Annotated in this window: 94 protein-coding genes, 1 rRNA gene and 1 pseudogene (1 of these 96 running past the window's edge); 40 read left to right on the top strand and 56 right to left on the bottom strand. The window is 73.3% G+C overall.

Translation table 11 applies throughout. The annotated features are described in order from the left end of the window. A protein-coding gene (locus G9H71_RS10260) for an isoamylase early set domain-containing protein (RefSeq protein WP_166281407.1) crosses the window boundary here: on the bottom strand, nt 1-241 show its 5' portion. It extends 41 nt beyond the left edge of the window; the window shows 241 of its 282 coding nt (coding positions 1-241); the start codon lies at nt 239-241; its stop codon lies beyond the left edge, outside the window. Nucleotides 242-468: 227 nt separating this feature from the next. Between G9H71_RS10260 and G9H71_RS10255 the strand changes: the two genes are divergently transcribed. The 5 genes from G9H71_RS10255 to G9H71_RS10235 all read left to right on the top strand — a co-directional run bounded on the left by G9H71_RS10255 (nt 469) and on the right by G9H71_RS10235 (nt 6762). Continuing rightward, nucleotides 469-1284, top strand: coding sequence for an alpha/beta fold hydrolase (locus tag G9H71_RS10255; protein WP_166281405.1), 816 nt, complete (start codon nt 469-471; stop codon nt 1282-1284). Between the two features lie 329 nt (nt 1285-1613). Then, nucleotides 1614-2132: a MarR family winged helix-turn-helix transcriptional regulator gene (locus tag G9H71_RS10250; protein WP_407939710.1), complete on the top strand. Its 519-nt coding sequence runs from the start codon at nt 1614-1616 to the stop codon at nt 2130-2132. Between the two features lie 104 nt (nt 2133-2236). Further along, on the top strand, nt 2237-4894 hold the full coding sequence (locus G9H71_RS10245; protein WP_166281401.1) for a Xaa-Pro dipeptidyl-peptidase: 2658 nt from the start codon (nt 2237-2239) through the stop codon (nt 4892-4894). Nucleotides 4895-5025: 131 nt separating this feature from the next. After that, the gene (gene mgrA / locus G9H71_RS10240; protein WP_166281399.1) at nt 5026-6057 is read left to right on the top strand and encodes an L-glyceraldehyde 3-phosphate reductase; all 1032 of its coding nucleotides are present in this window, start codon (nt 5026-5028) and stop codon (nt 6055-6057) included. 162 nt (nt 6058-6219) lie between these two features. Then, nucleotides 6220-6762 (top strand): GNAT family N-acetyltransferase, encoded by a 543-nt coding sequence (locus G9H71_RS10235; RefSeq protein WP_166281397.1) that lies wholly within the window; start codon nt 6220-6222, stop codon nt 6760-6762. 13 nt (nt 6763-6775) lie between these two features. Here the strand turns inward: G9H71_RS10235 and G9H71_RS10230 are convergent, their stop codons facing one another. The 4 genes from G9H71_RS10230 to G9H71_RS10215 all read right to left on the bottom strand — a co-directional run bounded on the left by G9H71_RS10230 (nt 6776) and on the right by G9H71_RS10215 (nt 10341). Further along, nucleotides 6776-7372 (bottom strand): DUF1990 family protein, encoded by a 597-nt coding sequence (locus G9H71_RS10230; RefSeq protein WP_166281395.1) that lies wholly within the window; start codon nt 7370-7372, stop codon nt 6776-6778. Next, nucleotides 7369-7785 (bottom strand): SRPBCC family protein, encoded by a 417-nt coding sequence (locus G9H71_RS10225; RefSeq protein ID WP_166281393.1) that lies wholly within the window; start codon nt 7783-7785, stop codon nt 7369-7371. Before G9H71_RS10225 ends, G9H71_RS10230 begins: the two co-directional genes overlap by 4 nt. A gap of 130 nt (nt 7786-7915) precedes the next feature. Beyond that, a complete protein-coding gene (locus G9H71_RS10220) occupies nt 7916-9436 on the bottom strand; it encodes a serine/threonine-protein kinase (protein ID WP_166281391.1) in 1521 nt (506 codons plus the stop codon). After that, nucleotides 9433-10341 carry a Rieske 2Fe-2S domain-containing protein gene (locus G9H71_RS10215; protein ID WP_166281389.1) on the bottom strand — a complete coding sequence of 303 codons (909 nt, stop codon included), beginning with the start codon at nt 10339-10341 and terminating at the stop codon, nt 9433-9435. The genes G9H71_RS10220 and G9H71_RS10215 overlap by 4 nt, the downstream gene beginning before the upstream one ends. A gap of 206 nt (nt 10342-10547) precedes the next feature. Here G9H71_RS10215 and G9H71_RS10210 point away from each other — a divergent pair, with 206 nt between their 5' ends. From G9H71_RS10210 to G9H71_RS10200, 3 genes are all read left to right on the top strand, one after another. After that, nucleotides 10548-11990, top strand: coding sequence for an aldehyde dehydrogenase family protein (locus G9H71_RS10210; RefSeq protein WP_331272888.1), 1443 nt, complete (start codon nt 10548-10550; stop codon nt 11988-11990). Between the two features lie 153 nt (nt 11991-12143). Continuing rightward, entirely contained in the window at nt 12144-12611 is a 468-nt protein-coding gene (locus G9H71_RS10205) for an SRPBCC family protein (RefSeq protein WP_166281387.1), read from the top strand. A 105-nt stretch (nt 12612-12716) separates the two neighbouring features. Then, complete coding sequence (locus G9H71_RS10200; protein WP_166281385.1) at nt 12717-13559, top strand: putative RNA methyltransferase; 843 nt, start codon at nt 12717-12719, stop codon at nt 13557-13559. 210 nt (nt 13560-13769) lie between these two features. Here the strand turns inward: G9H71_RS10200 and G9H71_RS10195 are convergent, their stop codons facing one another. The 9 genes from G9H71_RS10195 to G9H71_RS10155 form a co-directional block, all read right to left on the bottom strand. Next, nucleotides 13770-14354: a hypothetical protein gene (locus G9H71_RS10195; RefSeq protein ID WP_166281383.1), complete on the bottom strand. Its 585-nt coding sequence runs from the start codon at nt 14352-14354 to the stop codon at nt 13770-13772. Nucleotides 14355-14408: 54 nt separating this feature from the next. Continuing rightward, nucleotides 14409-15398, bottom strand: coding sequence for a glycosyltransferase family 9 protein (locus G9H71_RS10190; protein WP_196791931.1), 990 nt, complete (start codon nt 15396-15398; stop codon nt 14409-14411). Beyond that, nucleotides 15389-16078: an SDR family oxidoreductase gene (locus G9H71_RS10185; protein WP_166281381.1), complete on the bottom strand. Its 690-nt coding sequence runs from the start codon at nt 16076-16078 to the stop codon at nt 15389-15391. The genes G9H71_RS10190 and G9H71_RS10185 overlap by 10 nt, the downstream gene beginning before the upstream one ends. Nucleotides 16079-16103: 25 nt before the next feature. Further along, complete coding sequence (rfaE2, locus tag G9H71_RS10180) at nt 16104-17540, bottom strand: D-glycero-beta-D-manno-heptose 1-phosphate adenylyltransferase (protein WP_166281379.1); 1437 nt, start codon at nt 17538-17540, stop codon at nt 16104-16106. After that, nucleotides 17537-18175 carry a D-sedoheptulose-7-phosphate isomerase gene (locus G9H71_RS10175; RefSeq protein WP_166281377.1) on the bottom strand — a complete coding sequence of 213 codons (639 nt, stop codon included), beginning with the start codon at nt 18173-18175 and terminating at the stop codon, nt 17537-17539. Before G9H71_RS10175 ends, rfaE2 begins: the two co-directional genes overlap by 4 nt. After that, a complete protein-coding gene (locus G9H71_RS10170; RefSeq protein WP_166281376.1) occupies nt 18172-19455 on the bottom strand; it encodes a glycosyltransferase in 1284 nt (427 codons plus the stop codon). The genes G9H71_RS10175 and G9H71_RS10170 overlap by 4 nt, the downstream gene beginning before the upstream one ends. Then, complete coding sequence (locus G9H71_RS10165) at nt 19452-20417, bottom strand: glycosyltransferase (RefSeq protein ID WP_166281374.1); 966 nt, start codon at nt 20415-20417, stop codon at nt 19452-19454. Before G9H71_RS10165 ends, G9H71_RS10170 begins: the two co-directional genes overlap by 4 nt. 10 nt (nt 20418-20427) lie before the next feature. Further along, nucleotides 20428-21417 carry a glycosyltransferase family 9 protein gene (locus tag G9H71_RS10160; RefSeq protein ID WP_166281526.1) on the bottom strand — a complete coding sequence of 330 codons (990 nt, stop codon included), beginning with the start codon at nt 21415-21417 and terminating at the stop codon, nt 20428-20430. Nucleotides 21418-21551: 134 nt separating this feature from the next. Further along, nucleotides 21552-22175 (bottom strand): D-glycero-alpha-D-manno-heptose-1,7-bisphosphate 7-phosphatase, encoded by a 624-nt coding sequence (locus G9H71_RS10155; protein ID WP_166281372.1) that lies wholly within the window; start codon nt 22173-22175, stop codon nt 21552-21554. 192 nt (nt 22176-22367) lie between these two features. On the opposite strand from G9H71_RS10155, the gene G9H71_RS10150 reads away from it, so the two are divergent. Both G9H71_RS10150 and G9H71_RS10145 read left to right on the top strand, forming a co-directional pair. Then, the gene (locus G9H71_RS10150) at nt 22368-22595 is read left to right on the top strand and encodes a DUF6158 family protein (protein WP_166281370.1); all 228 of its coding nucleotides are present in this window, start codon (nt 22368-22370) and stop codon (nt 22593-22595) included. Between the two features lie 8 nt (nt 22596-22603). Further along, nucleotides 22604-23626, top strand: a complete 1023-nt coding sequence (locus G9H71_RS10145; protein ID WP_166281368.1) for an NAD-dependent epimerase/dehydratase family protein — start codon at nt 22604-22606, stop codon at nt 23624-23626. Between the two features lie 16 nt (nt 23627-23642). Here the strand turns inward: G9H71_RS10145 and G9H71_RS10140 are convergent, their stop codons facing one another. Further along, nucleotides 23643-24167: a DUF6328 family protein gene (locus G9H71_RS10140; protein ID WP_196791930.1), complete on the bottom strand. Its 525-nt coding sequence runs from the start codon at nt 24165-24167 to the stop codon at nt 23643-23645. 103 nt (nt 24168-24270) lie between these two features. On the opposite strand from G9H71_RS10140, the gene G9H71_RS10135 reads away from it, so the two are divergent. After that, complete coding sequence (locus tag G9H71_RS10135; RefSeq protein ID WP_166281366.1) at nt 24271-24513, top strand: DUF6480 family protein; 243 nt, start codon at nt 24271-24273, stop codon at nt 24511-24513. Nucleotides 24514-24520: 7 nt separating this feature from the next. On the opposite strand, the gene G9H71_RS25040 is transcribed toward G9H71_RS10135, so the two are convergent. Further along, complete coding sequence (locus G9H71_RS25040; RefSeq protein WP_331272887.1) at nt 24521-25348, bottom strand: TrmH family RNA methyltransferase; 828 nt, start codon at nt 25346-25348, stop codon at nt 24521-24523. 47 nt (nt 25349-25395) lie between these two features. On the opposite strand from G9H71_RS25040, the gene G9H71_RS10125 reads away from it, so the two are divergent. The 3 genes from G9H71_RS10125 (at nt 25396) to G9H71_RS10115 (ending at nt 28531) form a co-directional block, all read left to right on the top strand. Beyond that, nucleotides 25396-26214 (top strand): hypothetical protein, encoded by an 819-nt coding sequence (locus tag G9H71_RS10125; RefSeq protein ID WP_331272886.1) that lies wholly within the window; start codon nt 25396-25398, stop codon nt 26212-26214. 297 nt (nt 26215-26511) lie between these two features. Beyond that, nucleotides 26512-28038 carry an RNA-directed DNA polymerase gene (locus tag G9H71_RS10120; RefSeq protein ID WP_269204598.1) on the top strand — a complete coding sequence of 509 codons (1527 nt, stop codon included), beginning with the start codon at nt 26512-26514 and terminating at the stop codon, nt 28036-28038. A gap of 4 nt (nt 28039-28042) precedes the next feature. Beyond that, nucleotides 28043-28531, top strand: coding sequence for an SLATT domain-containing protein (locus G9H71_RS10115; protein ID WP_166281362.1), 489 nt, complete (start codon nt 28043-28045; stop codon nt 28529-28531). 169 nt (nt 28532-28700) lie between these two features. Here G9H71_RS10115 and G9H71_RS10110 read toward each other — a convergent pair whose 3' ends face one another. After that, nucleotides 28701-29453: a sulfite exporter TauE/SafE family protein gene (locus G9H71_RS10110; RefSeq protein ID WP_166281360.1), complete on the bottom strand. Its 753-nt coding sequence runs from the start codon at nt 29451-29453 to the stop codon at nt 28701-28703. A gap of 74 nt (nt 29454-29527) precedes the next feature. Next, the gene (locus G9H71_RS10105) at nt 29528-30238 is read right to left on the bottom strand and encodes an alpha-ketoglutarate-dependent dioxygenase AlkB (RefSeq protein WP_166281358.1); all 711 of its coding nucleotides are present in this window, start codon (nt 30236-30238) and stop codon (nt 29528-29530) included. Between the two features lie 98 nt (nt 30239-30336). Between G9H71_RS10105 and G9H71_RS10100 the strand changes: the two genes are divergently transcribed. The 4 genes from G9H71_RS10100 (at nt 30337) to G9H71_RS10085 (ending at nt 35528) form a co-directional block, all read left to right on the top strand. Continuing rightward, nucleotides 30337-31434, top strand: a complete 1098-nt coding sequence (locus G9H71_RS10100; RefSeq protein WP_231134550.1) for a FecCD family ABC transporter permease — start codon at nt 30337-30339, stop codon at nt 31432-31434. Further along, nucleotides 31431-32516 (top strand): FecCD family ABC transporter permease, encoded by a 1086-nt coding sequence (locus G9H71_RS10095; protein ID WP_166281356.1) that lies wholly within the window; start codon nt 31431-31433, stop codon nt 32514-32516. The genes G9H71_RS10100 and G9H71_RS10095 overlap by 4 nt, the downstream gene beginning before the upstream one ends. Continuing rightward, nucleotides 32513-33352 carry an ABC transporter ATP-binding protein gene (locus G9H71_RS10090; RefSeq protein WP_166281354.1) on the top strand — a complete coding sequence of 280 codons (840 nt, stop codon included), beginning with the start codon at nt 32513-32515 and terminating at the stop codon, nt 33350-33352. Before G9H71_RS10095 ends, G9H71_RS10090 begins: the two co-directional genes overlap by 4 nt. A 250-nt stretch (nt 33353-33602) precedes the next feature. Next, nucleotides 33603-35528, top strand: coding sequence for a PQQ-dependent sugar dehydrogenase (locus G9H71_RS10085; protein ID WP_166281352.1), 1926 nt, complete (start codon nt 33603-33605; stop codon nt 35526-35528). A 346-nt stretch (nt 35529-35874) separates the two neighbouring features. Here the strand turns inward: G9H71_RS10085 and G9H71_RS10080 are convergent, their stop codons facing one another. The 3 genes from G9H71_RS10080 to G9H71_RS10070 are packed head-to-tail and all read right to left on the bottom strand — an operon-like array spanning nt 35875 to nt 43630. Further along, a complete protein-coding gene (locus tag G9H71_RS10080) occupies nt 35875-39372 on the bottom strand; it encodes an alpha-2-macroglobulin family protein (protein ID WP_166281350.1) in 3498 nt (1165 codons plus the stop codon). After that, complete coding sequence (locus tag G9H71_RS10075) at nt 39372-43373, bottom strand: non-ribosomal peptide synthetase (protein ID WP_166281348.1); 4002 nt, start codon at nt 43371-43373, stop codon at nt 39372-39374. Before G9H71_RS10075 ends, G9H71_RS10080 begins: the two co-directional genes overlap by 1 nt. Further along, nucleotides 43370-43630: a phosphopantetheine-binding protein gene (locus G9H71_RS10070; RefSeq protein ID WP_166281346.1), complete on the bottom strand. Its 261-nt coding sequence runs from the start codon at nt 43628-43630 to the stop codon at nt 43370-43372. The genes G9H71_RS10075 and G9H71_RS10070 overlap by 4 nt, the downstream gene beginning before the upstream one ends. A gap of 196 nt (nt 43631-43826) precedes the next feature. Here G9H71_RS10070 and G9H71_RS23665 point away from each other — a divergent pair, with 196 nt between their 5' ends. The 6 genes from G9H71_RS23665 (at nt 43827) to G9H71_RS10040 (ending at nt 51588) form a co-directional block, all read left to right on the top strand. Next, nucleotides 43827-45113 carry a YncE family protein gene (locus tag G9H71_RS23665; protein ID WP_166281344.1) on the top strand — a complete coding sequence of 429 codons (1287 nt, stop codon included), beginning with the start codon at nt 43827-43829 and terminating at the stop codon, nt 45111-45113. Next, complete coding sequence (locus tag G9H71_RS10060; protein WP_166281342.1) at nt 45110-45904, top strand: 2,3-dihydro-2,3-dihydroxybenzoate dehydrogenase; 795 nt, start codon at nt 45110-45112, stop codon at nt 45902-45904. Before G9H71_RS23665 ends, G9H71_RS10060 begins: the two co-directional genes overlap by 4 nt. Nucleotides 45905-45925: 21 nt before the next feature. Beyond that, complete coding sequence (locus G9H71_RS10055; RefSeq protein ID WP_331272885.1) at nt 45926-47116, top strand: isochorismate synthase; 1191 nt, start codon at nt 45926-45928, stop codon at nt 47114-47116. After that, nucleotides 47113-48756: a (2,3-dihydroxybenzoyl)adenylate synthase gene (locus tag G9H71_RS10050; RefSeq protein WP_166281340.1), complete on the top strand. Its 1644-nt coding sequence runs from the start codon at nt 47113-47115 to the stop codon at nt 48754-48756. The genes G9H71_RS10055 and G9H71_RS10050 overlap by 4 nt, the downstream gene beginning before the upstream one ends. Nucleotides 48757-48961: 205 nt before the next feature. After that, nucleotides 48962-49615 carry an isochorismatase family protein gene (locus G9H71_RS10045; protein ID WP_166281338.1) on the top strand — a complete coding sequence of 218 codons (654 nt, stop codon included), beginning with the start codon at nt 48962-48964 and terminating at the stop codon, nt 49613-49615. 584 nt (nt 49616-50199) lie between these two features. Next, nucleotides 50200-51588: a recombinase family protein gene (locus G9H71_RS10040; RefSeq protein WP_166281336.1), complete on the top strand. Its 1389-nt coding sequence runs from the start codon at nt 50200-50202 to the stop codon at nt 51586-51588. Nucleotides 51589-51798: 210 nt separating this feature from the next. Here G9H71_RS10040 and G9H71_RS10035 read toward each other — a convergent pair whose 3' ends face one another. The 10 genes from G9H71_RS10035 to fes form a co-directional block, all read right to left on the bottom strand. Continuing rightward, nucleotides 51799-52560 (bottom strand): rolling circle replication-associated protein, encoded by a 762-nt coding sequence (locus G9H71_RS10035; RefSeq protein ID WP_231134549.1) that lies wholly within the window; start codon nt 52558-52560, stop codon nt 51799-51801. Between the two features lie 48 nt (nt 52561-52608). After that, nucleotides 52609-53034 carry a hypothetical protein gene (locus G9H71_RS10030; protein ID WP_166281334.1) on the bottom strand — a complete coding sequence of 142 codons (426 nt, stop codon included), beginning with the start codon at nt 53032-53034 and terminating at the stop codon, nt 52609-52611. Between the two features lie 238 nt (nt 53035-53272). Then, nucleotides 53273-54946: an SIR2 family protein gene (locus tag G9H71_RS10025; protein WP_166281332.1), complete on the bottom strand. Its 1674-nt coding sequence runs from the start codon at nt 54944-54946 to the stop codon at nt 53273-53275. Between the two features lie 118 nt (nt 54947-55064). Next, entirely contained in the window at nt 55065-56270 is a 1206-nt protein-coding gene (locus G9H71_RS10020; RefSeq protein ID WP_166281330.1) for an HNH endonuclease signature motif containing protein, read from the bottom strand. A 99-nt stretch (nt 56271-56369) separates the two neighbouring features. Then, nucleotides 56370-58112, bottom strand: coding sequence for an MFS transporter (locus tag G9H71_RS23645; RefSeq protein ID WP_196791929.1), 1743 nt, complete (start codon nt 58110-58112; stop codon nt 56370-56372). A 17-nt stretch (nt 58113-58129) separates the two neighbouring features. After that, nucleotides 58130-58345 (bottom strand): hypothetical protein, encoded by a 216-nt coding sequence (locus tag G9H71_RS10010; RefSeq protein WP_166281326.1) that lies wholly within the window; start codon nt 58343-58345, stop codon nt 58130-58132. A gap of 99 nt (nt 58346-58444) precedes the next feature. Further along, a complete protein-coding gene (locus G9H71_RS10005) occupies nt 58445-59212 on the bottom strand; it encodes a S8 family serine peptidase (protein ID WP_166281324.1) in 768 nt (255 codons plus the stop codon). A gap of 44 nt (nt 59213-59256) precedes the next feature. After that, entirely contained in the window at nt 59257-60018 is a 762-nt protein-coding gene (locus tag G9H71_RS10000; protein ID WP_166281322.1) for a GAF domain-containing protein, read from the bottom strand. A gap of 88 nt (nt 60019-60106) precedes the next feature. Beyond that, a complete protein-coding gene (locus G9H71_RS09995) occupies nt 60107-61132 on the bottom strand; it encodes an ABC transporter substrate-binding protein (RefSeq protein WP_166281320.1) in 1026 nt (341 codons plus the stop codon). Nucleotides 61133-61180: 48 nt separating this feature from the next. Next, on the bottom strand, nt 61181-62434 hold the full coding sequence (fes, locus tag G9H71_RS09990) for an enterochelin esterase (protein WP_231134548.1): 1254 nt from the start codon (nt 62432-62434) through the stop codon (nt 61181-61183). A 51-nt stretch (nt 62435-62485) separates the two neighbouring features. On the opposite strand from fes, the gene G9H71_RS09985 reads away from it, so the two are divergent. After that, entirely contained in the window at nt 62486-63034 is a 549-nt protein-coding gene (locus tag G9H71_RS09985; RefSeq protein ID WP_331272884.1) for a YbaK/EbsC family protein, read from the top strand. A 3-nt stretch (nt 63035-63037) separates the two neighbouring features. On the opposite strand, the gene G9H71_RS09980 is transcribed toward G9H71_RS09985, so the two are convergent. The 4 genes from G9H71_RS09980 to G9H71_RS09965 all read right to left on the bottom strand — a co-directional run bounded on the left by G9H71_RS09980 (nt 63038) and on the right by G9H71_RS09965 (nt 68321). Then, the gene (locus tag G9H71_RS09980) at nt 63038-65914 is read right to left on the bottom strand and encodes a hypothetical protein (protein ID WP_166281314.1); all 2877 of its coding nucleotides are present in this window, start codon (nt 65912-65914) and stop codon (nt 63038-63040) included. A 166-nt stretch (nt 65915-66080) separates the two neighbouring features. Next, nucleotides 66081-66965, bottom strand: coding sequence for an SPFH domain-containing protein (locus G9H71_RS09975; protein WP_166281312.1), 885 nt, complete (start codon nt 66963-66965; stop codon nt 66081-66083). Nucleotides 66966-66969: 4 nt separating this feature from the next. Then, the gene (locus G9H71_RS09970) at nt 66970-67419 is read right to left on the bottom strand and encodes an NfeD family protein (RefSeq protein ID WP_166281310.1); all 450 of its coding nucleotides are present in this window, start codon (nt 67417-67419) and stop codon (nt 66970-66972) included. A gap of 65 nt (nt 67420-67484) precedes the next feature. Beyond that, nucleotides 67485-68321 (bottom strand): ABC transporter ATP-binding protein, encoded by an 837-nt coding sequence (locus G9H71_RS09965; RefSeq protein ID WP_331272883.1) that lies wholly within the window; start codon nt 68319-68321, stop codon nt 67485-67487. Nucleotides 68322-68396: 75 nt separating this feature from the next. Here G9H71_RS09965 and G9H71_RS09960 point away from each other — a divergent pair, with 75 nt between their 5' ends. Next, the gene (locus G9H71_RS09960; RefSeq protein WP_166281308.1) at nt 68397-69167 is read left to right on the top strand and encodes a hypothetical protein; all 771 of its coding nucleotides are present in this window, start codon (nt 68397-68399) and stop codon (nt 69165-69167) included. Nucleotides 69168-69187: 20 nt separating this feature from the next. On the opposite strand, the gene glgA is transcribed toward G9H71_RS09960, so the two are convergent. Further along, nucleotides 69188-70372, bottom strand: coding sequence for a glycogen synthase (gene glgA / locus G9H71_RS09955; protein ID WP_166281306.1), 1185 nt, complete (start codon nt 70370-70372; stop codon nt 69188-69190). Between the two features lie 83 nt (nt 70373-70455). Here glgA and glgC point away from each other — a divergent pair, with 83 nt between their 5' ends. From glgC to G9H71_RS09940, 3 genes are all read left to right on the top strand, one after another. After that, nucleotides 70456-71700, top strand: a complete 1245-nt coding sequence (gene glgC, locus G9H71_RS09950) for a glucose-1-phosphate adenylyltransferase (RefSeq protein WP_196791927.1) — start codon at nt 70456-70458, stop codon at nt 71698-71700. Between the two features lie 204 nt (nt 71701-71904). Continuing rightward, nucleotides 71905-73128, top strand: coding sequence for a phosphoserine phosphatase SerB (serB, locus tag G9H71_RS09945; protein ID WP_166281304.1), 1224 nt, complete (start codon nt 71905-71907; stop codon nt 73126-73128). Between the two features lie 41 nt (nt 73129-73169). Beyond that, complete coding sequence (locus G9H71_RS09940; protein ID WP_166281302.1) at nt 73170-73457, top strand: Dabb family protein; 288 nt, start codon at nt 73170-73172, stop codon at nt 73455-73457. A 78-nt stretch (nt 73458-73535) separates the two neighbouring features. Here the strand turns inward: G9H71_RS09940 and G9H71_RS09935 are convergent, their stop codons facing one another. From G9H71_RS09935 to fabG, 3 genes are all read right to left on the bottom strand, one after another. Further along, on the bottom strand, nt 73536-74021 hold the full coding sequence (locus tag G9H71_RS09935) for a SixA phosphatase family protein (RefSeq protein WP_166281300.1): 486 nt from the start codon (nt 74019-74021) through the stop codon (nt 73536-73538). A 46-nt stretch (nt 74022-74067) separates the two neighbouring features. Continuing rightward, the gene (gene fabI, locus G9H71_RS09930) at nt 74068-74835 is read right to left on the bottom strand and encodes an enoyl-ACP reductase FabI (protein ID WP_166281298.1); all 768 of its coding nucleotides are present in this window, start codon (nt 74833-74835) and stop codon (nt 74068-74070) included. 73 nt (nt 74836-74908) lie between these two features. Beyond that, nucleotides 74909-75625: a 3-oxoacyl-ACP reductase FabG gene (gene fabG, locus G9H71_RS09925; protein WP_166281296.1), complete on the bottom strand. Its 717-nt coding sequence runs from the start codon at nt 75623-75625 to the stop codon at nt 74909-74911. A 175-nt stretch (nt 75626-75800) separates the two neighbouring features. On the opposite strand from fabG, the gene G9H71_RS25035 reads away from it, so the two are divergent. Further along, complete coding sequence (locus G9H71_RS25035) at nt 75801-76130, top strand: DUF3099 domain-containing protein (protein WP_166281294.1); 330 nt, start codon at nt 75801-75803, stop codon at nt 76128-76130. 147 nt (nt 76131-76277) lie between these two features. Here the strand turns inward: G9H71_RS25035 and G9H71_RS09915 are convergent, their stop codons facing one another. From G9H71_RS09915 to moaA, 3 genes are all read right to left on the bottom strand, one after another. Continuing rightward, entirely contained in the window at nt 76278-77762 is a 1485-nt protein-coding gene (locus G9H71_RS09915; RefSeq protein WP_166281292.1) for an MFS transporter, read from the bottom strand. 126 nt (nt 77763-77888) lie between these two features. Continuing rightward, nucleotides 77889-78446 carry a TetR/AcrR family transcriptional regulator gene (locus tag G9H71_RS09910; protein WP_166281290.1) on the bottom strand — a complete coding sequence of 186 codons (558 nt, stop codon included), beginning with the start codon at nt 78444-78446 and terminating at the stop codon, nt 77889-77891. Between the two features lie 111 nt (nt 78447-78557). Beyond that, nucleotides 78558-79550, bottom strand: a complete 993-nt coding sequence (gene moaA, locus G9H71_RS09905) for a GTP 3',8-cyclase MoaA (protein ID WP_166281288.1) — start codon at nt 79548-79550, stop codon at nt 78558-78560. Between the two features lie 26 nt (nt 79551-79576). Between moaA and G9H71_RS09900 the strand changes: the two genes are divergently transcribed. Together G9H71_RS09900 and G9H71_RS09895 are read left to right on the top strand one after the other, a co-directional pair. Next, nucleotides 79577-80371: an SURF1 family cytochrome oxidase biogenesis protein gene (locus tag G9H71_RS09900; RefSeq protein ID WP_166281286.1), complete on the top strand. Its 795-nt coding sequence runs from the start codon at nt 79577-79579 to the stop codon at nt 80369-80371. A gap of 315 nt (nt 80372-80686) precedes the next feature. Next, nucleotides 80687-81772 carry a CDP-glycerol glycerophosphotransferase family protein gene (locus tag G9H71_RS09895; protein WP_331272882.1) on the top strand — a complete coding sequence of 362 codons (1086 nt, stop codon included), beginning with the start codon at nt 80687-80689 and terminating at the stop codon, nt 81770-81772. A gap of 26 nt (nt 81773-81798) precedes the next feature. On the opposite strand, the gene G9H71_RS09890 is transcribed toward G9H71_RS09895, so the two are convergent. Continuing rightward, nucleotides 81799-82488 (bottom strand): response regulator, encoded by a 690-nt coding sequence (locus G9H71_RS09890; RefSeq protein ID WP_166281284.1) that lies wholly within the window; start codon nt 82486-82488, stop codon nt 81799-81801. Nucleotides 82489-82502: 14 nt separating this feature from the next. After that, a complete protein-coding gene (locus G9H71_RS09885) occupies nt 82503-83690 on the bottom strand; it encodes a sensor histidine kinase (RefSeq protein WP_166281282.1) in 1188 nt (395 codons plus the stop codon). A 131-nt stretch (nt 83691-83821) separates the two neighbouring features. Between G9H71_RS09885 and G9H71_RS25505 the strand changes: the two are divergent. Continuing rightward, a pseudogene (locus tag G9H71_RS25505) lies at nt 83822-84682 on the top strand (glycosyltransferase 87 family protein); the annotation flags it as partial. Between the two features lie 231 nt (nt 84683-84913). Here G9H71_RS25505 and G9H71_RS25500 read toward each other — a convergent pair. After that, nucleotides 84914-85642 carry an SIR2 family NAD-dependent protein deacylase gene (locus G9H71_RS25500; RefSeq protein WP_407939719.1) on the bottom strand — a complete coding sequence of 243 codons (729 nt, stop codon included), beginning with the start codon at nt 85640-85642 and terminating at the stop codon, nt 84914-84916. Between the two features lie 152 nt (nt 85643-85794). Here G9H71_RS25500 and G9H71_RS09875 point away from each other — a divergent pair, with 152 nt between their 5' ends. Together G9H71_RS09875 and G9H71_RS09870 are read left to right on the top strand one after the other, a co-directional pair. After that, nucleotides 85795-87624, top strand: coding sequence for a glycoside hydrolase family 15 protein (locus tag G9H71_RS09875; RefSeq protein WP_331272881.1), 1830 nt, complete (start codon nt 85795-85797; stop codon nt 87622-87624). A 68-nt stretch (nt 87625-87692) separates the two neighbouring features. Further along, entirely contained in the window at nt 87693-88457 is a 765-nt protein-coding gene (locus tag G9H71_RS09870; protein WP_166281280.1) for an SDR family oxidoreductase, read from the top strand. On the opposite strand, the gene G9H71_RS09865 is transcribed toward G9H71_RS09870, so the two are convergent. The 3 genes from G9H71_RS09865 to G9H71_RS09855 form a co-directional block, all read right to left on the bottom strand. Further along, nucleotides 88444-91827 carry an EAL domain-containing protein gene (locus G9H71_RS09865; protein WP_166281278.1) on the bottom strand — a complete coding sequence of 1128 codons (3384 nt, stop codon included), beginning with the start codon at nt 91825-91827 and terminating at the stop codon, nt 88444-88446. The two genes, G9H71_RS09870 and G9H71_RS09865, sit on opposite strands and share 14 nt — an antisense overlap. Before the next feature lie 60 nt (nt 91828-91887). Next, nucleotides 91888-93579, bottom strand: coding sequence for a S8 family peptidase (locus tag G9H71_RS09860; protein WP_166281276.1), 1692 nt, complete (start codon nt 93577-93579; stop codon nt 91888-91890). A gap of 95 nt (nt 93580-93674) precedes the next feature. Further along, nucleotides 93675-94526 carry an MBL fold metallo-hydrolase gene (locus G9H71_RS09855; protein WP_166281274.1) on the bottom strand — a complete coding sequence of 284 codons (852 nt, stop codon included), beginning with the start codon at nt 94524-94526 and terminating at the stop codon, nt 93675-93677. 216 nt (nt 94527-94742) lie between these two features. On the opposite strand from G9H71_RS09855, the gene G9H71_RS09850 reads away from it, so the two are divergent. Further along, nucleotides 94743-98444, top strand: a complete 3702-nt coding sequence (locus tag G9H71_RS09850; protein WP_166281272.1) for a tetratricopeptide repeat protein — start codon at nt 94743-94745, stop codon at nt 98442-98444. A 125-nt stretch (nt 98445-98569) separates the two neighbouring features. On the opposite strand, the gene G9H71_RS09845 is transcribed toward G9H71_RS09850, so the two are convergent. Both G9H71_RS09845 and G9H71_RS09840 read right to left on the bottom strand, forming a co-directional pair. After that, entirely contained in the window at nt 98570-101521 is a 2952-nt protein-coding gene (locus G9H71_RS09845) for an AfsR/SARP family transcriptional regulator (RefSeq protein WP_166281270.1), read from the bottom strand. A 123-nt stretch (nt 101522-101644) separates the two neighbouring features. Next, nucleotides 101645-102049 carry a VOC family protein gene (locus tag G9H71_RS09840; RefSeq protein WP_166281268.1) on the bottom strand — a complete coding sequence of 135 codons (405 nt, stop codon included), beginning with the start codon at nt 102047-102049 and terminating at the stop codon, nt 101645-101647. A 795-nt stretch (nt 102050-102844) separates the two neighbouring features. On the opposite strand from G9H71_RS09840, the gene G9H71_RS09835 reads away from it, so the two are divergent. Continuing rightward, nucleotides 102845-104281 (top strand): HNH endonuclease signature motif containing protein, encoded by a 1437-nt coding sequence (locus G9H71_RS09835; protein ID WP_166281266.1) that lies wholly within the window; start codon nt 102845-102847, stop codon nt 104279-104281. A 49-nt stretch (nt 104282-104330) separates the two neighbouring features. On the opposite strand, the gene G9H71_RS09830 is transcribed toward G9H71_RS09835, so the two are convergent. The 4 genes from G9H71_RS09830 to G9H71_RS09815 form a co-directional block, all read right to left on the bottom strand. Beyond that, a complete protein-coding gene (locus G9H71_RS09830; protein WP_166281264.1) occupies nt 104331-104705 on the bottom strand; it encodes a hypothetical protein in 375 nt (124 codons plus the stop codon). 155 nt (nt 104706-104860) lie between these two features. Continuing rightward, nucleotides 104861-106750, bottom strand: a complete 1890-nt coding sequence (locus G9H71_RS09825; protein ID WP_166281504.1) for an ABC transporter ATP-binding protein — start codon at nt 106748-106750, stop codon at nt 104861-104863. 137 nt (nt 106751-106887) lie between these two features. After that, entirely contained in the window at nt 106888-107103 is a 216-nt protein-coding gene (locus tag G9H71_RS09820) for a helix-turn-helix domain-containing protein (protein ID WP_166281262.1), read from the bottom strand. 197 nt (nt 107104-107300) lie between these two features. After that, nucleotides 107301-108908, bottom strand: coding sequence for an ABC-F family ATP-binding cassette domain-containing protein (locus G9H71_RS09815; protein ID WP_166281260.1), 1608 nt, complete (start codon nt 108906-108908; stop codon nt 107301-107303). A 286-nt stretch (nt 108909-109194) separates the two neighbouring features. On the opposite strand from G9H71_RS09815, the gene G9H71_RS09810 reads away from it, so the two are divergent. From G9H71_RS09810 to G9H71_RS09800, 3 genes are all read left to right on the top strand, one after another. After that, nucleotides 109195-110514 (top strand): GH39 family glycosyl hydrolase, encoded by a 1320-nt coding sequence (locus tag G9H71_RS09810; protein ID WP_166281258.1) that lies wholly within the window; start codon nt 109195-109197, stop codon nt 110512-110514. A gap of 104 nt (nt 110515-110618) precedes the next feature. Continuing rightward, on the top strand, nt 110619-111872 hold the full coding sequence (locus G9H71_RS09805; RefSeq protein WP_166281256.1) for a GH39 family glycosyl hydrolase: 1254 nt from the start codon (nt 110619-110621) through the stop codon (nt 111870-111872). 141 nt (nt 111873-112013) lie between these two features. Continuing rightward, on the top strand, nt 112014-114275 hold the full coding sequence (locus G9H71_RS09800; RefSeq protein WP_166281254.1) for a putative bifunctional diguanylate cyclase/phosphodiesterase: 2262 nt from the start codon (nt 112014-112016) through the stop codon (nt 114273-114275). Nucleotides 114276-114385: 110 nt separating this feature from the next. On the opposite strand, the gene G9H71_RS09795 is transcribed toward G9H71_RS09800, so the two are convergent. Both G9H71_RS09795 and rrf read right to left on the bottom strand, forming a co-directional pair. Then, nucleotides 114386-114916, bottom strand: coding sequence for a DinB family protein (locus tag G9H71_RS09795; protein ID WP_166281252.1), 531 nt, complete (start codon nt 114914-114916; stop codon nt 114386-114388). A gap of 121 nt (nt 114917-115037) precedes the next feature. Next, nucleotides 115038-115154: ribosomal RNA gene (gene rrf, locus G9H71_RS09790) — 5S ribosomal RNA — on the bottom strand. Between the last annotated feature and the right edge of the window lie 189 nt (nt 115155-115343).

Below are 115343 nucleotides of genomic sequence, written 5' to 3'. Positions count from 1 at the left end.
CGTCGGAGTCGTCGAACCAGCGGCCGCCGTCACCGAGGTAGCGGAAGCGGACGGGCTGGCCGGCCGGCAGCGTCACCGCGACGCTGCGCGTCCCGTTGCTGCGCCGGCGCAGCAGGTGGGCGCCGGGCTTCCAGTCGTTGAAGTCGCCGACCACGGAGACCGGGCCCTCGTGGGCCGCCTCGTCGATCACGAAGGTGACCTTGACGGACTCATGCTCCCCAGTGCGCTGACGGCGGATCACGGCTGTTCCCCTCGCTCTGCTCGTGCCCGTGCCGGGCAGCCCACACCTTCTCCGGTACGCCGCCGCTGCGGCGCGCGGACGCCCGCCCGACCGTCGTCGCCCGGGTGCGGCAGGACGCATTCTGGTGCACCGGAAGCCCGGCGACCGGAATTTCGGGACGTGTCGGCGCGTCGGCCACTCCCTTCGTGGGCAGAGGAGGAGGCTCGTTCGTCGGCCTACGATGCGGCATGCACACCTTCTCGCGCGCCGGCCTGACCTTCCCCGTGCGCGACGAGGGGCCGCCGGACGGGGCGGTCGTCGTGCTGCTGCACGGCTTCCCCCAGGACGCCGGCGCCTTCGACACCGTCGTCCCGCACCTGCACGCCGCCGGCCTGCGCACGTTGGTGCCGACGCAGCGCGGCTACGCGCCGACGGCACAGCCGCGGGGGCGGCGGGCGTACCGGGTCGGTGAGACCACGGCGGACGTGCTCGCGCTGCTCGACGCCGCGGGCGCCTCCCGTGCCCACGTCGTGGGGCACGACTGGGGTGCGGGGCCGGCGTGGACGCTGGGGGCGCAGCACCCCGGCCGGGTCGCGTCGCTGACCGTCCTGTCCACGCCGCACCCGGCCGCGATGGCGGCGTCGGCCGTCCGCAGCGGGCAGGCGCTGCGCTCGTGGTACATGGGCTTCTTCCAGCTGCCGGCGATCCCCGAGCTGGTGCTCCGAGGCACGCTCGCCCGCACGCTCCGCTCGTCCGGCCTGCCCGAGGAGCACGTGCGGCGCTACGTGGCCCTCGCGGAGCAGGAGGGCGTCGCCACCGGCGCGCTCAACTGGTACCGCGGGATCCCGTTCTCCTGGCGCCCACCGCTGGGGCCGTCACGCGTGCCCACGACCTACGTCTGGGGCCGGCACGACTTCGCGCTGGGCCGCACGGCAGCGGAGCTCACCGCTCGCCACGTGCGGGGCGCTTACTCCTTCGTCGAGCTGGACGCAGGGCACTGGCTCCCCGAGGTGAACGGGGAGGACGTGGCCCGCGCCGTGCTCGCCCGGGTGGCGGCCAGCTGAGCCGGCCCGGCCCGGGCGTCCGGTCAGAGCCGGACCCGCCGCGGGTTGGCCAGCATGCCGTCGTACGAGCTCGAGCCGTAGCCGCCCGACACCTCGTCCGCGCGCTCCGTCGTCGTCTCCACGAGCTGCTCCCTCCGTACGTCGCCGCGTCCGCTGCTCGGGCCGGCGGAGCCGGCCTTCCGGCCGGGCCTGCTGCGACCCGACAGGAGGAGGCTCCCCGATCCCTGTTGCCGGCAGGTGACGTGCGTGTTCACATCGGGGATCTTTCGACGGGCGCGTCCCACAGCTGCCCGACCGAACGGTGGCTGAACGCTCAATCAACGGCTACGATGGACACTATGGCCGAGACGGCGACACGCGCTCCCCGATGGCTCTCCGACGACGAGCAGCGGGCGTGGCGGGCCTACCTGCAGGCCACGCGCTTGCTCGCCGAGCACCTCGAGGCCCAGCTGCAGCGCGACTCGGGCATGCCGCACGCGTACTACGAGATCCTCGTGACGCTGTCGGAGACGCCCGAGCGCCGGCTCCGGATGAGCGAGCTCGCCGAGCGGACGCGATCGTCGCGCAGCCGGCTCTCCCACGCGGTGGCCCGGCTGGAGGAGGCCGGGTGGGTGCAGCGGGCCAACTGCGCGGAGGACCGCCGCGGAGCCTTCGCCGAGCTGACCGACGACGGCTTCGCCGCGCTCGTGGAGGCGGCGCCCGGGCACGTCGAGGCCGTACGCACCCACCTGATCGACCAGCTCACCCCCGAGCAGGTCTCGCAGCTGCAGGCCATCAGCGAGGCGGTCCTGGCCGGCCTGGAGCGGGCCGGCGTCGACACGGGGTGCCCAATGGGCTCCAACAGCTGACGGAGCGGGGCCGGCTCGTCTCCGACAGTTGTGTAGAGACAGCGTCCTATCCCAGCCGTAGCTTCCGGGAATTCGTCAGATAGACGTGCCCTGGAGGTCGCTGGATGCCTGCCCCCCTGTCCCCGGACACCCCGTCGCCCATCCCGCGACGCGGGCCTCGGAGCTCACCCCGCGGAAGGCGGGCCGCCACCCTCACGGCCTTCGCCCTCGCGGTCGTCTCGCCGGTCGCCGCGGCGCCGCTCGCGTCGCAGGCCTCGGCCGCGCCGGCACCGGCGCCCGCCGTGCCGACCTTCGTCGACGGCCTGTCCCAAGCGGTCTTTTCCACGAACCGCGCCGACTGGGTGACCCAGGAGCTCTGGGTCGAGTCCGAGGTCGACAGCGACTTCGACGGCAAGAAGGACCGCATCCACGTCGACGTGACGCGGCCGAAGGAGACCGTCACGGACGGGCTCAAGGTGCCGGTCATCTACGAGGTGAGCCCGTACTACTCAGGCGGGTCGGCCGTCACGAACTGGGGTGTCGACCACGAGATCGGCTTCCCTCCCGCGACCAAGGGCGACTGGAACCGCAACTGGGTGGCCCCCAACCGCAGCCCCAACATCTCCGACACGTTCGAGAACGTCTGGCTCCCCCGCGGCTACGCGGTGGTGCACGCCGAGTCCGTGGGCACCGGCTACTCGGACGGCTGTCCGACCTCCGGTGGCCGCAACGAGACGCTCGGGGCCAAGGCGGCCGTTGACTGGCTCAACGGCAACGCCGTCGGCTACACCTCCCGCACCGGCACGGACACCGTCACCGCGGACTGGACCACCGGCAGGACCGCGATGATCGGCACGTCCTACAACGGCACGCTGCCCCAGGCCGTCGCCACCACCGGCGTGAAGGGGCTCGAGGCGATCGTCCCGATCTCGGCGATCTCCAGCTGGTACGACTACTACCGGGCCAACGGCACGGTCCGCGCTCCCGGCGGCTACCAGGGCGAGGACCTCGACGTCCTCGCCGACTACGTCTACTCACGCGCCGACCGCGCGATCTGCCGTCCGGTGATCGACGCATTGGTGGCCCAGCAGGACCGTGCGACGGGTGACTACAGCGCGTTCTGGGACGAACGCAACTACATGAACGACATTTCCAAGGTCAAGGCTGCGACGATCGTCGCGCACGGCCTCAACGACTGGAACGTGCAGACCAAGCACGCCGCCCAGTTCTACGAGGGGCTCAAGGCAAACGGCGTCCCGCACCAGATCTACCTGCACCAGGGCGGCCACGGCGGCGCGCCGCCGGACGTGATGCTGAACCGCTGGTTCACCCGCTACCTCTACGACCAGCAGAACGGCGTCGAGAGCCTGCCGAAGGCGTGGATCGTCCCGCAGGGCGGGACCGCGGCCAACCCGCAGCCCCATCCGGACTGGCCGGCGCCGAACGCCTCCCCGGTGACGCTCTCGCTCGGCAAGAGCGCCGACGGCACCGCGGGCTCGCTCGGCCTGCTGCCGACCGCGGCCGGCACGACGGAGACGATCGTCGACGACGCCACCAAGACACTGGCGACGCTCGCGAACACCTCGACCCTGCCGACCTCGGCCAACCGCACCGTCTACAAGACCGCGCCGCTGACGGCTGACGTCCGCATGAGCGGCACCACGACCGCCGCGCTGAAGGTGTCGTTCAGCAAGCCCGCTGCGAACCTCTCCTTCGCTCTGCTGGACTACAACCCCAACGGCACGGTCAAGCGGATCGTCACTCGCGGCTGGGTGGACCCGCAGAACGCCGGGGACCTCTACGGCAAAGGCGCCCCGCTCGTCCCGGGCCGGCAGTACTCCGTGACGTGGGACGCGCAGCCGCTCGACTGGGTCTTCTCCAAGGGCCAGCAGCTCGGCATCGCGGTCTACTCCAGCGACCGTGAGTTCACCATCCGGCCGGCGCCGGGCACCGAGCTCACGCTCGACACCTCCGCGAGCAGCATCACGATCCCGATCGTCGGCGGCGCCACGGCGTTCGCCACCTCCACCGGCGTCACCGCCCCCACGGCCACCGTCGCCCTCGACCCGGCCGCGCCCACCGGCGCCAACGGCTGGTACGTCGGCAACGTCGGCGTCGACTGGGCGGTCTCCGACGGCGGCGCGCCGACGTCGACGACGGGCTGCAGCGACACGACGATCACGCAGGACGGCACCTTCACCCTCGCGTGCACGGTGACGAACCTGCTCGGCAGCGGGACCGAGTCCGTGACCGTGCGACGGGACGCGACGGCGCCGACGGTCACGCCGACGGGCGTCCTCAACGGCGGCAGCTACGGCGACTCCACGACCCGCACGTTGTCGTGGACGGTCAGCGACGCCACTTCCGGGGCCGACACCTCCACCGCGACCCTGGACGGCGCCCCGGTCGCCAACGGTGCGGCCGTCGACCTGTCGACTCTCGCGCTGGGCTCCCACAGCCTCGTCGTCACCGCGAAGGACCGGGCCGGCAACACCACGGTCGCCACGGTCGCCTTCACCGTGACCACGTCGACCACGGACATGCAGGCCCTGGCCGACCGCTACCTCGCGGCCGGCGTCATCTCCCAGGGTGCTGCGACCAACCTGCGCAACCGGCTCGACGGCGCCGTTGAGGCGCTGGCCGAGGGCAACACGGTCAAGGCCGCGCGCTATCTGCAGCAGTACGTCGAGCACGCCGAGCGCCGCGTCGATGACGCTGCGGCGCGCGCGCTGCTCGTCCGCGACGCCCGCGCGCTGCTGGACCAGATTCCGCGCACCGCCTGAGCACGCACCCGAGAGGCCCGGCGACAGCCCGTCGCCGGGCCTCTCGGCGTCCCGGGGCCGGGCTCGGGTAGAACGGGGGCCGCGCCGCCGCGTACCGGCGGTGGTCCCTCGACCCGTCCGGGAGCTCCCCCATGACCTACGTCGCAGCTGGCGACCGCTACGACCGCATGCCCTACCGGCGGACCGGCCGCAGCGGCCTCAAGCTCCCCGCCCTCTCGCTCGGGCTGTGGCAGAACTTCGGCGGCGACCGGCCGCTGGAGACCCAGCGGGCAATCCTGCGCCGCGCCTTCGACCTCGGTGTCACGCACTTCGACCTGGCCAACAACTACGGCCCGCCGTACGGCTCCGCGGAGGAGAACTTCGGGACGATCCTCGCGAAGGACTTCCGCCCGTACCGCGACGAGCTCGTCATCTCCACCAAGGCCGGCTGGGACATGTGGCCCGGCCCGTACGGCGAGTTCGGCTCGCGCAAGTACCTCCTGGCCAGCCTGGACCAGAGCCTGCAGCGCATGGGCGTCGACTACGTCGACGTCTTCTACTCCCACCGGCCCGACCCCGAGACCCCGCTCGAGGAGACGATGGGGGCGCTCGACACGGCCGTGCGCCAGGGCAAGGCGCTCTACGTCGGCATCTCGTCCTACTCCCCCGAGCGGACCCGTCGCGCAGCAGAGATCCTGCGCGAGCTCGGCACTCCGCTGCTGATCCACCAGCCGTCGTACTCCATGCTCAACCGCTGGATCGAGCACGGGCTGCTCGACACCCTCGCCGAGGCCGGGTCCGGCGCCATCGTGTTCTCCCCGCTCGCGCAGGGGCTGTTGACCGACAAGTACCTCGGCGGCGTGCCGGAGGGGTCGCGGGCGGCCCAGGGCGGCAGCTCGCTGTCGAACGACATGCTGACCGAGGAGAACCTCGCCCGGGTCCGCGCGCTGAACGAGATCGCCCAGCGGCGCGGGCAGTCGCTCGCCCAGCTGGCGATCGCGTGGGCGCTGCGCGACCCCCGCGTCACCTCGGCTCTCGTGGGGGCGAGCAGCGTCCGCCAGCTCGAGGACAACGTCGCGGCGCTGGACCGGCTGGACTTCACGCCGGAGGAGCTGGCCGAGATCGACCAGCACGCCACCGACAGCGGCATCGACCTCTGGCGCGGGGAGTCCTCGCACGGCTGAGCGGAGCCGCCGGGACCCTCGTCCGAGCGCTCTCGAAGGGCTCGGCAGCGGCGCCGGGAACGGGGCCAGCGCGCTCGCGCCGCAGCGCGTACACGCCCCCGTCGGGCACTTGTCCGGCGGGGGCTGCACCGACCCGGGGCAACGATCGCTAGGGTCCCCCTCGTGGCGCACCTGCTGACGACCGATCGCCTGCTGCTCCGTGACTGGGAGCCTGAGGACGCCGACGCTGCCCTCGCCGTCTTCGGCGACGCGAACGTGGCGCGTTGGCTCACCCCTGCCCTCACGCGTCCGACGGACGCCGATGAGATGCGCGCGCACCTCGAGCGCTGGGCCGCCGAGCAGCCCAAGCTCGATCCGCCCTTCGGACGCTGGGCGCTCGTCCGGCTCGAGGACGGGCTCGTGATCGGCGGGATGGAGCTGCGGCCCCTCCCGCCGCACAACGAGGACGTCGAGATCGGGTGGCAGCTCGCGCCCGGCTTCTGGGGCCACGGCTACGCCACGGAGGCGGCCCGGGGCCTCGCGGGCTGGGCCTTCTCCCAGGCGACCGACGAGGTGTTCGCCGTCGTCCGCCCCGGCAACGAGCGGGCGACGGCCGTCGCCACCCGCATCGGCATGCAGTGGGTGGGCGAGACGGACAAGTACTACGACCTGGTCCTGCAGGCCTACCGGCTGCGCCCGTCGGACCTGGCCGAGAGCGCCGGCTGAGAAGCGGCGCCGCTCAGCGGCGGACGTAGTCGCGCATCCCACGGGCGTAGAGCCGCGTGTAGGCCGCGATCAGAAGCCGGGCGACCGGCGGCGCGAGCCGGGCCAGCGGCTGGACCGGGCGCGCCACCGAGCGCGCCCGGAAGGTCACGTTGCCGTCGGCGGCGCGCCGGACGAGGAAGCTCTCCTCGCCCTGCTCGGGGTGCAGCGGCAGCGTGCCGTACGCGAACCCGTAGCAGTCCGGCTCGTCGACCACGCGCACGATCCGGCAGGTCGCGACGATCGCCGCGACCCGGAGCCGGACCGCGATGGCGACCACGGTGCCCTCCTCGAGAGCCGGCGACGGCGGGGCAACCGTGATCCCGGCCGCCCGGTGAGCCGCCCAGGTGTCGAGCCCGCGACGAGCCGCCTCCCAGGCCTCGTCGCCCCGGCCGAGCTCGGCCTCGGCCACCGACTCGTTCCAGCCGGCCGGCACCGGTCCTGGCTCGAGGCTGAGCCCGACCGGCTCGTACGTCAGCTCCCGCCCGGCCTCCCGCTCGCTGAGGTCCACGAGCGAGCGCTCGGTGGGAGCGCGCAGGACCAAGGTCCGCGGGCGACGGCCCGCGCCGCTCACGAAGCGTCGCCCGCCCGCGTCTGCACCTCGGCGGCGAGTGCGTCCAACGAGCCGTCGAGCAGCTCCTGCAGCCCGGCCGGGGCCTCCGCCTCGAAGAAGCTCAGGTGCAGGGTGACGTCGCTGGAGCCGGCGCCGCTGTCGTGCACCTGCAGCCAGCCGGCGTACGCGTCGGCCCCGCGGCTGCCCCACTCCACCCGGAACTGCTCCGGCCGCGCCCGGTAGAGCCCCTCGGCGTCGACCTCCTGGCCGCCCACGTTGCCGTGGACGTGCACGACGTCCGGCCCCGTCGAGGACACCTCGTCGAGGGAAGGCACCCAGCGGTGCACGAGTGCGGGGTCCGACGCCACTTCGTAGACGACCTCGCGGGGTGCAGGCATGCCGCGGGTCGCTTCGAACTCCTGGTTGGACGCCATGCGCCGCCTCCTGTCGTCTTGACCGTGGCCCGGCCTCGAGTGATCGCGAGCGATCGGCAGTGATCGCGAAGTCCGGCCTACCCAGCTCCGGGGCTTTCAGCCCGGCGCAGTGCGGAGGATGCGGCGGGGCTCACCCCTTCTTCCCGCCGCCCCCTTTCGCGCCCCCGGAGCCCACGCTCCTGCCACCGCCGCCGTTGCCGCCGCCCTTGCCGGGCTTCTCGGCGTCCTTTTCGCGCGCCTTCTCCCGGGCCTTCTCCCGCTCCTTCGCGGCGCGCTCCGCGGCCTTCGCGGCGCGCTCGGCGGCCTTCTCCGCCGCTCGGACGGCGCGCTCGCGGGCCTTCTCGGCCTTCCTAGCCGCCGCGTCGGCCTTGCCGCCTGCCGCGGCCGCGCCTCCTGCTGCGCTAGGGCCCGGCGCGGCCGCGGGCGGGTTGGTACCGCTGCCGACGGGCGCGCTGGAGGGCCGCCGGGCGTCCGGCGTACGGGCCGTCGAGGGGCGGCTCGCGGGCGTCGTGCTCGCCACTGCAGCCGGCACGGCCTGGACGGTCCGTCCCTCCGGCGACGCCGAAGCCGACTGCGAGGCTTGCGGCCGGCTGGAGGTCGGCCGCGGCTCCGGGGTGGTGCCGGCGACGGCCGGCGTACCCGGTTCCCCCACGACCAGCCCCGTGGCCGTGAGCGCCGCGACCGCGACGAGGGGCACGGCCGCCGCCAGAGCCCACCGCAGTCGCCGTGGACGTCGCGCGGCGGGCAGGGCGCGTTCGGGCAGCACCGGCGTGACGGTGGTCGGCGCGTCGTCCGCTGCTGCGCCGAGCCCGGCCTCGGGACTGGGCGCGACGGCGGCGCCGGCCGCGAGGGGCAGCAGGGCCGACCTGGCCTCGGGCAGCGCGGGCCGACGAGCCGGGTCGGCGTCCAGCAGGGCGTGCACGACGGGTCCTAGGTCTGAGCCCGTCATGGGTGCGGGCGCCGCGGCGAGGACGGCGTGCAGGGTGTCGATCTCGGTCGCGCCGGAGAAGGCGGGGCGTCCCTCCGCCGCGAAGTAGAGGGTGGCGCCGAGCGCCCACAGGTCGCTGCCCGACGTCGCGGCGTGCCCCCGGGCGCGCTCGGGAGCGAGGTACGCCGCCGACCCCACGATCGTGCCGGTCGCCGTGAGCGCCGCTCGGCCCGGGCCGAGCGCGATGCCGAAGTCGGTCAGCACCACTCGGCCGTCCTCGAGCAGCATGACGTTCGCCGGCTTGACGTCCCTGTGCACGACATCGACCGCATGGACGGCGGCGAGCGCGTCGAGCAGCTGCACGCCGACTCCGGCCGCCTGCTGCCCGCCGAGCGGCCCGTCGTCGCGGACCCGCTGCTGCAGGCTCCGGCCCTCGAGCAGCTCCAGGACCAGCCAGATCTCGCCGGGCGCGGGCTCGAGGACGTCGAAGACCGTGACGACGTTCGGGCTGCGGACGCGCGCGGCGGCCTGCGCCTCCGCGAGGGCTCGCGCGTACCCGGTGCCGGGCTCGCCGGTGGCCGCATCGGGGAAGCGCAGCTGCTTGAGCGCGACCCGCCGGCCGAGCAGCTCGTCCCGGCCCGCCCAGACGGTTCCGCCCCCTCCGCTGCCGAGGACCTCGAGCAGCGTGTAGCGGTCGGGCAGCGGCGACGCGAGGCTGCTCACCCGGCGCCGGGGAGCCGGACCTGGACGCGGCCGGCGTCCACGCGTACGTCGAACGACGGCTGCGGCGCGGTGGCCGGCCCGGCGACGACGTCACCGTCGTCCAGCCGGAAGGTGCTGCCGTGCCAGGGGCACGTGATGCAGGCCTCGCCGTCCACGTCGTGCACGCGGCCCTCGTGCAGCGGGCCCGACAGGTGCGAGCACTTGTCGGCCAGCACGTCGATCGCCTTGCCCCGGCGCACGGCGACGACAGGCGCCTCCCCCACGAGCCGGCGGACCGGCCGCCCCTCCGGCAGGTCGTCGATGGCGCAGAGGTCGTGCCAGCCCGGCGGCACGATGTGCGGGACGTCCTCGACGTGGTTGGCCCCGGCGGCCTGCCGATAGGACAGGTGGCCGCCGAGGAAGCCGCCGGCCATGACGGCGCCGAAGCCGGCGTACGACAGCGCTCGCCCCGTCGCCCCGTGCCCGCGCAGCCGCGCCACGAGGCTCGCCGTGTAGAGCGCGAGCCCGGCGGTGTTGGAGACGGCGTGGACGAGCCCGACGCGCTGCTGCTGCGGGTGCAGCTCCGCCCAGTCGACGAGCCCGGCCGCGGCGGCGGGACCGGCCGACAGGACGCCGGTCGCGATGAGGACGGGGACCGCCGGCCCGGTCCGGGGCACGAGGTCGAGCACGGCCGCCGAGGTCCAGGTCCCCACCGGCACCAGGACCATCGCGGGGTGCAGCGGGTGCCCCACGGGCACGCCGTGCAGCACGTCGGCGATCCGCGGCTGCTTCTCCGCCACCTTGCGCACCGCCTCCGCGAGCGGGCCGTTCACCCTGTCCAGCAGGGAGGCGTCCTCGATCGCGCGCATCCCGCGCTCCAGCGCGCTCTGCAGCGGCCCGGGAAGCCCCGAAGCCCGTCCGACCATCGATCCGAGTGCCCATGCCATGCCCGCCGTGATTCCCCACGGTGCGCCCGGCGGAACGTGCTCGCGGATCTTCGGGCCAGTCGCACGGCGCGCCGGGCCGCCGGGCGCGCGGCGGTCACCGGGCCACTGTGATTGCATCAGCGGCACCCGACGGCGGGGTCGGCGCGCACGACGCCCGTCGTCCACGGCAGAACTGGAGGCACCGCGTGGCCAGCACCTCTCCCCAGGCGCAGCACCTGATCGACGGTACGTGGGGAGCGGCGGGCACCCGTACGTTCGACGTCCTCGACCCCGCCACCGACGAGCTCGTCGGGACCGTCCCCGTCGCGGAGGGGCCGGAGGTGCGCGCGGCGCTCGACGCGGCGCTCACGGCGCGCGACGCGTGGGCACGGACCGCCCCCGCCGAGCGCGGCGCGTGGCTCGCCGGCGCGGCGGCACGGGTCCGCGCCGCCGCCGACGAGCTCGCCGAGCTGACCACGCGCGAGATGGGCAAGCCGCTCGGGGACGCCCGCGGCGGCGTGCTGGCCGGAGCCGGGACGCTCGCGCAGTACGCCGAGCTCGGGCCGCTGCATCGCGGGAAGGCGCTGCAGGGCGGCTGGGGCGCCAGCGACCTCATGCTGCCGCAGCCGCGGGGCGTCGTCGCGGCAATCGTGCCGTGGAACGACCCGGTCGCGGTCGCCTGCGGCCTGCTCGGCGCCGCGCTCGTCGCCGGCAACGTCGTCGTGCTCAAGCCCAGCGAGCGCTCCCCGCACACCCTCGTCCGGCTCGCGCAGCTGCTGGCCGAGGACCTGCCGGCCGGCGTGCTCGGCGTCGTCTGCGGCGACGGCTCGACGGGCGCCGAGCTCGCCGGAGCCGACGACGTGGACCTCGTGGCGCACGTCGGCTCCACCCGCGCCGGCCGGTCGATCGCGGCCGCCACAGCGCGTACGGGCGCGAAGGCGCTGCTCGAGAACGGCGGCAAGGACCCGCTGCTCGTCGACGCGGGCGTCGACCCCCGATGGGCCGCCGCACAGGCGGCGCTGGGCGCGTTCGCGAACGCGGGCCAGATCTGCACGTCGGTAGAGCGGGTCTACGTCCACGCCGACATCGCCGACGCCTTCCTCGCCGCGCTCGTGGACCGCGCCCAGAGCCTCCGGCTCGGCCCGGGCACCGACCCGGCGACCCAGCTCGGCCCGCTCGTCGATAGGCGGGCACGCGACGACGTCCACCGGCACGTCGAGGACGCCGTCAAGACCGGGGCGCGGCTGCTCTGCGGTGGAGAGGTCCCCGACGGGCCTGGCGCCTTCTACCCGGCCACGGTCCTCGCCGACTGCACCCCGGACATGCTCGTCATGCGGGAGGAGACCTTCGGGCCGGTGGCACCGGTGCAGGTCGTCTCCTCGTTCGAGGAGGGCCTGGCGGCCAGCGCCGAGTCCGAGTACGGGCTCGCGGCCACCGTGCTCACCGCGGACGTCGAGCACGCCCAGCGGGCCTGGCGCGAGCTGCCGGTGGGCACCGTCAAGGTCAACGCGGTGTTCGGCGGCGCTCCGGGTGGCGCCGCGCAGCCGCGAGGGGCCAGCGGGGCGGGCTTCGGCTACGGGCCCGAGCTGCTCGACGAGATGACGACGACGAAGGTCGTCCACCTCGGGTCGCCGGGCTCGGCGTCCTGAGCCGGATCGAGCGTCCCGGTTGCGAACGTCGGGGAACGAGGGCTCGCGGACGCCTCTGCACCTCGGGCTTGAACCAGGCCTGACGCGGTTTTCGGGCGCCTTGCCCCTGGGAATGCTGGTGATCGACCCCAAGCGACCCGAGGAGCATTTCGCATGAGCACCGTCGAGCAGTCGATCGACGTCGAGGTCCCGGTCTCGGCCGTCTACAACCAGTGGACGCAGTTCGAGACGTTCCCCCAGTTCATGGAGGGTGTCGAGCGGATCGACCAGGTCAGCGACACGATGACGCACTGGGTGACCGAGATCGCCGGCCAGAAGCGCGAGTTCGACGCCGAGATCACCGAGCAGCACCCGGACGAGCGCGTGGCGTGGAAGTCCGTCGACGGCACCACCCAGGCCGGCGTCGTCACCTTCCACCGCATCGACCCCAACACGACGCGGATCATGGTCCAGATGGACTACTCGCCCGAGGGCTTCGTCGAGCAGGTGGGCGACAAGCTCGGCTTCGTCGAGCGCCGCGTGAAGGGCGACCTCGAGCGGTTCAAGCGGTTCATCGAGAGCCGTGGCGGCAACGAGACGGGCGCCTGGCGCGGCAACGTCGAGGCTCCGCCCACCGCCTGATCCGTCGGCGACCGCAGCATCCGAAGGGCCGTTTCCTGCTTCAGGGAACGGCCCTTCGGCCTGTCTAACCGACGCGATGAGGACCGGGGCGGGCTAGCCTCGAGCGTGCTCGCCGACGCGGTCCCCTACCTGTCCTGCCCGTCCTGCACCCAGCCGCTCGAGCTCCGGGACGTCGTCGTGCGGTGCGCGAACGGCCATTCCTTCGACGTGGCACGGCAGGGGTACGTCACGCTGCTGCCGGCGGCCGGTCGGCTGGAGACCGGGGACAGCGCGCAGATGGTGGCGTCGCGCGACGCGTTCCTCGCGGCAGGGCACTTCGATCGGCTGCGGGCCGCGGTCACGGCCCACGCGGCCTCGTCGGCGGATGGAGTCCCCGGCTGCCTCCTGGACCTCGGCGCCGGCACGGGGTGGTACCTCGCCGACGTCCTCGACGCCCTTCCGGGCCGCGCCGGCGTCGCGCTGGACGCGTCCAAGCCAGCGCTGCGCCGCGCCGCCCGGGCCCACCCACGGATCGGCGCCGTTGCCTGCGACGCCTGGCAGCGGCTGCCCCTGCAGGACGCCACGGCCGCGGTCGTGCTCAACGTCTTCGCCCCGCGCAACGGCCCCGAGCTCGCGCGCGTCCTCGACCAGCGCGGTGCGGTCGTGGTCGCGGCGCCGACCCCGAGCCACCTGCACGAGCTCGTCGACGCCCTCGGGCTGCTCACCGTCGCCGGCGACAAGCGCCGGCGCGTCGACGCCGCGCTCGGACCGGGGTTCCGGGCCGGTGCGGACGAGCTGGTCGAGTACGCGGTGGCGCTCACCCGGCCCGAGGCGGCCGCGCTCGTGGCGGCCGGCCCGAGCGCACGCCACCTCGACGCCGCCGAGCTCGAGCGGCGTACCCAGGCACTGGGCGAGCGGACCGAGGTGACCGTCTCGGTCACCGTGACCGACTACCCCTTGGCCCGCTGATGAGGCGTCCTCTGCCGGGGAATGGCTGCTGACACGGCACTGTGTCGACGCGGGGCGTCGTCGCGGACCAGCGGTCGCCTACCGTGACGTGCTCCGGCGTCGTCCGCCCTCCCCTCCCCCGTGATCATGCACATGTGGCGAGTTGTCCACAGCCACAACGCCTGGGGACAACTCGCCACATGTGCATGATCAGCGCAAGAGTGGGTGGCGTCAGGAGGTGGAGGAGAAGTCGGCTTCGCGGATGCGCGCTTCGTGCTCGAGCGCTTCGCGCGTCACGCGGGCGAGGCCGCGCGTCGGCCACTGCTGCAGGTCGTACTGCGGCGGGAGCTTGGGGTGCGAGTGCGTCGTCCCTGCCTGCTGCGTCGGGCTCGCAGGAGCGGCGAGCGCCACCAGCTCGCGGTCGTCGACCGCCTCGGCGAGGGCCGGAAGCACGCCGGCGCGCTGCTCGCGCGCCAAGGCCACGACGGTCTCGGTCAGCTCCTCGAGCGCGGCGCCAGCGGCCGGTGTCGTGGGGTCCAGCCCCTCGAGCGCGACGACCTTCGCCTCCAGCTCGTCGAGGTCGGCCACGATGCCCCGGGACCGGTCGGCCCCGTCCGCCAAGGCCTCCTGCACCACCGGGAGCAGGAAGTGCCTCTCGTCGACGCTGACGCGGAGCGCCTCGAGCACCAGCTTGCCGACCAGCGCGCGGGCTCCGCGCAGGCCTTCTGCGTGCTCGTCGCGGGCGAGCTCGGCTAGCTCCGCGAGGTCGTGCAGGTAGCCGGCGAAAAGGGCGTCCAGGGGAACTCGACTGCTCATGGGCTGCCGGTACCCTCCGCTCAGCCCCGGCATGCCGGGACGGGGCCGCGATGATCAGGCGCGCAGCGCGCGCTTCGCCGCGTCCAGGACCTCGGGCACGGCAACGTCGAGCAGCTCGGGGACCGGGCTGGCTCCGAAGACGTCGCCCTCGCGCCACGGGTCGTCCGGGTCCCCGTGCCACACCACGACGTGACGCCCGGGCGGAGGCGGTCCCCAGCGGGCCGGCGGCGCCGGGCCAAAGACGGTGACGCTCGGGCGCTCGTACGCGAACGCGAGGTGGGCGATGCCGGTGTCCCCCGAGACGACGAGGGCGGCGTCGGCCACCAGGGCCGCGAGCTCGAGCAGGGAGGTGCTCCCGGCGAGGACGTCGTCGGCGGGAAGGCCCGCGCCGGCCGCGAGCCGCTCGGCGAGGCCACGCTCCCCCGCGGACCCGGTCACCACGATCCGGTGGCCCGCAGCTCGCAGCGTGGCGGCGACCTCCGCGAAGCGCTCCACCGGCCAGCGCCGGCTCGCGTACGCCGCGCCGGGGTGCACGACGACTGCTCCGGGGGCCGGGGACCCGGCATCCGGTCGCGCGAGCACGAGGTCATCAGGCTCGCACGGTTCCAGCTGCGACGCCACGAGGCGGCACCAGCGCACCCGCTCGTGCTCTGCCGGCTCCCACGCCGGCCCCTCGACGCCCGCAGCGGTGTTGGCGAAGGCCAGGAGCCGCCCGGGGCGCAGGGACGCGAGCAGCTGGTGGCTCTGCGGGCCGCTGCCGTGCAGGTTGACCGCCACCGCGGGCGGCGGGCCGTCCCAGGCAAGCGGCCCGTCGAGCCCGCGCGCGTCGGTGGTCGCGTCGACCGCCCCCGACAGCAGGGCGACCGGCGCGAGCGCGTCAGGCGTGGCCAGCACGAGGCGGTGTCCGGGCAGCGCCCGGCGCAGCCCCCGCAGCGCGGGGACGGCAGTCAGCAGGTCCCCGAGGCCGAGCGCGCGCAGGACGAGCGCGCTCGGCCGCGGGGTGCCGGGCGGAGCCGACTCTGCCGAAGGCTCGATTACGGCCAAGAGCTCTCGACGCTGGCCGCGACGAGCAGCTCGCGCACCTCGCACCCCTGCGGCTGCTTGAGCGCGAACAGCACCGTCTGGGCCACGTCCTGCGGCCGGTTGAGCTTGGCGTCGGGGCCGGGCTTGTACTGCGGGTCGCGGTCGTCGAAGAAGTGCGTCTGCATGCCACCGGGGATGAGCAGCGTGACGCCGATGCGCCCCTGGGTCTCCGCGTTGAGCGCGCGGGTGAAGCCCACCACGCCGAACTTCGAGGCGGAGTACGCCGTGGCGTCCGACAGCGCGCGCAGGCCCAGCGTGGACGCGACGGTCACGACCTTGCCGTGGCTGTCGAGCAGCGCGGGCAGGGCGGCGCGGACGACGGCCGCCGTGCCGAGCAGGTTGACGGCGATCACCCGCTCCCACTCCTCGGCGGCGACGTCCTCGAGCCGCCCGCATCGGTCGATGCCGGCGGCGGTGACGACGGCGTCGAGGCCACCGGCCCGCTCGGCGACCTTGCGGACCGCGGCCTCGGCGGCCCGGGTGTCGGCGATGTCGACGATCTCGTGCTCGACCTCGGCCTCGGGCGCGACCCGGTCGAGGACGTAGGCGGTGCCGCCGTCGGCCTGCACGGCCTCGACGACTGCCGCTCCGAGGCCTGACGAGCCGCCGGTCACCAGGACGCGGCCGACGGGGTTGCTCATGCTGTCTCCTTTGGACATCAGCGAATCAGGCATCTATGAATCGGGAGTTGCTGTTCGGTAGTGCAGCACCGCGGTCACGGGCGGTCCGGACGAGTGCGGTGGTGGACCGCCCGTCGAGGTAGGGCAGCACGACGGCTGCGCCTCCCCAGGACTGCACGAGCTTGGATTCGGGAAGCTCGGTTCCGGCGTAGTCGCCGCCTTTGGCCCAGACGTCGGGACGGAGCCCGGCGAGGGCGGCCTCGGGGGTGTCCTCGTCGAACACGACCACGGCGTCGACACAGGCCAGCGCCTCGAGCACGCGGCGACGGTCGTCCTGCGGCTGCAGCGGCCGCTCCGGGCCCTTGAGCCGGCGCACCGAGTCGTCGCTGTTGAGGCAGACGACGAGGCAGTCGCCGAGGGCGCGAGCGGCCTCGAGCGTCGCCACGTGCCCGGCGTGCAGCAGGTCGAAGCAGCCTCCGGTCGCGACGACCGTGCCGCCCGCCGCCCGTGTCGCCGCGATGACGTCGGCGACGCGGTCCGAGCCGGTGCCGGCGACGGATGCCGGCGGGGCGGCCGCGCCGACGCGTACGGCCGAAGCGCCGCCCGCGGCGACGAAGGCCGACGCCGCGGCGACCGCACCCGTGACGGCCTCGCTGGGCAGGGCGCCGTCGGCGAGCAGCCCGGCGGCGGCCGCCGCGAAACGGTCGCCGGCCCCGCACGGGTCGGCGCACGGCACGAAGGGAGCGGGAACGACGAGCGGAGCTCCCTCGCCGAACGAGAGCAGCGCGCCGCGCGCGCCGAGCGTCACCGACACCGCGGCAGCGCCCCAGCCACGGGCGAGCGCCTCGCCCCGCCGGCTCGCCGCGGCGACCGTGCCCTCGACGTCCGCGGGCACCCCGAACTCGACCGCGGCGCGTGCCGCCTCCGAGCCGTTCGGCGTGCAGAGCCGCGCGCCCGGGACCGGGGAGGCCCCGCGCGGGTGCGGGTCCCAGACCAGCGGCACGCGCGCGGCGGCCCGGGCCAGCAGCGTGCGCAGCGCGGGCGAGGAGGTGGCCCCGCGGCCGTAGTCGGCGACGAGCACCGCCGACGCCGACTCCAGCACCCGCGCGACCTCCGGCCCGGGGTCACCGACCGGGCCGTCCGCACCGCCGGTGTCGAGCCGGACGAGGGACTGGCCCGCCGAGCGGACCCGGGTCTTCACCGGCGTGCTGCCGCCCCACGGCACGGGCACGACCCGCAGGTGGGGTGCGAGGAGCTCGCGCAGGCGGGCCGCCGCGGCATCGTCCGCCAGCGGCGCGACGAGCACGACCTCCCGGCCGTCCTGCGCGGCGAGCAGCGCCGCGAGCGCTGCGCCGCCGGGGCGCGGCCGCTCCTCGGCCACGTCGAGCACCGGCACAGGGGCGTCCGGCGCCACGCGCTCGACGGCGCCGAGGACGTCGACGTCGAGCAGCGCGTCGCCGACGACGACGAGCGGCCCGCTCACGCGGTGGCCGCGGGGGTCAGCGGCGGCGCCGGGAGCTCTATCCGGTCGGCCTCGAGGTCGATCACGCCGAGCGCGGCGTCGAACGCGGCGCAGAGCATGTGCAGCCCGACGAGGTGGAGCTCCTGCACGGTGGCGGTGAAGGGCGCCTCGACGGCGAGCGCCTCGTCGGCCTCGGCCGCCAGCGGGTTGGGCCGCGGCCCGGTGAAGGCCCACGTCGTCAGCCCGGCGGCGCGCGCCCGGCGGACGGCGGCGATCACGTTGGGGCTCCGCCCGCTGGTGGACATGGCGACGAGCACGTCGCCGGGGCGGCCGTGGGCCTCCACCTGGCGGGCGAACACCTCCTCCACCGGGTAGTCGTTGAGCAGGGCCGTGAGCGTGGAGGTCTCCGCGTGCAGCGCGATCGCGCTGTAGGGCGACCGGTCGTCGCGGTACCTGCCGACCAGCTCCGCCGTGAGGTGCTGGGCCTGCGCTGCGCTGCCGCCGTTGCCGAGCGCGAGCAGCCGGCCCCCGGACACCAGGACGTCGGCGAGCTGGCGGCCCCAGCGCTCGACCGTCTCGGCCTCGGCGGCGAAGCCGTCGAGCGCCTCGGCGAGGACGCGAAGGTGAGCGCCTCCGGTCGGGGTGCAGCCGGTCATCGGACGGCCTCCCGCGGGCTGTCGGCGAGCAGGTCGATCTCGAGGTCCTCGTCGTCCTCGACGCCGGCGGCGCGGGCCTGCGCGGGAGCACCGCGCACGACGTCGGCGTAGACCGCCTCGGTGTCGAGCGCGATGCGGTCCCAGTTGTAGCGCGCCCGCGCCCGGTCGATGCCCGCGAGGCCGTAGCCCTCCCGGCGCATCGGGTCCGCGAGCAGGTGGCGCAGCATCTGGGCGAGCACGTCCGGGCGGTGCGGCGGCACGAGCGCCCCCGTCGTCCCGTCGACGACGGTGTCCTGCAGCCCGCCGACGGCGCTCGCCACGACCGGCAGCCCGCACGCCATCGCCTCCAGCGGCACGATGCCGAACGGCTCGTACCACGGCACGGTCACGAGCAGGTCGGCCGAGCGCAGCAGCGCGGGCATCTGCGGGCGGCCCACGCGGCCGAGGAAGAGGACGCGGTCCGCGACCCCGTGCCCGGCGGCGACCTCGCGCAGCCGGCGGACCTCGGGATCGGAGTCGAGGTCGCCCGGCTCAGGACCACCGGCGACGATCAGCTCGGTGTTGCGCAGCGAGGCCAGCGCGCGGATGACGTCGTCGACGCCCTTGCGGGCGACGAGGCGCCCGACCACGAGCAGGCGGTACTGCATGCCCGCCGTCGGCAGCTCCATCGTCGGGCCGGTGGGTGTGAAGTGGTCGACGTCGACCCCGCACGGGACGACCGACACCGAGGTGCGGCGGGCGCCCATGCGTACGAGCTCGAACACCTCGTCGCTGCAGGTGGCGATGATGCGCGACGCGTCGTGGCACACCGCCCGCTCGACCCGGACCCGGTCCTCCGGGCTCGTGTCGGCCGCGCCCTGGTGGCGCCGCTTGACCGTGCCGAGGGCGTGGAAGGTCTGCACGACCGGTACGCCCGTGCCCTGGGCGGCGAGCAGAGCAGCGAGCCCGCTCATCCAGAAGTGCCCGTGCACCACGTCGGGACGGTCCACCGCGAAGCGCGCGGCCAGCCCGGAGGCCAGCTCGCTCATGTGCGGCAGGAGGTCGTCCTTGGGGATCTCGGCCGGCGGGCCGGCGGCCAGGTGCTCGACGGCGTACCCGTCGAACACCTCCACCCGGTCCGGGAGCGCGGGAGAGTCACGGCGCGTGTAGACCGTCACCTCGTGGCCGCGGCGCGCGAGGGCAGCTGCCAGTGCCGCGACGTGGACGTTCTGCCCACCGGAGTCGACGCCCCCGATGCTCGCCAGCGGGCTGGCGTGCTCGGAGACCATGGCGATCTTCATCGCACCACCTCTCTCAACAAGCGGTCCCAGTCGCTGAGGAAGCGACCGAGCCCGTAGCGCTCGAGCGCGTAAGCCCGAGCAGCCTTTCCGGCCAGACGTGCGGCGTCCGGGTCCGACAGGAACCGGCGCACCGCTTCGGTCAGCACGTCCACCCGTGTGCTGAGGCATCCGGCTTCTTCAGGCACCGCCTCGACGGCTTCTGTAGAAGCGAGTACCACCACGGGCATGCCGAGATGCATCGCCTCGATGAGGGAGAGCCCCAGCGAGGTCCACCGCAACGGATGCACGTAGACGCGGCGGCGGGCCAGCTCCGCGTGCATGGCGGCCTGCGGCGGGTCCTCGTGCAGCGTGACGCGCGACGGGTCGAGCCCGAACTTCTCGTGCAACCCGGCGAGACGCATCCCGAAGACATCGAGCGGCGCCACCTCGGCGAATCGCGGCAACAGGTCACTGCCCGTGACACGCCCGCGACGGACCGGCTCGTTGATGGCGATGCCGGCGCGCGCGAGCTCGCCGGTGTAGAGCTCCCCCGGGTCGACGACCCCGTGCTCGACGACGACCGTCGGGGCCCGCCCGCTGTCCCAGAAGAGCTCGTTGAAGTAGGTCACGTGGGCGACCGGGATGTCGTCGCGGTCGGCCAGCGGATGGCGGGTCATCGGCACCTCGCCCTTGGGCGTGTTGTGCTCGACGAAGACCGCCGGCAGGTCCACCCCCGGCTCACGGCCGAGCCACTCGCGCACGAGCTCGAGGTCACGCGGGCGCTGCAGCACGACGACGTCGACCTGCTCGTCGCGCAGCTGCTCGGGCGTCACCTCCCGGGCGTTCGCCGGCCAGTCCCACGTGCGTGCACGGCCACCGCCGTCCGCCCCCCGGTCCGGGACGACCGGAAGCAGGTAGTCGTGCCCGCCCTGGACGAACGACGTCGTCCAGGACCCGTGCACGTGCCAGAGCAGCACCCTCACGCCGAGCCCCTCACAGTGGTGCGCCTCCTACTAGCTTGTCGACTGCGGCGGCGACGTCGTCCGCCGTCACCGTGGCCAGGCACGGATGGCCGGGCACCGGGCACTCGCGGGCCCTCGAGCCCGCGCACGCTGCCGCCTGGTCTCCGAGCAGGACGGTCGGGACGGCGTACGGCGCCCACCGGACCGCGGGGACGGTCGGCGCGAACAGCGACACCACCGGGGTGCCGACCGCCGCGGCCAGGTGCGCCGGGCCGGTGTTGCCCACCACGACGGCGGCGGCTCCGGCGAGCAGCGTCGCGGCCTGGGCCAAGGTCGTCCGCCCGCCCAGGTCGACCCCGGAGCTGCCGGCCACCTGGGCGGTCAGCGTGCGCTCGCCCGGCGATCCGGTGACCAGCACCCGCCAGCCACGGGCGGCCAGCGTCTCGACCGCTTCCGCGCATCGTAACGGCGTCCAGGCGCGGGCCGGCACGGACGCGCCCGGGTGCAGCACGACGTAGGGCACGTCGGCGGCCGCGGCCACGTCGTCGGGCAGGGCGGCCAGCGGGCGCCGCACCGCGAGCCTGCCGTCGTCACCCGCGGGCAGCTGGTAGCCCGCGGCGGCAGCGAGCGCGAGGTGCCGCTCGGGCTCGGGGACGTCCACGGACTCGTCGACCAGGTGCCGTACGTCGAGCAGCGACCCCGGATAGTCGGTGCTCGTGGCGGCGACACGCGGCACGCCGGCGAGCCGCAGCACGAGGGCCGTGGGCAGCGCGGACTGGTGGAAGGACGTGAAGACGACGGCCTCGTCGACGGCGAGCGACCGGATGCGGGACACGACGTCGGCGACGGAGGCCGGGTCGACGGCGGGCGGGCTGCCGACGATCCAGGGACAGCGCCACGTGACGACCTCGTCGACCCCGGGGAGCAGGCGGGCGGCCGCCTCGCCCTCCGGACCGGCCAGCACGACGACCTCGGCGGCACCGGCCGCGACGGCTCGGATCGCCGGGCCCGTGACGAGCATGTCGCCGGCGCTGTCGAGCCGGACGCAGAGGACCCGCTTGCCCGACCGCTGCGCCGTCGGCGCACGGTCCTCAGGAGCGGGCTGGAGCGCGGTGGGGCGGGGCGTCGAAGTCGGGTACGTGTCCCGAGGGGCGCTCAACGCCGGTCCAGCGAGGGACGGGCCTGCGCGGACGCGCCGGGGTCGTCTCCACCCAGCAGCAGGGCGACGGCCGCGCCGATGTCGTCGGCGACCTCGTCCGCGGCGTCGACCTCGGCGGCAAGCGTGACGGGCGTCGGCACGAGCACGCCGCGGGCACCGGCGGCACGCGCGGCGCCCACGTCGGCGCCGATGTCCCCGACGACGGCCACGCGGGCCGGCGCGACGCCCAGCCGGTCGGCGGCCGCGAGGACCATGCCGGGCGCTGGCTTGCGGCACGCGCAGCCGTCGCCCGGCCCGTGCGGGCAGACCTGGACGTCGTCGAAGGGGCCGAGCAGCTCCAGGACGCGCGCGTTGACGGCGTCGGCCTGATCCCGGGTGATCATGCCGCGGGCGATGCCGCTCTGGTTCGTGACCATCCCGATCCGCACGCCGCGGGCCCGCAGCCGGTCCAGTGCCTCGCGCGCGCCGCGCACCGGCTGCACCAGCGCGGGGTCGCCGTTGTAGGGGACGTCGACGACCAGCGTGCCGTCCCGGTCGAACAGGACGACCTCGGGCGGCGGCAGGGGACGCCCGCTGGGCGCGCTGCCACCGTCGCTGAGGACGGCACGCGGAGAGCTCACGCCCGGACTCTAAGCGGAAGATCTGAGGTTGGCAGCTACTGACCCCCTCGTGTCTCCTACGAGGACCCCCTGCACGTGACCCGTACGGGCTAGTCCCCCCGGGGTCCGGGCCGCCCGCAAGATCGCGGCGTGACCGACGGGCATCGCGGGTAGGCCGGGAGTCGATCGCCGAACGGCACGAAGGAGAGAGCCATGGCCGGGGTTCCCGCCGACCAGCTCGACGAGCAGGACCTGCTGCGCGAGCTCGCCCACCTGCACGAGACCCGTACGGAGACGCTCCGGCACGGGTCCGACGACGCGCTGGAGGCCCACACGGAGCGCACGCAGGCCCTCGAGGCCGAGTACCTCCGCCGTCACCCGGAGCGCGAGGTCGACCCCGCCCGGCTGCGCTCCGGGGCGCGGGCGCGCGACGCGGGCTGAGCAGCGCGATGCGAGTCGCCGTCACGGGCGCCACCGGCAACGTCGGCAGCGCCCTCCTGCGCGCGCTGCGCTCGGCGCAACCGGACTGGGAGGTCGGCGGCATCGCCCGCCGCCCCCCGGAGGCGCCGAGCGCCGCTACGGCCACCGACATCTCGTGGTCGTCGGTTGACATCGCCGAGCCGGGCTCGGCCGACGCCCTGGGAGCCGCGTTCGCCGGTGCCGACGCCGTGGTCCACCTCGCCTGGGCGATCCAGCCCAACCGCGACCAGGCGTATCTCGCGCAGGTCAACCTGGACGGCACCCGGCGGGTGATCGACGCGGCCCGCGCCGCCGGCGCCGCCCACCTGGTCGTCGCGTCCTCGATCGGCGCCTACTCCCCCGCCCCGGCGAAGCCCGTCGTGGACGAGTCGTGGCCGACGACCGGCATCCGCAGCTCGCACTACAGCCGGCACAAGGCGGCCGTCGAGCGGATGCTGGACGCGTACGAGGGTGCCGGCCCCGTCCCGGTCGTGGCCCGGCTGCGCCCCGGCCTGGTGCTGCAGCCGGGAGCCGGCTCCGAGATCGGGCGCTACTTCCTCGGCCGGCTGGCCCCGCTGGCGCGCGCGGCCCGTGCCGCTCTCCCGGTGCTCCCGCTCCCCGACGGGGTTGTCGCGAACGTCGTGCACGCCGACGACCTCGCGGACGCCATCGTCCGCATCCTGCAGCGCCGGGCTGGGGGGGCCTTCAACATCGCGGCCGACGAGCCGATCGACCCCGGGACCATCGCCCGCTCACTGCGGGCGCGCAGGGTCCCGGTCCCGTTCCCGCTCCTACGCGCCGGCACCGAGCTCAGCTGGCGCGCCCACCTGCAGCCCACCGACGGCGGCTGGCTCGACATGGCGCGGTACGTCCCGCTCATGTCGACGGCGAGAGCCAAGGCCGAGCTCGGCTGGGCCCCGCGGCACACGGCCGAGGAGACGCTCACCTCGCTGATCGACGCGCTCGCCGACGGCACCGGCTGGACGACGCCGGTGCTCGCGCCGCGACGCTGACCCCCGGGGCGGCCGCTCAGTCGTAGGCGGAGGCGCTCGCCCGGCCGCGGCGGACCCGCACGGCGATGGGCCAGGCGTACCAGAAGGCGACGAACCACGCCGCCGCCAGCGAGACCAGGCCGCCCACGATCCATCCGGACTCGAGGACGACGTCCAGGACGAGCAGGACCGCGGACGTCATGGCCAGCGCGAGCGCGACCAGTCCGAGCTGGAACATCCGGTCGGCCGCGGTCACGAGCTCGTCCTTGAGGCCCCGCCGGAAGACGGTGCGGTGGAAGCTCGCCGGCGCCACGAGCATGGTCGTGGCGAACAGGGTCAGCACGAGCGTGACGACGTAGACCCGCTCCTGGAATCCCGTCAGGTCGTCGAACCGCTGCTGGAACGGGATCGCGAGCACCGCGGCGAAGAGGAACTGGACGCCCGTCTGGGCCACGCGCAGCTCCTGCACCATCTCGCTGAGGTTGCGGTCCAGCTGCTGCGCCCGTGTCTCGCCACGCGCCTCGCGCAGCGCGTCCTCGTCCGCCCTCTGCCCAGTCGCCATCTCTCGGCCCTCCAGTCTCCACAGCGCCCGGAACCCGGTCTCGGACAGCCCGCACGGGTTACCCGCCCGTTTGGCGGCCACCCCTCCGGGTAGCCGGTGCATCATGACGACCGACCCGCGCTCGAACAACATCCCCGGCCTGGAGCCAGGCGGCGGGGTGCCTCCCGGCGAGACGCCGCCGGCCGAGGGCAGCGAGAGCTGGGCGGGCGGGCAGACGTACCACCAGCCGGACCTGCCGCACGAGTCGTTCTGGTCGCGGTTCGGCCTGGTCTCGGTGATCGCGATCGGCGTCCTGGTCGCCGCGCTCTTCGTCGTCTGGGCCGTCGTCCGCGCGGTCGACCTCTGACGACCAGTTAGCGCGCGCTCCCGCTCCCGTAACGCACCGCGTAGAACGTCACCGCGGCAGCCGCGGCGACGTTCAGGGAGTCGATCCCGGCGTCCATCGGGATCCGGACGCGCACGTCGGACATCTCGAGCGCGCGCCGGGTCAGGCCGTCCCCCTCGGTCCCCAGCAGCAGCGCGTCGCGCTCGCCGTGGGGCAGCTCGGGCAGGGCGACCGCGTCCGGGGCCGGGGTCATCGCCAGAAGCCGGAACCCTGCGTCACGGATCTCTGAATAGCAGTCCGGCCATCGCTCGAAGCGGGCGTACGGCACGGCGAAGACGGCGCCCATCGACACCTTGACCGAGCGTCGGTAGAGCGGGTCCGCACAGCGCGGGGTCAGCAGCACCCCCTCGATGCCGAGGGCAGCCGCCGCCCGGAAGACCGCACCGAGGTTCGTGTGATCGACGACGTCCTCGAGCACCGCCACACGCGTCGACGACGCGAGCAGCTCGGCAGGGCTCGGTAGCGGCAGGCGCTGCATCGCCGCCAGGGCGCCGCGGTGGACCTCGTACCCGGTCAGCTCGCGGAGCAGGGCCGGGTCGGCGACGTACGCCGGAGCGCCGGCGGCGGCGAGGGCGGGCGCGATGCCGGGCAGCCACCGCTCCTCCAGCAACGCCGAGCGGACGCGGTAGCCGGCGCGTACTGCCCGGAGGATGACCTTCTCCCCCTCAGCCATGAAGAGCCCCTCGGCCGGCTCCCGCTTGCGCCGCAGGGCCACATCGGTCAGCCCGATGTAGTCCTGCAGGCGCGGGTCGTCCGCGCTCGTCACGTGCTCGACTGCGACCGCATCCTCGTCCACCGGGCGATTCTGCGGCCTGCCGTCCCGGCCGAGGCGTTCACCCCGCGGTGCCGGCGCTCTCTGCGGGGAAGAACGTCCTCGTGATCGTCCACCTCATCGCCGACTACGGGCAGGGCGACCTCGCGTTCGCCGAGGTCAGGCAGCGGCTGGCCGTCCACCTGCCGGACGCCGACGTCGTCTACACCCCGGTGCCGCCGTTCGACACCCTCTCCGCCGGGTTCTGCTCGGCGCAGCTGGCGCTCACCGAGGGGCCGGCGGACCGGCTCGTCTACTCCAACGTCGCACCACGGTTCGACCTCGACGCGCCGCGCGAGGACAACGACGGCGAGGGGCTCGTGGCCGCCCGGATGCCGGACGGGTCGCTCGTCGTCGGCGCGAACTCGACGTACGCCTTCTCCTTCCTGCGTGATGAGGCCGACGAGCTCGTCGCGGTCGAGGTGCCGCCCTCGGGCTCGCAGTTCCGTTCCCGCGACGCCTTCCCCGCCCTCCTCCCCCGGCTGCTGGCGAGGGACGCGACGCTCGGCACGCGTTCCGTGGACCGGGCGTCGATCCCGGCGCCGCCGGAGAGCGTCGTCGCGTACGTCGACGGCTACGGCAACCTCAAGACCACGTGGAGCGCGGCTCCGGCGCCCTCCGGCACCAGCGTCGCCGTCGCGATCGGCGGGCGCCGGCTGCTCGCGACCGTGAGCGACGGGACGTTCGACGTGCCCGCCGGGGAGATGTCCTTCGCGCCGGGCAGCAGCGGATGGGCCGGCCGCGCCGGCGAGGTGCGGTGGTACGAGCTGCTGCTGCGCGGACGCAGCGCGGCCGAGGCGTTCGGCTTCCCGGCGGCGGGGGCGCGGGTCGAGGTGATTGAGCTGCCCTGACCACTCAACACAGCGGCGCGAGCGGAACCCAGACTCCTCGGATGAGCCCGGAGCATGCAACATCTAGCAGCCCCGCAAGGTAGGGTCTGCCTCAACGCCGGCTCGTTCGTCAGCCGTTCCTATGGAGGGAGCTAGTGGGGGACGGGTCGAACTTGCCTGACTACGGCATTCTTCTTTGTAGCCGTCAGTCCCCGGCGGACGCTGGAGCAAGGCGTACGCGCTCCTCTCGAGCGATTGCTCTACCCTCTCACCCACGTAGAGGTGAACCGGGGGCGTGCCAGAGCGGCATGTGCAAGCATGCAACTTGTGCCGCGAACTCTAGCTGACGACAGATACGGTCTGCGCCCACACCTGAACGCAGCCTTCGGACGCTTGACGAATCGACGTGCGCAAGCCGGCGAGGCAATTCCTGACCCAATCTCTCACCGCGACCTTGTGGGCTTTTGGCTCACCGCACGCGAACGACTGCTCGTCGCGATTGACAACGGGCACTACACCCCTCAGCAAGTTGAGATCGTCGATCTCCCCAAGGACTTGCTCACGGTAAGACCGCTCGCACGGATGAATGCGATTGACCGGATCACTTACGAGGCCTGCGTCTTCGCTCTCCAACCACGCATTGATGATTACATCCCTCGATCGGTCTACAGTTACCGGTGGAGCACGAAAAGAAGTCAGCTCCTATCTTCGGTGCGCTCTTGGGTTGCCATGCAACGCCGCGGAAGGACTATTGCAAGGTCCTCGCCTCACTTAATGCTCGCTAAAACGGACATCAGCTCGTTCTATGAGCACGTTGACGTACGGATGCTCTGCGAGGAGGTGTCGGAGCTTACAGGGCATGCATCAGTCATGAAGGTCCTCCGAGCCTTTCTCGACAGATTCGGCGAAGACAACCAAGTGTGGGGTCTTCCGCAGGGCTCAGACGCTTCCGGAATTCTTGCAAATGCCTATCTCCTGCCCGTCGACCGGTACCTTCAGAACCGCGGCCTGAACTTTCTTCGGTACTCTGACGACCTCTACATCTTCGGGGACAATTGGAACAGCTTGCGCCGAGAACTCATCCAGATCACGCAGATCCTGCGTGGTCGAAAGCTGCATCTGGCTGGCAGCAAGACGCGCATAGTCGCTCCCGCGGAAGCACTAGGGCAGTTCGAGGAGGCAGAGAAAGACGCTATCAAATACGGCCTTCACGTGGGCTTTAGTGGCACCGACGAAGCGCTGTCGAACCTGTTTCATCGAGCTACTTCTGATCCCAGAGAGGTGGACGATCGCGACCTGCGGTTCTGTCTCAACCTATTCAAACAACGAGCTGACCCGCTGGCGTTAACCTGGCTGCTTCACAACTTCGATGCCGTCCCGCAAGCGGCGCGGGAAGCAGTCACATACCTCGGCGTGTTTGTAGACGAGGATCAGCGGGTTCTACTTCTATGTCAGCGACTGCTCGAGGAGAACCGCCTCGCGGACTACCCGTACGCAGAGATGCATGTCCTGAGGCTTTTGCTCAGCGTAGACAGAGGCCGAACGCAACATCTCGCGACTATTGTCTGGAGGATTCTGGAGGACCGGAATCGGCCGGGCTTCGTTCGCGAGTACGCGGCACGGTTTGCCGGTTTGAACGCACGCCCAGGCGATGCCGCACTACTTCGAACTATGCTGAAAAGCGAGAATGACCCCAAGTTGCGCAGGGCCCTCCTTGTAGCATCCTATGAATCGGGGGGCACTACGCGCTCATGGCTGGAGCACCCTTCTCGAAATACTCAAGAGCTTCGAATGACAAGCGAGCTACTTCTCCGCTCACCCAAACTGCCCATCACAAGAGAGTGATTCCATGACCACCCCGAGCACGACACAGACCGACGCTCTCATGAAGGAACTTGAGCGCGTGAGAGTCGAAGCACTCTATTCCGCGCAGGCCTATTACGAGGCAAGCAAGCGCCTAGAGCGACAGGCGCGATACTTGATCTTCTGGCCGGCCTGCGTGTCGGCAGCGTCTGCGTTCGCCGTCGCAGTCGGAGCACCAAAGTGGCTGGGTGGTGTCGCAGCCTTGGCGAGCATTATGGCCGCCACGGCGAATCTGATGGGCGCGGATCGTAAGCCGGCCGCTTACCGGAAGGTTGCGGGCGAGATGACCGCCTTGCGGCATAAGATTGCACTTGAAATTGCCCTGGCGCAGTTTGCCTCCTCCATACAAGCCCTAGAGGAAATCACTCGCAGACTAGCCGCCGAGTACCAAGCGTTGGCCTCGATTGCGGAACCCACCTCGAACAGGGATTACAAGAGCGCAGATAAGCGCATAAAGGCGGGAGTATTCGGGTAGTTCTACACCGGGGGCGCATGACCGTCAGCAGTCTAATGTTCACAGTGCACTGGCAATGGAATCGAAACGGCACGATGTGCCGCAGCAGTCGCCGCGATGCGTTGAGCTCTACACCCCCTCGTTGCTCGACGGGCAGCTTCAACGTACGTCAGGCGACGAGCGACAGGGGTCAAAGGACGAGCTGCACGATCGCGACGACGCCGACGGCGACGATCAGCCAGCGCAGGACGGTCGTCGGGATCCGGCGGCCGTAGCGGCCCGCAAGCGCGCCGCCGACGAGGGCTCCGCCGGCGAGCAGCGGCACGACCTTCCACTCGACAGGCGCGGCGAACGCGAAGAGCACGGCGGCGATGCCGTTCACGATCGCGGCGAGCACGTTCTTGGCCGCGTTGATCCGGTGCAGCCCCTCGTCGAGCAGCGAGCCCATGAGCCCGAGCAGCAGCACGCCCTGCGCGGCGCCGAAGTAGCCGCCGTAGACGCCGGTGACCCACACGCCGCCCGCCAGCCACGGGCCACCGTGCGCCGGGGTCTGGTGCTCCCGCGCCGCCGTGCGGCGCGCGAGGACCGGCTGCAGCAGCACGAGGACGCACGCGATCGCGACGAGCACCGGCACGACCGCCTCGAAGGTGTCCGACGGCAGCGTCAGCAGCAGGACGCCGCCGGCCAGCCCGCCGAGGGCGGACATCAGGCCGAGCCGGACCAGCCGGGCGCGCTGGCCGGCCAGCTCCCGGCGATAGCCCCAGGCGCCGCTCACGGAGCCCAGCACGAGGCCGATGGTGTTCGTCGCGTTGGCGGTCACGGGGGCCAGGCCGATCCCCAGCAGCGTGGGGAACGTGACCAGGGTGCCGGACCCGACGAGGGTGTTGATGCCGCCGGCGGCGACCCCGGACAGGAGGACGGCGACCGCTTGCTCGGGCGTCACGCAGGACCGGGCAGGCGCGTCGACACGCCCCGAAGGCTAACCGGCGGTTCCGCGGGAGCCCGCCGCGGCCGGGGTCAGTCGGCCGTCGGCGGGGGCGCCCAGTAGGTAGGCAGCGGCTCGGTGGCCACGCCCGGTGCGTCCAGGTGCGCGGTGTGGCGCAGGGTGATGCTCATCCGCGGGCCGGGCGCCCGCGCCTCCTTCGGCACCGTGTGCTCCCACTCGTGCTGGCAGGCACCGCCCATGACCACGAGGTCCCCTGCCCCCGGCCGCAGCTCGAGCGCGGTCTTCCCGCCACGCGGACGCAGGAGGAAGCGGCGGCGCGCCCCGATCGACACCGTCACCACGAGCGGGTTGCGGTGCGTGTTCTTGTTGCGGTCGCCGTGCCAGGCGACCGAGTCCCGACCGTCGCGGTAGAGGTTCACCCAGACCCGGTCGAACACCACGCCGTATCTCGCGGACAGCGACTTGGAGACCGCTCGCAGCGCGGCGGGAACGGCGTCGGCCCCCTCGTCGTCGACCGCGGTCGACCAGCCCGCGGTCAGCCGCGGCTCCAGGACCGTGTTGTCGTAGACGTGGACGGTGCGCTGGGCGAAGCGCCCGGTCCCGACCAGCTCGGCGAAGAGCTCGTCGGACCCGCGCAGCCAGCCCGGGCAGTAGTCGACCCAGCTGCGGTCGTCGAGGTCGATCCGCCGCAGCCCCGTGAAGGATTCGTCGGGCGCGCTCGGGCCGCCGTCGAACAGCGAGCCCTGGTAGGCGAGCGGGGACGCCTCGGGGACAGACGCCATACGGCGAGCGTACGTTCGCGCAGCGCCGTCCGACACCGCACCGCGTCCGGGGCGCGGCGCACCGAGCGCTCCGAGCTGGTTAGGTTAGCCTAAGCGCCATGTCGCGGACCGAGCCGATGGCGATCGCGTCGCCCGGTGTCGGCGGCGATGACGGCAGCGGGAGCACCGCCACGCGGGCGGCCGGGCCGGTGCCGCGCGGCGGGCCGTGGGCCCGGACCGGCGGGCTCGTGCTCGCGCTCGTGCTGCTCGCGGCCGTGTCCCTGCTGAGCATCGCCGTCGGGTCGCGGGCGCTGTCCCTCGGAACGGTCCTCGACGTGCTGCTCCACCCCGACGACTCCACGGCGTCGACCGTCGTGCACGACCTGCGCGTCCCACGCACCCTGATCGGGCTCGCCGTCGGGGCCGCGCTCGGCCTCGCCGGGGCGCTCATGCAGGCGGTCACCCGCAACCCGCTCGCCGACCCCGGCATCCTCGGCGTCAACGCGGGCGCCGCCGCGGCGGCGGCCGTAGCCATCAGCATCTTCGGCTTCACCGACCCCGCGCAGTACGTCTGGCCGGCCCTCGCCGGCGCGGCCGTCACCTCGGTCGTCGTCTACGGGCTGGGTGCGACGGGGCGGAGCGGGGCGACGCCGATCCGGCTCGCCCTCGCAGGCACGGCGGTGTCCGCGGCCCTGGGCGCGTTCACCCAGGCGCTCAGCCTCAGCGACCCGGGCACGTTCGACGCCATGCGCTTCTGGCAGGTCGGTGCGCTCTCCGGGCACGACATGTCGACGCTTACGCAGGTCGGGCCCTTCCTCGCGCTCGGCGCCGTCATCGCGCTGGCCCTGGCGCGCTCGCTGAACGCGCTCGCCCTGGGCGAGGACACGGGGCGAGCGCTCGGAGCGCACGTAGGACGTACCCGGGCCTGGTCCGCGCTCGCCATCCTGCTGCTCTGCGGGGCCGCGACCGCCGCCGTCGGCCCCATCGCCTTCGTCGGGCTCACCGTCCCGCACGTCGCCCGTGCCTTCGTCGGCCCGGACCAGCGGTGGGTCCTGCCGTGGTCGATGGTCCTCGCCCCCGTCCTGCTGCTGACCGCGGACGTGATCGGGCGCGTCGTCGCCCGGCCGGGCGAGCTGCAGGCCGCGTTCATCACCGCACTCATCGGCGCCCCCGTGTTCGTCGCGGTCGTCCGCCGACGGAAGGTCGCCCAGCTGTGACGTCGACCCTGCCGAGCCGTGCCCCCGAGACCGGCCGGGCGGCCCCGCTGCCGTGGCGCGTGCTCTCGCTGGCCGGGGGCGCGCTCTCCCTGCGCTGGACGCTGCGCCCCGTGCTCGTCGGGCTGGCGCTGGCCGCGCTCGTCGTGGTCGTCGCCGTGTGGAGCATCACGACCGGCGACTACCCCCTCCCGGTCGGCGACGTCGTCCGGACCTTGCTGGGTGGCGGCACGTCGGCCACCGAGTTCATCGTCGAGACGCTGCGCCTGCCCCGTGTCCTGACCGCGCTCATGGTCGGGGGCTGCCTCGGCCTGGCCGGCTACGTCTTCCAGAGCCTGTCGCGCAACCCGCTGGGCAGCCCCGACGTGGTCGGCTTCGACAACGGGGCCGCGATGGGCGGCCTGGTCGCGATCCTCTTCCTCGGCGCCGGGACGGCGGGGACGGCCGGCGGGGCGGTCGTGGGCGGCCTGCTGACCGCGGCGGTCATCTACCTGCTGTCCTACTCGCGCGGCGTGCAGAGCTACCGGCTGATCCTCATCGGGATCGGGGTCAGCTCCGCCCTGGTCTCGGTCAACAGCTTCCTGCTGACCCGGTCCTCGGTGGACCGCGCGCTGAGCGCGCAGGTGTGGCTCGTGGGGAGCCTGAACGGCCGGGGCTGGGAGCACGTACGCCCGATCGCCGTCGCGTTCGCCGTGCTGCTTCCCGTCGGCATCGTGCTCTCACGCAAGCTGCGGATGCTCGAGATGGGCGACGACGCGGCGAAGGCCTTGGGGATCTCGGTCGAGCGCGCGCGGCTGGGGCTGCTCGTCCTCGCCGTCGCCGCGACGGCGGTGGCCGTCGCCTCGGCCGGGCCGATCCGCTTCGTCGCTCTGGCCGCGCCGCAGATCGCCCGCCGGCTCACCCGGGGCCAGGGCGCCGGGCTGCTCCCCGCCGTCCTCATGGGCGGCCTCGTGCTGGCCCTGGCCGACCTGGTCGCCCAGCACCTGCTCGCCACCGCCCTGCCGGTCGGCGTCCTCACCGGGGCCGTCGGCGGCCTCTACCTCATGTGGCTGCTCGCGTCCGAGTGGCGGAAGGGCCGGTCGTGAGCGCACCCGTCGAGGCCGGAGCGGGCCCGCGCCTGCACGCGGAGGGGCTGACCCTCGGGTACGACCGGCGCACCGTCACCGAGGGGCTCGACGTCGCGATCCCCGACGGCTCGTTCACCGTCATCGTCGGCCCCAACGCCTGCGGCAAGTCGACGCTGCTGCGCGCGCTGGCCCGGCTCCTCGCACCCAAGGCCGGCACGGTGTTCCTGGACAACCAGCCGCTGCGCGCCCTGCCCTCCAAGGAGGTCGCGCGCCGCCTCGGCCTGCTCCCCCAGTCCTCCATCGCCCCGGACGGGATCACGGTCGCCGACCTCGTCGCTCGCGGCCGCTACCCCCACCAGCGGCTGCTGCGGCAGTGGTCGCCGGACGACGAGGCGGCGGTCACGCGGGCGATGGCATCCACCGGCGTCGAGAGCCTGGCCCTCCGGTTCGTCGACGAGCTCTCGGGCGGCCAGCGCCAGCGCGTCTGGCTGGCCATGGTGCTCGCCCAGGAGACCTCGATCCTGCTGCTGGACGAGCCGACCACCTTCCTAGACATCGCGCACCAGGTCGAGGTACTCGACCTCTGCGCCCAGCTGCACGAGGACGAGGGGCGCACGGTCGTCGCGGTACTCCACGACCTCAACCTCTCCTGCCGCTACGCCACCCACCTCATCGCGATGCGCGAGGGCAAGGTCATGGCCGCCGGCCGTCCGGAGGACATCGTCACGGCCGAGCTCGTGGAGGACGTGTTCGGGCTCGCGTGCCGCGTGGTGCCCGACCCCGAGACCGGGACTCCGTTGGTAGTTCCCGCTGCCCGGCAGCGGCGCAGCTCGTTGCCCGATCTGTCGGCCTGACGAATTCTTCTCCCCCGGTTGAACCACCGGCCGCACCCGGCCGTGTAAGGCATTGCGAGCGTTGTCGCCGGTGCGGCGCTTCCCTGTGTCGACGGGGTGCGACGTCAATTGCGCGCGGCGCCCGCCCATGTCCTCAGTCGTGCGTCGGGGGGAAGGACCGAATGGCGCTCGGCCGTCAGCGCGAGCCCACGAGCCGATCCACGCATTCCCCTCGCGCTCCATCCTCGCCGCGGCGAGGGAAGGAGAGGCAATGACCCGCAAGAAGGCGCTCATCGCCGTCGCCGTGCTTCCGCTGGCGGCCGCAGTGCTACCGCCCACGCAAGCCGGATATGCCGCGTCGCCGACGGTCCTGGACCCGAACCTCGCGGTGCGCACCGCCGCCAGCGGTTTGCAGGCTCCGACGAGCCTCGCGTTCCTCGGCGCGAACGACATGCTCGTCACCGAGAAGGCAACGGGCCGCGTCCAGCGCGTGAACAACGGCGTCGTCTCCACGGTGCTCGACCTCGCGGTGAACTCGAACTCCGAGCGGGGCCTGCTCGGTATGGCGCTCCATCCGCAGTTCCCGGCGACTCCCTGGGTCTACCTGTTCTGGACGCAGAGCACCACCGGCGCTGACTCGACCGTGCCCACCGAGGTCCCGATGCTGGGCAACCGGGTCGACCGCTTCGTCTGGAACGGGTCGACGCTCACGATGGACCGCGCCATCATCGCGACCCGCTCGCGGCAGAACGACCCCACCAACGTCAACGCCGCCGGCCAGGTCGTCGAGCGCGGCAACCACAACGGCGGCAAGATCGCCTTCGGGCCGGACGGCAAGCTCTACATCGAGCTCGGCGACCAGGGCCGCCGCGGCCAGCTGCAGAACCTCGCCGACGGCCCCGGCTGCGTCACGGCGCTCCCGTGCCCGGCCATCCCCGTCGGCAACCAGCCGGACGACCAGTACGGCGGGCCGGAGCCCGACAACGCGCACCTGAGCGGCGCGATCCTGCGGCTCAACGACGACGGCTCCGCCCCAGCCGACAACCCGTTCTTCGCCGCGGGCACCGAGCGCGGGGGCGAGGTGGGCGCGAACTGGCAGAAGGTCTTCGCCTACGGCGTCCGCAACGCCTTCGGCTTCGCCTTCGACCCGATCAGCGGCGACCTCTGGGACTCCCAGAACGGCGACGACAGCTTCAGCGAGATCAACCGGGTGCCAGCCGGGTCCAACCTCGGCTGGGTCCAGACCATGGGCCCCCTCGCGAGGCAGGCCCAGTACCGCACCATCGAGTCGACGGCTCCCTTCGCCGGCATCCAGCAGACGCGTTGGGACCCGGCGAACGTCAACAACGCCCAGTCCTCGCCGGAGCTTGCACTGGAGCGCATGTACAAGGTCACGGTCGGCGGCAGCACCTTCAAGGCCGACCTCAGCGGCTCCCGGGAAGTGCCGGTCAACTCCTCCGCGGCTACGGGCGAAGCCACGTTCGTGCTTCTGAGCGACGGCTCGCTGAAGTACCGGCTCGAGCTCGCGAACATCACCAACGCCCGCATGGCACACATCCACCTCGGCGGGCCGGGGCAGAACGGCCCCATCGCCGTGAACCTGTTCAACAACCCGGCGGGTGTGACCGTCGGCGCCGAGACCAAGGTCGCGGAGGGCCGCATCACGCCCGCCGACGTCATCGCCCGCGCCCCGGGCTTCGACGGCTCCATGGCGGAGCTGCTCCGTCGGCTCAAGCAGGGCCGGGCGTACGTCAACGTCCACACCGCCGCCCTTCCGGCCGGCGAGATCCGCGGCCAGCTGTCGGCCGTCAACGGTCGCGTCCTCTCGCACTACCAGGACCCGGCGCTGAGCTGGAAGTACGAGCTGGCGCCGATCGGGCTCGGCTTCCAGGACGGGAACGCGCTCGGCAGCGCCTACGACGGTGACCTGTTCGTCGGCGCGGCCCGCAACCTGCTGCTCGGCGGCCAGATCTTCAAGATCGACATCAACAGCCGACGTACCGGCATCTCGTCGACCGACAAGCGGCTGCACGACAAGGTGGCGGACAACGCCGAGAAGTACGGCATCACCGAGAGCGAGTCGCTCCTGTTCGGCCAGGACTTCGGGGTCGCCACCGACATCCGGACCGGCCCGAACGGCAACCTCTACGTCGTCTCGAACAACCTCGGCGAGGTCTACGAGGTCTACCGCAAGTAGCAGCACGGAGTCATCAGGGAGGGGGGAGCCCCGGGACGCCAGGCGTCCCGGGGCTTCACTCGTACGCGGCCCTGCCTCGGCCACTCGGCGAGCCGGCACCTGCCGCCGGCCGTGGCCGGTGCACGAGGCTCGTGCCTCTGGACGCCAGCGGGAGCGCGGCGCCTCCTGTGGCCGGTAGCACAACAGAAGCATGGCCTCGACGTACGGCCGCAGACGCCGACGAGGCCCGTCGCCGACACTCACTTGTCCGACGACGGGCCTCGACCTCGTCCCGGGTAGTTCCGGGGCGCGGGCCTCCCGCGGCGGCCAAGGACGTACCCCTCGCGCACGGCCCGCGGTGGCCGCGTCAGGCGGTGGCGAGCCCCCTGCGCTGCAGCATCAGTGCAATGCCGCCGCCACCGGCCGCGCCGCCGAGCAGCGCCGCACCGGCGATGGCCGCGAGCAGTACGCCCCACGGCGGCAGGTCGTCGTCCTCCGCGCCGTTCAACGCCGCGGCCGCGATCGTGTCCGCCACCAGCGTGGCCGGGCTGGGCGACGCGCTGGTGACGAAGTCGACCTTCAGCTCGGCCGTCAGCCCGGTCGCCGCGAACGTGAGCCAGTGGTTGCCGATCGGGGTGTCGAGCGGGAGGATCACGGACCCGGCGAGCGAGCCGGCCGCGTCCGTGGCCAACGTCGTCAGCACGTCCTTGTCGTCGATCGTCACCGTCACGTCCGCCGACGCGGGGAAGCCCGAGCCGGTGAACGGCAGCTCACCGCCCGCCGCCGCGAGCGACGCGCCGAGCGTGACCGTGGCCCCGCCGGCGCTCGCGCTCGCGCCCGTTGCCGACGCAGTGGCACCTGTCGCGGTGCCAGTGCCAGTGCCCGTGCCGGTCGCCGTGGAGCCCGTCGACCCGCTCGCGCCTGCAGCCGCCACGACGGTGAACCCGGCCTTCAGGGTGGTCGGCGGGTTGGGCGCGAGGAAGCGCAGCCAGTGCGCCCCCGCCGGCGTAGCGGCCGGCACGGTGACAGTGCCCGAGACGCTCCCGGACGAGCTGATCGAGAACTGCTGCAGGATGTCCTGGTCATCGAGCTTGATCGTCAGCTGCTCGCCGGCCGGGAAGCCGGTCCCCGTGAACGAGACCGTGCCGCCCGGTGCGACGGAGGAGCCGCTAAGCGTCGCCTTCGCGCCGGTGCTCGGGTCGCTGCCGCTGGACGCAGAGCCTGTCGCCGCGCCACCCGAGGTGGTGCCGCCAGAGCTTCCGCCCGACCCCGACGAGCCGCTCGAGCCCACAGAGCCGGAACCGGAAGAGCCGCCCCCCGACCCGCCGGATGACCCGGAGCCCGAGCCCGACGCCCCGGAGGACGCCGTGCTGCCCGTCACCGTGAAGTTGACGGACTTGACGCTCGTCGGGGGGTCCGGCGCGAGGAAGCGCAGCCAGTGCGCGCCGTTCCTGGTCGCCTTCGGGAGGGTCACCGAGCCGTTCACCGACCCATCCGTCCCGACCTTGAACGTCTTCAGGATGTGCGCGTCGTCGAGCTTGACCGTCAGGGTCTTGCCGGCCGGGAAGCCGGTGGCGCTGAAGGAGAGAGCGCTGCCCGCCCTGACCGAGGTCGCCTTCAGCGTCGCCTTGGCTGCGCCCCCGGAGTCGGCCGGCGTGGAGGAGGACGCGCTCGGTGCCGGGGAAGCCGACGAGCTTCCGGCTGCGGTGACGGTGAAGTTCTCGGACTTCACGCTGGTCGACGGGTTCGCGGCCAGGAAGCGGAGCCAGTGCGCTCCCGCCTTCGTCCCGGCCGGCACGGTCACCGAGCCGTTCACGGAGCCGTTCGCGCCGATGGCGAACGTCTTCAGGATCGCGTTGTCGTCGAGCTTGACCGTCAGGGTCTGGCCGGCGGGGAAACGGCTGACGCTGAAGGTCAGCTCGCCTCCCGCGGCCACGGAGGTCTTGCCCAGGGTGGCAGAGGCCGCGGCAGGAGTGGCCGACGGCGAGGCGGACGCGATCGGTGACGCGGTCGCGGTCGGTGACGCGGACGCCGTGGGATCGGGCTGCGGGGCAGCGGTGACCGTGAAGCTCCCGGACTTCACGCTCGTCGACGGGTTCGCCGCCAGGAAGCGCAGCCAGTGCGAGCCGCCCGCCGTCGAGGCGGGGATCGTCACAGCGCCGGAGGCCGAGCCGTCCGCGCCGATCGTGAAGGTCCCCAGCACCGGGTTCACGTCGTCGAGCTTGATGCTCAGCGTCTGCCCGGCCGGGAAGGCCGTCGCGCTGAAGGAGATCGTCGAGCCGGCCTGGACCGACGTCGCGCCGAGCGACACCTCGGGGTCACGCACCACGGGCACGGCCGTCACGGTGAAGCTCTCGCTCTTGACGCTGGTTGCCGGCGGCCCCGCCAGGAACCGCAGCCAGTGCGAGCCCGCGGCGGCGTCAGCCGGCACCGTCACGGTCGTCGCGAAGGCTCCGTCAGCGCCGGCAGGGAACGTCGTCAGGATCGCGTCGTCGTCGAGCTTGACCGTGACCGTAGCCCCGCTGGGGAAGCCCGTGCCGGAGACCGGGATCGCGCTGCCCGCCTGCACCGACGAGGCGCCCAGCAGGACCGACGCCGGCGGGGGCGTCGTCGGCACGGCCGTCACGGTGAAGCTCTCGCTCTTGACGCTGGTCGCCGGCGGCCCCGCCAGGAAGCGCAGCGAGTGCGAGCCCACGGCGGTCCCGGCCGGCAGCGTTACCGTCGTGGAGAACGTCCCGTCCGCGCCGGCCGGGAACGTCGTGAGGATCGCGTCGTCGTCGAGCTTCACCGTGATCTTCGCCCCGCCCGGGAACCCTGTTCCGGACACCGGTATCCCGCTTCCGGCTTGCACGCTGGTGGCCCCCAGGGCCACGGTCGCTGCGACCGGAGCTGCCTGCACGCTGAACTCCGCGCTCCGGACGCTCACTCCCGGGTTGGACAGCAGCCGGACCCGGTGGGCTCCCGCGGTCGTCCCGGCCGGGACGGTGACCGTGCCGGTCAGTGACCCGTCGGCGGCTGTCACGAAGGTGCCGTCGGTCGTCGCGAGGTTGGTCAGAGTCGTCTTGTCGTCCAGCTTCACGGTGATGCTGCGCGCGGCCGGGAGGCCCGCCGCACTGAAGGTCATGGGCGTGCCAGAGGTGACCGCCGCCGTCGGCAGGGTGAGGCCCACGACTGCGAACTCCGGGCTCTTGATGCTGACGCCGGTGGCCAGGAACTGCAGGGTGTGCGTGCCGCGGGCCGTCCCGGCGGGGACCGTGACCGTCCCGGTGAGCTTGCCGTCCTGGTCGACGACGAACTTCGCGTCGGGCTCGGCCGGGTTCGGGAGGATGGGATTGGTGTCGAGCTTCACGGTGACCCGCGTGCCGGGAAGGAAGCCGCTCCCGGTGAACGACTGCTCCGTGCCGGCGTAGGCGAAGCCGAGGCTCACGGAGGCGACCGTGAACTCCTGCCGGATGCTGACGCCGCCGGCGGCCAGGAACTGCAGCCAGTGCGCGCCGATCGTCGTCGTGCCGGGGATCGCGACCTTCCCCTGCAGCGTGCCGTTCGCGTCGGCCACCCACCGGCCGTCGGACATCTCGTCCGGGTTCTTCAGCTGCGTGTCGCTGTCGAGCTTGATGGCGACCCGCGCACCTGCAGCCAGGCCGGAGCCGGTGAACGAGACGGTGCCGCCCGCGGGGACGCTGACGTTCGTGGTCTTGACCTCAGGGCCTGCGTCCGCCGCGATCGCCGCTCCCCCGGCCACGGCACTGCCCGTCGCCAGGACGAGGGCTCCGAGGAGCGCGGCCAGCAGACGCGGGCGACGGCCGGCCAGGACGAGCCCGCGTCGCCGCGGCCGCGCCGCGCGGTGGGATCGGGTGGGGCTCACTATCGGTCACTCCTCGGGGGAAGCAGCTGCGGGGCCTGCGACAGGCGCCGCGCGACGACGGAAGCGATGGCGCGCAGGACATCGGGACGTACGAGCTCGGGATGGGTGCACGCAAGTTCCATGAGTTGTAGTTCGCCCGAAATGTGCGACGCCCAGCCGTCGCGGTCGAGCGTGCCGTCGGGGACGGCGAACAACGGGCGGGCGACCGGCTGGGTTGCGGCGACGAAGAGGGCGTCACCGGCGAAGCCGCTGTGCCGGTGCGCTCGCATCAGCGCGGCGTTGTTGGCCACGACCCCGACGACCGCGGCCAGCGTGCTCGCGTCCAGCCCGCCGACCGCGCTGCCGTTCGCGCGCAGGTGCGCGATGACGTCCTCCCGGCGCAGGGGCTGTGGGAGCGGCGCCGTCGCCGGGTCGAGGCCGGCCATCAGCAGCAGCGCGGTCAGCGCGTCGGACTCGTCCGGCGGCGGAAGGCTGGCCCACTGCTCGCTCGGGTATGCGTCGAGCAGCGCGAGGACGCCGACCTGCTCGCCGGCCTGCTGCAGCCGGACGGCGGTCTCGTGGGCGATCACTCCTCCCACGGACCAGCCGAGCAGGTGGTACGGCCCGGTGGGCTGCACGGCCTGGATCTGGCGTACGTAGTCCGCCGCCATCTCCTGCAGGGAGCCCGGGAGCGCCTCCCGGCCGTCGAGGCCGCGCGCCTGAACCGCGTAGACCGGGTGCTCCCGCGGGACCTCCTGGAGCAGGCCGGCGTAGCACCAGCCAAGCCCGCCCGCCGGGTGGATGCAGAAGAGCGCCGGGGCCGAGCCTCCGGAGCGCAGCGGGAGCAGGCCCGCCAGGGCGTCACCGTCCCGGCCCTGCTCGACCAGCTGAGCGAGCCCCCGGGGGGTCGGCGCGGCGAACACCGAGCCGAGGGGTACGTCACGGCCGAGCACCGCGCGCACTCGGGCGGCGAGCTGGGCGGCGAGCAACGAGTGCCCGCCGAGCTCGAAGAACCCGTCGTCGGGCCCGACGCGCTCCAGGCCGAGGACGTCGGCGAAGAGGCCGCAGAGAATCTCCTGCATCGGCGTTCTGGGTACGTCAGCGCCGTTGCTCTGGTCCCGGACGGGCTGCGGCAGGGCCTTGCGGTCGAGCTTGCCGTTGACGGTGACCGGCAGCGCGTCCAAGGTGACGAACGCGCTGGGCACCATGGCGTCGGGCAGCGACCTCGCGAGATGCTTGCGCAGCTCGGGGACGTCGACGTCGCCGGCCGGCACGACGTACGCCGCGAGGTAGCGGTCCCCCGGCCGGTCCTCGCGGGCGACCACGGCGGCGGCCGACACGCACGGGTGAGCCTGCAGCACCGACTCGATCTCGCCGAGCTCGATGCGCTGGCCGCGGATCTTGACCTGGTCGTCGTTGCGGCCGAGGTAGTCCAGGGCCCCGTCGAACCGCCAGCGCGCCAGGTCCCCGGTGCGGTACATCCGCTCGCCGGGCACGAAAGGGTCGGGCAGGAAGCGCTCGGCCGTGAGGTCGGGCCGGTTCAGGTAGCCGTCCGCGACCTGCACCCCGGCCAGATACAGCTCCCCCACCGCCCCGACCGGCACCGGGCGCCCGCGCTGGTCCAGCACGTACGTGCGGGTGTTCCAGACGGGTCGGCCGATCGGCACCGGGCCTGCTGGCGCCTCCGGCCGGCATGCCCAGGCGGTCACGTCGACCGACGCCTCGGTGGGGCCGTACAAGTTGTGCAGCTCGACGCCCGGCAGCGTCGTGTGGAAGCGCCGGACGGCGGCCTCGGGCAGGGCCTCGCCGCTGCAGACCACACGGCGCAGCGACCCGCAGGTGGCCGCGGCGGACGGCTCGTCGAGGAAGGCCTGCAGCATCGAAGGCACGAAGTGCGCGGTCGTGACCCGCGCACGCACGAAGAGGTCGGCGAGGTACGCCGGGTCGCGGTGCCCGCCGGGACGCGCGAGCACCAGGGTGGCACCGGCCAGCAGCGGCCAGAAGAACTCCCACACCGACACATCGAAGCCGGCCGGGGTCTTCTGCACGACGCGGTCGTCCGGGCCGAGCCGGTAGGCGTCCTGCATCCAGAGCAGCCGGTTGACGATGCCGCGGTGCGGCACGACGACGCCCTTCGGCCGTCCTGTCGAGCCCGAGGTGTAGATCACGTACGCCGGGTCGTCGGGGCCGGCGGGCGAGCCGGCGGCGTCCTCCGACGGTTTGGCGGCTGCGTCGTCGGCGCGGACTGTCGCCATGCCCGCGGGCAGCCGCCCGGCCGTGGCCTCGTCGCACACCACGCACACCGGGGCCGCGTCCTCGAGCATGAAGGCGAGCCGGTCGGCCGGGTGGTCGGGGTCGAGCGGGAGATACGCCGCGCCGGCCTTGTGCGCGGCGTACAGGCTCACGACCAGGTCGACCGAGCGGTCCAGCGCCACGGCCACGACGCGTCCCGGGCCGGCGCCGTGGGCTCGTAGCACCGTCGCGAGACGGGAGGCCCGCTCGTCCAGCTCGACGTAGGTCAGGGCGCGCCCGCCGTCGGGGACGAGCGCGAGGGCCGTGGGCGTGCGCGCGGCCTGCGCCGCGAAGAGCTCCGGCAACGTCGTCGCCGGCACGGGCCGGGCCGTGTCGTTCCAGCCGCGGACCACGAGGTCGCGCTCGTCCGGAGGCAGCGCGTCCAGGTCGCCGACGAGCGTGTCCGGGTCGGCGTCGGCGAGAGCCGCGAGCAGGTGGACGAGACGGCGCTGGTGCGCGCGCACGGCCTCTGGCGAGTAGAGCGCAGGGTTCGCGTCGACCTCGAGCTGCAGGCCTTCGTGGCGCCCGCGCAGATAGACGTTGAAGGTGAGGTCGTCGACCGGGCCGGCCGAGAGGTTGTGCGCCACGGCCGCGATGCCCGCGAAGCGCAGGTCCGGCTCGAACGGCATGACGTTGACCTGCGGCCCGAACAGGCGGGGGCCTCCCGGGACGACACCGAGGTCGCGCGACAGGTCCTCGTAGCGGTAGCGCCCGTGGCGTGCCACCTCGCGGGACTCCGCCGCGACGTGCGCGAGCAGCGCGGACAGCGGCTGCCCGTCGTCCACCGTCAACCGCAGCGGCGGGACGTTGACGACCATGGCCGGCACGCGCATGGCGACCGACCCCATCCGGCCCATCACCGGCCAGCCGAGCACGACGTCGGAGCAGCCGGTGACGCGGGAGACCAGCACGCCGGCCGCGGCGGCGACCAGCTGCGGCCAGACCGTGCCGAGCCGGGCCGCGGCCGCCTCGAGCCGCTCGAGCAGCCCCGGCGGCAGCTCGGCCACGCTGCGGGTGAAGCGGTGCGAGGTCGGGGCCGACCCCAGGGCGAGGCCGACCTGCGCCGGACGTCCGGCGAGCCGCCGCGTCCAGTACGCGCGGTCGTCCGTGTGCCGGGCAGAGGCGGCGTACGCCTCGTCCTCGGCCACGAGCTCCTCCAGCGGCCGGAAGCGGGACGCGGCAGGCGCCGCGTCGGCCACGAGCGCCGAGTAGAGCTCGGCGGCGCGCCGGCTGAGCAGCGACATGCCGAAGTAGTCGATGACGATGTGGTGGAAGCGGTGGTACCAGGCCCAGTGGTCGGGACCGAGTCGGAACAGCGCATTGGCGAACATCGCGTCCGTCGACAGGTCGAGCGGCCGCCACAGGTCGCGGCGCATCGCGTCCTCCGCCGCCTGGCGGGGGTCGGCCTCAGCGGACACGTCGATGACCGGCATCTCGCCGGCCTCGGGCAGGACCCGGTGCTGCCACGGCACCCCGGACCCGTCCTCGGCGAAGCGGACGTGCAGGGCGTCTGCCTCGACGACCGCGCGCTGGGCCGCAGCGACAAGTGCTGCCGGGTCGAGGGCACCGCGCAGCTCGAGGTACTCCCCGGTGTTGAAGACCGGGTTCGCCGGGTCGATCGCCTGGGCGAACCACACCCCCCGCTGGGCGCCGGTCAACGCCAGGCGCTTCGCGGGCGCCTCGTCGCGGGGGCCAGAGACGGCCGCGGGTACGGCCTCGGTCGCCGTCACTCGCCCGCGGGAGCGAGCAGCCCCGCCCACGCCGCGACCGTCGGTCGCTCGGCCAGGTCCAGGAACGAGACGGACGTCCCGGCGACCTGCCAGCGGTTGAGCAGCGCCAGCAGGCGCACCGAGTCCAGGCCGGCGTCGACGAGGTCGTCGTCGTCGCCGATCTCGGCGGGCGACACGCCGAGGATGTCAGCCACGTCCGCGCGCAGGGCATCGGTGCGCAGGGGCTGCGTGCCCGTCGAGTCGGTCCGGTCCGTCATGGTCGAGCTCTCCTGAGGCGGAAGGGAAGGGCGGATGTCGCGCTGCGTCGGGGCTCGGTTGCACCGCGCAGGCCACGGCCCAGTAGCTTAGGCGAGCCTCACCTTAGCGGGAACCGGCCAGGGACCTGCGGATTTAGGTAAGGCTTGCCTTACTCTCGGCGCCGTACCGATTCCTCATGCCCTCGGAGGCCCCTCCATGTCGCTCTCCCAGCAGCGCTCCCGCCTTTCCGGCGCGGCCCGCATCGCGGCCGTCGCCACCGCGAGCGCCGCGCTCGCCGTGACCGGCCTCGCCGGGTCCCCCGCCTCGGCCGCCGACGGCCCGGCCAAGACCGGCAGCTTCAAGGTCGCCCTCGGCGTCTACGAGGTCGTGACGAACCCCTACACCGGCAAGACCTACGTGGCGAGCGGCGGCACCCGCACGAACACCGACACCGCGCAGATCCAGGTCGTCGACACGAAGACCGGCATGGTGACGGGCTCGATCCCGTCCTCGGACACCGCGCCGTACGCACTGGCGATCAACCCGGTGACCAACACGCTCTACACCGGCAACACCCGCAAGAACTCTGTGTCGGTCTACGACCTCGACACGAACACCGAGGTCGCGACCATCGAGCTCGGCGTGCAGAACCGACAGCTCGAGGTCGACACCCGCAACAACAAGCTCTACGTCACCGAGATCAACAACCAGCGGGTGGCCGTCATCGACGGCGAGACCAACACGCTCGAGGGGCTCATCCCGGTCGGCGCCGGCGCGAACGCGATGGACGTCGAGTACGACCCGACGTCGAAGAACTTCTACGTGGTGCACCTCGCCGGCGACGTCACCGTCGTGGACGGCAAGACGAAGAAGATCAAGAAGGTCATCCCGATGCCGGCGACGTCGCAGAACGTGAGCGTCGACCCGAAGACCGGCCTCGGCTTCGTCACCGGCTACAGCGACGGCTCGATCACGGTCTTCGACACGAAGACCCTGAAGGTCGTGAAGACGCTGGACGCCGGCAACAACAGCGGCGGCCTCGGCATCGACCTCGACGCGGGCACGCACACGGCGTACTTCACCAACCAGGGTGACGGGGCGCTGTGGGCGATCGACACCGCCACCGGTGACCTCAAGTGGTCCCTGCCGGTGGGGCCGCGGGCCAACTCGCCGGCCGTCGACACGCTCTACGACCAGGTCTTCGTGACGAACAAGGGCGACGACACCGTCGCGATCGTGAAGCCGGGTGCGACCGCCACGGACGACAAGTCCACGGCTGCCCGCGTGCTCGCCGCACTGAAGCCGTACGCCACGTCCGACCGCGACCTGCACAGGGCGCTCAAGGACCTCGAGCGCGCTCTGGCCCGCGGCAACTGGACCGCGGCCGGCGACCTGGTCGCGTCGCGCGAAGGCGCCCGCTACCTCCAGCGCGCCGTCGCCGAGCTCGAGGCTGCGGACGCCCCCGCCCCGGCCGCGGTCCTCGAGGAGATCGGGGGGCTGTGACACCCCTCGGACGTCCCGGCATCGACGGGACCGTCGCCCTCGTGACGGGCGCGGGACGTGGCATCGGCGCTGCCGTGGCCACGGCCCTCGCCAGCGAGGGCGCGTCCGTCGCCGTGCTCGACGCCGACGCGAGCGCCGCGGAGGACACCTCCGCGGCGCTCCGCGCCCGCGGCACCCCGTCGCTGCCCTACTCCGTCGACGTCACCGACCGGCCTGCGGTCGACGGCGTCGTCGCCGACGTCGAGCGCCGCCTCGGCCCGCTCCACACGCTGGTGAACGTCGCGGGCATCCTGCGGCCCGGCCCGGTCGTCGATCTCTCCGACGAGGACTGGGACGCGACCCTCGCCGTGAACGCGACCGGCGTGTTCGTCGCCTCGCGTGCCGCGGCGCGGCGGATGCTGGCCCGTCAGCGCGGCTGCATCGTCACCGTCGGCTCGAACGCCGCCGGGGTCCCCCGGATGTCGATGTCGGCGTACGCAGCGTCCAAGGCGGCCGCGACGCAGTTCACCAAGTGCCTCGGCCTGGAGCTGGCGCCGCACGGCATCCGCTGCAACGTCGTCTCGCCGGGCTCGACCCTCACCGACATGCAGCGCGGGCTGTGGTCCGGCCCCGACGGCGCGGACGCCGTCATCGCCGGCGACCCCGGCACGTACCGCGTCGGCATCCCGCTCGGCCGCATCGCAGACCCGGAGGACGTCGCGGAGGCGGTCCTCTTCCTCGTCTCCGACGCCGCGCGCCACATCACCATGCACGACCTGTACGTCGACGGCGGCGCGACCTTGCGCGCCTGAAAGACTTTCCCAGGAGAACTCGTGACCGCACAGCTGGAGACCCCCGCCATGTCCTTGCCGGCGCAGCAGTTGCTCGCCGGCTACGCGCCGGGGACGTCGGCCTTCTTCGCGTCGCCGCGGCACACCTTGCTCGCCGAAGGGGTGTCCGCGCGGCTGCCGGCCGGGCCGCCGCCCGCCGACCTCGGCGCCGCCGTCCGCCGACTGCTCGAGGAGGCGACGGCCGCCGGCGACCCGGCGATCGTGGTCGGCGCGGTGCCCTTCGACCCCGGACGCGGCGCCGCGCTGTCCGTCCCCGTGCACGCCACGTGGGGCGCACCGCTCAGCCCCTCGGTGCCGCGGCCCGCTGCACCCTTCGCGGCGGAAGCCGTCGTGAGGCCGGTGCCCGAGCCGGAGGACTACAAGGCCGGCGTCGCCGCGGCTCTCGGGCGGATGTCGTCGGGTGACGTGGAGAAGGTTGTCCTGGCGCGTGCCCTCGACGTACGCACCTCCGCTCCGGTCGACGTCGCGGCCCTGCTCGCCCGGCTGGCGTACCGCGACCCCCGCGGCTACGCCTTCGCCGTCGAGCTCCCGGCCGCCGCCCCCGCCCCGGCACGAACGTTGGTCGGGGCCAGCCCCGAGCTGCTCGTGTCGCGCATCGACGGGGTGGCCCGGGCGAACCCGCTCGCCGGCTCGGTGCCGCGCAGCGCGAACCCTATGGAGGACGTCCGCCGAGCGGAGGAGCTGCTGCGCTCGGCGAAGAACCTGCGCGAGCACGCCGTGGTCGCCGAGGCGGTCGTCGAGGGGCTGCGCCCGCTGTGCCGACACGTCTCGGTCGCAGGCCCCTCGCTCGTGCAGACCGCCACGATGTGGCACCTCGGCAGCGAGATCTCAGGGGAACTGCTGAGCGACGAGACCACCTCGCTCGACCTCGCCCTGGCCCTGCACCCGACCCCTGCCGTCTGCGGCACGCCCGTCGCGAAGGCACGTGACGTCATCGCCCAGGTCGAGCCCTTCGACCGCGGGTTCTACTCCGGCACGGTCGGGTGGTGCGACGCGTCCGGTGACGGCGAGTGGGCCGTCACGATCCGCTGCGGCGAAGTCTCCGGAAGCTCTGTTCGGGTGTACGCGGGGGCGGGCATCGTCCCGGGCTCCCGCCCCCAGGACGAGCTCGATGAGACCAGCGCCAAGTTCGGGACCTTCCTCGACGCGCTCGGCCTGGGCGGTGCCGCGTGAGCACGGACACCAAGAGCGCGAAGCAGCAGGAGCTACCGGGCTACGTCCCGTGGCCCGAGGAGTTCGTCCGGCGCTACCGCGAGGTGGGCTACTGGGCGGGGCAGACGTTCGGCTCCATGCTCCGCGAGCTCGCCGAGCGCTACGCCGACCGGGTAGCGGTCGTGGACGGCGAGCGGCGGTGGACGTACTCAGAGCTCGACGAGCGCGCCGACCGCCTGGCCGCCGGGCTGCACCGGATCGGCATCCGCGCCCAGGACCGCGTGGTGCTCCAACTGCCGAACGTCGCGGAGTTCTTCGAGGTCTGCTTCGCGCTGTGGCGCGTCGGCGCGCTACCGGTGTTCGCGCTTCCCGCCCATCGCAGCAGCGAGATCACGTACTTCTGCTCGTTCACCGAGGCCGTCGCCTACATCGTCCCGGGCCATCACGCGGGCTTCGACTACCGAGCCCTCGGCTACGAGGCGCAGGGCGCCGCCCCGTCCTTGCGCCACGTGCTCGTGGTGGGCGACGACCCGGGAAGCTTCACGTCGATCGACGACCTGCGTGACGCTCCGCGGCCGCTTGCCGATCCAGCTCCCTCCGATGTTGCCTTCCTGCAGTTGTCCGGCGGCAGCACCGGCGTGCCGAAGCTCATCCCGCGGACGCACGACGACTACCTCTACAGCGTCCGGGCGAGTGCGAAGATCTGCGGGCTGGACCCGTCCAGCGTCTACCTCGCCGCGCTCCCCGTCGCGCACAACTTCCCGCTCAGCTCCCCCGGCGTGCTCGGGACGCTGTACGCCGGCGGCACCGTCGTCCTCGCGCCGGACCCGAGCCCGGCGACCGCGCTGGCTCTGATCGAACGCGAGCGGGTCACCATCACGGCCCTCGTCCCACCCCTCGCGCTCCTGTGGCTCGACTCGGCCGCCCGTCTCGAGCACGACCTGTCGTCGCTGGAGGTCCTGCAGGTAGGCGGCTCCAAGCTCAGCGAGGAGGTCGCGCGGCGGGTGCGGCCGACGCTCGGGTGCGGACTCCAGCAGGTCTTCGGGATGGCCGAGGGCCTCGTCAACTACACGCGGCTCCACGACCCGGACGACATCATCCTCGCGACGCAAGGGCGGCCGATATCCCCCGACGACGAGGTCCGGGTCGTCGACGACGAGGACCAGGACGTACCCGCCGGAGAGGTGGGCCACCTGCTGACGCGCGGGCCGTACACCATCCGCGGCTACTACCGCGCTGAGGAGCACAACCGCTCGGCCTTCACGAGGGACGGGTTCTACCGCACCGGAGACCTCGTCCGGGTCACCCCCGAGGGCTACCTCGTCGTGACGGGGCGGGACAAGGACCAGATCAACCGCGGCGGCGAGAAGATCGCGGCCGAGGAGATCGAGAACCACCTGCTCGCCCATCCCGCGGTGCACGACGCCGCGGTCGTCGCGGTCCCCGACGCTTATCTCGGCGAGCGCAGCTGCGCCGTGGTCGTGCCTCGTGGCGAGGCGCCCAGCGCCCCCGCGCTCAAGAAGTTCCTGCGCGAACGCGGGCTCGCCGCCTACAAGGTGCCGGACCTGGTGAAGTTCGTCGACGCCTTCGCGCAGACGGGCGTAGGCAAGGTCAGCCGCAAACAGCTGCGCGAGTCGCTCGCTGCCTCCTTGCGGCCCTGATCACAGATTCCCTGACGACCCTAGTCCCAGGTCCGCGGACGGCCTGCCAACAGCCTGGCCGACGTTTCTGGTCAGCCCACGGACGAACCTGATCGCACAGCCGACGACGGCCAGGGTCGCAATCCCCGCTGCAGTTCAGATCACAGCTCACCTGCAGCGCACTTCAGCACATCCGCCTTCTCGAACCCTCAGGAAGAGGCCCCCGATGGCTCTGCCGCGCATCGCGCCCTACCCGCTGCCGATGGTTGATTCGCTGCCTCAGAACCGCGTCGACTGGCGTCCGGACCCCCGTCGAGCCGTGCTGCTGGTGCACGACATGCAGAGGTACTTCCTCGGCGCCTTCGAGCCGGGTGCTTCGCCGCTGACCGACGTGATCGCCCACATCCGCGCCCTCGCCGCTGGAGCGCGCGCCCTCGGCATCCCCGTCGTCTATAGCGCGCAGCCCGGCGGCCAGACGCGTGAGCAGCGCGGGCTGCAACAGGACTTCTGGGGCGACGGCATCCCGGGGGACGAGGGCTCGGCGATCATCGAGCCTCTCGCGCCCGAGCCCGATGACGTGCTCCTCACCAAGTGGCGCTACAGCGCCTTCCAGCGCACTAAGCTGGCCGACCTGCTCGCGGAGACGGGGCGGGACCAGCTCGTCATCACCGGCGTGTACGCGCACATCGGCTGCTTGGCAACGGCGAACGAAGCCTTCATGCGCGACATCCAGGCGTTCTTCGTCGCCGACGCGCTCGCGGACTTCTCGGCCGACCACCACCGCAGCGCGCTGGAGTACGCCGCGCAGCGGTGCGCTGTCGTCACGTCCGCCGACCGGCTGCTCGAGGAGCTGACCGCAAGCACCGCAGCGGTGGGGTAGCTGAGGTCGCCGGTCGTGGACCAGGCGTGGGGCGCTCCGGGAACGCTTGGCTCGGGGCTCGGGGCTCGGGGCTCAGGGCTCGGGGCTCAGGGTTCGGGGCTCGGGGTTCGGGGCTCGGGGTTCACACGTCACGCAGTCCCGAGTCGTCGAGGAGCTCATATAGCCAGCGCGGCCGGCCGCGGCACGACTGCCCGCTCGCGTGGCAGCCCGTGCACGGCGTGGTTCGCGTAGGCCCTGTTCCTTGTCGTGCTCTCGCCGAGGCGGAGCTGCGTGGACCGACGGCAAGCTCGGCGCACGCGCAAGAGCGCGTGCACCGAACGCGGCGGAAACGCCTCCGTGCAGCTACCACGGCAGCGGAATTCGCTGAAGCCCACTACAGCTGCAGCTTGCGACCCACATCCCGGTCGACTCGATGCTCGCAACGGATGGTCGGGCCGCCGCCCGGCCGCCTGAGCCGGAAGAGCCCTGGCCGCTCGGGGTCGGGTTGGATGATCCACCCGTCGCCGTGGACGAGGGCGTGATGCCGATGGCAGAGCAGGACGAGGTTCCTCAACAGTCGCTAGTGTGCCCTCGTGCCCCGACCCGTGCTTGCCGCCGCCATCTACGCCCGCATCTCCGACGACCGTGACGGCACCGGCCTCGGCGTCACCCGACAGCTGGAGGATTGCCGCAACCTCGCGGCGGGCCGTGGCTGGCAGGTCGCCGAGGAGTACGTCGACAACGACACCTCGGCGTACTCGGGCAAGGCCCGCCCCCGCTACCGGGACATGCTCACCGACATCGAGGCAGGCGCCCGCGACATGGTGATCGCGTACCACCTGGACCGGCTGCACCGCCGACCGATCGAGCTTGAAGAGTTCGCGACAGTCTGCGACGCCGCCCGCGTGCCGGTGGCGACCGCACACGGAGACACGAACCTCGGTACAGGTGACGGCCTCCTGATCGCGCGGATCATGGCTGCTGTGGCGGCAAACGAGAGCGCGGCGAAGTCGCGGCGCGTGCGCCGCAAGATGGACGAGCTGGCCCAGGCCGGCGCCGCGCACGGCGGCGGGACGCGCCCGTTCGGCTACGAGCGCGACCGCCTGACACTGCGCCCGGACGAGGCCGCGATCGTCAAGGACCTCGCGGCCCGGCTGCTGGCCGGGGAATCGCTCGCGTCGCTTACCCGCTGGCTCAACGACCAGGAAATCCCCACGTCCGCCGGAGGCGCGTGGCGATCCCCGACGCTGCGCGGGCTGCTGCGCTCCGGCCGGATCAGCGGGCAGCGCGAGCAACGCGGAGCAATCGTCGGCCCCGCCGTGTGGCCCCCGATCATCCCCCCGGAGCAGACCGACAGGATCCGCGCCTTGCTCGACGACCCCGCACGCCGTGTCAGCCGCACCGCCCGGCGATACCTGCTCGCCGGAATGCTGCGCTGCTCGCTGTGCGGCGCGACGTTGATGTCGCACCCGCGCGCCGGGGTCCGCCGGTACGTCTGCAAGACCGGCGCCGACTTCACCGGCTGCGGCCGCATCACCATCACCGCCGACCCGCTCGAGCAGTTCATCGCCGACGCCGTGCTGCTGCGCCTGGACAGCCCCGGCTTCGCCCGCTCGCTGCGCAAGGAGGCCACCGCCGACGCCGCCAGCGCAGCCCTCGCCGAAGCGATCGAGGCCGACACCGCACAGCTGGACGAGCTCGCCGGCCTCTACGCGGCGAAGGCCATTACCGCCGCCGAGTGGATGACCGCCCGCAAGCCGATCGAGGCGAGGATCAGCGACGCCAAACGCCGACTTTCGCGGGCGTCCGCGAGTGGCCGCGCCGCCGAATGGGCCGGCAACGGGCAGCAGCTACGCGCCCAATGGGCCGAGCTGAACCTGGACCGGCAGCGCGCGATCGTCGCCGCCGTCCTCGACCACGCGATCATCGCCCCCGGCACCCGCGGAGCCCAGTCCCTGGACATCAACAGAATCACCCCAAGGTGGAGGGTCTGACCGGCCGGCCCCGGCCCGCGTGCTCGCGCTGCGCGCTTGCGCCCGCGGCTTCGGCGCCGTCCCGGTCAGCAGCGCCTGCACCTTGCCCAGCGTCGCCGGGTCCTCCAGATGCACCGGCAGGCCCTGCTCCTCGCACGACCGCTCCACCCACGCCCGCACGTCCTCCATCGAGACAGCAGACCGCTTGCCCGCGCGTCGCGCCATGCCGGGTCAGGCCGCCCACTGCGCCCACAGCGCCGGCGGCCCCTGCCAGTCCTCCACCTCGGCCGACGACCAGATACGTTCCGGCGCAGAGCCCATCACAGCGGACGCGGCTGCGAGCACGCCGGCGGACGAGGTGGCAGTGAGCCGCTGCTTGCGGGGCTGGAAACCCTGCGCTACGTCGTAACGGTGCAGCCCCGCCGGCCGGTCATCGTCGCTGAAGGACTTCGCGACGTACTTGGACAGGTAGCCCGCCGCTCTGCGCGCCTCTCCCAGCGGCCCGGCACCGACGGGCAGGTCGCCGAGGAGCTTGATGTGAACGAAACCGCGTCCCCATGACGACTCGATTAGCGACCGGCGGACGAACCGGCCGACCGCGAAGTGCAGGTGCAGCCCGTGCCCGGACTTGTGCCACTCGGGCACCCACACATACGGCAGCGGCCGGCCGCCGAGCCCGTCGCGCAGAGCGCGAAAGAAGCCGGCGGCATCGGCGCGGGCCTGGGCCGGGTCATGGCACCCGGCGCCGCGATAGGTCAACGTCCCCAGCCGGTTCAGCCGGTTCGCCGCGCAGTACCGGCGCAGCGCCGCCCGCGCGCGGCGCGCGGCCTCCGTCCGCGCCCGCTCTGGATGCTCGGCCGCGCCTCGTCGGCCCGTTCTCCGGGCCGGCGGACGCGACGGAACGAAGCAGCCGCCACCCTCGGCCGCTTCCGGGTACAGCGACAGCGCCCACGTCGCACCAACGGGCGCCGCCAGGCGCTGCTCTAGTCCCACGAGGTGGGACTATAGCTCGAAGTGCCCGCTTAGTCCCGGACTGTGCGACTAGGACGTGGTGTCTGGCTCGTCCCCGATGGGCGGCGGCTCCGCCTGCTGAGGCCCCGTTGAGGCCGAGGCAGCGACATACGCCTCTAGATCGAGCGTTACGCCGGGCAGCTTGAACTCGTCGGGATGGACGCCGGTCAGCTTGCGGAAGGCCGCCACCCGCCGGTACACGCCGGACCGGCTCATCCCGAGCCGCTGGAGCCCCTCGAAGCCGCCCTCCAGGTGCCAGAGCAGCCAGAAGCCCAGCGTCTCCTCCGCGCGGGCAGCCCCGATGCGGCTCGTGATCGGCCGCAGCAGAGGCTCCACCACAGGGGCCGCGGCCTTCTCCACCGCGCGCGAGTACGCGTCCCACGCCTGCTGCCAGCGCCCGCGCGCGATGCCTCGCCCCTCAGGCGAGGGCATCCGCTGCGCTCGGAAGTCTCCCACGCGCACCACCTCCAGTCCCAGAGCCTAGGACTGGGGGCTGACGGAGCGCGGGACGTTTCCCTAGCGCCCTTCCCGTCGCTGCAGCCTGCCAGCGCTCCCTCGCGCGTCAAGGGTGCGCTCCGCCGCTCCGCGCCCTTGACGCACTCCTCCGCACCGACAAGCCGCCACGACCAGAAGGACGCCTCAGCCTGGTCGAGCCACCAGCAGCAGCGCCAACGAGTTACGTTGCTACTTCAAGTCAAGACGGGCGTGCGACGGACGGTCGGCGACGAGGCGCGGGTTGTGGGCGCGCTCTGACTCCTTCTCTGCCGTCAATATTCAGCCTGAGTTCTTTCATTCTGAGAGAGTCGAGGGCGGCACGTGGCAACTCAACCGGCGCAAACGCCGTCGCTCGCTGGGAAACCTCCTGCAGTACGGAGCTGAGTTGGGGAGGAGCGTCCCGGGCCGGCTGAAGGTCGCCGATACTCGGATAGACAAGCCGCGCAATGCCAAGCAGTTCGGCCGCCTCTCCTCGGAGAGCATCCACCTTGGACCCATCAACGAGGTCGCCCTGACTGATGCGAGCGACAAGGTCCGCCAAGTAGGCGATATCCTCGTCCGCCCCCTGCTGGCTCTGGTACGTAATCTCCTTGGCGAAGGCCCGCAGCACGAAGTCGGCTGTCTTCGAGCCAACGGGACAACTCCAGATTTTGGACCAGTCAGAGAGAGAGTGAACTAGTCGCCGCTTCGTCGACCGCGCCTCTTCATGACCGCCGGCCGCCAGCATCCGGACGACATTCTCTGTCAACGTGCGCGACGCCGGAATCCGGCGTGCGATACTGACAAAGTCATCCATCCCTAGGTAGGGCATGGCCTTCTCCAGCGCCTGATGCGTCGCGCTCACGTGCGGCTCGGGAATCACCGCACTCAGCAACTTGCCGACATATTTATCGCGTGCTCCGAGGATGCCCGCGCCGCCAAGCCTCGGCTCACCAAGAAATGGCGAGAAGATGCGTTCGGTTTCTTGAATCTGCGTTTCGACGGCACGAAGCAGCGCCCCGGATGCAATTACCTGTCCACCGGAGGCACGCGTGCCTGCACGTGTAGACAACTCGAGCAGGAAATCAGCGAGCAAGCGTGCCCGATCTGCGCGGTCCTTCACCGGCCCGTCAGGACTGAGTACGACAGTCTTCAGCCCTACAGCACTATAGAGCTCTTCAAGGGCTGCGTTCGATTCCAAACGCACTATGTATGAGGGGCGGCGGTCGGCCTCTGGAATATCCCGCATCATCTCCATGAGCTTGAACCACACGATACGAATATTCACATCACGGAAGCTGTAACCCATAAACAAGACCGACTTGCCCAACAGGTCAGAACGGAACTTCAAGTCCATTGGCGACTCGAAGTCCAGTCGTTTGTAGTACGCCGACTCCGTCAGGACTAGTGTCTGTTCGTGTTGAAGGTCACCATGATACTTCACAATCTGAGTACGGTCGGTGTGAGCAAGTGCTACATGCTTCGGCAGCACAACCACGCTCACCGGCAGCGCGAGTCGCCTATAGGTTTCCTCGATGAGGTCGTCATAGTTCGTTGTGTAGATCTGTGGCGCACCTAGATTTGCGAGTTCTAGGTGGGGGTCAGACACCAGGGGGCTGATGTGAGAGCTCAAGCTACGCTCAAGTTGGTGTCGAATCGGCCCAATGTGGCGGTCGCATTTGAGATAGAGATACTCGGCGATCTGCAAATAATCGTTCCCAGTTGCCTGCCGAAGCTCGTCGAAGGATAGCGAACCCTCGATGCTAGTACATAAAGCTCGCAGCATCGACTCCCATGTCGGAAGGTTTAAGGAATCGGAGAAGCCCGCCCCCAGGAACGGTATCAGCCTCTTGTCGGCAGCAAGGGTAATGAGTTCCTCTGGTATCACGACCACCGTGCAGTCCTCCCCGTTGAGTGTTCGTCGCGACAGCCTTCCACGTCGGCAGGTGCACCGGGAGACGAATGTGAAGATTGAGGAAGTCTGTCGAGCGCGGTCGCCGCAGGGGGATGTCTCAACGACTGGCGAGGTTCGCGAGCTCCGTGTCACCTCCATGGGCCCAGTGGACGACGTGATGCGCGTCGCTGAAGCCGGGTGATCGCGCGCACGCGGGGAACACACACCCTCCGTCGCGCATGACGAGCGCCCGGCGCTGGGCGGGTGACACCGAGCGGATGGTCCGCCCGGAGGCCAGGGGTAGCCCGAGGCCCGACAGCCGACCCTGCCCGTCCCGGAGGGCGCCAAGGGCGGCGGGATCGAGTCGTCCCACCGCGAGACCGTCGGAGACCACGGTCGAGACCGAGGAGTCGCAACAGAGCCGCAGCAACGCGTCTCTGCCCAGCGAGGCACCCCACAGCGCCGACGCCGAGCTCCCTCCCCACACGCTCTCCTGGCGCAGCGTCGCGAGGTCGACCACGAGCGTGACGTGGGGCTTGTCCCCGCCGAGGTCCGGGAGGTCGCCCCGGTCCAGTGCCCTCCGGCACAGCTCGACGAGCGCGTCAAGCTGTCGTTCGCCGCTCAACCGCAGGTCCTCGGAACCGTCCGGCTGCGGGACCGGGCCGGCGAGCGGTAGCAGCGCGGACTGCAGCACCTCGCCGTCTTCCGGCGCGAGCATGCCGTGCACGTCCCACATCCCGTCGCCGGTGCGCGTCAGCGTCAGGTGCCTGCCCGCCAGCCGTCGCAGCTCGGCCTCGCGTGCCCGGTCAGGGTCCAACCCGTGCTCGACCCGGCGCAACACCGCGCCGAGCTCCTTCGCCGGAGCTGTCCGGCCGACCGACACCAGTTCCGGCTCGAACTGCCGGACGGCACCTGCGCCGTGCCGGTCGACGACATGACCGAGCTGGTCGATCTGCCGCGCAGTCAGCTCCCCCGAGGCGAACGCGGCCGCGACTTCCGGCAGCGCCCGCGACACACGCGCTGCACGGCGGGCCGCGTGCGCCTCACCCCGCGTCAGGTTCAGCTCGCGCTCCAGCCAGGCCGTCGGGCTCAGCGCGCCCTCGGCCAGGCACGCCCCGCGTGCCTCGAACTCGCCGACCAGCCGCGCCCGGAACGCCGCGAGCCGCCGCTCCCACGTCTGCACGGTCCGGATCGCGTCCGCGAGCCCGGTCGCGGACACGCTCTCCGGATCCAGCGCCTGAAGCTCGCCGAGCGCCTCCTCGAGCAGCGCTCGCGGGCCAGGCGGCAGTCCTGCCGACGGCTCGCTCGCCACTGAGATGGTCACGGCTGCGACCTTGCCGCAGCTGACCGCACGCCTTCCCCGACGATCCACAGGCGGTCGCCGCGCCGGCCGCCATCAGGCCCGCGGGCCCACAGCCTTGGCTCAAGCCCCCGCCGGCGCCGGATGCACGACCGCCGGCACCCCGCCTCGCGCCAGCCGAGCACTGACCGTCCCGAGCATCGCCGGGCTCGCGCTGCCCGTCTCCAGCGCGGTGAGGAAGTCGGCGCCCGACACCCGCCAGAGCGACACCGGCTCCGCCGCCGTCACGGTCGCCGTCCGGGGGACGCCGCGCAGCACACCGATCTCGCCGAAGTACGCGGGGGCCGACAGCTCCGCCAGCAGCGATCCTCGTGCGGTGACCGTGACCGTACCGTGCACGAGGACGTAGAGCGCGTCGGCCGGATCGCCCTCCGCGACGGCCACGTCTCCATCGGCGAGCTCGACCTCCTGCGCCGAGCGGGCCAGCTGCTCCATCGTCGGGCGGGTCGCGCCGGCGAAGAGGTCCAGGCCTTCGAGGAGCGCGACTCGCCGGCCGAGCAGCCGGACGTCGTCGGCAGAGGACCGGTCGGCGCGCAGCAGGGGCGCCATCCCGGCGACGCTGACCGCGGCGATGCCCAGCCCGACGAGGGCCGCGGTGGCCTCGAGCGACAGCACGCTCAGCAGCGCGCTCGTCGCGGCGCTGGAAAGCAGGATGGCGGCAAGCACGAGCGAGTTGAGGATCCCGAAGACCCGGCTGAGCACGTTGCTCGGCACGTCGCGCTGCAGCGCCGTCACCGCGAGCACGTCGACGGCGAGCATCCCTGCGCCGGAGATCACGAGGACGAGCGCGCCGAGCACCGGCCACGGCACCTGCGCGGCCAGGGCGACGGGCAGCGCCAGCAGGCACATGCCGCCCACGATGACGGGCGCGAGACGGGGTGCCGACGCGAGCTGGTTGACCAGGCCTGCGGCGAGGACGCCGCCCAGCGCCATGCTCGCGAGCAGGTAGCCGTAGCCGTCGGGGCCGGTCCCGTACTTCACGCTGAGCGGGACGAAGAGCACGGTGAGCGCGCCGTAGACCGCGCTGTCGAGCGCGCAATACACGGTGAGGACGAGGGCCGTTCGCTCGGCTCGCAGGGCGGCCACGCCCGCGGCGAGCTGCCGCCCGAGCGGGCTCCGCCCGTCGGCGGCGTCCCCGCGGCTGCGTACCCGGAGCCGGGAGAGCATGACGGCTGCGAGCAGGAAGGTGACGGCGTCCAGGAGCACGCCGACCTCGGGCTCACCGGTGAGCAGCAGCAGCGCGCCGATGGCCGGGCCGGCCACGGTGACGAGGTTCTCGAGGGACCCGAAGAGCGCGTTGGCCGGGGCGAGGTCCTCCTCCGGCACGGTGTCCGGGACGACCGCCTGCACGGCCGGCGCGTACGGCGTGTTGCACAGCGCGATGAGCGCGTGCAGCCCGAGGACGATCGCCAGCGGCCCGTCGACGGCGAGGACGGCGGCCAGCGCGAAGGTCACCGCACTGCACACGAGGGCGGACATGACCATGACCCGCGAGCGCTCGTAGCGGTCGGCGAGCACCCCGGCGTACGCGGAGAAGAGGAGCCGGGGCAGCCAGCCGCACGCGGTGGTGACCGCGATCATGCCCGCGGAGCCGGTCCGGTCGAACACGTAGACGACGAGGACGACGTTGTATGCCCAGCTGCCGATCGCGTCCACGGTGAACGCGGCGAGCAGGACGCGCAGGTCGCGCGAGCGCAGGGCGCTGCGGTAGCGGCCGCGGGTTCGAGCCGGCACGGGTCTCTCCGGAGGACGGTACGGGCGGTGGACAGCAGCGGCCGGGGACGCGGCAGACGCGTCCCCGGCCACTGGGGTGGGCCGAGGCCCTACTGCGCGATGAGGCGGGGCTCGTCGCCGCCCTGCTCGCCCTGGCCGCCCTCGTCACCCTGCGCGGCGATGACCCGGTGGCCGTGCGCGTCGTCCTCGTCGCCCGGGAGCGGGAGACGGGCACGCCCGCCCTCGACGGGGATCTCGCCGGGGTCGCCCAGGCTCACGTGCCCCAGCGCGTCGTCCGGGCCTTCGGTCGGAACGATGTGGCTCATTGCTGCTCCCCTGCTGTGCGAGCCGGGCGGTCCGGCGTCTGAGGGGAACTCTGCTCCGCCGCGGAGCGCGCGTCTGTCAGTTGGCGGACATTTCCTGCGTCATCCCGCTGACACAGGCAGCGCATTGCGGGAGACCGCGCGCAGCACCGATTTGACCTCGGCCGGCACGAGGTCGGGATGCTTGCTCAGCAGCCGGGCGACCAGGCCCGCCACGTGCGGCGCGGCAAAGGAGTTGCCGGTCGCGACGATGGTCCCGCCTCCCAGCCAGGCCACTTCGAGGTCGATGCCGGGCGCTCCGAACTCGACCGGTGGGTGCGGGTTGCAGTCGATGTCGAACGGCCCGGTCGCGTCGTTGGCGGCGACGGAGATGACGGAGGCGTACTGCGAGGGGTAGCTCGCCGCCCGCACGTTGTTCACCGCGCAGACGAGGACGGTGCCGGCGAAGTACGCCTCGTCGGCCACGTCGTGGAGCAGCGAGTGCAGGTCCTCGTTGCCGGTGGACATGCTCAGGTTCACCACGCGCGCGCCCGACCGGACCGCCCACCGGATGCCCTCGGCGAACACCAGCCCCTTGCCGCTGAGCCGCTCGCCGAGCACGCGGACGCTCAGCAGCCGGCACTCGGGGGCCGCCTTGCGGATGATCCCCGCGCACGCGGTGCCGTGCCCGAACAGGTCCTCGTGCGGCCCTTCGACGCTCTCGATCTCCTGCCGCTCCCGGTCCCAGCGCAGGGCGGCACCGCCGGCGACCTCGCCCACGGCCGGGTGCGCCGCGTCGATGCCGCTGTCCACGACGGCGACGTCGACGCCGCGCCCCGTGGCACCGGCGAAGGCCCACTCCCGGGTCACGCCCACGTCCGGGACCCGCACCGGCGAGAGCGCGTCCGCGAGGAACGCCTCGGACCAGGCCGGCCTCAGCGCCCCGCTCGTGGTCGCCTCCTTGCCGCGTACGCCGTCACCTCGCGAACGACGCGCAGCGCGAGGCGGTGCTCGGCCTCGCCCATGCGCTGCAGGTCGGCGAAGAGCCCGGCCAGCTCGAGGAGGTCGGCGCTCACCGGCGGCACCTCGTCACCCGCCCGGTCCGCGGCCGCGGCGAGGTCGGTGCCGTCGCCGGCGGCGCGGGCGAGAGTGGCGAGCAAGGTGCGGCCGAGGTCGCCGAGCGCCCGCTCCGTGCGTAGCGTGAGCGCGGTCTGGTCGGCGAAGACCGCCAGCAGCGCCATGTCCTGCTCGGCGCCGGGCCGGCCATCGTCACGGTCCAGCAGGGTCATGACCCCGAGCACGCGGTCTCCGTCGTTGACGGGGACGGCGAGCATCGCGCGCGGCACATAGCCCGTGCCCTCGGCGACGTCGCGGGCGAACCGCGCGTCGGACTCCAGGTCGCTGATGGCCACCGGCTGCCCCGACATCACGACCCAGCCGGCGATGCCCGTGCCCGAGGGCAGCCGCATCCCGGTCACGTCGTCCTCGCCCTCACCCGACGCCGTCGTGTAGACCAGCTCGCTGTCGTCCTCGGTGAGCAGCGCGATCGAGCAGGCCCGGGCGCCGAACAGCTGGCGCGCCGATCGGGTGATGGTCGCGAGCAGGCGGTCGGTGTCGACAGGGCGTACGGCGGGGCCGAGCACGCCGGCCAGCCGGGCGAGGTCGGCCAGCAGCGACTGCGCCGTCGGGTCCGCCACCGCCCCCCCTTCCGGTCTCGCCACCGGAGCCCCTGACCTGGGCCCACGACGTCAGGACCAGGAAGCTACCGGAGAGGGACGCCGGGGATCAGGCTCCTGCCGCGAGCGTCTGCTGCACGGTGTCCAGGATGGTCGTCGCCGCGAGCGGGCCGCCCGCGCTCATCCAGGCCGAGCCGTCCACCGGCACGATCCGGTGAGCCGTGTAGGCCTTGAGGCTGGTGAAGCCCGGCGACTGGCCGGCCTGGACCAGCGCCTTCGCGCTCGCCTCGGCGCCGGTGCCCGTCTGGCTCGCTCCGCCGCCCGGCCCCGCGCCGCCGCCGCCGAGCGTGCCGAAGAAGACCCAGTCGGCGTCGATCTCCTGCAGGTTCTCCAGGCTGATCGGCACCGAGTGGCCGGGCCCCTCCATGTTCTGCGAGGCGGGACGGGCGAGGCCGAGGTCCGCCACGACCTTGCCGGGCAGGAGCTCCTTCATCAGCACCTGCGGCTGGCCCGACCAGCGCACGATGCTGACGGTCGCGCCGGCGTTCGGGCCCAGTGCGCCCTTGATCTGCTCGACCCGGGCCTCGTAGTCGGACAGGACCTTCTCCCCCTGCGCCGCGCGCCCGAGGGCGTCGGCCTGCGCCGTGAAGGCGGTCTTCCAGTCTTGGCCGCTCACGCTCACGAAGACCGTCGGGGCGATGCCGCGCAGCTTGCCGATCACGGACTCGTCCGAGGACGTCGTTCCGTCCACGAGGATCAGGTCCGGCTGGAGCGCGGCGATCTTCTCCAGGTCCGGGGAGCCGATGGTGGCGACGACGGGAATGTCCCCGGCCCGGTCGCCGAGGTACGCGGGCACGCTGCCCTGGCCACGGCCGTTCGTGGTGCCCACGGGTGTCACGCCGAGCGCGAGGGCGCCGTCGAGCGTCGGCTCGCTCAGTGCGACCACGCGGGACGGCGCGGCCGGCACCTGCACCTCGGCGCCGGAGGCGTCGGTGATCGTGCGGGTGCCGGCGGCCGAGGACGCGGCCGACGCGCTGTCGGAGCCGTCACCCGTCGAGCACCCGGTGACGGCGACGGCGGCGAGGGTGGCGCCCGTGACAGCGACGAGCAGCCGGGGAAATCGCGAGACCCACATGAGGCGACAGCTTAACCGAAAGGTTAGGCATGCCTTACCTCATCCGGCTCAGGCTCCTCGGAGCAGAGCGGTCAGCCCGTCCGCGATGCCGCCCCGCCAGCACGCCTGGTCGTGCCCGCCGCAGAACTCCCGGTAGTCCACCGTGTAGCCGCGCCCGCGGAGGGCGTCGCGCAGTCGCCGGGCCGGCTCGAGGCTGACCCACTCGTCGGTGCCGTTCTCGAGGTAGAACCGCACCGGTACGGACGCGCGCTCCCGCACCCGCCGGGTGAGCGCTTCGGGCGGAACGCCGTCGGGGTTGGCGCTCGGCCACCACCAGGAGCCGGACTGCGCCAGCACCGCGCCGAGCCTGTCCGGGTGCTCCAGGGCTGCGTACGCGGCGGCGAGGCCCCCGAGGCTCTGCCCCGCGACGACGGTGCGCGCCGGGTCCTCTGTCGCACCGAGCGAGGCGGACGCCCAGGGAGCAAGCTCCGTGGCGAGGAAGCGGGTGAAGCTGTCCGAGCAGGACAGGTCTCGGAAGCGGGCTTCTCTGGTCCCGGCTTCCGGCATGACGGCGACGAGCGGTGGGACCGCTCCGTCGGCGATCAGGTTGTCCAGGGTCGGCACGATCGAGAGCCGGTGCAGCCACATCTCGCCGTCGAGCAGGACCAGGAGGGGCAACGCGCTCCCCGCAGGGGCTGCCGGGGTGTACGCCCACACCCGCCGGGAGCCGAGCTCAGCTCCCTGCACGTCGTGCTCGACCACCTCGCCGCGCGGGACGCCTGGGCGGGCGCGGAGGTATGCCTGCGCCGGGGCCTGCGGGAGCTCGGCCACCGAGCGGGCACCCACACCCGGGGGCTGAAGCAGGATTCGGCAGTTGTATGGGTCGGGCAGGCCCGCGCGGGACGCCAGCTCGCGCAGCGCGGCCGTGTCGCCCGCCGGGCCGGGTGCGAAGACGTAGCTGCCCCGCCACCGGGTCGGCAGCCGGTAGGACAGGTGCCACACGTCGGTCCCGGGCACCCGCTCCATCAGGCTGCGCTCGAGGTGGCTGCGGTCGGTGAGCTTGTTCGCCAGCAGCAGCACGCGTCCCGCTTCGCCCCGCCAGAGGAACGTGGCGACGCACTCGTCCGGGCTGCCCGCGGGCTCGAGCAACGGAGTGCCGGCCGCCTCGGCCTCGTCCCACAGACGCTGCACGGCATGAGGGTCGTCCTCGAGCTCCCGGCGGAGCCGGGCGATGCGGGCGCTGGCGCAGACGGGTGCCGGCTGCGGGCGGGGCGTGCGGGGCGGGACCGACCCGGGCGGCAGCCCGGCCGACCGATCGCGCATGGCGCACCTTCCTCCGGACCGGCTGCGCAGCGTACCCAGGAGAATGTGCGGGTGGCAGACGCGTTGACCTTCTTCCCCGCCCGTGAGCGCACGGACCTGCTCGCCGCCCCGGTGGCGGCGGCGATCGCCGCCTGGCCCGCATCGACGCCCGTCGACGACGTCGAGGTGGCCGAGATCGACGCGACCGCGGCGGACACCGCGGAGTTCTGCGAGCGCTACGGCGTGGGCCTCGACGAGTCGGCCAACTGCGTCGTCGTCACCGGCAAGCGCGAGGGCGAGGAGCGCTTCGCCGCCTGCATGGTCCTCGCGACGACGCGGGCCGACGTCAACAACGTCGTCCGCCGCCGGCTCGGGGTGCGCAAGGCGTCGTTCGCCCCGATGGAGACGGCGGTCTCCCTGACCGGCATGGAGTACGGCGGCATCACCCCGGTCGGCCTGCCCGCGGGATGGGCGCTCTACGTCGATGCCGCCGTCGCCGCCGCACCGCGGGTCGTCGTCGGAAGCGGGATACGTGGTTCCAAGCTCTGGCTCCCGGGCGCCGCCCTCGCCGCCCTGCCGGGCGCCGAGGTCGTGGAAGGGCTCGGGCGCCCCGTCGCGTGACCGTCAGCCGGCGTCGCGGATGACCCCGAACAACGAGGCCGGGCCGTCCAGGACGTACGACTCCCCCTCGAGCAGCTCCAGGAGCACGGACTCGTCCGGCTCCACCTCCTCGTCCCCGAAGACGGGCACGAGCAGCGAGCCCTCGGTCTCACCCGCGGGCACGTCGAGGAACGCGATGGGGGCGTAGTCGTACCACTCGGTCGCGGTGCCGCCTGCCGCCCGCGCGGAGACCTCGACGGGAAGGCCGCTCGGGGCCGACAGATGGGCCGGGAAGGCGAGGTACGCGACCGGCATCGGCTCGTCCGGCAGGCCGAGGGGCGGCTCGACGGCCTCCGCGAACCCCGACACGGTCAGCAATGGCGGGGGCTCCTCGTCGACGAGCCGGACGAGGCCGAGCGGGTCCGCGACGGCGGCCTCCTCGACGCCGCTCGCGACGACCACGATCTCCTGGAAGCCCCCGTCGTCGACGGTGTTGCCGGTCACCTCGATCGGCACGTTCGTCGCGGCCGTCCCGGGCGCGATGTCGACGGCGCCGGAGAAGGCGAGCTCGCCCGTGAGGGGCCGGTAGGCGTCCACCCACATCGAGACCGGCACGGAGGAGGGGCGGGAGAGCCGCACCGGGACCTGCAGGGTGCGTGTCCCGGAGTCGCCTTCGGCCTCGGTGACGTCTCCGACGGAGACCTGCGGCAGGGTCGTGGGGGCTGGCCTGCCCTCGTCTGGTGAGGCGAAGGCGAGATCAGCGATGTACGCCTCCCCCGTCCCGTCTGGTGTCAGGATCTCGACGGCCGCGAGCCGGTGCAGGTCGACTCCGCGCACCTCGTCGAGCGAGACGTGGACCTGGCGCAGCATCAGCTTCGGGAGGATGGGGAAGTCGAGTTCCCCTGTCGGAGGCTCGCCGGGCAGCGGCGTCAGCGCGGGGCTGAGCGCGGGGACCGGGAGGTCCGTCGTCCGCCCGCGCGTGTCGGTGAGCCGCAGGACGAGCGGGACGGGCGCGGTGGCCGTCTCGCCGGGCGCCGCCCGCAGGACGAGCGCGTCGTACCTGTCGGCCCGTCGGGCGGGGCCCGACAAGGGCACCCGCACGGAGCCGTGGCCGCTCCAGCGCAAGTGCAGGGCAGGGCTGGCCGGCCGCCCGAGGGCGATGGCCGACGGCCCCCAGTCCGGCAGGACGTACGTCGGGGTGCGCGTCGTGCACGGCGGCAGCGGGTGCGTGCCCGTCCCGGGCGGCTCCTCGATGCCCGGAGCCAAAGCCCCACCGCAGATCTCGCCTGTCACGGCGCCGGACAGGACGGCCGGGGCCACGGACTCGTCGAAGCGGGCGAGGTCGAGCCGCTCGTCCGCGGGCTGCTGAGCGGCCGCGACGTCGACCACGGCTCGGCCGATGCCGGCCGGGCGGGCGGCGGAGCCGTCGAAGTACGGCAGGAACGAGCGCTCGTCGGCGAGGTGCAGCCGGAAGAACGCCTCCGCGTACCCGGCGCCCACCGCCCGCTGCTCCGCGGCGGCCAGCCTGGTCGGGGCCGCGGCGCCGCACGTCGGGTCGTCGTTGTCGATGTCGGCGAACTCCCAGTCGTCGATCGACGGCGCAGCCGACAGTCCCGGGGTCCACTCGGTGTTGAAGAAGTTGTGGTTGGCGCCGTGCACGAGCAGCGCCGACCGTGGCGCGCGGTCGCCCGTGACGGCGTACCTCGTGTCGTCGACGAGGTGAGCGCCCTGCAGGTCGAGGACGTCTCCGTCGCAGTACGGCAGCAGCACGCTCATCGCCGTGCCCGGCAGGGTGAGCCGCAGGAAGTCGGTCGGCGCCAGCGGGAGCACGGCCCGGATCCCGTACGGCGTGGCCCGGGTGGCGTTCGCGAGGGCAGCGAGCACCACTCCCTCACCGCCACGGGAGTGGCCGAGCAGCCCGACAGTGTGCAGGTCCAGCTCCCCGTCGAGCACCCCGTCCAGCGGGTCGTCGCCCTTCTTGTCCCAGCGCGCGAGCAGGTCGAGGGTGGCCAGCACCAGGTCGGCGCGCGCCTGAGCGCCCGCGTCGGGCTCGCGGTGGTCCAGCGCGTTGACGGCGTTCGCGCTCACGGAGACGACGACGTGGCCCGCCGCGGCGAGAGCGTTGCCGATGTCGTCGTACCCGCCGTAGCTGGGCACCGGCGACCACCCGTCCGGGCACGGCCACTCCGGCAACGGCACCGGCTCGGGCACGTGCTCGGGGTCCGTGACGTAGCACGGCTCGTGCCGCCCGTGCAGCAGGACGACGACCGGGTGGCGCCGGCCCGGCAGGCCTTCTGGCCAGTACGCCCGGCCGCGCAGCTCGACGCGGGCTCCGCCCAGGGAGCTGAGCGGGAGCGCCTCGTCGCCGAGGTCGTAGTCGCGCGTGGAGACTCCGTCGGCCGCGACAGCCGCACTCGTCCGGGCCGCCGCCGTGCCAGCCCCCGGCGAGCCGCCGGGGCCTCCGGGCGAGGGCTGCCGTGCCGACGACAGCGGCGCCGACGACGGCAGCGCGGACGAGGACGGCGCCGACGCCGACCCGCTCCACGCGAGCTCCACGTCCTGCACGCCGACGAGCCGGCGATCTGTCACCGCCGAGAGCCGCCGCCCGTCGTCGGAGAGGACAGCCGGGCCTACCGGCCGGCCGTCGACCACCAGCCAGGGCAGCGCGTCCCGCACCGGAAGGCGCCCGACGTCGAGCGTGACCGCTGAGCCACCGGTGGCCGTGGCCGTGACCCGCCAGCCGAGCCCGCTGGCCGCTGGGTGGTGGGCGACGGGAGCGGCAGCGGCCAGCGTCGGGGCCGAGGGGAGCACGGCGGAGGCAGCGACGGCCAGCACCAGCCCGGTCAGGCGAGACGCCCTCCCCGCGCGCCCGGCTCGGAAGGACGGCGTGCTTCGGGGCATGTGCCTCACGGCTCCTCGCTAGACCGGGGCACAGCACGTTAGTAAGGCAGCGCCGGACGTACCAGAAGCTTTCGGGCAGACAGGTCCCCCGCACTTGCAGGCACGGTGACGGGCGACGGTCGAGCTGGCCGGTCGACGGCTCCGGCCTCCGGGGAGCCGCGGCAGGTCAGCGGGCGTCGCCGCCCGGTTGCCGCCCGAGCATCCCGCCGATGCCCTTGAGCGCCTCGCCCAGCTCGCTCGGCACGATCCAGACCTTGTTGGCGTTGCCCTCGGCGATCTTCGGCAGCACCTGGAGGTACTGGTAGGCGAGCAGCTTCTCGTCGGGGTCGCCGGCGTGGATCGCCTCGAAGACCTGGCCGATGGCGCGGGCCTCACCCTGCGCGCGCAGCACCGCGGCCTGCGCCTCTCCCTCCGCCCGCAGCACCGCCGACTGCTTCGCGCCCTCCGCGGTGAGGATGGCCGCCTGCTTCTGCCCCTCGGCCTGCAGGATCGCGGCGCGACGGTCACGCTCGGCGCGCATCTGCTTCTCCATGGAGTCCTGGATGCTGCCGGGCGGGTCGATGCTCTTCAGCTCCACCCGGTTGACCCGGATCCCCCAGCGCCCCGTCGCCTCGTCGAGGACGCCGCGGAGCTGGCCGTTGATCTGGTCGCGCGAGGTGAGCGTCTCCTCGAGGTTGAGCCCGCCGACGACGTTGCGCAGGGTGGTGACGGTCAGCTGCTCCACGCCCTGGATGTAGTTGGCGATCTCGTAGGTCGCGGCCTTCGGGTCCGTCACGGAGAAGTAGAGCACCGTGTCGATGCCCACCACGAGGTTGTCCTCCGTGATGACGGGCTGCGGCGGGAAGGAGACCACCTGCTCGCGCAGGTCGATGAGCGGACGCACCCGGTCGAAGAACGGCACGATCAGGGCGAGCCCGGGCTCGAGGGTGCGGTGGTAGCGCCCCAGCCGCTCGACGACGCCCGCGCGCGCCTGCGGAACGATGCGCACGGAACGGAAGAGCACCAGCAGCACGAAGAGCGCCAGCACCCCGACGACGATCCAGCCGATCATGCCCTCACTGACCTGTCGGTAGGACGACGGCGGTCGCGCCGTCGATGGAGATGACGTCGACCGTCGAGCCGGGCTCGACCGTGACGTCCGGAAGGTATGTGCGGGCCGACCAGACCTCTCCGGCGAGCTTCACCCGCCCAGTGCTCGCGTCGGTCCGCTCGAGCACGACAGCCTGCCGTCCCACGAGCGCCGCCGTGCCCGTGCGGGTCCGCGCGGCCGGGCGCAGATGGCGCAGCGCCACCGGCCGGACGGCCAGCAGCATCCCGAGTGCGGTCACGCAGGCGACGACGGCCTGCAGCACGGGCGGCGCGCCCAGCGCCGCGGCCACCGCGCCTGCCGCCGCGCCGACGGCGAGCATGAGGGCGACGAGGTCGAGGGTCAGCGTCTCGACGGCGGCCAGCACGAGCGCCAGCGCGAGCCACCCGGCCCACACGTGGTCTTCCAGCCAGCCCATGCGGGCATCGTAGGCACGCCGGGCCGGATTGGCCTCCCGCCGTCCACAGCCCTCGGCGCGAGGGGTCAGCCCGCGGCTCGAGCGCTCCAGCGCCCGTCGGCGTGGTCGACGCGCAGGCGCAGCCCGAAGGCGTCGGACAACGGCTCGGCGGTGAGCACCTCGTCCACCGGCCCTGCCGTCACGACGCGGCCGCCGCGCAGCAGGACCGCATGGGTGAACCCGGGCGGCACCTCCTCGACGTGGTGCGTCACGAGCACGAGCGCCGGGGCGCCCGGGTCGGCCGCCAACGCGGCCAGCCGGCGTACGAGCTCCTCGCGGCCGCCGAGGTCGAGGCCCGCCGCGGGCTCGTCGAGGAGCATCAGCTCCGGGTCGCTCATCAAGGCGCGGGCGATCTGGACCCGCTTGCGCTCGCCCTCGCTCAAGGTGCCGAAGCGGCGGTCGACCAGGTGCGCGGCGCCCATCGCCGACAGCAGGGCCTGGGCTCGGGTCTCGTCCACCGGGTCGTACGCCTCGCGCCACCGGCCGACCACCGCGTAGGACGCGGTGAGCACCACGTCGCGCACACGCTCGTCGGCGGGCAGCCGGGACGCGAGCGCGGCGCTGGCGAGCCCGATCCGTGGGCGCAGCTCGAAGACGTCGACGGCGCCGAGGGTCTCCCCCAGGATCTCCGCCGTCCCGCGGGTGGGGTGCAGCTGCGCGCCCGCCACCTGCAGCATCGTTGTCTTGCCCGCGCCGTTCGGCCCCAGCACGACCCAGCGCTCGCCTTCGCGGACCCGCCAGTCGACCTCGTCCAGGATCGGAGCGCCGCCGCGGACGACCGTGACGCCGGAGAGCCGCAGCACGTCGTCGGGCCCTGCGCCGCGGGCGCCTGCGTCGTCGGAAGAGGGCAGCCAGTCCGTCACGCCGCGCACCCTACCCACGGCCCTGACGGGGAGGACCCGACGCCCTGCCTGCGGACGCGCCTACGCTGTGACGCCGTGCTCGAACTGCCTCGGTCCGCCCGTCTCGCCGCGTGGGGAGGCGCCGTCCTGCGCGGCGACGCCAGCCCGGACGACGCCGTGGACGCGGTCGTCGGCGACGACACGCGGCATGTCGTGACCGGCCTCTCGGGCGCGGACGGCGAGGTGGGGCTGGCGCTGGCGCTCGGGCTCCTGCGTGTCGAGCGGGCCGGAGGGCTGGCGCTCGCGTTGCCGGTGCCCGGCGACCCGCGCGGCCTCGGGGGGCCCGCGGAGTTCACCACGGCAGCCGTGGACGCCGGCGAGGCGGTGGTCAGCGCGGGCAGCCCGGACGGCACGGCGTACGGCCTGCTGCCGGAGGTGGCCGCGCTCGGGTCGAGCGGCACCATGGTGCGCTGGCACGCCCGGCCGGTACGGCCCGTCCCCCTCGGCGCGCTGCCCGGGCTGCGCGAGGCCGAGGCCGAGCTGACGGCGGCGCTGCGCGAGGCCACGGAGGAGCTGGTCCGGCTCGACGTCGCGCGCTGGCGGCCCGAGGTCGGGGAAGCCCTCCTGCGGCTGCGCTCCGCGCCCCAGGAGGACGGCCTCGGCCCCGGCTACTCCCCGCGCGCCCGGCGCGTCCTCGGCACGGCGCAGCGGGTGGCCGCGATCGCCGCGCTCGCGACCGAGGAGCCCGGCGCGGCCGTCAGCGCAGGGCAGATGCGGCTGCGCAGCGCCGCGCTCGACCGGCTCGCGGAGGCGAGCCGCCGGGCGGTCGTGGCGGCGGTGAACTCGCCACTGGAGCCCGCCGGCTGACCCTCGCCCCCCGCCCGGGCTCACAGCACCGAGCGGTAGACCTCCAGCGTCCGCTGCGCGATCGAGTCCCACGAGAAGTGCTGGACGGCGCGCTCGCGGCCGGCCTTGCCCATCGCCTCGGCCCGCGCGGGGTCGTCGAGCAGGCCCTGGATGGTGCCGGCGAGGTCGCTGACGAACTGGGCGGGGTCGATGGGCGTGCCCGAGCCGTCGGCCACCTGGGCGATGGGCACCAGCAGCCCGCACTCGCCGTCGGCGACGACCTCCGGGATCCCGCCGGTCGCGGTGGCCACCACGGCGGTCTCGCACGCCATCGCCTCGAGGTTGACGATGCCCATGGGCTCGTAGATCGAGGGGCAGACGAACACCGTCGCGTGCGTGAGCACCTGGATGACCTGCGGGCGGGGCAGCATCTCCTGCACCCACACGACGCCGCTGCGCTCGCGCTTCAGCTCCCCGACGAGCGTCTCCACCTCGGCGGCGATCTCCTTGGTGTCCGGTGCGCCGGCGAGCAGGACGACCTGGACGTCGCGGTCCAGCCGCTCGGCCGCGCGCAGGAGATACGGAAGCCCCTTCTGTCGGGTAATGCGCCCGACAAAAACGATGTAGGGGCGCTCGCGCGAGATCCCGAGCCGCTCGAGGACGTCGGTGCCGGGGTCGGGGGCGTAGAGCTCTGTATCGATTCCGTTATAAACGACCTGGACGCGGTCCGGGTCCAGCGCGGGATAGGCCCGCAGCACGTCCTCGCGCATTCCGGCGCTCACCGAGATGATGGCGGCCGCCGACTCCAGCGCGGTCTTCTCGCACCAGGACGAAAGCGCGTAGCCGCCGCCGAGCTGCTCGGCCTTCCACGGCCGGTCGGGCTCGAGGCTGTGCGTCGTCGCGACGTGCGGGATGCCGTGCAGCAGGGAGGCGACGTGGCCGGCGAAGTTGGCGTACCAGGTGTGGCTGTGCACGAGCTGCGTCCCCGCGCAGTCGCCCGCGATCGCGAGGTCCACGGCCATCGTGCGCAGCGCGGCGTTCGCGCCGGGCAGCACCGAGGAGTCGTCGTACGCGGTGACGCCCTCCTCGTCGCGGGGCGCGCCGAAACACCTGACGCGCAGATCGGTCCCCGCTCTGCGCAGGGCGGCGGAGAGGTACTCGACGTGGACGCCGGCACCTCCGTAGACCTCGGGCGGGTACTCACGGGTCAGGAGATCAGCGCGCACGGGAGGGAGGTTAGACCCTCGACGCCGAACAGCAAGAGGGGCAAGGTGACTGAGGTCACCCAAGGAGGGGTAGCGTGCGGATCATGGCTGACGTCCTCGCGATCGTGCTGGCCGGCGGGGAAGGCAAGCGGCTGATGCCGCTGACCGCCGACCGTGCAAAACCCGCCGTGCCCTTCGGGGGCAATTACCGCCTGATCGACTTCGTCCTGTCGAACCTCGTGAACGGCGGGTTCCTCAAGATCGTCGTGCTGACGCAGTACAAGAGCCACAGCCTCGACCGCCACATCACGCAGACGTGGCGCATGTCGACGCTGCTCGGCAACTACGTGACGCCGGTGCCCGCGCAGCAGCGCCTCGGGCCGCGGTGGTTCGCGGGCAGCGCGGACGCGATCTACCAGAACCTCAACCTCATCGACGACGAGCGGCCGAAGTACGTCATCGTCTTCGGGGCCGACCACATCTACCGCATGGACCCGCGGCAGATGCTCCAGCAGCACATCGAGTCCGGCGTCGGGCTCACGATCGCCGCCGTCCGGCAGCCGCTGTCGCAGGCGGACCAGTTCGGCGTCATCGAGACCGAGAGCGAGGGGCCGGACGCCGGACGGCGCATCTCGCGGTTCCGGGAGAAGCCGAAGGACGCCATCGGGCTGCCGGACGCCCCCGACCAGGTCTACGCCTCGATGGGCAACTACATCTTCACCACCCGGGCGCTCGTCGACGCCGTCACCCGGGACGCGATGACGCCGGAGAGCAAGCACGACGTCGGCGGCAACCTGGTCCCGATGTTCGTCGACAAGGGCGACGCCCAAGTCTACGACTTCACCCAGAACGTCGTGCCCGGGTCGACCGAGCGTGACCACGCCTACTGGCGCGACGTCGGGACGCTCGACTCGTTCTACGACGCCAACATGGACCTCATCTCGGTCCACCCGGTGTTCAACATGTACAACTACGACTGGCCGATCCTGTCGATCTACGACCCGATGCCGGCTGCCAAGATCGTGCGTGGCGACGAGGGCCAGGAGGGCCAGGCGCGCGGGTCGATGGTCTCCCCCGGCGCGATCATCTCCGGGTCGTGCGTCTCGGACTCGGTGATCTTCCCGAGAGTGCAAGTCCGCAGCGGCGCCAACGTCTCGGCCTCGGTCGTGATGGACGACGTGGTCGTCGAGCGCGGCGCGGACGTGCGGCGCGCCATCCTCGACAAGGGGGTGATCGTGGCGCCGGGGGCGCAGCTCGGCATCGACCACGAGTACGACCGGGCCCGGGGCTACACGGTCTCCGAGTCCGGCATCGTGGTCGTGGGCAAGGGCCAGCGCGTCACGCCGTAGCGGCGCGACAGCAGGCCCGCCTCCAGCAGGAAGCGGTTCGAGGGCGCGGTCGGACGACACCGTGGTGGCGCCGGACCGGGCCCGCTGTCGTCCCGGCGCCGCCTCCTGTTCCTGAGCGGGCTCGGCAGCGCGGAGAGACGACAGACGCGCGCTTCGGCGGGACGGTCAACACTTGCCCGCGGGCACCGCCGGTAGCCTGCGGCCGTGCCCGCGCCTCGTACCTTGCTCGTCACCCTCACCGGCACGGACCGTCCCGGTGTGACCTCCCGCCTCTTCGGCGCCCTCGCGGCCGCAGACGTGGGTGTGCTCGACGTCGAGCAGGTCGTGATCCGCGGCCGGCTGCTGCTGGGTGCGCTGCTCGAGGCCCCGGGCCCGGCGCAGGCAGCGTCCGTGTCGGCGGCGATCGAGGCGGTGGCGGCGGACCTCGGCATGGAGGCCGTCGTCTCGGCGGAGGCCGACGAGGAGCCCGAGGCGCTCGGCACCCGGAGCCTGGTCACCGTCCTCGGGCAGCCGCTCGTCCCCGCCGCCTTGTCCGCCGTCACCGGGCGCATCGCTGACAGCGGGGCGAACATCGACCGCATCAAGCGCATCGCGCGCTACCCCGTCACGGCCGTCGAGATGGAGGTGTCCGGCGCGGACCCGCTGCGGCTACGCACGGTCCTCGCCCGGGAGGCGGCGCTGCAGGGCGTCGACGTCGCCGTGCAGCGCGTGGGCCTTCACCGCCGCGGCAAGCGGCTCGTGGTGATGGACGTGGACTCCACGCTCATCCAGGGCGAGGTCATCGAGATGCTCGCCGAGCACGCCGGGGCCGCTGCCGAGGTGGCAAAGGTCACCGAGGCCGCGATGCGCGGCGAGCTGGACTTCGCGGCCTCGCTGCACGCCCGGGTCGCCCTGCTCGCCGGGCTGCCGGAGTCGGTCTTCGACGAGGTACGCGCCGCCGTCCGTCTGACCCCTGGCGCACGCACCCTGGTCCGGACGCTGAAGCGGCTCGACCACCGGGTCGCGGTCGTGAGCGGCGGGTTCAGCCAGGTCGTCGACCCGCTGGCGGCCGAGCTCGGCCTGGACTTCGCCGCCGCCAACACGCTCGAGGTCGTCGACGGCAAGCTCACCGGGCGGATCGTCGGCGACGTGGTGGACCGCGCCGGCAAGGCCGTGGCGCTCGAGCGCTTCGCCCGTGAGTGCGACGTGCCGCTGGCCCAGACCGTGGCGATCGGTGACGGCGCCAACGACCTCGACATGCTGGCGCGCGCCGGCCTCGGGGTCGCCTTCAACGCCAAGCCGGTCGTGCGCGCCGCCGCCGACACCGCGGTCACCGTGCCGTACCTCGACGCGGTGCTCTACCTGCTCGGGATCCCGCGCGAGGAGGTCGAGGAGGCCGACGCGGCCGACCCGGGCGCCGAGGCCGGCAGCGCCGCGGCGAGGGGCTAGGCTGCGCCGCTCCCGCCCGCAGTGCTGACCCAGGAGCGCCCGTGATCCGCAACGTCGTCCTCGGCAAGGTGCACCTCGGCTCGGACGCGGCGCTCCTCGACGAGGGGCTCGCCCGGATCTCCCAGCTGCAGGTCGACGGGATGCTGTCGATCGCCGCGGGCCGCGACGCCGGGCTGCGCGAGGGCAACTGGGACTACGTCATCACGGCGGACTTCGTCGACGCGGCGGCCTACCGGCGCTACGACCTCGACGAGGAGCACAACCGGCTGCGTCGGGAGTTCTTCGCCGTGGTCTCGGCCGAGATCGCGCGCGCGCAGTTCGCCTACTGAGCTTCCTACCGGCCTGCCCGCTGACCTGCAGAGCGCTTCACCGAAGCGCGAGACGTGAACTGCGCCGCGGGCGATCGATCAGCCCTCGGCGCGCGGCGTCGCCGCCGTCACCAGCCGGCACGAGAACGAGGGCGTGTCCGCCCACGCGGACGGCACCTCGATCACCGCGATGCCCGCGGTGCGCAGCTGGGCCGGCTGCCCGGTCAGCTCGCTGACCAGCTCGCTCACCGAGGGATTGTGCCCGACGACGAAGGTGAGGTCCGCGTCGTCGTCGAGGCCCCGCACGAGCCGGAGCATGTCGCCGAGCGAGGCCTCGTAGAGGCTCTCCTCGTAGACGATGGAGGGGACGTCGTCCCCGTGCACGGCGATGAGCCCCTCGACCGTCTCGGCGGTGCGGCGTGCCGGCGAGGTGACGATGAGGCCGGGCTTGCCGACCGTCTCGTGCAGCCACCGCCCGGCCGCCTTCGCGTCCTCACGACCGCGCGGCAGGAGGGGCCGCGCGAAGTCGTCGGTGGCGATCGGGCTGTCGGCCTTGGCGTGGCGCACGACGACGAGGGTGGGCATGCGCTCAGCCTGCCATCCGCGCCGCCGTGCGCCGACCGCGGGTGGATCAGGCGCCGACGGCGTGCACCCCCCCGTCGACGTGCACGATCTCGCCCGTCGTCGCGGGGAACCAGTCCGAGAGCAGCGCCACGATCGCGCGGGCGGCGGGGTCCATGTCCTCGACGTTCCAGCCGAGCGGCGCCCGGTCGTTCCACACCCCGGTCAGCTGGTCGAAGCCGGGGATGTGCTTGGCCGCGGTGGTGCCCAGCGGCCCGGCGGAGACCAGGTTGACGCGTACGCCCTGCTTGCCGAGGTCGCGGGCGAGGTAGCGCGCGGTCGACTCGAAGGCCGCCTTGGCAACGCCCATCCAGTCGTACTGCGGCCAGGCGACCGTGGCGTCGAAGTCGAGCCCGACGACGGAGGCCCGGTCGCCGAAGAGGGGCTTGCAGGCCATCGTGAGCGACTTCAGCGAGTACGCCGACGTGTGCACGGCCGTCGCCACGTCCTCCCACGGCGTCTCGAGGAAGCGGCCGCCGAGGGCGGACTGCGGCGCGAAGGCGATCGCGTGCACGACCCCGTCCAGCCCGTCGACGTGCTCGCGCAGCCGGTCCGCCAGCGAGTCCAGGTGCGCCGTGTCGGTCACGTCGAGCTCGAGGACCGGCGCGGGCTTCGGCAGCCGCTTGGCGATGGCCGAGGTGAGGCGCAGCGCCTTGCCGAAGGAGGAGAGGACGACCTCGGCGCCCTCCTCCTGCGCGATGCGCGCGGCCGAGAAGGCGATCGAGCTCTCGACCAGCACGCCCGTGACGAGAAGGCGCTTGCCCTCGAGGATTCCCACTGCGATCGCTCCTTCTGTTCGTGTGGTGTCGGTGGCCCGTCGATGGCCCGACAGTGGCCCGTCGAGTCGCCCGTCAGTGGCCCATGCCCAGGCCGCCGTCGACCGGCAGCACCGCGCCGGTGACGTACGCGCCCGCGGGCCCGGCGAGGAACCCGACCACGCCGGCGACCTCCTCGGGCGTCGCCAGCCGGCCGAGCGGCACCGAGCCGAGGATCTCGGCCTTGCGCGCCTCGCTGAGCACGGCGGTCATGTCGGTCTCGACGAACCCCGGGGCCACCACGTTGACGGTGATGCCGCGCGAGCCCACCTCGCGGGCCAGCGAGCGGGCGAGGCCGACGAGCCCGGCCTTGGACGCGGCGTAGTTGACCTGCCCGGCGCTGCCGGTGAGCGCCACGACCGAGCCCACCAGCACGATGCGCCCGCGGCGCAGCCGGAGCATGCCCTTCGTGGCCCGGCGCGCGACGCGGAACGCGCCGGTGAGGTTGGTGTCGAGCACGTCGCTGAAGTCCTCGTCCGGCATGCGCATCACCAACTGGTCGCGCGTCACGCCGGCGTTGGCGACGGCCACCTCGACCGGGCCGGCGGCCTGCTCCGCGGCGGCGAAGGCGGCGTCGACGTCCGCGCTGTTCGTCACATCGGCCCGGACCCAGGTCACGCCGTCCGGCGCGCCGGCCGGCGGCTCCCCGGAGCGGTACGTGGCCGTGACGTTGTCACCGGCCGCGGCGAAGGCGTGCACGACCGACAGCCCGATCCCGCGGTTGCCCCCGGTGACCAGCACGGACCGGCTCATCGCACTCCTTCGTCGACCTGTGGCGGAGGGTGGCCGCCTGTGCTCGAGCCGCCGGCCTCGCGCCGCCGCGGCTCCCCCTGTGCGCCCGGGACCCTACCGGCAGCGCGGGCTTCGCGGGCAGGCGGGCGCGGCTCCCGGCGTGCCATCCGGGCAGAGCGGACGTAGCGTTGACGGCGTGGCAGGCGGCAGCCGGCGGACCCAGCCGGTCTATCAGATCACCGGTGCGGCGCGCGGGCTCCAGGAGGACCAGGGCGGCCGGGCACGGCGCTACGCCATCTCCATGGGCATCCGGACCGTCTGCTTCCTGCTCGCGGTCGTCACGGACGGCTGGCTGCGGTGGGCGTTCGTCGCCGGCGCGGTGGCACTGCCCTATCTCGCGGTCGTGTTCGCGAACGCGGGGCGGGAGACCGTGAAGGACCTGCCGGGCACGATCCTGCGCCCGGACCGGCGCGCCATCTCGGCTGGTCCGGCAGCACCACTGGACAAGGGGCGTTCGGAGGGCTGACCTCGGCGCCGGTTAGTGCTTCACTGCTCCTACGCGCTTCGCACCCCCGTCGGAGCGTGTGGTGCGGTGCCGGGCGGCCTCCCCCGTGGCAGCCCGGCATCGCCCCCGGGGCAGCGCAGCTGCTCCCGGGGGCCTGCCGAGCCCGGCTCAGCCGACGTGGACGACCGCGTCCGTCGGCAGCTCCTCCTTCGTCACCCGCACCAGCGCCAGGACGACGGCGGCAGCCAGCGCGAGGATCGCGGCGCCCCACCAGAACGCCGTGCTGTATCCGTGCACGAACGCCTCGAACTGCAGCGCGGGGCTGGGCGCGTGGCTCTCCAGGTAGCTCGTGACCGAGCTGGAGTAGAACGAGCTCAGCAGCGCCGTGCCGACCGCGCCGCCGACCTGCTGCGTGGCGTTGATGAGCGCGCTCGCGGCGCCCGCGTCGTGCTCCTCCACTCCGACCAGGGCGACGTTGGACAGCGGCACGAACAGCAGGCCGAGCCCGATGCCGATGAGGACGAGCCCCGGCAGGACGTGCGTGGCGTACGCGCTCTCGACGCCGATCTGGGACAGCACGGCCATGCCGGACGCGGCGACGAGGCCGCCGGCGGCCATGAGCGGCTTCGGTCCCGTACGCGTCATCATCGCGGTCGCGAAGCCGGCGGTCGCGAGCACGGCCGCGGTCAGCGGGAGCGAGGCGATGCCGGACTTGATCGGGCTGTAGCCCAGGACGATCTGGAAGTAGAAGGTCAGGAAGAGCAGCGCGCCGAGCAGGCCGGCGCCCGCGAGCAGCGAGGCGATGTAGGTGCCGCCGCGCGAGGGGTGCAACGGGATCCGCAGCGGCAGCAGCGGGTGGTTGCTGCGCTTCTCGATGACGACGAAGACCGCGAGCAGGACGACGCCGGCCGCGATGAAGCCGAGCGAGACCGCCGAGCTCCAGCCGTACGCCTCCTCGCCGGCCTTGGTAAAGCCGTAGACCAGGGCGACGAGGCCGGCGGTCACGACGACCGCGCCGGGGACGTCGTAGCGGGTGTCGCCGTGGGCCTTGCTCTCGGACACCAGCGGAATGGCCGCGGCCACCGCGATGGCGGCGACGGGGATGTTGACGAGCAGGCACCAGCGCCAGTCGGCGTACTCGGTGAGGACTCCGCCGAGGACGAGGCCGATGGCCGCGCCACCGCCGGCGATGGCGCCGTAGACGCCGAACGCCTTCGCCCGCTCCCTGCCCTCGGTGAACGTGACGGTCAGCAGCGCGAGCGACGCGGGGGCCAGCAGCGCGCCGAAGACGCCCTGCAGGGCGCGGGCCGCGTACAGCTCGAAGCCGGTCTGCGCGAGGCCGCCGACTGCGGACGCGATCGCGAAGCCCGCCATGCCGACGACGAAGGTGCGCTTGCGGCCCCAGTAGTCGGCGATGCGCCCGCCGAGGAGCAGCAGGCCGCCGAAGGCCAGGGCGTACGCCGTGACGACCCACTGCCGGTCGACGTCGGAGATGCCGAGCTCGCGCTGCGCGTCGGGCAGCGCGATGTTCACGATCGTGCCGTCGAGCACGACCATGAGCTGGGCGAGGGCGATGACGGCGAGCGCCCACCAGCGGCGAGGGTCGGGTGGCGCCGCCTGCGTCGTGGGCGAGCCGGTTGCAGCAGTGGACACGCGGGTTCCTTACGTCGGATTGCAGGTACGCGCCGGAGCGCGGAAGGGGCCGCGCACGGCGCGGCAATGGAGCACCGCAGCGAGGCGGCGGTGCAGCCGGCCAGGGCTGCAGCCGATCGCGGCGGGTCAGCTCTGCCGCAGGACCGGCAGCAGCACGGTGTCGACGACCTCGGCGCAGAAGGCCTCGTCGACGCTCTGGCCGGCAGTCAGCCGGCTGAGCACGAGCGACGGGCCGATGTCGTGGAAGAGGCCCAGCTCGAGGGCGCGCGGGGCGAGCTCGCCGCGGGCGACGGCGCGCTCGACCAGCTGAACGCTCGTGCGCCGGTGCGGCTCGGCGAGCCGCTCCTGCACGGCGGCGCACATGCGCGGGTCGGTGCGGACGGCGTGCGCGACGGCGGCGAAGATCTCCGGCGCCCGGTCACCTCGGGTGAAGCCGAGCAGGAACGCCAAGAGGTCCCCGCGCAGCTCGCCCGTGTCCGGGAGGTCCTCCGGCCGGTGCTCGTGGGCGAGCGCCTCGACGATGAGCTCGGGCTTGCCGGCCCATCGGCGGTAGATCGTCGCCTTGCTCGCGTGCGCGCGCTTGGCGAGCGCGTCCATCGAAAACGCCTCGTAGCCCACCTCGACGAGCAGGTCCAGGGCGGCGCGGCAGAGCTCGGCCTCCCGGCTCGTGTCGTTCGGGGTCATCCCGGCCACCTCCCGGAGTACGGAACGGTTCCGTACTTCAGTACGGTACGGTTCCGTACTCCTGCAGTCAAAGCCGCAGCGCGGGCGTCGCCCGGACGGCGCAGGGAAGCGTCAGCCGCCGATCGCGGACATCGGCCGCGGCGGCTGCAGGAAGCCCGGCTCGTCGATGCCGTGCCCGGCCCGCTTGACCTGGACCGCACCGCGCAGCAGGTTCGCGATGGCCGCGTCGTCGGCCCCCGTCCGCAGGGCCGCCCGCAGGTCCACCTCGTCCTGGGAGAACAGGCAGTTGCGGACCTGGCCGTCGGCGGTGAGCCGGATGCGGTCGCACGCGCCGCAGAACGGGCGGGTGACCGACCCGACCACGCCGACCAGCCCGAGCAGCCGGCCCGCCTCGCGCACCACCCAGCGCTCGGCCGGGGCGCTGCCGCGGTGCGCCGGGTCCGGCTCGAGCTCGAGCTCGCGGCCCAGCAGCTCGAGGATCTCGGCGGCGGTCACCATCTCCTCGCGCTTCCACCCGTGCTGGGCGTCCAGCGGCATCTGCTCGATGAAGCGCGGCTCGTAGCCCTCCCCCAGCGCCCAGCGCGTGAGCGCGGCTGCCTCGTCGTCGTTGACCCCGCGCAGCAGCACGGAGTTGACCTTGACCGGCGAGAGGCCCGCCGCGTGGGCTGCCGCGAGGCCGCGGAGGACGTCGTCGAGCCGGTCGCGGTGGGTGATGGCGCGGAACCGGGCGGCGTCGAGGGTGTCGAGCGACACATTGACCCGGTCCAGGCCGGCCGCGGCGAGCGGCGCGGCGAGCCGCTCGAGCCCGACCGCGTTCGTCGTGACCGAGAGCGCCGGCCGCGGGGTGAGCGCCGCGAGCCGCTCGACCAGCCCCACCAGCCCGCGGCGTAGCAGCGGCTCGCCGCCGGTCAGGCGCACGTCCCGCACGCCGAGGCCGACCGCCACCGACACGATGCGGACGACCTCGTCGTCGGTGAGCAGGTGCGGCTTGGGCAGCCAGTCCAGGCCCTCGGCCGGCATGCAGTAGGTGCAGCGCAGGTTGCAGCGGTCGGTGAGGGACACGCGCAGCGAGGTCGCGACGCGGCCGTACCGATCCGAGAGCATGCCCCCAGCCTAGGTACCGTCGAGGGGTGCTGCGCACCCTCCGGCAGCCGCGCTGGATCGGGCTGAGCGTGGTGGTCGTCATCCTGTGCCTGGTCTTCGCGCGCCTCGGGCTCTGGCAGTGGCACCGCGCGGAGGGCAAGTGGGCGTCCAACGACGCGATCGCCGCGGCCGCCCGCGCCGAGCCGGTCCCGGCGGGCGACCTGCTCGCCGTCGACGCCGAGCCGGCCAAGCGGGTGCAGTGGCGCCAGGTCACGCTGACGGGGACGTACCTCCCGGACAAGACCGTGCTGGTGCGCAACCGCAGCCAGGACGGCGAGCGCGGCTTCCACGTCCTCGTCCCGCTGCGGCCGGCCACGGGCCCCGTCCTCCTGGTCGACCGGGGCTTCGTGCCCGCCGGGGCGAGCGCGACGACCGCGCCCGACGTCCCCGCGCCGCCGTCCGGGACGGTGACGCTGGTGGGGCAGATCCGGGCCTCGGAGCCGTCGAACGAGCGCCAGTCCCGGCTCGAGCAGGTCGGCGGCTTCCCGACCGTCACCCGCATCGCCCCGACCCGGCTGGTCCCGCAGCTGTCGGTCGGCCAGGCGTACGCCGGCTACGTCCAGCGCTCGGCCGAGACCCCGGCGCCGGCGCAGGCCCCGCAGGCGCTGGACCTGCCCGAGGCCGACGTCGGCATCAACCTCGCCTACGCGTTCCAATGGTTCGTCTTCATCGGCGTCGCCCTGGTCGGCTGGTTCGTCCTGCTGCGCCGCGACGCGCGCGAGTCCGCGGAGGCCGACGGGGACGGCGCCGCGCCCGCCCCCCGCCCTGCGGTCGTCCCCTGACCGGATTCGGAGGTAGACAGGAAGAGCACGTCCGGCGCGTCGAGCCCCTCCTCGGCGGCCTCGGCGTTCTCCTGATGTACGTGATGTCGGACACAGGCCCTCCTGTCAGCAGGATGAAGGAGGTGGGCGGAGTGGGAGAGATCTCCCGCCGGGTGGCCGAGCAGGACCGCGGCGCGAGCGAGCACGTGTACGTGCCGGGACGCGTCCGGGTCGGGCCCCCGGGCGACGGCGAGCCCGGCGAGGACGACTGACCCGTACTCTTCGGTGTCTCCGGCTCGAGGTGAACGGTCTCCCGCAGCCGGGAGGCCGGATCGAGTGACGGAGGACTCAGCGGTGCGCGTGGTCTACAACAGCTTCAACGGGCGCTACTCGGACAGCCCGCGGGCCGTCCACGAGGCGCTGCTCGAGCAGGCGCCCGACGCCGAGCACTGCTGGCTGTCCGACCCCGAGCACGCCGCGACGTTCCCGGCGACCGTCGCGACGGTCGAGATCTACACCCCGGAGGCGGTGCGGGCGCTCGAGTCGGCCGACCTGGTCGTGTCCAACAGCCACCTGGAGATGGACTGGGCCAAGCGTCCCGGCGCGACGTACGTGCAGACCTGGCACGGGACGCCGCTCAAGCGCATCCACGCGGACGTGCTCTGGGGGCCGCCCGGGCTGCTCGAGCACCTGTCCGAGGACGTCGACCGCTGGGACGTCCTGCTCTCCCCCAACGCCTACAGCACGCAGGTGCTGCGTGGAGCGTTCCGCTGGGAGGGCGAGGTGCTGGAGACCGGCTACCCGCGCAACGACGTGCTGCGCTCCCCCGGTGCGGACGACATCCGCCGTCGCGTACGCCGCGAGCTGGGCGTCGAGGAGGGCCAGACGGCCGTGCTCTACACCCCCACCTGGCGCGACGACGCGTTCTGGGAGGGGGCGGTGGACGCCGACCCGCTCGCACTGGACGTCGACGCGGCCACCGCCGAGCTGGGGCCGGACGTCGTGCTGCTCGTTCGGCTGCACTACAAGCTCACCGGAAGGATGCGCCCGCGCACGTCTCCCCGGGTGCGCGACGTGTCGCACCACGCCGACGTCGCCGAGCTCTACCTCGCCGCCGACGCGATGGTCACCGACTACTCCTCGACGATGTTCGACTTCGCCGTCACGGGCAAGCCGCTGGTGCTGTTCGCCTACGACCTCGAGCGCTACCGCGACGAGCTGCGCGGCTTCTACTTCGACCCCACGGCCGACCCGCCCGGCCCGGTGGTGACCACGTCCGACGCGCTCGTCGAGCAGCTGCGGGACGTCGAGCGCGGGCACCGTGAGCACGCCGCCGCGTACGCCCGCTTCCGCGAGCGCTTCTGCCACCTGGACGACGGCCACGCGACGGAGCGGTTCGTCGACCGGTTCCTGCGCTCCTAGCGTGGGACGAGCGCTATCTCTGACAGCTAGCGCGGGCCGCCGACGAGCCCGCACTCGTAGGCGAGGATGACCAGCTGGACCCGGTCGCGGGCGTCGAGCTTGGTCAGCAGACGCGCGACGTGCGCCTTCGCGGTCGCCACCGTGATGACGAGCTCGTCGGCGATCTCGGCGTTGGACAGCCCACGGCCGACGAGGGCGAGTACCTCGCGCTCGCGCGGGGACACCCGCTCCAGCGCGGGCGCCGCGACGGGTCGGGACGGCCGGTCGACCAGGTCGGCGATCAGCCGGCGCGTCACCGCGGGGGCGAGCAGCGCGTCACCGGCCGCGACGACTCGGATGCCGTCGAGGATGGCCTCCAGCGGCATGTCCTTGACGAAGAACCCGCTCGCCCCGGCGCGCAGCGCGCCATAGACGTACTCCTCGTCGTCGAACGTCGTCAGCACAGCCACTCGCGTGCGGGTGGGCTCGGCCAGGATGCGGCGCGTCGCCTCGATGCCGTCGAGCCGGGGCATGCGGACGTCCATCAGGACGACGTCGGGCTGCAGCTCGCGCGCGGCTGCCACCGCTTCAAGGCCGGTGCCCGCCTCGGCGACCACGGCGAGGTCGGGCTGGTCGGCGATGAGCACGCGCAGCCCGGCGCGGACGAGCGGCTGGTCGTCGGCGAGCACGACCCGCAGGGCCCGGCCCACCGGCTCGAGCTCCGCGACGTCATCCATACCGCCGCCGCTCGTCACGCCGGTCCGTCCGGCAACGGGAGCCGTGCTGTGACGCGGAACCCGCCCTCGGCCCGCGGCCCCGCCCGCAGGTCGCCGTGGAGCAGGTCGACGCGCTCGCGCATGCCCACGAGTCCGAAGCCCGGTTCGGTCGTCCCCGTGCCCGCCCCCGAGTCCGCCACGTCGACGGTCAGCGCGTCCTCGCCCTGCACGACGGTGACCACGCAGTGGTCGGTGGCGGCGTGCCGCACCACGTTCGTCACCGCCTCCTGCACGATCCGGTACGCCGCGAGCTCGATCTCGCCAGGAGGGGCCCGCCGCTCCCCCTCCCATCTCAGCTCGACGGCGACGCCGGCGTCCGCGGCCCCGGCAACGAGCCGTTCGAGGCCGTCGAGGCCGGGAGCCGGGGCGTACGCCGCCTCGTCCCGGCCGGCGCCGCCCTCGCTCGCACGCAGCGACGTCACCGTGCGACGCAGCCCGGCGAGCGTCTCCCGGCTGGTCTGCTCGATCGTCGTCAACGCGTTGCGCGCCTCCTCCGGCTGGGTGTCGAGAACCCGGCTGCCGACCCCGGCCTGGATGGCGATGACGCCGATGCTGTGGGCCACGGCGTCGTGCAGCTCGCGCGCGATCCGCAGCCGCTCGGCGATCACCGCCTCGTGCGTCGCCTGCTCCCGCAGCAGGGCGGCGTGCCGGCGCCGCTCGAGCACGGTGTAGCCCGCGAGCCAGGCCAGCGCCAGCAGCACGGCGAGGAAGGTCTCGGCGACGACCACGTCCAGGCCCCCCGCGACACCCTCGGACGGGCGGCCCGGCAGCAGGGCGCCGACGGCGACTAACGCTACCGCCGCGACGGTCAGCGACCGGCGCGGCGGTAGCAGCGCCGACACGAGGGCCAGGGCCGCGGCGACCGCGAGCAGCTGCAGGACGGGCGCCAGCCCGTCGTCGCTGAGGAACAGCGCGACCGGCAGGACGGCGAGCTGCACGACGAGCATCGCGACCGGGTGACGGCGCAGCGCGACACCGGCCGCCCAGCAGAACGCGACGAGCACCAGGGACGGGTCGTCGAGGACCGCGCCGGCGTACCCCGCCAGCGCCGCCAGGAGCAGGGTGCAGAGCAGGGCTACGGCCACCAGGCGCGCCGCGACGACGTGGACGGGCCGCCGGCCCGGAAGCCTCGCCCGGGCCGCCTCGGGCCACCGTGGGAGCACGCGCCGGAGCGTAGCCGCGCACAGCGCGGGCGCACATCCGCCTCGGGGCGTACTCCCGGAGGCGAGCGCCCGCCCCGTCCTGTGGCCCGTGGCCCGACGCCCGCCGGAGCCTGCCTCGCGACGGTGACGCCATGCCGACCTGCCTGCTCTCGTTCCCGCGCGGCGTCCGCGTCCTCCTCGCCATCGAGCTCGTCGCCCTCGTCGTCTTCGCCGCTGTGTACGAGTCCCTCGACTTCTCCATCTATCGCGGAGGCGGTGCCGCCGTCCTTCAGGACGCTCAGCTCTACCTCGCGCAGATCGACGAACACTGGTTCACTTATCCGCCGTTCGCCGCACTGCTCTTCACTCCTTTGACATGGGTGCCGGAGACCGCCGCGCGGCTCTGCTGGGACCTCGCCTCGGTCGCGGCCCTCGCCTACTCCTGCCGCGTGGGCCTGCGCCTCGCCGGGCTCGGGGCACGCCCGCCGGCCGTCCTCGCCGCCGTCGCGGCCACGCTGCTGCTCGAGCCCGTCTGGCACACGCTGTTCCTCGGGCAGGTGAACCTCCTGCTCATGGCCCTGGTGCTGCGCGACGTCGAGCGGGTCTCCTCCGGCCGCCCGGCCGGGATGTGGATCGGCCTCGCGGCCGCGGTCAAGCTCACCCCCGCGGTCTTCGTGCTCCTGCTGCTCGCTGCCGGCCGTGCCCGCTCGGCGCGCAACGCCGTCGTCGCGTTCGTCGCCGCCTCCGCCGCTGCGTGGGCGCTCGCGCCCGGCGCGTCCGCCACGTTCTGGGGCCGCTACCTCGGCGACACCAGCCGGGTCGGCGCGACGTACGTGTCCAACCAGTCGCCGTTCGGGGTCGCCGCGCGCGTGTTCGGCCGGGCCGCCGAGGTGCCGTCGGCGTACCTCCTGCTGCCGGCCCTCGCCGGGGCCCTCGGGCTGGCGCTCGCCGCGGCGTACGCGCGTCGTGAGGACTGGCTGGCCGCCGTCGTCGTCACGGCGGCCACCGGCCTCGCCGTGTCGCCGATCTCCTGGACGCACCACTGGGTGTGGGTCGTCCCCGCGCTGGCGCTGCTGCTGCGGGAGGGGCGGCGCCGGGCGGCGCTCGCCGGCTTCGCGCTCTTCGCGGCTGCGCCGATGTGGTGGGCCCCCGGCCCACCCCGCGAGCCCGAGCGGCCGGCGTGGTGGCTCTCGCAGCTGGTCGCGGACGCCTACCTCGTCGCCGCGGTGCTGCTGCTCCTGCTGCTAGCTCGAGTGCCCGGGCCGGCTCTCGCGCGCGTGGAGGGCGACCAGCGCCGGAAGCACCTCGCCGATCGGGGCCCGGACGACGGCGTCCGCGGAGTCGTCGTAGGCCGTCTCGCCCTGGTTGAGCACCACGAGCGCGGCGCCCGCGGCCTCCGCGGCACCGGGCAGGGAGGCGGCGGGCAGCACCTGCAGGGTCGTGCCGACGGCGAGGAAGAGGTCGCACGAGCGGGCGGCGTCGAAGGCCCGGGCGAGGACGCCGGGGTCGAGGTCCTGGCCGAAGCTCACCGTGGCGGACTTGAGCATGCCGCCACAGACGAGGCAGGCAGGGTCCTCGTCCCCCGCGACTACCCGCTCGAGCGCCTCGCCCATGGGGACGTGCCGCCCGCAACGCAGGCACTCGGCTTCCCACATCGTCCCGTGCAGCTCGAGGACGAGCTCCGGTGAGCTGCCCGCGCGCTGGTGGAGTCCGTCGATGTTCTGCGTGATCAGCGTCCGCAGGCGTCCCTGCCGCTCGAGCTCGACCAGGGCCCGGTGGCCGGCGTTCGGCCGCGCCGTCCGCGCGGCGTTGTCCCGCCGCAGCTGCCACGACCGCCTGCGCAGCTCCGGGTCGGCGACGTACTCGTCGATGTCGAACATGCGCGCCGCAGAGGGGTCACGCGTCCACAGGCCGTTCGGGCCGCGGAAGTCGGGGATCCCCGACTCGGTGGAGATGCCGGCGCCCGTGAGCACCACGATCCGCTGCGCGCCGGCGACCAGGCCGGCCGCGCGCTCGATGCCGTCGTACGCCTGCACACCGACGACGCTACGTGGCTTCCGGCCGTCGCGCGCGACCGGCACGGCGGAGGTGCCGGCGGCGGGGAAGCCGGGAAGGATGTGCGGTCGTGACGCCGCCTGCCGACCTGCCCGCCGCGACGCCGCCGGGCGGCGCTCCGACCCGCGACGAGGACGGCTACGCCCCGCTCGCGGACTACGCCGGGATCGGGGACGGGCGCTCGGTCGCGCTGATCGCCAAGGACGGGTCGGTGGATTGGTGGGCGGTCCCCGACCTGCACGGCGTGCCCGCCTTCGCCGCGCTGCTGGACCCGCGCGAGGGAGGGTCGATCTCGCTGCGCCCCGACGAGCCGTTCACCGTGGAGCGCGGCTACGTCGGCGACACGAACGTCGTCGCCACCGAGTTCGTCACGCGCTCCGGGCGGGTCCGGGTCACCGACGCCCTCAACACCGGGGTGGCCGGCCGGCTGCCCTGGTCCGAGCTCGCCCGCCGCGTCGAGGGCGTCGAAGGGCACGTCCCGATGCGCTGGGAGGTGTCACCCGGGAGCGCGCTCGGGGTGCTCGCGCCCTGGGCGGACGAGCACGAGACGGGGCCGCTGCTGAAGCTGGACGACCTCACGATGGGCGTGCGGTGCGGCGACGTGGGCAGCCACGAGACGCACGGCAGCTCAGTCACCGGCCATTTCAGGACCGCGCCGGGGTCGCGCGGCGTCCTGGGTGTCGTGGCCACGTCGCGCGAGCCGCTCTACCTGCCCGGCGCCGACCAGCTGGACTCCCGGATCGATCGCACCGTCCGCGGATGGCAGGACTGGTCGGACACCCTCGTCTGGAGCGGCTCCTGGGAGAAGGCCGTACGCCGGGCCGCGCTGGCGCTGAAGCTGCTGCTCTATGCCCCCACCGGCGCGATCGCCGCCGCGGCGACGACGTCGGTGCCGGAGCGGCTCGACGGCGGCAAGAACTGGGACTACCGCTACACGTGGGTGCGCGACACCGCGTACACGCTCGACGCCTTCGTGCGGCTCGGCCTGCACGAGGAGGTCCACGCAGCCGTCTCCTGGCTGCTCGCCACGGTCGAGCGGCACGGGCCCGAGCTGCAGCCGTTCTACTCCCTGGACGGCGAGCTACCGGGCGGCAGCCGCCGGCGGGACGTGCCGGGCTACCGGCGCAGCGCGCCCGTCGTCGACGGCAACGACGCGGCCGGCCAGCTGCAGCTGGGGCCGTACGGCGACCTGTTCCAGACGGTCTTCCTCTGCGTGCAGGAGGGCCACGTGCTCGACGCGCGCACGTCACGCGTGCTGGCCGACCTGGCCGACCGCTGCTGCGACGACTGGCAGCGGCGGGACGCCGGGATGTGGGAGCTGCACGACGAGCGCCACTTCACGCTGTCGAAGATGAGCTGCTGGCAGGCCCTGGACCGGGCGGCCCGGCTCGCGGACGGGGGCCACCTGCCCGGCAACCCGCGGCGCTGGCGCATGGAGTCGGCGCGCATCCGGGAGTGGGTCGCGGAGCACTGCTGGTCGGAGGAGCGACAGGCCTACACGTTGCACGCGGGGACCGAGGACCTCGACGCCGGCGTGCTGCTCGGCGCCCGCTTCGGCTTCGACCGCGGCCCGCGCATGGCGTCGACGGTCACGGCCGTGCGGCAGGAGCTCGGGACCGGCCCTCTGCTGCATCGGTATTCAGGAATGCAGAAGGAGGAAGGAGCCTTCCTCGCTTGCACCTTCTGGGCCGTGGAGGCGCTCGCGTTCACCGACCAGCTGGAGCAGGCCAAGCACCTGATGGACGAGGTCCTGGCCCTGACAGACGGGCCGGGGCTGCTCAGCGAGATGGTCGACCCGCGCGACGGCAGCCTGCTCGGGAACCTGCCACAGGCCCTGAGCTACCTCGGCCTCATCAACGCCGCGTGCGCCGTGGACGAGGTGGAGCGGCGCGAGGCCTGAGCGACGGTGGAAGCGCCGCGCCCCGGGGCATGCTGCAGCCGGGCGCGGAGCGTGGGCAGGATGTGCACATGGACCTCGGGCTGCAGGAGCGGGCGTACGTCGTCACCGGCGGGAGCAGCGGGCTGGGCTTCGCGACGGCACAGGCACTGGTCGGTGACGGGGCCCGGGTGTCGCTGTGCGCCCGCGACGAGGACGCGCTGCGCGCCGCGTCGGACCAGCTGGGCGGCCCCGACCACGCCCTCGCGGTCGTCGGCGACCTCTCCGACCCCGGCACCCCGACCCGCGTCGCGGCGGCGGCCGTGGCCCGCTACGGCCGGCTCGACGGCGCGCTCATCAGCGTGGGTGGCCCGAAGCCGGGCACCGCGCTCACGCATCCGGACGAGGAGTGGCGCGCGGCGTTCGAGACGGTGTTCCTGGGCGCGGTCCGCACCGCACGGGCGGTCGTCAACGCGATGTCGCCGGAGGGCGGGTCCATCGTGTTCGTGCTGTCGTCGTCGGTGCGCTCGCCCATCGAGGGCCTGGCGCTCAGCAACGGGCTGCGCCCCGGCCTCGCGATGGTCGCCAAGAGCCTGGCCGACGAGCTGGCCGGCCGTCACATCCGGGTCAACGGGCTGCTGCCGGGCCGCATCGACACCCCGCGGATCCAGCAGACCGACGCCGCGAGCGGTCGCCCGGTGACGTCGCGCCGGGAGTGGGAGCGCCAGATCCCGCTCGGGAGGTACGGCGACCCGGAGGAGTTCGGCCGGGTGGCCGCGTTCCTGCTCTCCCCCGCCGCGTCCTACGTCACGGGCACGATGCTCGCGGTCGACGGCGGGCTGCTCAGAACGTACTGACCACCGCCGCGGGCAGCCCCTGCACCCGCAGCGCCGAGATGCGCTCGGGCGGCAGCGGCCGACCGAAGTGGTAGCCCTGCGCCTTCTCGCACCCCAGGGCCTTGAGCTCCAGCGCCTGCTCGCGGGTCTCGACGCCCTCGGCGACGGCCACCAGGTCCAGGCTGTGGGCCAGGCTCACGACCGCGCCGACGATCTGCGCGTCGCGGCCGGCCGTCCCCATGCGGGCGACGAACGAGCGGTCGACCTTCAACTCGTCGACGGGCAGCCGGTGCAGGTAGCTCAGCGAGGAGTAGCCCGTGCCGAAGTCGTCGACGTAGAGCCGCACGCCGAGCTCCTTGAGGCTGTGCAGCGTGGCCTCGCTGGCCGCGATGTCCTCCATCACCGCGGTCTCCGTGAGCTCGAGAGCGATCGCGGAGGGGTGGACGCGGCTGCGGGCGATGGCCGATCGCACGATGTCGGGCAGCAGCGGGTCGCCCAGCTGGCGCGGGGAGAGGTTGACGCTGACGGTGAGCCCCGGCCCGTCCCCGGTCGACCATTCGCGGGCCTGGCGGCAGGCGTCCTGCAGCACCTGGGCGCCGATGGGGACGATGAGCCCGGTCTCCTCGGCGAGCGGGATGAACCGGTCCGGCGGCAGCAGGCCCTCCTCGGGGTGCTGCCAACGCACGAGCGCCTCCACGCCGACCAGCCGCCCGGTCGGCAGCGAGACGATCGGCTGGTAGACCAGCCGGAACTCCTGGCGCTCGACCGCGCGGTGCGGCGCGCTGCGCGTCGCCAGCCGCCGGCTCGCGCGCTCGCGCATGGCCTGGTCGAACACCTCGAACGACATGTCGCCCCGCTGCTTCGCGCGGTACATCGCCGCGTCGGCGTTCTCGATGAGTGCCTCCGGGCTGTCGTACGGGCTGCGCCCGAGCGCCATGCCGATGCTCGACGTCACGAACAGCTCGGTGCCGCCGATGACGAAGGGCCGGGCGAGCACCTCCGTGACGCGCTCCGCCACCTCGACGGCGTGCGCCTCGTTGCGCACGCCCTCGCAGAGGATGGTGAACTCGTCGCCGCCGAAGCGGGCCACCGTGTCGTGCGGGCGCACCGCCGAGCACAACCGCCCGGCCACGGCCCGGATGAGCTCGTCGCCCACCCGGTGCCCGAGGCTGTCGTTCACGTCCTTGAAGCGGTTGAGGTCGAGGAAGAGGACGAGCGCCCAGGAGCCGTCGCGCCGTGACCGCTCGAGAGCGACCGTCAGCCGGTCGAGGAACACGGTCCGGTTCGGCAGGTCGGTCAGCGGGTCGTGGGCGGCCTGGTGGGCAAGGCGCGCCTGCGCCCGCGAGTGCTCGACGGCCAGGTGAGCGAGCCGTGCCCCGGTCGCGGCCGCGCGCAGGGCCTCCCGCGACGGCCTTCCCGGGGCGCTGCGCACGAGTGCGAGCGCGACGTGCGTGCCGCCCTCGGCGACCGGCGCGGGAACGACGGTGAGGCCGCCGATCCCCGCCTCGCGCGCGGCCGCGCCGGTGCCGGCGCAGCGCACGTCGTCGCCGACGTCGGCCACCACGACGAGCCGGTCCTCGACGGCTGCCGCGTCGTGGCCGCGCCGGGCCAGCAGCTCGGCGGCGACCTCGCGTACGCACGTCTGGCGGGGTGCGGGCAGCGTCGGGGCCACGACGGCGGAGACCTCGGAGAGGGTGCCGAGCAGCACCGCGCACGCGACCTCCTCGAGCTGCTCCTCCAGGGCCGACGCGAGCTCGCTGAGCACCCGGTCGACCGGCTCGCCGCGGGCGAGCAGCTCCAGGACGCGGGCCTGGTTGGCCTGGAAGGCGTCCGAGCGGCGCCGCTCGGTGATGTCGCGCAGGCTGAGCACGATCCCGTCGACCGCGGGGTCCGAGCGCAGGTCGGTGACCCCCGCCTCGGCGTACTTCCACGAGCCGGGGCGCCCGAGGCGGAGCTCGACGCGCTCGGCGACGGGCGCGTCGCCGGGCAGCCGGGTGAGGCGCAGCCGGGTCTCCTCCGCGTCGTCCGGGTGGACGAAGGCGAGCAGGGGCTCTCCGACGAGGGCACCGGCGCTCACTCCGAGCAGCGGCCGGGCGGCGGGGCTGGCGTAGCGGACGTGCAGCTCCTCGTCGAGCACGACGACGAGGTCGGACACGTCCTGCACGAGCGCGCGCCAGCGCGCCTCCGACCGGCCGAGCGCGTCCATCACCTCGGCGCGCGCCAGCACCTCCCCGAGCACTCCGGCCGCCGCGTCGAGCACCGCGAGCTCGCCGCGCTCGAACCCCTCCGCGCCCTGCCGGTCGAACGTGCACAGGACGCCGACCCGCTGGCCGCCGACGCGCACCGGGGCCGCCAGGCAGTCCTGCCACCCCGCTGCCTGCAGCAGCTGCGGGAGCGCGGCCGCCGGGCGCGTACGCCCCGGGCCGCGCAGCAGCGCCCGCCCGCGCGTTGCGGGAGCCCGGCCGACACGTACGGGGGCCGGCTCGTGCAGGAGCGCCTCGGTCAGCGCCGGGACCTCGGCCGCGGCGCCGCTCCAGCGCACCGGCCCGTCGGTGCCCGCGGTGTAGGTCGTCGCGACGCCGTCGCGGACGACGTGCAGCTGAGCGCCCGAGCACTCGAACGCCGGCAGCAGCTCGCGCAGGAAGCCCGCGAGCGCCTCCTGCGGGTCGTCGGCGCCCGTGAGCATCCCGTGGGCCTTCGCGAGCCCGAGCATGCGGACCGAGCCGACGTGCTGGGCCGCGACCGCCCGGCTCCCGAGGTGCAGGACCGCCAGCGCCACCAGGCAGCCGGGCGCTACGAGCGGTGACCAGAGCCAGGCGCCGAGGAAGAGCAACCCGAATGCGACGGTCATGGCGGCGTTGAGCAGCGACCGGCCCAGCCCGGCGAGCGCGCCGGGATCCCCCGTGCCGCCCGCGAGGCGGATGGCGAGCCCGACGCTCGCCCAGTTCACGACGAGCAGGGCCACGGCGGCCAGCAGCAGCTCGGGCAGGTCGCCCGGGGAGATCGGGCCGGGCCCGCGCAGCTCGCTGAACGCCCAGCTCGCCAGCGCCGCCGCCGCGCCCCACTGGGCCGCGTTGAAGGCGGCCTTGGCCGGCGGCATGCGCAGGGCCGCCTGCGAGACGGCCTTCGCGGCCACGACGAGGACCACGAGCAGCATCCCGGGCAGCAGCGCCAGCGCGGGCAGGACCGCGGCCTCGAACAGGTCCAGCCGGTCCGCCTGCCGGCCGCTGGTGATCTTCAGGCAGAGCGCGCCTGCGACGGCCAGGCAGACGGTCAGCGCGAGGACCTCGAGCGGCGCCGGAGCCACCGGGGCGTGCGGCGCGCGGCCGGCGGCGATGCCGGCTGCAACAGCCACCCCGGCGAGCCCGACGCCGAGTGCGGCGACCTCCACCCGGGGACGGGGGGCGGTCCGCGCCCGCGCGGAGCGAGCCTGTGCGACGTGGGGCACGAGCTACTCCCACGCCCCGTACCACGCCGACCCGGGGCCGGTGGCGCCGTAGTCGCGGGCGGAGCCCTGCCGCTCGGAGGACGAGGCGCTGCTCCAGGCCGAGCCGCTCCAGTTGTGCCCGCTCCAGTTGTGCCCGCTCCAGTTGTGGCCGGCCGGCCAGGTGACGTCCGAGAAGGCCACGCGCCCCAGCGGCGAGGCCAGCCAGGTGGGGGCCACCCAGAGCCCGGTGGTGTAGCCGACCGGGTCCCACGTCAGCAGCTGCGCGGTCACGAGCCCGTTGAGCAGCAGCCCGTTCAGCAGCCCGGCCAGGCCGACGACCCGGACCTGCACGCTCCCGCGGCTCAGGGCGATCGAGCCGACGCCGGTGGAGCGCTCCAGTCCCTCGTTGGCCCGCCCGGGCGGGGCCTGCCGGGCGGCGGCGTACGCGTCGACGATGCCCGCGCCGGAGGCGCCCCCGTCGTCGGTCATGGCGGGTCGGGCGGTGGCCATGAGCGCGTGCTTCACCTCGTCCGGGCCCCACTCGGGACGGGCCTGCGCGAGCAGTGCGGCGATGCCCGACACCACCGCGGCAGCCATCGACGTCCCGCTCCCGGTGCGGTACGGCCCGTCCTCGCTCGGCGGGTAGGCGGAGTCGATCGTGCTGCCCGGTGCCCGCAGCGAGCGCAGCCGAGCGCCGGGCGCCACGACGTCGGGCTTGCCGAAGCCGTCGCGGGTGGGGCCGCGCGAGGAGAAGTCGGGAAGCACGTCGTCGGCGATGTCGGAGGTGCCCAGGTCGTCCACCGCGCCCACGGACAGCACGAAGGGGTCGTCCGCGGGCTTGGTCACGGTGCCCGCCGCGGGGCCGAGGTTGCCAGCCGCGGCGACCACGACGATCCCCGCCTCCCACGCCCGCTCGACCGCGTAGTTGAGCGGGTCGGTGCGGTAGGACTGCGTCGAGTCGGTGCCCAGGGAGAGGTTGAGCACGTCGATGCCGTAGGCCGCGCGGAACGACACGACCCACTGGATGGCGGCGAGGACGGTGCTCACGTCGGTCGCGCCGTCCCGCCCGGCGACCTTCACGGACAGCACGCGCGCGCCGGGGGCGACGCCGTCGTCCCCGGTGACCAGCCCGGCCAGGAACGTGCCGTGCCCGTAGCCGTCGTCGCAGCTGCGCTCCCCGGACAGGTCGTAGCAGGAGTCGACCCGCCCGGTCCGCTCGTCGCGGACCGGCACCAGCCGCCCGGCCAGCTGGGGGACGTCCGCGACGCCGGTGTCCACGATCGCGACCGTGGCCCCCTCGCCGGTCACGCCCTCGGCGCCCAGCTCGTCGACGCGGGTCTCGGCAGCGTGCGGCTCGACATTCTGCGGCTCTGAATCGGCGGCAGGCGCGGGAGCCGGGCCGCCGAGGACGCGCACGGGCCTGTCGTCCGCGACGTCCACGACGCCCGGGGCGCCGGCGAGGCGGGCACGGGACGACGCCGGAACCGTGGCCGCGACGGAGTCCACGAGCGGCAGCCGCGCGTCGACGGTCCCACCCACGCGCTGCACCGCGCGGGCCGCCTCCTCGACGGACGCGGCACGAGCGACGACGCGTACGACGTCCGCGTCGGGCGTCTTCGAGCGCCCGGGCGCGGGCGCTCCGAGCGCGGCCCCGGCCGCCACCGCTGCGAGCGCCCACAACGCCGGGACCGTGCCCCACACACCTCGACGGACCATCCGCCACCCTCCCTCGTCGAGGAGGCCGTACCCACGAGGTATCCGCTGGCTAACATTGTGCGTCCAGATAGGCACGCAACGTCACCCGCTCGGCCCTACGCCGGGTCTGTCGTCGCCACCTCGAGCAGGTCGCCCTCCCGGGCCATGACGAGCCGCATCGCCGGCCGCGCCGAGGCGGCGACCAGCGCACGCGCCGCCTCCGCGACGTCGTCGAGCCCGTCGTCGTCGCGGGCCGGCGCGTGGTGGGTCAGCACCAGTGTGCCGACCTCGGCCGCGACCGCCAGCCCAACCGCGTCCCCGAGCGTCGAGTGGCCGTACGCGTCGGCGAGGGCGCGCTCGGAGTCGAGGAACTGCGCGTCGTGCAGCAGGACGTCCACGCCGCGGACGAGGTCCAGGACCTCGGGCGGGCACCCCAGGGCCGGGGCGTGGTCCGGGAGGTAGGCGCAGGACCGCGCCCCGTCCGTGACGCGGTAGCCGTAGGTGCGGCCGCCCTTGTGCGTGACCGCGACGGCCTCCACCCGGAGCCCGCCGACGTGGTGCACGCCGGGCTCGAGGGCGACGAAGCGCCATCGGCCTGCGAGGTCCTCCGGGGTGATGGGGAAGGCGGGCGGCGACATCGACTGCGCCAGCAGGTCGCGCCCGCTCCTGCCGTCCTGGGCCGGGACATAGACGTCGACCTCCGCGTCGTCCCGGTCCGCTGCGGTGAAGAACGGGATGCCCTGCATGTGGTCCCAGTGCAGGTGGGTCAGGAGGACCGCCCCCGTGAAGGGCCGCCCGCGCAGCTGCGGGCTCAGCAGCCGCAGGCCCGTCCCCGCGTCCAGGCACAGCGCCGGCAGAGGCTCGTCCCCGCGATAGACCGCGACGCACGAGGTGTTGCCGCCGTACCGGGCGTACCGGTGGCCCGGGGCGGCGATCGACCCCCGGACGCCGAGCAGCAGCAGCCTCACGGCCTCCACTTCCCCCCACGACGGCTCGCCCGGCGCCGGCGGCCCGGACGGCTGGCACGACAGGACCCACGGCTGCCGCCGCATTTCGCCCCGTCGCCGAACCCCCCGGCCGATTATGCTGGCCCCACCCCGGAAGAGGCGCAAGCTCCGCCGCGACCCGGGGACGACCGCGCGCACCAGCGCCGGTCTCGCATCGCGCTGACGGCGGGAGGCGGAGTGCCGGGCCTTGCGCTCGAGCCGGGTGCCGCAGCCTCACCGGGCGGCTACGACAACCCCGAGGCCTACATCCCCGGCGACCGACGGGCGGCGCTGGCTGCCGGGATGCCGATGCCCGAAAGAGTCTTCGGCACAGCGTTGTTCGCCGACATCTCCGGCTTCACCCGGCTGACCGAGGCGCTGGTCGAGGACCTCGGCCCGCAGCGCGGGGCCGAGGAGCTCGCCGCGACGCTGGGGCGGGTGTTCGACCGGCTCCTGGGAGAGCTGCACCGCTTCGGCGGCAGCGTCATCTACTTCAGCGGCGACGCCGTCACCTGCTGGCTCAACGGGGACGACGGGCTGCTCGGCGCGGCCTGCGCGCTCGCGATGCAGTCCGCGCTAGCCGAGGTCGGCCTCGTGGCCACCCCATCCGGCATGCACGTTCGCCTCGCCATGAAGGTCGCACTGGCCGTCGGTCCCGCCCGGCGGTTCGTCGTCGGCGACCCCGGCATCCAACTGCTCGACGTGCTGGCCGGCTCGCTCATGGACCACCTCGCGGGGGTCGAGAAGGCCGCCGAGCGTGGTGAGGTCGTCCTCGACTCCTCCGCGCTCACGTCGCTGGGCGACAGGGTCCGCGCCGGGGACCGGCGTGACCTGCCCTCCGGGCGGTGGGCGGCCGCCCTCCACGAGGTGCTCGTCGAGGTGCAGCCTGCGCCGCTGCGCACGAAGCACGCGCCGCTGCCCGACGACGTCGTCCGCCAGTGGCTCCTGCCGCCGGTGTACGAGCGGATGCGCGCCGGGCGGGGCGAGTTCCTCGCCGAGATCCGTCCGGCCATCCCGCTCTTCCTGCGCTTCGGCGGGATCGACTACGACAACTCCCCCACGGCGCCGGCCGACCTGGACGAGTTCATCGTCCGCGCCCAGCGGGTGATCAACCGCTTCGGCGGCAGTGCCCTTCAGCTGACGCTCGGGGACAAGGGCGCCTACCTCTACGCCGTCTTCGGCTCCCCCATCGCCCATGAGGACGACGCGGCGCGGGCCTGCGCGGCCGCCCTGGAGCTGCGTGACCTGGAGGGCACCACGGCCGCCACCGGGATCTCCATCGGTGTCGCGCAGGGCAGGCTGCGCAGCGGGACCTACGGCCACAGCAGCCGGCGGACGTTCTGCTGCCTCGGCGACGCGGTGAACCTCGCGGCCCGGCTGATGTCGGCGGCGCCGCCCGGGCAGGTCTACGCCTCGGCCCAGGTCGCGCGGAGGGCCGGCGAGGGCTACGCCTGGAGCGCGCTGCCCGACCTGCCGGTGAAGGGCAAGGTGGTGCCGGTCGCCGTGCGCCGGCTCGCCGGGGAGCGCCGCCGCCCCTCCGTCGGCGGCCGCCGCCACGGGCTGCCGATCGTCGGCCGGGAGCGTGAGCTCGAGGTGCTGCGTTCCCGGCTGCACCGGGCGCTGACGGGCGAGGGGCAGGTCGTCGCGATCGCCGCCGAGGCCGGCATGGGCAAGTCGCGGCTGGTCGCCGAGCTCGTCGAGCAGGCCCGGTCCGAGGGCGTCACGGCCTGTGTGGGCGAGGCGCAGGCGTTCGGGACGAGCACGAGCTACGCCGCGTGGCAGGACGTCTGGCTGGACCTGCTCCGGGTCGACCGCGAGGCCTCGCCGCCGGACCAGCTGCTGGCTCTCGAGTGGCACTTCAAGCTCAGCAACCCCGGGCTCGTCCCGCGCATCCCGCTGCTCGGGCCGGTCCTCGGCACCTCGTTCCCGGACAACGACCTCACCCGCGCCTTCGAGGGCAAGCTGCGCAAGGCCTCGCTCGAGGCCCTGCTGGCGCAGTACCTCGCGCGGCGCGCCGCGGACGAGCCGCTGGTGCTGGTGCTCGAGGACTGCCACCGGCTCGACCCGCTCTCGCGGGACCTGCTCGACGTGGTCGTGTCGGCGATCGCGTCCCTGCGCGTGCTCCTGGTCCTGGCCTACCGGCCCGAGGAGGGCACCGCCTCCGCCCTGGGCCTGGGGGGGGCCGCGCACGTGACGGAGCTGGCGCTCGGCGAGCTCGGTGGCGACGCGACGAGCCGGCTGATCGCCGCCAAGCTCGAGCAGCTGTTCGGCGTGCGCGAGCCCTCACCCGCCCTGGAGAGCCTCGTGGCCGAGCGCTCGGAGGGCAACCCGTTCTACGTCGAGGAGCTGCTGAGCTATCTGCGCAGCCGTGGCGTGGCACCCGACGACGAGGCCGCGATCGCGCAGCTGGACCTGCCGGAGAGCCTGCACAGCCTGGTCCTCAGCCGCATCGACACGCTGAGCGAGGACCCGCGGCGCACGCTGAAGGTCGCGAGCGTCGTCGGGCGCGCCTTCTCCACTCGCACTCTGCAGGGCGCCTATCCCGAGCTCGCCGAGGAGGGCCTGCGCCACAGCCTCGACGCGCTCACGGCGAACGACCTGGTGCTGCCGGACCCGGACGCGGACGTCTCGTCGTACCTGTTCAAGCACGTCGTGACCCGCGAGGTCGCCTACGAGAGCATCCCGTACGCCGTCCGCGCCGTCCTGCACGAGCAGGTCGCCCGGCACATCGAGGCTGCATCGGGCGCCCCGCACCGGCTCGACCTGCTCGCCCACCACTACTGGCGCAGCGGGAACGACGACAAGAAGCGCGAGTACCTCGCCCGGGCCGGGGAGGCCGCCCGGGCGGCCTACGCCAACGCGGCGGCCATCGACTACTTCGAGCGGCTCGCCCCGCTGCTGGGCGAGCGGGAGCGTCCCGAGGCCCTGCTCAAGCTGGGCAAGGTCCTGGAGCTGACCGGCAGCTGGACCGAGGCCGAGGCGGTCTACCGCGAGGCGTTCGACCTCGCGGAGCGTCACGAGGACCGGCTCACGGTGGCGTGGGCGTTGACGGCGCTCGCCGAGGTCGCCCGCAAGCAGGGCCGCTACGACGAGGCGGCCGACGGCCTCGAGCTGGCCGGTATCGCGTTCTCGGCCCTGGGTCACGCGGGCGGGACAGGACAGGTGCTGCACCAGCGCGGCACGCTCGCTGCCCAGCGGGGCAACTATCCCGAGGCGAACGCGTCCTACGAGCAGAGCCTGGAGATCCGCCGGCGGCTCGGGGACAAGGCGAGCATGGCCTCGCTGCTCAGCAACCTCGGCGTGATCGCGGAGTACGCCGGGGACTACGCGCGCGCCCGCTCGCTCAACGAGCAGGCGCTCGCCCTGCGTACGGAGATCGGGGACCGGTGGGCGATCGGGGTGTCGCAGAACAACCTCGGCATGATCGCCCTGCTGGAGGCCGACTGCGCCACCGCGCGCTCCCACTTCGAGGAGTCGATGCGGATCAACGTCGAGGTCGGCGACCTGTGGATGGTCGCCATCGCCCACAACAACCTCGGCAACGCGAACCGCGGGCTGGCGGAGTTCGCCGCGGCGAGGCACCACTACGCCGAGAGCCTGCGCTGCTATCGCGCGTACGACGACAAGTGGGCGCTCAGCATCCTCTACGAGGACGTCGCGGTCCTCGCGGGCCACGTCGGGATGCCGGCCGAGGCGCTGCAGCTGATGTCGGCCGCCGAGCGCCTGCGCCACGAGATCGGAAGCCCCCGCTCCCCCGCTCAGCAGTCCCAGCTGGAGGAGGCGCTCGCGCCCGCGCGGCGGGACCTCGGGGACCGGGCCGACGACGCGTGCGCGGCCGGGAGCACGCTCTCGGCGGCCAGAGCCTTCGACCTCGCGCTGGCGGTGTGCACGGCCGGCTGAGCCTCCGCCGGCGCTCGGGCCGCTGCCTGGGACCGGTGGTGCTCGATGAGCCGGGTGGACGTCGAGCAGTGTGGCTGCGGGTGACGTCAGCGCGTTTTGCGCATTCCGGTTCGCCGAAGCGCCGTTCAGCCTCGTGCCCGGCCCTGCACGGGCATCCTGACGTGGTCGGCGAACGAGCGCGCCAGGGTCACCAGCTCGGCTACGGCCAGCCGCTCGCCGCGGGCCCACGCCTCGCCGGCTCCGGCACAGCGGCGCACCGCCTCGTCGATCCGCGCGGCGCGCCACGGCGTGTGCCGGGCGCCGATGTCGCCCGCGAGGCGCACGGCTCCGGCGAGCAGCAGCGCCGCCGGCTCCATGCGCGACAGGCCGGCGAGAGCGCAGGCTTCCCCGCACAGGGCCTCGACCGTCCACAGCGCCTGCTCGTCGGCCTCCGGGCCGCTCAGGAACGTGTCGAAGCAGCCCAGCGCCTCCTCCCAGTCCTGCTCCGCGACGGCAGCCCAGCCCAGGTTGATCGCGAAGACCTGGGGCACGACGGCGAACCGCCGCAGCTCGTCGTTGCGCGCCTCGCGCTCGAGCACCTCGCGCCCGCGGGCCGCCCGACCCGACTCCACGAGAGCGATGCAGGCGTTGCACAGCGGCGGCAGCCGGACGGACGTCGACGCGCTGCGCTGGGCGAGGGCGATGGCGTGCTCCGCCCAGTCCACGGCCTCGGGCAGCCCTGCGGCGGCGGCGGCGACCGAGAGGTTCGCGAGCGCGTCGGCGAACCGCTCGTCACCGCACTGCGCCGCCTCGTCGGCAGCGAGGCGCCCCCAGCGCACCGCGGCGGCGAAGCGGCCGGCGTCATGGTCGAGGCACATCAGGACGGCGTACGCGTTGGTCAGCCAGGCCGGGTCACCGCTGGCGCGCAGGGCGGGCAGCGCCTGGTCGGTCGTGGCGCGCGCAGCGTCGGCCCGGCCGCGCAGGCGAAGCAGCGCAGCCTGGATGACGCGTACCTTCGCGACCTCGAGCCCCTCGGCGTCGTGCGAGCGGTGCAGAACCTCCTCGAGCACGGCCAAGCCGGTGTGGACCGCCTCGCTCCACAGCCAGTAGAGGCCGAGCGCCACCGCCAGGGGGTACGCCTCGGGCGCCGGCCCCGCGGCGGTGAGCGCGCTGCGCAGCCCGGCGAGCGCGTTGTCGTAGTCCTTCCGCACCGACGTCAGCAGCTCGTCGTCGACCCACTCCTGCGCCGACCACCGCGCGGCATAGTGCTGACGGTGGCAGTGCTCGGCGTCCCCGCGGCCGGAGGCGTCGAGGAGCCCGCGGGCATACGCCCGGATGGTCTCGAACATGCGCAGCCTGGCCTCCCCGTCCGCAGTCCGCTCGATGCGCAGCAGGCTGCGGTCGACCAGGCGCAGCAGGACGGCCTCCGCGGCCTCGCGCGCCAGGCCGGGGGCGCACACGGCGGCAGCCGCCTCGAGGTCGGCACCGCCGGCGAAGACGCTCGCTCTTGCCAGGACGGCCCGGTCGCCCGGTGCAAGCAACGAGACGCTCCAGGCGATGGTCTCGGCCAGGCTGCGGTGCCGGTCCGGCCGGTCCACCGACGTCGGGTCCCGTAGCTCGAGCGGGTCCTCGAGCCGGGCGAGCAGCTGTGCGGGCGAGAGCATGCGCCCCTGGGCCGCTACGAGCTCGAGGGCGAGCGGCAGCCCGTCCAGCCGCCGGCACACCTCGGCGAGCGCTGCCGCGGCCGCCTCGCGGGCCCGTCCCGGCGCGCCTCCGGTGCCTGCCGTGCCGCCCGTCGTCCGGAACGTCGGGTCGGAGTCGGCGAGCCGGTCGAGCAGCAGGACCACCGCCGGCGACCGCAGCACCTCGTGCGCGGCCGAGCCCGGCGCGGGCACCTCGAGCGGCGCGAGGGCGTACTCGGCTTCGCCCATCACCCTGAGCCGCTGCCGCGAGCCGGCGACCACGAGCAGCCGGTGGCAGCGCCGGAGCAGTGCGGCGAGCAGGCCGGCCGACCCCAGGACGTGCTCGACGTTGTCGACGAGCAGCCGCAACGGCGCCCGGCCGATGCGCTCGGCGAGCGCCTCCTCCGGGTCGTCGTAAATCTGCGGGACCTCCAGGGCGCGGGCTATCGCGTCCGGCACGTCCTCGACGGTCGCCCCCGAGAGGTCGACGTAGACGACCTGCTCCCCGCGCGCCTCCGCCGCCGCGCCCACTTCGAGCAGCATGCGCGTCTTCCCGACGCCTCCGGGGCCGGTGACGGTGACCAGCCGGTACGTCGCCATCAGCTCGGCGACCGCCGCGAGGTCGGCCTCCCGCCCCCGGGTGGCGGTGAGCGCGTGCGGCACCCGCGTACGGAACCCGGTCGGGGCGGGAGCGGCGAGGGACTCGTCCTGGGCCAGCACCCGCTGCTGCAGGTCCACCAGCTCCGGCGACGGGTCCAGGCCGAGCTCCTCGCCGAGCAGCAGCCGCAGCTCGCGGTAGGCGTTGAGCGCGTCGGCCTGCCGACCGCTCCGGTAGAGCGCCGTGATGAGCAGCGCGTGCAGGCGCTCGCGCAACGGGTGCTCGGCGAGCAGCGTGCGCAGCTCCCCCACCACCTCGGCGTGCCGGAGCCGGTCGATGTCGGCAGCGATGCGCTCCTCGAGAGCGGACGTCCGGGCCTCGTCGAGCCGGAGGCGCTCCGCGCCCGCGATCTCGTCGGGCACGTCGAGGTAGGCCTCACCGCGCCACAGGTCCAGGGCGGCGGAGATCCGTTCGGCTGCGACGTCGGGCCGTCCCGCCGTCCGGGCCGCGGCACCCTCGGCGGTCAACCGGGCGAAGCGCTCGCAGTCGAGGTGGACGTCCGGGCCGAGCGAGTAGCCCGTCTCCGAGCGGACGAGGCAGCCCGGCCCCAGTGTCTTGCGCAGCCGCGAGACCGCGGTGTGCAGCACGCCGGGACCGGCCGACGCCCCCCAGACGACGTCGACGAGCCGAGACGCAGGCACGAACTCGCCCCGCCGGATGGACAGGAACGCGAGCAGGTCTCGGGGGCGCGGACCGCCGACCGGGAGGGCACGTCCCCCGTCGACGATGCGGAGCGGTCCGAGGACCTGGAGCTCCATGGACGGAGCGTAGGTGCGTGGGCGCTCCGTGGCCACCGCTTTCGTCCGGGCCTGCCCCGCCCTGTCCCGCCCAGCCGCGCCCCGTCCCGACCCGCCCAGCCGCGCCCCAGTCGGGGCGGTGGGTCAGCCGCCGGAGATGTTGACCATCCAGGGGATGCCGAAGCGGTCGACGCAGGCGCCGAACTCGTCGCCCCACATCTGCTTCTCGAGCGGGACCGTCACCGTGCCGCCGTCGGACAGCCGATCCCAGTACGACCGCAGGCTCTGCGCGTCGTCGCCGCTGAGGCTGACGGTGATGTTGGTGCCGGGCGTGACGTCGATCCCGGGCGGGTTGTCCGCAGCCATCAGCGTGAACCCGTTGGGCGCCTCGAGCATCCCGTGCATGACCTTGTCGGGGATCGGGGAGTCCTGGTCGAACTCACCGAAGGTGCTGACGGCGAGGTCACCGCCGAAGGTCTGCTGGTAGTACTCCAGCGCCTCGCGGGCGTTGCCGTCGAAGCTGATGTAGGGGTTGAGACGCGAGGCCACAGCTCCTCCTCCGACCGGGGTGGGGAGCGCAGGCTAGCGCTGCAAAGGGTGGGAGGGCGATGCCTTGACCGCGCCCTCGGGGGCTGCGACGGGTCCGGCAACGGCAGCGAGTGGTCACGCCTTCGTCGATGACGGCATCATCGGCGACCAGGTTGAGCGAAATCGAGGCGGCCGGCTCAGCGGTGAAGCCCCGCGGTTCCCAGCCCCTCGTCGCCTCCAGGGCACGCTCACTGGCGTGGGCGTGCAGGCAATCACTCCTTTTCGGCGTGCTGCGCCTTCCCCCGTCGTGGATTCTCCTGACAACGCCGGGAGCGCCCTGCGGTGTGCAAGCTCGATCGAACGGATAAGGGGGCGTGGCACCCTCGATGAGGATGACCGTCTCGCCGACAAGCGGTTGACCCACCACCACTCCTATCCATCGATCGCGTGAGTCGTGAACGTAACAAGGGGTTCGGAACCCGGGCCACCGAACTCGCTCCGCCCACCGACGACCTCTCGATGAGACCCGCTGGTGACCGGCTCTGGCCGGTGGTTGCGCGACGACCGGGCTGAAGCGGACCGGGCCACGCCCCACTTGTCCACAGCTAGAAGCTGAAGTCGGTTGATCCACAGTTTCGAGCCGCTCACACAATGCAGGACTGGTGCCGTGATAGCGACCCGCAACAGCGCAGCCACAGCCAGCCACTCGACGTCATCTCCTGAACTAGACTTCACAACTTATGAGTGAGAAGAGAGCTTCGCCGATACCCCGGTTTTCGGGCTAGTTCTGTCGGTGGTGGCGGCTAGGTTGTCGGCATGGGAAACAGCACGGTCGACGCGCTCGCGGCATTGTCCGCGGCGATCGACGCGCTGTCCGCCCTCGACCTCACCGACCTGCCGGCCGAGCACGCGGGGGAGTTCGCCGCCGCCTTGGTCGTGCAGGAGCAGCGGGTGGCCGCAACCCGGGCGCGCGCGCTGGCCGTGTTCGACGGATCCGGCGCCGCCCGCGCGGCGGGGGCGACCTCGACCGCGGCGTGGCTGCGCGGCACGGCGAACCTCTCGCCCGGCGACGCCGCGGCCGCGGTCCGCGCCGCCCGCACCGTGCGCGACCTGCCGCAGACGGCGGAGGCGTTCGCCGCCGGTGAGATCTCCTGGCGGCACGTGGACCTGCTCGGCAAGGCGCTGCGCAAGCACGGAGTCGAGCATCTGCGCGCCGCCGAGCCCACCCTGCTCCCGCTGGCCAAGGCCGCCCCGCCCGCCGAGCTGGCCGTCGCGCTCCGGCGCCTGGACGAGGCGCTCGACCCCGACGGCGCCGCCCGGCGCGAGGTGGAGCGCTGGTCCAAGCGCCGGCTCTCGCTCGTGACGGGGATGGACGGGCTCACGTTCCTCGACGCCGTCATGGCGGACGAGGACGCCGAGCTGGTGCGCTCGGTGCTGCTGCCGTTGGCCAAGCCCACCCATCTGCCGGACGGCACCCCGGACGACCGGACCGGCGGGCAGCGGATGATGGACGCCCTGCTCGACGCGCTGAAGCGGGTCGCCGACTCCGGCACCCTGCCCGAGTCCGGCGGGCAGAAGCCGCACGTCACCCTCGTCGTGCCGCTCGACACCCTGCGCGCCGAGACGCGCACGCAGGCCGGGAGCGCGCTGACCGCGTTGTGGGGTGCCTCGTTCGGAAGCGAGGAGCTGCGGCAGGTCTGCTGCGACGCGGCCGTCACCCCCGTCGTCGTCGGCCCTGCCATGAGCGCCCCTGTCGCTGGCGGGGACGGGGCCGCCCTCGACGTGGCCGCCCTCGATTCCGCCGCGCTCGATCCACAGGAGCTGCGAGCGCACCTGGACGCGCAAGGCCGGTTCCTCGGCCTCGGCCAGCCGTTGGCGCTCGGGGAATCGGCCCGCACGGTCAGCGTCGCCCAACGCAGAGCGCTGACCGTGCGTGACGGCGGGTGCATCTTCCCCGGCTGCGACCGGCCGCCGTCGTTCACCGACGCCCACCACGTCGTCTTCTGGTCACACTCCGGGCCGACCGACCTCGACAATCTGATCCTGTTGTGCCGTCGGCACCACCGCATCGTCCACCACGACCACTGGCGGGTCGAGCACGACCCGCACCGCCCCGGCCTGTTCCGCTTCCGCCACCCCACTGCCGACCAATGGCTGCGCGGCCAGCACTCGGTCGACCGCAACCCCGGAAGCCGACTACCCCTGTCTTGGCTGGACCAGGGCCAGGCCCACGACGAGAAACCGGACAGTTGACGTGGTGGGCTCGGAGAGTTTTGGTCACCCGGGCGTCACTCCTGCGCGATCACGTCCACAGCACCGCGACGAGAACGTTCGCGATCGCGAACGCCCCTGCGCTGTGGAAGAACGGGAGCGGCGCCTTGGCGTCGGCGGCACCGGCATCGGCGGCGCGCTGCTTCCGGGCGGCGAGCACGACGCTGACGAAGGCGAGCAGCGCGACTACGAGCTTGACGGCGATCTTCGCGTTGTTCACCTCGAGGTCGTCGGCCTGGCGGACGCCCACCAGCGCGACGCCCGACACCAGCTGCGTCGCCGCGCCGACGAGCATCAGCCGGGTGTCGAAGCCCGCCTTGCGGCTCACCTGGAACAGGAACGGCCCGATCAGCACGCTGAGCCCGAGGATGTGGACGACCAGGAGGAGAAGACGCAGCGTGTTCATGGCCCGGAGGCTAGTGCCGCCGGCGTCGGGTCAGCCCGGGATGTGCGGGTCGTCACCGCACCCGTGCGATGGCCGCGCCCCGTGCGGTCACCGCACCCGTGCGCTCACCGCCTCCGGCCGTTCACCGCCCCCGTTCCGCCACCGCTTCCACCCCGTCACCGCTCCCCGTGCACCGACAGCTCGGCCGCGGAGCCCGCAGAGTCCTGGGTGCGGAACTGCGTGCGGTAGAGCTCTGCATAGAGGCCGCCTTGTCCGAGGAGCTCTTCGTGCGTCCCGCGCTCGCGGATGCGGCCCCCGTCGACGACGAGGATCTGGTCGGCCTCGCGGACCGTCGACAGCCGGTGCGCGACGACGATGCTCGTACGGCCCGCCAGGGCGGTGTCGAAGGCGCGCTGCACCGCGGCCTCCGACTCGCTGTCCAGGTGCGCGGTCGCCTCGTCCAGCACGACGAGGCGCGGCGCCTTCAGCAGGAGCCGCGCAATGGCGAACCGTTGCTTCTCCCCGCCGGACAGCCGGTAGCCCCGGTCCCCGACGACCGTGTCGAGCCCCTCGGGAAGAGCGGCCACGAGGTCCCACACCTGCGCCGCACGCAGCGCCTCGGCCAGTTCCTCGTCGGATGCGCCGGGCCGGGCGTAGAGCAGGTTCGCGCGGATCGTGTCGTGGAACATGTGCGCGTCCTGGGTCACCACGCCGATCGCGGCACGCAAAGACCGCTGGGTCAGGTCGCGGACGTCGACCCCGCCGACGCGCAGCGTGCCACCGGTGACGTCGTAGAGCCGGCTCACGAGCGCGGTGATCGTCGTCTTGCCCGCCCCCGAGGGGCCGACGAGCGCGACGAGCTGCCCGGGCTCGACGCGGAAGGACACGTCGTCGAGGACCAGTGCCGACGGGCCGGAGTCGTGCGCGCCGACGGCTTCCAACGAAGCCAGCGACACCTCGTCCCCCGCCGGGTAGCGGAACGAGACGTGCTCGAGCTCGACGCTCGCCGGCGCCTCGGCCGGCAGGTCGCGTGCGCCCGGCCGGTCATCGACCATGGGCGCCAGGTCGAGCACCTCGAAGACCCGCTCGAAGCTCACCAGCGCCGTCATGACGTCGACGTGGACGTTCGAGAGCGCGGTCAGCGGGCCGTACAGCCGGATGAGCAGCGCCGACAGCGCGACCAGTGTGCCGACCTCGAGCGAGCCGTCGATGGCGAGCAGGCCGCCGACGCCGTACACGAGAGCGGTCGCGAGTGCCGCGATGAGTGTGAGCGCCGTGAAGAAGACGCGGCTGTACATCGCCGAGGTGACACCGATGTCGCGGACGCGCGCCGCCTTCGCCGAGAAGTCGCGCAGCTCCTCCTCGGGCCGGCCGAACACCTTGACCAGCAGCGCGCCGGAGACGTTGAACCGCTCGGTCATGGTCTGGCTCATCGCCGCGTTCAGCTGCATCGACTCGCGGGCGATGGCCTGCAGCTTCCCGCCCACCCAGCGCGCGGGAAGGATGAAGACGGGCAGCAGCAGCAGCGCGACGAGGGTGATCTGCCACGACAGGTAGGCCATCGTCGCCACGACGAGCACGAGGCTCACGACGTTGCTGACGACCGCTGACAATGTGGTGGTGAACGCCTGCTGGGCGCCGATGACATCGCTGTTCAGCCGGCTCACCAGCGATCCGGTCTGCGTACGGGTGAAGAACGCGACAGGCATCGCCGAGACGTGGCCGAAGACGCGGCTGCGCAGGTCGTAGATCAGGCCCTCGCCGATGCGCGCGGAGTACCACCGCTGCACCAGCCCGACGACTGCGTCGAGCAGCGCCAGCCCTGCGACCGCGAGGGCGCCGAGGACGACGACGCGCCTCGCCTCGGGCACGACCCCGTCATCGATGATGACCTTGAAGAGCAGCGGGGTGACGACGCTGATCCCCGCGCTCACTACGGTCAGGACGAGGAAGACGGCGAGCTCGGACCGGTACGGGCGGCCGAAGCGCAGGATGCGGCGCAACGTGCCGCGGGACAGCTTGTGCCCCTTGACCTTGCCCGCGTTCTGATAGGACCGCAGAGCCATCCACTGCGAGTGGGACACGGGCCTCCTCCAGCCGTAGCAACCTCAAGGCGACAACACGAAGTCCGCGGACGGGAAGTCCCGTCCGCGGACCCGTTTCTCCCTGGGCGTACGGCCGGCAGGGGCGGTGCAACGGCCCGCTAGGAGGCCTTCTTCCCGCGGGTCGCTCCCCCGCGGCCCCGGAGCTGCACGCCGGACTCGGTAAGCATTCGGTGGACGAAGCCGTAGGACCGGCCCGTCTCCTCGGCCAGGGCTCGGATGCTCGAGCCTGTCGAGTACTTCTTCTTCAGCTCGGTGGCGAGCTTGGCCCGGTCGTTCCCTGTTACCCGAGCGCCCTTCCTCAACTGATCGGCCACTCCGTCGCCTCCTCGGGCGTCCCACCGTCGGTCGTGCCGGCCCCTCCGTCCTGGTGCAGGAGTGGCGCGACCGGGAGATACCCGCGTGATCGCCACAAACACGTCTCGAAGCGGTCACAGAGCGAAAAGTTGGAGTCAACCCCTTCGGGCAGCCGACGGTGCCCCGACGAGCAGCCGGCCGCCACAGCGACGGAGCTTCACGCGAGGGCGACCAGGTCGGCGTACTCGGGGTTCCAGAGGTCCTCGACGCCGTCGGGGAGGAGGAGCACGCGCTCCGGGTCGAGCGCGCCGACGGCTCCCTCGTCGTGCGTGACGAGCACGACGGCGCCCTTGTATCCAGCCAGCGCGGCCAGGACCTCGTCACGGCTGGCCGGGTCGAGGTTGTTGGTGGGCTCGTCGAGGAGCAGCACGTTGGCGCTCGACACCACGAGGGTGGCCAAGGCGAGCCGGGTCTTCTCCCCACCGGACAGCACACCCGCCGGCTTGTCGACGTCCTCGCCGGAGAAGAGGAACGAGCCCAGGACGCGACGGGCCTCGAGCTCGGGCAGGTCCGGGGCGGCCGAGCGCATGTTCTCCAGCACGGTCCGCTCCGGGTCGAGCGTCTCGTGCTCCTGGGCGTAGTAGCCGAGACGGAGCCCGTGCCCCGGCTGGATCTCGCCGGTGTCGGCCTGCTCCACGCCGCCGAGGATCCGCAGCAACGTCGTCTTGCCGGCGCCGTTGAGCCCCAGCACCACGACCCGGCTGCCCTTGTCGATGGCGAGGTCGACGTCGGTGAAGATCTCCAGCGAGCCGTAGGACTTCGACAGCCCGTTCGCCATCAGCGGCGTCTTGCCGCAGGGCGCGGGCTCGGGGAAGCGCAGCTTGGCGACCTTGTCCGAGGCCCGGATGTCCTCGAGCCCGGAGAGCATCCGCTCGGCCCGCTTCGCCATGCCCTGCGCGGCCTTGGCCTTCGTGGCCTTGGCCCCCATCTTCGCGGCCTGGGCGAGCAGGACCGACGCCTGCTTCTCGGCGTTGGCCCGCTCGCGCTTGCGGCGCCGCTCGTCGGCCTCCCGGGCCGCGAGGTAGGCCTTCCAGCCGACGTTGTAGGTGTCGACGGCGGCGCGGTTCGCGTCCAGGTGCAGCACGCGGTTGACCGTCGCCTCGAGCAGGCCGACATCGTGGCTGATGACGACGAGGCCGCCCTTGTGCTTGGGGAGGAACTCGCGCAGCCACACGATGGAGTCGGCGTCGAGGTGGTTGGTCGGCTCGTCGAGCAGCAGGGTGGTGTCGGTGTCGGTGCCCGAGAACAGGATGCGCGCCAACTCGACGCGCCGGCGCTGACCGCCCGACAGCGTGTGCAGCGGCTGGCCGAGCACGCGGTCCGGCAGCCCCAGGCTCGAGGCGATCGTCGCCGCCTCGGCCTCCGCGGCGTACCCGCCCTTGGCCGTGAACTCGGCATCGAGCCGGGCGTAGCGCCGCATGGCCTTCTCGTGGGTCTCCGGGTCCACGCTGGCCATCGCGCCCTCGGCCTCGCGCAGGCCGCGGACGACCTCGTCGAGCCCGCGGGCGGACAGGATGCGGTCCCTGGCGAGCACGTCGAGGTCCCCGGTCCGCGGGTCCTGCGGGAGGTAGCCGATGGCCCCGGAGTGCGTGACGGTGCCGGCGGCAGGCAGCCCCTCGCCCGCCAGCACCTTCGTCAGCGTGGTCTTGCCGGCGCCGTTGCGGCCGACCAGCCCGACCCGGTCGCCAGGAGCGATACGGAACGAGACTTCGGACATCAGGATGCGGGAGCCGGCGCGCAGCTCGATGCCAGTTGCGGTGATCAAGGAAGCTCTCCGGTACGACGGGACGACGGACGGACGGGGACGGCGGCCCGCTGCGGAGCGGGGCCGGCCGCCGGCGCGTCAGGGCGTACGGACGGAAGGCACGTCGCCAGTCTACGGCAGCCCCGTCTCCCAAGTCCGGACGGTTTCGTTCGGCAAGGAACTCTCCGTCGCGACTGAACGTCCGGTCAGGGGCGGTGCGTCCTGTTCTCGGAGGCCGGCCGCCGAGCCGGTGTCCGACCGCTCGAGTGACGCCCGCACGACCGACCGCACCTTGAGGAGTAGCCCTTTGCAGTTCCGCCGACCCGGATCCCTCGTCCCCGACCGTTCCGACCAGGTCGTCGACGGCCGTGCAGCCGCCGGAAGCGCCGCGCGTCCGCGCCGCCCCCACCGCGTCGCCGCCGTCGTCGCAGCGGCCACCGCCCTTCCGCTCGTCGCCGCCCTTCCCGCCTCCGCCGCGACCGTGACCGTGCCCAAGGCCTACTTCGGCATGCACCAGTCGAGCGTGAGCAGCGGAGTGTTCCCCGGCGCCCCCGTCGGCGCCGTCCGGCTGTGGGACGTGGGAGCGCAGTGGCGCGACGTCGAGCCCTCGCGCGGCACCTGGGACTTCACCAAGCTCGACCGCGCCGTCACGACGAGCCGCGCGAAGGGCGCGCAGCCGATGATCGTGCTGGGACAGACCCCCACCTGGGCGGCGTCGAAGCCGAGCCTCGCCGGCCCGTACGGCCCCGGTGCGGCCTCCATGCCGCGCAGCATCACCTACTGGCGCGAGTACGTCACGAAGGTGGCCCAGCGCTACAAGGGGCGGGTGCGGGCGTACCAGATCTGGAACGAGCCGAACGTCGAGACGTTCTGGACCGGCACGGCCGCGCAGATGGTGACGCTGACCCGCGAGGCCCGCGCGATCATCAAGCGCTACGACAGGAACGCGACCGTCGTCAGCCCGGGCTTCGCCACGCGTCGCCCGACGAACATCCCCTGGATGAGCTCGTACTTCCGGGCCGGGGGCGGGAAGTACGTCGATGTCGTCGCCCTGCACCTCTACCCGGCGCCGACCGCCGGGCCCGAAGGCTCGATCACGCTGCTGAACAAGGCCAAGCAGGCGCTGAAGAAGGCGCGCGTGTCCAAGCCGATCTGGAACACCGAGATCAACTACGGGGCCGGCTACAACGGCGCGCCGCCCCGGGCCTATGCCGATTCGACGGCAGCGGCGTACGTCTCGCGCACGCTGCTGCTCAATGCGTCCAACGGCGTCTCGCGCGTCTTCTGGTACGGCTGGGACACCCGCGGCTTCCTCGGCATCGACCTGAGCCGCCAGTCCAGGCAGACGCGTGCCGGGCAGGCGTACCGCATCACGCAGAAGTGGATGCAAGGCGCGCGGCTCCAGAGCTGCACGGTCGACAGCCGGCGCACCTACACCTGCGTGCTGCGCTACTCCAGCCGTTCGTACGCGAAGGTGATCTGGAACCCCTCGCGGGCCATCCGCGTGCGAACCACGAAGTACACGACAGGTGTCGAGTTCGTGAACGGCCGCGTGCTGAGGTTCCGCGGCGCGCGCAATCAGACCGTGATCGCGAGCCCGGTGCTGATCCGGAGCACGCGGGTCTGAGCACCGGCCGCCGCCCGGATCACTGAACGAATCCTCCGGCGCGGCGCGTCTTTCGCAATAGCGGTCGTACGGCCCGATAGAAATGGACAGTGAGGAGAATCCCTGTGCCACACCGTCAGCTCCGTTCCCGCCTCGCCGGCCTCGCCGCCGCGGCGACCGTCGCCCCGCTGCTGGCGGCCCTGCCGCTGCAGTCGGCGTCGGCCGCCACCGTTACCGTCCCCCGTTCGTACTTCGGCCTCCACCAGACGAGCCTCGCCCAGGGCGAGCGGCCCGGCCTCCCGGTCGGCAGCGCCCGCCTCTGGGACGTGGGCGGCGGCTGGAACAAGGTCGAGCCGGCCCGCGGCAAGTGGGACTTCACCGCCCTGGACAAGGCGGTCGACACCGCCAACCGCTACGGCGCGGCCCCGCTGCTCGTCCTCGGGGCGACCCCGACGTGGGCTTCGACGAAGCCGACGTCGCAGGACGTCTACGGCCCGGGTGCCGCGGCCATGCCGCGCAGCGTCACCTACTGGCGGGAGTACGTCACCGCCGTGGCCGAGCGCTACAAGGGCCGGGTCCGGGCGTACCAGATCTGGAACGAGCCGAACCAGTCCACGTTCTGGACGGGGACGCCCGCGCAGATGGTGCAGCTGACCCGGGAGGCGCGCACGATCATCAAGAAGGCGGACGCCACGGCGACCGTGGTGAGCCCCGGCTTCGCCACGCGCCGGCCGACCGACATCCCGTGGTTCCGCTCCTTCCTGCAGGCCGGCGGCGGCAAGTACTCCGACGTGATCGGCCTGCACCTCTACCCGGCGCCCACCGCCGGGCCGGAGGGCTCGATCACGCTGCTCAACTCGGCCAAGGCCGCGATGGCGGCCGCAGGGGTGCGCAAGCCGATCTGGAACACCGAGATCAACTACGGCGCCGGCTGGGCCAACACCGACAAGCCGCGCACCTACAACGACGCCAACGCCGCGTCGTACGTCGCCCGCACCCTCCTGCTCAACGCGGGCAACGGGGTCTCCCGTGTCTACTGGTACGCCTGGGACACCAAGGGCTACATGGGCATCGACCTCACCCGCAACGGCAAGCAGACGCGGGCGGCCGAGTCCTACCGCATCGTGCAGCAGTGGCTGCTCAACAACCAGCTGCAGGGCTGCACCACGGACCGGCAGCGGACCTACACCTGCACCATCCGCTTCCGCAACGGCTCCTACGGCAAGGTGATGTGGAACCCGTCGAAGCTGATCCGGGTGCGGACCACGAAGTACACGACCGGCATTCAGTTCATCAACGGCCGGACGCTGACCTTCCGCGGCGCCCGCAACCAGACCGTCATCGCGAGCCCGGTGCTCATCCGCTCCACGCGGCTCTGACCGGTTGACGGCTCCGTCCGGGCGGGCACTCTCCACGAGTGCCCGCCCGGACGCATGTCCGGCTCCTGCCGCCAGCGAAGATCACCTAAACGGAGGCAGCAGCGCTCCCCAGCTCCGCCGCCACCCCGCCGATAGGGCACGGTGACCGCTGCCCGACGCAACCGCCTGCTCGACGCGCCGCGGCCGGTAGCCGTCGTCGTCGGGGCGCTGCTGGCCGGCTACGTGCTGCACTGGACGCTCTCCGTCTCCGGGCTCGCGCGGACCGGCGCGGCGTTCGAGGCGGACGAGGTCTTCGAGACGTTCCTCTCCCTCGTCGCCACCGGCCTCATCCTGACCCGCGGCCTGCTGCCCGGCCGGTCCGGGCGCAGCCCCTGGCTCGCCTTCGGCACCGGGCTCGCGGCGTACGCGGCCGGGACGCTCGCTTCGTACGGGCTGCTGCCCGACCCTGCTCTCGCGGGCGGAGTGCGCCTGTCCGAGGCGTGCTGGCTCGCGCTGTTCCCCTGTTCCTACGTCGCCGCGATGCTGATGCTGCGGGACAAGGTGGCCCGGCTGCCGTCGACGCTCTGGCTCGACGGCGTCATCGCCGGCTTGAGCGCCGCGGCCATGGGCGTGCTGGTCGGCGCGTGGGCGCCGGCGAGCGCCCACGGGAAGCTCTCCACGGCGCTGTTCCCCCTGGCCGACCTCTTCCTGGTCGTCCTGGTCGCGGTGATGTTCACCCTGGCCGACTGGCAGCCCGAGCGCGGCCTGCTGTTGCTCGGCCTCGGCCTGCTGGCCCAGACGCTCGGCGACACGATGTGGCTCGCGCAGACGGCGGCCGGCACCTACTCCCCCAACCGCCCGCTGCCCGACCTGCTCTACGGCGCCGCGGTGGTCCTCTGCGTGCTCGCGGCCTGGTCGCGGCCGCGGACTCGCGACGTCCGCCCGCTCGCCTGGTGGGCCGTCCTCGCGGTCCCGATCGCGCTCGCCGCGCTGGCCGTGGGGACGCTCGTGCTCGCCGGCGTGAGCACGCAGCCGGCAGCCTGCGTCGGCCTGGCCGCTGCCGCAATCCTCTGCGTGCTCGTCCGCGCCGTCCTCGCCGTGCGCGACGTGCAGTCGCTCGCGCTCAGCCGGCAGGAGGCGCGCACGGACGAGCTCACCGGCCTGGCCAACCGACGGGCCTTCTACGAGGCGGTCGAGCGCCACGCGCTGGACGCCCCCGGGGCCGGCGCCGCCGTGCTGCTCTTCGACGTCGACCGTTTCAAGGAGGTCAACGACTCGCTGGGCCATTCGGTCGGTGACGAGCTGCTCGTCGAGCTGGCCGCCCGGTGGGCCGAGTGCGTACCGGCGGACGCGCTGCTCGCCCGGCTGGGCGGCGACGAGTTCGCGCTCCTGCTGCCTGGCGCGGGCGAGCGGGAAGGCCTCGCGCTCGGTGAGACACTGCGTCGCGCGCTCGAGCTGCCCGTCGCCTTGGCCGGCATCGCGGTCCACGTCTCGGCCTCGGTAGGCGTCGCGGTGGAGCTCGGGTCCCCGGAGAGCCCGTCGGAGCTGCTGCGCCGCGCCGACATCGCGATGTACGCCGCGAAGGCGGGGCCGGGCGTCACGGCCTACCAGGAGGTCGGGGACGAGCGCCTGGACCGGCTGCGGCTCGGCGAGAGCCTTCGGGCCACGTTGAGCGGCGAGCAGGGCTCGGGGCGGCTCGTCCTACACTACCAGCCCCAGCTCTGCCTGAGCACCGGCAAGATCGTCGGCGTCGAGGCGCTGGTGCGTTGGGAGCACCCGACGCGGGGCCTGGTCGGCCCGCTCGAGCTGCTGCCGTTGGCGCAGGCCATCGGGCGCGGCCGCGACCTGACCCGTGCGGTCCTCAGCGAGGCGTTGGCGCAGGCCGGACGCTGGCATCGGGCCGGCCACGACCCGCGGGTCTCCGTCAATCTCGCGCCCGCGGACCTGCTGGTGCCTGACCTGCCGGCCTTCGTGGCGTCGCTCCTGCGCCGGCACGAGCTGGACCCTGCCTTCCTGGTGCTCGAGATCACCGAGGACAGCTTCATGAAGGAACGTACGCGGTCGCTCGGCGCGCTCGAGGCGCTGCGCGCCCTCGGCGTCGCGATCTCCATCGACGACTACGGCGCCGGGTACAGCTCACTGAGCTACCTGCGCGACCTGGCCCCGTCGGAGCTCAAGATCGACCGCAGCTTCGTCGCCGACATGGCGACCTGCGAGCGGAACCGCGCGATCGTCCGGTCGACCATCGCGCTCGCGCACGCGCTGGGGCTCGTCGTCGTCGCCGAGGGGGTCGAGACACAGGAGACCGAGGCCGCTCTGCGCGAGGCCGGCTGCGACCTGGTCCAGGGCTTCCTGTACGCGCGACCCGTCCCCGCCGCGCAGGTCAGCCTGTCCCACGCCGTCGAGCTCGCCGCGTCACCCTGACGGGGCCGACGACGCTCGTGCAGCCGGGTCGAGGGACAGCGGCCCCGCGGCGACACTCGCCGGGCGGCGAGAGACCGGCTGGCTAGCTGCCGTCCTGCGGCTCGCGGCGGCTACTCCCCCGTCGCTCCGTCGATGAGCTGGCGGACGACGTCCAGCTGGCCCACGTGGCGGGAGTACTCCTGCAGCAGGTGGAACAGGATGCGCCCGAGCGGTGGCGCGTCGTCAGCACTGGCGAAGCGGCCTCCGGCCGCGGACGGGGAGACGAGCGAGGCGCCGGCCAGGACGGCGCGTGCGTGCTCGACCTCGGTCCGGTACGCCGCGACGACGGCCTCCGTGGGCTCGTCCTCCTCGATCCGCCACTCGGCCGGCGTCCCGCCGGGTGGCCGTGCGAGCACGTCCTCGGCGGTGAAGCCCCAGCGCAGCCAGCGGCGCTCGACCCAGCCCAGATGCTTCACGAGGGCCAGTGGCGCCCAGCCGACGCGCTCCAGCGGCGTCCGTAGCTGCTCGTCGGACAGTCCCTCCAGCTTGCGGAAGAGCGCCTCGCGGTACCAGTCGAGATAGCCCAGAAGCAGGGCCTGCGGGTCGGACTCGGTCTGCGGCGGCCCGTCGAAGAACGGCCCGGGATCGGGAGGCGACTGCACCCGGCCGACACTAACGGGAGGGTGAAGGAGGTTCGTCGGCCGGCATGTGGTGTGGGGGGTGATATGGCTGTGCCCCCGTCACCCTTGGGGGGTGCGGGGGCACGACCGTCTTATCAAAGACGTCCGGCGGCGTCCTACTCTCCCACCCGCTGTCGCGGGCAGTACCATCGGCGCTGGCAGGCTTAGCTTCCGGGTTCGGGATGGGACCGGGCGTTTCCCTGCCGCTATGGCCGCCGTAACACGGCGAGACACACACACCCCTCGCGGCCCCCGCTCGCGGCCCGGTGTCCCGGGCGCGGGGGGGGTGGGTGTGTGGTGGTGTCTCAGAACCCCACAGTGGACGCGTCACGCATTCTTGGTTCTTGCTGTTCGCACTCGAGCCCCATCGGGGTGTGAGTGCAGGTGTGCTCGTTCGAGGCAGACAAGC

Source organism: Motilibacter deserti, from assembly GCF_011250635.1.
Taxonomy (GTDB): Bacteria; Actinomycetota; Actinomycetes; order Motilibacterales; family Motilibacteraceae; genus Motilibacter_A; species Motilibacter_A deserti.
Note: the sequence above shows the minus strand (reverse complement) of the source record. Positions and strands in the feature narration are given on the sequence as shown.

Bases quoted from the DNA above. Each gene is read 5' to 3' on its own strand.
- G9H71_RS09860 (WP_166281276.1), bottom strand. From the start codon at position 93,579: ATGGTCCGTCGAGGTGTGTGGGGCACGGTCCCGGCGTTGTGGGCGCTC.
- G9H71_RS23665 (WP_166281344.1), top strand. From the start codon at position 43,827: ATGTCGCTCTCCCAGCAGCGCTCCCGCCTTTCCGGCGCGGCCCGCATC.
- G9H71_RS10100 (WP_231134550.1), top strand. From the start codon at position 30,337: ATGTCGCGGACCGAGCCGATGGCGATCGCGTCGCCCGGTGTCGGCGGC.
- G9H71_RS10255 (WP_166281405.1), top strand. From the start codon at position 469: ATGCACACCTTCTCGCGCGCCGGCCTGACCTTCCCCGTGCGCGACGAG.
- G9H71_RS10185 (WP_166281381.1), bottom strand. From the start codon at position 16,078: ATGAGCAACCCCGTCGGCCGCGTCCTGGTGACCGGCGGCTCGTCAGGC.
- G9H71_RS09870 (WP_166281280.1), top strand. From the start codon at position 87,693: ATGGACCTCGGGCTGCAGGAGCGGGCGTACGTCGTCACCGGCGGGAGC.
- glgC (WP_196791927.1), top strand. From the start codon at position 70,456: ATGGCTGACGTCCTCGCGATCGTGCTGGCCGGCGGGGAAGGCAAGCGG.
- G9H71_RS09910 (WP_166281290.1), bottom strand. From the start codon at position 78,446: ATGACCCCGAACGACACGAGCCGGGAGGCCGAGCTCTGCCGCGCCGCC.
- G9H71_RS10205 (WP_166281387.1), top strand. From the start codon at position 12,144: ATGAGCACCGTCGAGCAGTCGATCGACGTCGAGGTCCCGGTCTCGGCC.
- G9H71_RS09835 (WP_166281266.1), top strand. From the start codon at position 102,845: ATGGGAAACAGCACGGTCGACGCGCTCGCGGCATTGTCCGCGGCGATC.
- G9H71_RS10225 (WP_166281393.1), bottom strand. From the start codon at position 7,785: ATGGCGTCCAACCAGGAGTTCGAAGCGACCCGCGGCATGCCTGCACCC.
- G9H71_RS10195 (WP_166281383.1), bottom strand. From the start codon at position 14,354: ATGAGCAGTCGAGTTCCCCTGGACGCCCTTTTCGCCGGCTACCTGCAC.
- G9H71_RS10145 (WP_166281368.1), top strand. From the start codon at position 22,604: ATGCGAGTCGCCGTCACGGGCGCCACCGGCAACGTCGGCAGCGCCCTC.
- G9H71_RS09970 (WP_166281310.1), bottom strand. From the start codon at position 67,419: ATGGGCTGGCTGGAAGACCACGTGTGGGCCGGGTGGCTCGCGCTGGCG.
- G9H71_RS10160 (WP_166281526.1), bottom strand. From the start codon at position 21,417: ATGCTCGTCACGGGCCCGGCGATCCGAGCCGTCGCGGCCGGTGCCGCC.
- G9H71_RS10215 (WP_166281389.1), bottom strand. From the start codon at position 10,341: ATGGTCGGACGGGCTTCGGGGCTTCCCGGGCCGCTGCAGAGCGCGCTG.
- moaA (WP_166281288.1), bottom strand. From the start codon at position 79,550: ATGCTCTCGGATCGGTACGGCCGCGTCGCGACCTCGCTGCGCGTGTCC.
- G9H71_RS10140 (WP_196791930.1), bottom strand. From the start codon at position 24,167: ATGGCGACTGGGCAGAGGGCGGACGAGGACGCGCTGCGCGAGGCGCGT.
- G9H71_RS09980 (WP_166281314.1), bottom strand. From the start codon at position 65,914: ATGCCCCGAAGCACGCCGTCCTTCCGAGCCGGGCGCGCGGGGAGGGCG.
- G9H71_RS10135 (WP_166281366.1), top strand. From the start codon at position 24,271: ATGACGACCGACCCGCGCTCGAACAACATCCCCGGCCTGGAGCCAGGC.
- G9H71_RS10115 (WP_166281362.1), top strand. From the start codon at position 28,043: ATGACCACCCCGAGCACGACACAGACCGACGCTCTCATGAAGGAACTT.
- G9H71_RS09890 (WP_166281284.1), bottom strand. From the start codon at position 82,488: ATGGATGACGTCGCGGAGCTCGAGCCGGTGGGCCGGGCCCTGCGGGTC.
- G9H71_RS10170 (WP_166281376.1), bottom strand. From the start codon at position 19,455: ATGAAGATCGCCATGGTCTCCGAGCACGCCAGCCCGCTGGCGAGCATC.
- G9H71_RS09995 (WP_166281320.1), bottom strand. From the start codon at position 61,132: ATGTGGGTCTCGCGATTTCCCCGGCTGCTCGTCGCTGTCACGGGCGCC.
- fabG (WP_166281296.1), bottom strand. From the start codon at position 75,625: ATGAGCCGGTCCGTGCTGGTCACCGGGGGCAACCGCGGGATCGGGCTG.
- mgrA (WP_166281399.1), top strand. From the start codon at position 5,026: ATGACCTACGTCGCAGCTGGCGACCGCTACGACCGCATGCCCTACCGG.
- G9H71_RS09830 (WP_166281264.1), bottom strand. From the start codon at position 104,705: ATGAACACGCTGCGTCTTCTCCTCCTGGTCGTCCACATCCTCGGGCTC.
- G9H71_RS09975 (WP_166281312.1), bottom strand. From the start codon at position 66,965: ATGATCGGCTGGATCGTCGTCGGGGTGCTGGCGCTCTTCGTGCTGCTG.
- G9H71_RS10120 (WP_269204598.1), top strand. From the start codon at position 26,512: ATGCAACTTGTGCCGCGAACTCTAGCTGACGACAGATACGGTCTGCGC.
- G9H71_RS10250 (WP_407939710.1), top strand. From the start codon at position 1,614: ATGGACACTATGGCCGAGACGGCGACACGCGCTCCCCGATGGCTCTCC.
- G9H71_RS10010 (WP_166281326.1), bottom strand. From the start codon at position 58,345: ATGAGCCACATCGTTCCGACCGAAGGCCCGGACGACGCGCTGGGGCAC.
- G9H71_RS10045 (WP_166281338.1), top strand. From the start codon at position 48,962: ATGGCTCTGCCGCGCATCGCGCCCTACCCGCTGCCGATGGTTGATTCG.
- G9H71_RS09825 (WP_166281504.1), bottom strand. From the start codon at position 106,750: ATGGCTCTGCGGTCCTATCAGAACGCGGGCAAGGTCAAGGGGCACAAG.
- G9H71_RS10175 (WP_166281377.1), bottom strand. From the start codon at position 18,175: ATGACCGGCTGCACCCCGACCGGAGGCGCTCACCTTCGCGTCCTCGCC.
- G9H71_RS10105 (WP_166281358.1), bottom strand. From the start codon at position 30,238: ATGGCGTCTGTCCCCGAGGCGTCCCCGCTCGCCTACCAGGGCTCGCTG.
- G9H71_RS10245 (WP_166281401.1), top strand. From the start codon at position 2,237: ATGCCTGCCCCCCTGTCCCCGGACACCCCGTCGCCCATCCCGCGACGC.
- G9H71_RS10150 (WP_166281370.1), top strand. From the start codon at position 22,368: ATGGCCGGGGTTCCCGCCGACCAGCTCGACGAGCAGGACCTGCTGCGC.
- fes (WP_231134548.1), bottom strand. From the start codon at position 62,434: ATGCGCGATCGGTCGGCCGGGCTGCCGCCCGGGTCGGTCCCGCCCCGC.
- G9H71_RS09935 (WP_166281300.1), bottom strand. From the start codon at position 74,021: ATGCCCACCCTCGTCGTCGTGCGCCACGCCAAGGCCGACAGCCCGATC.
- G9H71_RS09845 (WP_166281270.1), bottom strand. From the start codon at position 101,521: ATGGAGCTCCAGGTCCTCGGACCGCTCCGCATCGTCGACGGGGGACGT.
- G9H71_RS10085 (WP_166281352.1), top strand. From the start codon at position 33,603: ATGACCCGCAAGAAGGCGCTCATCGCCGTCGCCGTGCTTCCGCTGGCG.
- G9H71_RS10070 (WP_166281346.1), bottom strand. From the start codon at position 43,630: ATGACGGACCGGACCGACTCGACGGGCACGCAGCCCCTGCGCACCGAT.